The sequence below is a fragment of the Staphylococcus sp. GDY8P67P genome, assembly GCF_017892545.1.
GTDB lineage: Bacteria > Bacillota > Bacilli > Staphylococcales > Staphylococcaceae > Staphylococcus > Staphylococcus ureilyticus.
Genome location: NZ_JAESLH010000032.1, coordinates 1 through 115,343 on the forward strand (window position 1 = coordinate 1; position 115,343 = coordinate 115,343).

Consider the following 115,343-nt stretch of genomic DNA (forward strand, 5'->3'; position numbering starts at 1 on the left):
CAGGAGTCTGGACTTGACTAAATAGTGTGAATGAGTTTTTTTAATAAAGTAAATACAAATTTTTATTTATAACTATTCACCCCTCATGTTATGATTTTAAGGTCAATGAATGGTATGAGTAAAATATATAATTTTGAAACATAAACGTATGAGAAAGGTGATGTACATGGTAATTCAATGGTATCCAGGGCATATGGCGAAAGCAAAACGAGAAGTTGCAGAACAATTAAAGAAAGTAGATGTTGTTTTTGAACTAGTAGATGCTCGTATTCCTTATAGTTCAAGAAACCCAATGATTGATGATGTTATACAGCAAAAACCGAGAGTAGTGATTCTGAATAAAAAAGACATGGCGAATTTAAAAGAATTAGAAAAATGGGAGTCTTATTTTAAAGAAAAAGGCTATTATCCTGTGGCGATTGATGCTAAACATGGAAAAGGACTAAAATTAGTAGAACAAGCAGCTATTAAAGCAACACAAGAAAAATTTGATCGTGAAAAGAAAAAAGGATTAAAACCACGTGCGATTCGTGCGATGATCGTCGGCATTCCTAATGTTGGGAAATCTACACTTATTAATAAGTTAGCCCACAAATCTATTGCTAAAACTGGAAATACACCTGGTGTTACAAAGCAACAACAATGGATCAAAGTTGGCAATTCGCTCCAATTATTAGATACACCAGGTATACTTTGGCCCAAATTTGAAGACCAACTCGTAGGAAAAAAACTAAGTATTACAGGTGCGATTAAAGATAGTATCGTTCATTTAGATGAAGTTGCCATTTACGGTCTTGAATTTTTAAAAACGCATGATTATGAAGGATTGAAAAATCATTATAAAATAGATGTACCGATAGAAGCAGAAAATATAGAATGGTTTGATGCTATTGGACGTCGTAGAGGATTGTTGCGTAGTGGTAATGAAGTTGACTATGAAGCGGTCATTGAATTAATCATACATGAAATTAGAAATGCGAAAATAGGAACATATACGTTTGATGTTATTAAAGAAATGGAAGTGTAACGTGAATTTATGAAGCAAACGATAAAAGATATTAAAGACCACTTAGCCACCTTACACTCAGTTAATGAAATCCAGCTTCAACCATTTTATAAAGATGACCGTAAAGGTGTCCAAAAAGCCATAGCAACACGAATCAAGCAACTAGATAAGGAACAACAATTATTAAATCAATATCAAGCTATGACTTTTTATGAAAATCAAATATTAGCAAATGATGGAAATGCGATGATTTGTGGTATCGATGAAGTAGGCAGAGGCCCACTCGCAGGACCAGTTGTTGCATGTGCGGTGATATTAAATCATGATCATCACTTTACAGGCCTCAATGATTCGAAGCAACTGACTGCCAAAAAAAGAAAAGTATTAGAGTGCCAATTATTAGATGAATTACATGCTTATGCATTCGGCTATGCCACTGTAGAAGAAATTGATGAAATCAACATTTATGAAGCAACAAAATTAGCTATGAAACGTGCGATCAACGGATTGCCTGTTCAGCCAACCCATTTACTCATTGATGCGATGACACTAGAAACAGATATCGATCAAACATCACTTGTGAAAGGTGATGCTAAAAGTGTATCAATTGCTGCAGCAAGTGTCCTAGCTAAAGAAAATAGGGACAGATATATGACACAGCTTGCACAAAAGTTTCCGGAGTATGGGTTTGAAAAAAACGTTGGTTACGGAACGCAACAACATTTAGATGCAATTAAAAATCACGGCATTTTAAATGCCCACAGAAAAACATTTCAACCAATTAAATCGCTTTATAAATAATCTAAAAATTAAAAGAATTGAAATAAGTAGTTTAAATCAGTTTACAATAGCGCTTTCATTTCCTATAATTAAATATGAACTTAACCTAAGAAACAGGAGGATGGAGAATGAATATCCACGAGTATCAAGGTAAAGCAATATTTCGTTCAATGGGCGTTGCTGTCCCAGAAGGACGTGTAGCATTTACTGTTGAAGAAGCAGTTGAAAAGGCAAAAGAATTAGATTCAAATGTATATGTTGTAAAAGCGCAAATTCACGCCGGGGGTAGAGGTAATGCAGGCGGCGTTAAAATTGCAAAATCACTCTCTGAAGTGGAAACATATGCGAAAGAATTATTAGGTAAAACATTAGTAACACATCAAACAGGGCCAGAAGGTAAAGAAATTAAGCGCCTTTACATAGAAGAAGGCTGCGACATTCAAAAAGAATATTATGTTGGATTTGTAATCGATCGTGCAACTGACAGAGTAACTTTGATGGCATCAGAAGAAGGCGGTACTGAAATCGAAAAGGTTGCTGCTGAGACACCTGAAAAAATCTTCAAAGAAACAATCGATCCAGTTGTTGGATTAGCGCCTTATCAAGCAAGAAGAATTGCTTTCAATATTAATATTCCTAAAGAATCAATTAATAAAGCAGCTAAATTTTTAGTATCACTTTATAATGTATTTATTGAAAAAGATTGTTCAATTGTTGAAATCAACCCACTTGTAACTACAGGTGATGGACAAGTACTTGCATTAGATGCAAAACTTAATTTTGATGATAATGCGTTATTTAAACATAAAGATATCCAAGAATTACGCGATTTAGAAGAAGAAGATCCAAAAGAAATCGAAGCTTCTAAATATGATTTATCATACATTGCATTAGATGGCGACATTGGTTGTATGGTAAATGGTGCTGGTCTTGCAATGGCGACAATGGATACAATTAATCACTTTGGTGGTAATCCAGCGAACTTCCTTGACGTAGGGGGCGGCGCAACGAAAGAAAAAGTTACTGAAGCGTTTAAAATCATATTAGGTGATGAAAACGTAAAAGGTATCTTTGTTAATATCTTTGGTGGTATTATGAAATGCGATATCATTGCTGAAGGTATTGTTGCTGCAGTTAAAGAAGTTGAACTAACTTTACCGTTAGTTGTACGTTTAGAAGGTACAAATGTTGAAAGAGGTAAAGAAATTCTGAATGAATCAGGATTAGCTATTGAACCAGCTGCAACAATGGCAGAAGGCGCACAAAAAATCGTAAAACTTGTAAAAGAAGCGTAAGGAAAGGATGGGAACGCTAAGATGAGCGTAATGATAGATAAAAATACAAAAGTAATTGTACAAGGTATCACAGGGTCTACTGCACTTTTCCATACAAAACAAATGCTTGAATATGGTACGCAAATTGTTGCAGGGGTAACTCCAGGTAAAGGTGGACAAGTAGTAGAAGGCGTACCAGTTTTCAATACTGTTGAAGAAGCTAAAGAAGAAACTGGTGCAACTGTTTCAGTAATCTATGTACCTGCTCCATTTGCAGCAGATGCTATTTTAGAATGTATTGAAGCTGAGTTAGATTTAGCTATATGTATCACGGAGCATATTCCAGTTATCGATATGGTTAAAGTAAAACGTTATTCAGAAGGCAAGAAAACACGTGTGATTGGACCAAACTGTCCAGGTGTTATTACTGCAGATGAATGTAAGATTGGTATCATGCCTGGTTATATACACAAAAAAGGCCATGTGGGCGTCGTTTCACGTTCAGGTACATTAACTTATGAAGCTGTACATCAGTTGACTGAAGAAGGCATTGGTCAAACTACTGCAGTAGGTATCGGAGGAGATCCAGTTAACGGTACTAACTTTATTGATGTATTAAAACAATTTAATGAAGATGATGAAACGAAAGCAGTTGTTATGATTGGTGAAATCGGTGGTACTGCTGAAGAAGAAGCTGCCGAATGGATTAAAGCTAACATGAATAAACCTGTTGTAGGTTTCGTTGGTGGACAAACAGCTCCTCCAGGAAAACGTATGGGTCATGCTGGCGCAATTGTTTCTGGCGGTAAAGGTACAGCAGAAGAGAAAATTAAAACACTAAACAGTTGTGGTGTGAAAACTGCTGATACACCATCAGAAATTGGCACAACATTAATTGATGCTGCAAAAGAAGCTGGTATCTATGAACAGTTACTTACTATTAAATAAAGCAATTTAATAATAGAATAGCTTAAAAATGAGCACAAACTCCTAAAATATGTTGGAGTTTGTGCTATTTTCAGTGTTTGAATTTTGTATGGTGTTGAAGTAGTGTGGGGTACGTATTTAAATTTCTTCTTAAAACTAGATTACAAATACAGTCTAAATGAATTTAATTTGTAAACAAACTTTATATCGTTTTACTTTATAATTATTTTATAAAGGAGTACGATATATGAACATAGATTATTTATTTTTAAAATTGCGTTTCTCAGGATTGTCCACACATCAAATACATCGATTGCTGAAATATAAGAATGATTTTATGTTTTACAATAAACACGAGCAGCAAGCAATATTACAACTATATTTATCAACAATTAAATCTAAAAAGAAAGATCAAATATATCAAGATTTTGTAAACAATCCCATTGATGCCATTCTTATTCAATTACATAAATGGAACATTAATTTTATTGGTATTAACCATCCATCATATCCGAAATTGCTTCGCGAAATACATGATCCTCCACTTATACTTTTTTATAAAGGAGATATCACGTTAACAACGCGTGATCAAACCCTTGCAATCGTTGGATCTAGACATGCTACTCGATATACAGGGGATGCATTGAAATTCCTTTTCCCTTCATTTAAAAAGAAAGATCTAACCATAGTCTCTGGATTAGCAGAAGGTGCAGACCAAGCAGCACATCAACATGCATTAGACAATCAAATGTCAGCGATTGCGGTGTTAGGATTTGGCCATCTTAATCATTATCCCAAATCAACGCAAAATATTAGAAATCAACTTGAGCGCACTGGCTTAGTCATAAGTGAATATTTACCATATCAAAAGCCGCTTAAACATCATTTTCCAGAAAGAAATAGATTAATTAGTGGTTTATCAAAAGGGGTTTTGATCACAGAATCTACAATTAAAAGTGGTACTTCTATTACGACTAATTGTGCATTAGAACAAAATAGAGAAGTATATGTTTTGCCAGGTTCGATGTTCAATGATATGACAATGGGGAACTTAATAAGTGCGCAAGAAGGGGCGAAAATTGTTATATCTGCGAAAGACATCATAGATGATTTTAACTAAAATTTAGATCAATGTATTTATTTGAACAATTGTTTTATAGTTGAAAAAGATGTGTATAAACAGTGTCTTTTCCTTTATTTAATTCTAAATACGCCTTTGATTAAATAAATTTAAAATTAAAAACATTGACAAAAACAAAATAGACCGTTTATCATTTATCTTTGTAATTAGAAATGCAAGGGGGTAACTACTTTGGCAGAAAATTTAGTCATAGTTGAATCGCCTGCAAAAGCTAAAACCATTGAAAAATATTTAGGTAAAAAATATAAAGTTATCGCATCTATGGGGCATGTAAGAGATTTGCCAAGAAGCCAAATGGGCGTAGATGTAGAAAATGACTATGAACCCAAATATATTACTATACGCGGTAAGGGCCCTGTTGTTAAGGAATTAAAAAAACATGCTAAGAAAGCAAAAAATATATTCTTAGCAAGTGACCCCGACCGTGAAGGTGAGGCAATTGCTTGGCATTTAGCGAATATATTGAATTTAGAAGACGCTACTGAAAATAGAGTAGTATTTAATGAAATAACCAAAGATGCAGTGAAACAAAGTTTTAAACATCCTAGAGGCATAGAAATGGAACTTGTGGATGCACAACAAGCTAGAAGAATTTTAGACCGTTTAGTTGGTTATAATATTTCTCCTGTTTTATGGAAGAAAGTTAAAAAAGGACTTTCTGCTGGTCGCGTACAATCTGTCGCATTAAGATTAGTCATTGATCGTGAAAATGAAATTAGAAATTTTAAACCAGAAGAATATTGGAAAATAGAAGGAGAATTTAGATATAAAAAATCTAAATTTAGTGCTAAATTCTTACATTATAAAAACAAGCCATACAAATTAACTAATAAAAATGATGTTGAGACGATTACATCACAGCTTGATGGGGATCAATTTGAAGTTACAAAGGTAACAAAAAAAGAAAAGACGCGTTATCCTGCCAATCCATTTACGACTTCAACACTTCAACAAGAAGCTGCAAGAAAATTGAATTTCAAAGCGCGTAAAACAATGATGCTTGCCCAACAATTATATGAAGGTATTGACTTGAAAAGACAAGGTACAGTTGGTTTAATCACTTATATGCGTACAGATTCTACTAGAATTTCTGAACAAGCTAAAAGTGAAGCCAAGGATTATATTAAAGACACTTATGGTAATGAATATACTTCGAATCGTAAATCTAAAGGTCAAGGAGATCAAGATGCACACGAAGCTATAAGACCATCAAGTACTTTACGTACACCTAGCGAAATGAAAAATTATTTAACTAGAGATCAACATAGACTGTATAAATTAATTTGGGAGCGTTTTGTAGCAAGTCAAATGGCACCTGCTATTTTAGATACAGTAGCATTAGATTTAACACAAAATGATTTGAAATTCAGAGCAAATGGGCAAACAATTAAATTCAAAGGTTTTATGACTTTATACGTTGAAACAAAAGATGATGGAGATGAAGGTAAAGAAAATAAATTACCTAATATCAATGAAGGTGAAATGGTTACAGCAACCAATATTGAACCTTCACAACATTTCACTCAACCTCCACCACGTTATACAGAAGCAAGATTGGTAAAAACTTTAGAAGAAATGAAAATTGGTCGTCCTTCAACTTATGCACCGACAATTGATACTATACAAAAAAGGAACTATGTTAAAAATGAAAGTAAACGGTTTGTTCCTACCGAATTAGGCGAAATTGTTCATGAACAAGTAAAAGAATATTTCCCAGAAATTATAGATGTAGATTTTACAGTTAATATGGAGACATTACTCGATAAAGTTGCAGAAGGTGAAATTGCTTGGAAAAAAGTTATTTCAGATTTCTATAATAGTTTTAAGCAAGATGTTGAACGTGCAGAGGAAGAAATGGAAAAAATAGAAATTAAAGATGAACCTGCAGGAGAAGATTGTGAAGTTTGCGGTGCACCAATGGTTATAAAAATGGGTCGATATGGTAAATTTATGGCATGTTCAAACTTCCCTGATTGTAGAAACACTAAAGCAATCGTCAAAACAATTGGTGTGACTTGCCCTAAATGTAAAGAGGGCGATGTCGTTGAACGTAAGTCTAAGAAAAATCGTATCTTCTATGGTTGTTCTAAATATCCCGAATGTGATTTTGTAACTTGGGATAAACCTATTGGACGTGATTGTCCAAAATGTGAACATTATTTAGTTGAGAAAAAACAAGGACGTAAAAGTCAGGTTGTTTGCTCAAATTGTGATTACAAAGAAGAAGAACAAAAATAACAAATATATAAATTGATTATTAGAAAAGGAAACTGTATTTTTTAATAATATTTAGCAACTTACGATTCATATTTATAATGTAGAGATATGTTATTTAGCTTATAAAATAGTGTCGTAGTTGCTATTTTTTTTGTATAGGAGGATATATATATGACTCAAATTGTCAATGTTGTAGGGGCTGGCTTAGCTGGCTCAGAAGCCGCTTATCAATTAGCGCAAAGAGGCATTCATGTAAATTTAATTGAAATGAGGCCAGTTAAACAAACGCCGGCACATCATACAGATAAATTTGCTGAATTAGTTTGTTCCAATTCATTACGTGGCAATGCGCTTACGAATGCCGTGGGTGTATTGAAAGAAGAAATGCGTCGAATGGATTCATTGGTTATAACTGCAGCAGACAAAGCGCGTGTTCCTGCTGGTGGTGCGTTAGCTGTAGATAGACATGATTTTGCAGGGTATATTACTGAAACATTGAAAAACCATCCGAATGTAACTGTAATTAATGAAGAAATTAACACTATACCTGATGGATATACAATCATTGCTACTGGTCCATTAACAACAGATCAATTAGCTCAAGAAATTGTTGACGCAACAGGTAAAGATCAACTATATTTTTATGATGCTGCAGCACCGATTATTGAAAAAGATAGTATTGATATGAATAAAGTTTATTTAAAGTCACGTTATGATAAAGGTGAAGCTGCTTATTTAAATTGTCCGATGACGGAAAAAGAGTTTAACAGATTTTATGATGCTTTATTAGAAGCAGAGGTCGCACCAGTGAATGAATTTGAAAAAGAAAAATATTTCGAAGGTTGTATGCCATTTGAAGTAATGGCAGCACGTGGACGTAAAACGTTATTGTTTGGTCCGATGAAACCAGTTGGCTTAGAAGATCCCAAGACTGGCGAAATACCATATGCAGTTGTACAGTTACGTCAAGACGATGCTGCTGGTACTTTGTATAATTTAGTAGGGTTTCAAACACATCTAAAGTGGGGTGCACAAAAAGAAGTACTTAGATTGATACCAGGTTTAGAGAATGTTGAAATTGTTCGATATGGTGTCATGCATAGAAACACATTTATTAACTCCCCTGATGTACTCACTGAAACTTATGAATTAAAAGGAAGAGAATCTCTTCATTTTGCTGGTCAAATGACTGGTGTAGAAGGTTATGTAGAAAGTGCAGCAAGCGGCTTGATTGCTGGTATCAACGTAGCTCATAAAGTTGAAAATAAAGGAAGGGTTATTTTCCCTAGAGAAACGATGCTGGGTAGCATGGCTTATTATATTGCTCATGCGAAAAATGAAAAAAACTTCCAGCCGATGAATGCCAATTTTGGTTTGCTACCGGATTTAGATGAAAAAATTAAAGATAAAAAAATAAGATATGAACAACTTGCTCATAGAGCTTTGACATATTTGGACAACTTTAAAGAAACATTATGATGTTAATATAGTGAAATATTGATTCAGAAAATTAAAAAAAGTTTTTCTCAATTTAATAGTTATGTTTCGCAGTTCCCTCTATCGATATGCTACAATTTATATCGATGGAGGGGTTTTTATTGGAAGAAATCCAACAAGCTTATTTATACATGCTTAAAGTAGAACGACATTTTTCTGAACATACATTGAAATCATATCATGATGATTTAGAGCAATTTAATGATTTTTTAAATCAAGAGCATTTAAGCTTAGCTAATTTTGAATATAAAGATGCTAGAAATTACCTAAGTTTTTTATATTCAAAAAACTTGAAAAGAACATCGGTTTCTCGTAAAATTTCTACGCTGAGAAGTTTTTATGAGTATTGGATGGTACAAGACGAAAGTGTCATAAATCCATTTATACAATTAGTTCATCCGAAAAAAGAACAATATTTACCGCACTTTTTTTATGAAGAAGAAATGGAAGCATTATTTAAAACAGTAGATAAAGATTTAAAAAAAGGATTAAGAGATCGTGTTATTTTGGAGCTTTTATATGCTACTGGTATCAGGGTATCAGAGTTAGTAAATATCAAAGAGCAAGATTTGGATATGAATTTACCAGGTGTTAAAGTTTTAGGTAAGGGTGGTAAAGAAAGGTTTATCCCTTTCGGTGAATTTTGTAAACAAAGCATTGAACATTACTTAGAAGCATTTAGTCCTAAAAAAGGTACTGAACACGACTATTTGTTAGTTAACATGAACGGTGCGCCTATCACTGAGCGTGGCATTCGTTATGTGTTAAATGATGTAGTGAAACGAACTGCAGGTGTAACAGATATACATCCGCATAAATTAAGACATACATTTGCTACACATATGTTAAATCAGGGTGCTGACTTAAGAACAGTGCAATCATTACTAGGACATGTCAATTTATCGACGACAGGTCGTTATACACATGTTACGAATGATCAATTAAAAAAAGTATATTTAAATGCACATCCTCGTGCAAAAAAGGAGAATTAAAATATGAGTACATCTATTCATGCGACAACTATTTACGCAGTACAACATAATGGACATTCGGCAATGGCTGGTGACGGACAAGTAACACTTGGCGAACAAGTTATTATGAAAAAAACCGCTAGAAAAGTTCGACGCTTATATAATGATAAAGTGTTAGCTGGATTCGCAGGTAGTGTGGCAGATGCTTTTACACTATTTGAAAAGTTCGAGACAAAATTACAACAGTTTAGCGGTAATTTAGAAAGAGCCGCTGTTGAGTTAGCGCAAGAATGGAGAGGCGATAAACAGTTAAGACAGCTAGAAGCGATGCTTATTGTGATGGATAAAGATTCAATACTAGTCGTAAGTGGTACTGGAGAAGTGATTGCGCCAGATGATGATTTAATTGCAATTGGATCCGGTGGCAATTATGCCTTAAGTGCAGGTAGAGCATTAAAACGTCATGCTACTGATTTAAGTGCGCGTGAGATGGCATATGAAAGTTTAAAGGTTGCCTCTGATATTTGCGTGTTTACGAATGACCAAATCGTTGTGGAAGAACTTTAAAAAACTTATATTTTAAAATATGTTGTAATAACAAAAAGTAAAAATTTATGAAATAAATGTATAATAAATAATGGATTTTTGAAGAAAATAAAGTAACGGAGGTATTTCTCATATGGAGTCGAATGGTATTAAATTAACGCCAAAAGATATCGTTTCAAAACTTAACGAATATATAGTTGGTCAAGATGACGCTAAACGCAAGGTAGCAGTAGCATTAAGAAATAGATATAGACGAAGCCTACTTTCTGACGAAGAGAAACAAGAAATTGCACCGAAAAACATTTTAATGATTGGACCAACTGGCGTAGGGAAAACTGAAATTGCGCGACGCATGGCTAAAGTGGTTGGTGCGCCTTTTATTAAAGTAGAAGCTACGAAATTCACAGAAGTAGGTTACGTTGGGCGTGACGTTGAAAGTATGGTTAGAGACTTAGTTGATATTGCTGTTAGATTGGTAAAAGAGCAAAAGAAAGCGTTAGTTGAAGATGAAGCACGAAGTAAAGCAAACGAAAAATTAGTTAAACTTTTAGTTCCAAGCATGAAAAAGAAAGCAAATAGCACTAACAGCAACAACCCTTTAGAGTCTCTTTTTGGCGGAGCAATACCTAATTTTGGTCAAAATAATGAGGACGATGATGAAGAAACGCCAACTGAAGAAATCAAAACAAAGCGTTCTGAAATCAAACAACAATTATTAAATGGTTCACTTGAAGAAGAAAAAGTGAGATTAAAAGTCGAACAGGACCCAGGTGCTTTAGGTATGTTAGGTACAAATCAAAACCAACAAATGCAAGATATGATGAACCAACTAATGCCTAAGAAAAAAGTGGAAAGAGAAGTCCCTGTCAAAACTGCTCGAAATATTTTGACTGATGAATATGCGGATGAACTGATTGACCAAGAAACTGCCAATCAAGAGGCCATTGAGCTAGCCGAACAAATGGGAATTATTTTTATTGACGAAATAGATAAAGTGGCTACTAACAATCAAAATTCAGGTCAAGATGTTTCACGACAAGGTGTACAAAGAGATATTTTACCTATACTTGAAGGTAGCATGGTTCAAACTAAATATGGTACTGTTAATACTGAACATATGCTATTCATTGGTGCTGGTGCATTCCATGTTTCAAAACCAAGTGATTTAATACCTGAATTACAAGGTCGATTCCCAATTCGTGTTGAATTAGAAAGCCTTTCTGTGGAAGACTTTGTAAGCATTTTAACTGAACCCAAATTATCATTGATTAAACAGTATGAAGCGCTACTCCAAACGGAACAAGTAACGGTGAATTTCACTGAAGAAGCGATTAAACGTTTGGCAGAGATTGCCTTTCAAGTTAACCAAGATACAGATAATATTGGTGCGCGTAGATTGCATACAATACTTGAAAAAATGTTAGAAGATTTATCGTTCGAAGCACCGAGCATGCCACATGCCGTTGTAGATATCACACCTCAATATGTTGATGATAAGTTGAAATCAATTTCAACAAATAAAGATTTAAGTGCATTTATTTTATAATATAAACAAAAAGGAGAAGTAATATGAGCTTATTATCAAAAACAAGAGAATTAAATACACTTTTGCAAAAGCACAAAGGAATCGCTGTAGACTTTAAAGACGTCGCACAAACGATAAGTAGTGTAACAGTGACAAATGTTTTCATTGTGTCAAGAAAAGGTAAAATTTTAGGGTCAAGTTTAAATGAATTGTTAAAAAATGAACGTATTATTCAAATGCTAGAAAATAGACACATACCTGTGGAATATACAGATAAGTTAATGGATGTAAAAGAAACAGAATCCAATATTGGAATCGAAAGTGATCTTTCAGTTTTTCCACCTGAAAACGAAGATGTATTTAAAGATAGTAAGTCAACTATCTTTCCAATATTAGGTGGCGGAGAAAGACTAGGTACGTTAGTGCTAGGACGTGTACAAGACGACTTTTCTGAAAATGATCTTGTTTTAGGTGAGTATGCGGCTACAGTTATTGGTATGGAAATTCTGCGTGAAAAACATAATGAAGTTGAACAAGAAGCTAGAGATAAAGCTGCGATTAATATGGCAATCAATTCATTATCATACTCAGAAAGTGAAGCGATTGAACATATTTTTGAAGAATTAGGTGGTAAAGAAGGCTTGTTGATTGCTTCTAAAGTAGCTGACAGGGTTGGAATTACACGTTCTGTGATTGTTAATGCATTGCGTAAGTTAGAAAGCGCAGGAGTTATTGAATCACGTTCTTTAGGTATGAAAGGTACGTTTATTAAAGTTAAAAAAGAAAAATTCTTAGATGAATTAGATAGAATAAAATAAAATGTAGAATCACTATTAAATGTGATTGCTATATACGCTTTCATATCATTTAGTATATCCATGCGTTATGCGTTTATTTAGTGAATATGTAAAAAATAAATACAATAACATTTTATAATGGAAACTGCTTACTATATAAAGTGTTACAGTGATATTTGAATTGATAAAAATATGACTTGAATCTTCACTATTATAAATGAGAAATTATAAGCTGAACTATTGCTTTATATGTATGAATATGATATATTTATTCACGGCTATTAAGCCAATACGCACATAGAGAGCGGAAGTATAAAGGGTGCGATAAATTGTTATCGTGTTTATATGAGCTTTTTATGGAGGTAAAAAACCAATAGGAGGATTTTATTTATGGCAGTAATTTCAATGAAACAATTACTAGAAGCAGGTGTTCACTTCGGTCACCAAACACGCCGTTGGAACCCAAAAATGAAAAGATACATCTTCACTGAAAGAAACGGTATCTACATTATCGACTTACAAAAAACAGTGAAGAAAGTAGAAGAAGCTTACAACTTTATAAAACAAATTTCAGAAGATGGCGGAAAAGTTTTATTTGTTGGTACGAAAAAACAAGCACAAGAATCAGTGAAAGCTGAAGCTGAACGTGCTGGTCAATTCTACGTTAACCAAAGATGGTTAGGTGGTATTTTAACTAACTATAAAACAATTTCAAAACGTATCAAACGTATTTCTGAAATTGAAAAAATGGAAGAAGATGGCTTATTCGAAGTATTACCTAAAAAAGAAGTAGTAGAACTAAGAAAAGAATATGACCGTTTAATTAAATTCTTAGGCGGAATTCGTGATATGAAATCTATGCCTCAAGCATTATTTGTAGTTGACCCTCGTAAAGAGCGCAACGCAATTGCTGAAGCACGTAAATTACACATCCCAATCGTTGGTATTGTGGATACTAACTGTGATCCAGATGAGATCGATTATGTTATCCCTGCAAACGATGATGCTATCCGTGCCGTTAAGTTATTAACAGGTAAAATGGCAGATGCAATCTTAGAAGGTCAACAAGGTGTATCAAATGAAGAAGTAGCGGCTGAACAAAACATTGATTTAAATGAATCAAAAGAAGAAGCTACTGAAGCAGAAACAACTGAAGAAAACACTTCTGTTGAATCAAACTAAGAATAATGTAAAATGGGTGATAAGATATTTAAGCTTATCACCTTTTTTTAAAATAAATATATTAAAATTCATTAAATAATGGAGGAATATGAAATGGCAATTTCAGCTAAACTTGTAAAAGAATTACGTGAAAAAACTGGCGCTGGTATGATGGACTGTAAAAAAGCGTTGACAGAAACTGATGGTGATATTGATAAAGCTATTGATTACCTACGTGAAAAAGGTATTGCGAAAGCAGCTAAAAAAGCTGACCGTATCGCTGCAGAAGGACTAGTACATGTAGAAGAAAAAGGAAATGAAGCGGCAATCGTAGAAATTAATTCAGAAACTGACTTCGTAGCACGTAACGAAGGTTTCCAAGAATTAGTGAAAGAAATTGCTACACAAGTGTTAGAGAGTAAAGCTGATACTGTTGAAGCTTTATTAGAATCTGAATTAGCTGACGGTAAAACTGTAGACCAACGCATGAAAGAAGCAATCTCTACAATCGGAGAAAAATTAAGTATCCGTCGTTTTGCTGTTAGAACAAAATCAGATAATGATGCATTTGGTTCATATTTACACATGGGTGGACGTATCGGTGTATTAACAGTTGTTGAAGGTACTACTGATAGCGATGCTGCTAAAGATGTAGCTATGCATATTGCTGCGATTAACCCTAAATATGTTTCATCTGAACAAGTAAGTGAAGATGAAATTGCTCATGAAAAAGAAGTATTGAAACAACAAGCTTTAAACGAAGGCAAACCAGAAAAAATTGTTGAAAAAATGGTTGAAGGTCGTTTACGTAAATATTTACAAGAAATTTGTGCAGTTGACCAAAACTTTGTTAAAGATCCTGATCAAACAGTTGAAGCTTTCTTAAAATCAAAAGGTGGAAAACTAGTTGACTTCGTACGTTATGAAGTAGGCGAAGGTATGGAAAAACGTGAAGAAAACTTTGCTGACGAAGTAAAAGGACAAATGAAATAATATTTCATAGTTTGAACAAGAAAGAAGACACCTTTTTGTGCTCCGTATGAAAGACTTACTTTTATATTGGAAGTTCTACTGTGTCTTCTTTACTTGTATCAAATACATATTTTCACAATAGAGAGGATAAGACAATGGCTCAAACTTCTAAATATAAACGTGTCGTTTTAAAATTAAGTGGTGAAGCACTAGCAGGTGAAGATGGATTCGGGATAAATCCCATAATTATTAAAAGTGTTGCTCAACAAGTAGCTGAGGTAGCAAAAATGGATTGTGAAATTGCAGTGATTGTTGGCGGAGGTAATATCTGGAGAGGTAAAACTGGTAGTGATCTAGGTATGGATCGTGGTACAGCAGATTATATGGGCATGCTAGCTACTGTTATGAATGCTTTAGCACTACAAGACAGTTTGGAACAATTAGAGTGTGATACACGTGTATTAACTTCTATAGAGATGAAACAAGTTGCAGAACCTTATATTCGTCGTCGCGCAATTAGACACTTAGAGAAAAAGCGTGTTGTTATATTTGCTGCTGGCATAGGTAATCCATACTTCTCAACTGACACAACTGCAGCTTTACGTGCTGCTGAAGTTGAAGCAGATGTTATCTTAATGGGCAAAAATAATGTTGATGGTGTCTATTCTGCAGATCCTAAAAAAGATGAAAATGCGGTTAAATATGAACATTTAACACATATTCAAATGTTACAAGAAGGCTTACAAGTCATGGACTCAACAGCATCTTCTTTCTGTATGGATAACAATATCCCGTTGAATGTATTCTCTATCACAGAAGAAGGAAATATTAAACGCGCTGTTATGGGTGAAAAAATAGGAACATTAATTACAAAATAATTTAGAGGTGTATAAAATGAGTGACATAATTAATGACACGAAAACAAAGATGAAAAAATCAATTGATAGTCTTTCAAGAGAGTTAGCTAATATTAGTGCTGGTAGAGCAAATTCAAACCTTTTAAACGGTGTAACTGTTGATTATTATGGAGCACCAACACCTATTCAACAATTAGCGAGTATCAATGTACCAGAAGCTCGTCTTTTAGTCATTTCACCATACGACAAAACATCAGTGGCTAATATTGAAAAAGTAATTAATGCAGCAAACTTAGGCGTAAACCCATCTAGTGATGGTGAGGTCATTCGTATAAGTGTGCCTGCATTAACAGAAGAACGTCGTAAAGAGCTTGTAAAAGAAGTTAAAAAAATTGGTGAAGATTCTAAAGTTGCAGTTAGAAATGTACGCCGTGATTCGAATGACGAACTTAAAAAGCAAGAGAAAAACGGTGACATCACTGAAGATGACTTAAGAACTCAAACGAATGAAGTACAAAAAATAACTGACGATTCTATAAATGACATTGATAAATTATTAGAAGAAAAAGAACAAGATATTATGTCAGTATAAACATGGTAATTATGATATGTTTTTTGTGAGTAAATACTCAACATTAAGTTGTTTGGTATTGAAAATGAAGCATATTATAAATTTATCTGAACTGTATCAAATCAGACTTTGGTACAGTTTTTTTATTTGTTTATTCATTGCGCTTATCTAGTATGATAAAATGATAGATAATTGCATTTAGAAGCTAATTTAATAAGCAGAGATGATAACGCTCGGAGGAAATACCATGTTTAAAAAGCTAAACAAGAAAAAAAACCAGCCTAATGCATCCAACAATGAGTTGGATTTACATAATGTACCTAATCATATAGCAATTATTATGGATGGCAATGGACGCTGGGCTAAACAAAGAAAATTGCCTAGAATCAAAGGCCATTATCAAGGTATGCAAACGATTAAAAAAATAACTAAAGAAGCTAGTGATTTAGGTATTAAATATTTAACGTTGTATGCATTTTCAACTGAAAATTGGACAAGACCTAAAAATGAAGTCAATTATATCATGAACTTGCCGGTTACCTTTTTAAAAACCTTTTTACCTGAATTAATAGAAAATAATGTTAAAGTAGAAACGATTGGTTTTTTAAATGATTTACCAACTGCAACACTTGAAGCGATTAATAAGGCAAAAGAACAGACCAAAGCAAACACAGGATTAAAATTAATTTTTGCAATTAACTATGGTGGACGTGCTGAAATTGTCCATAGTGTAAAATCAATTTATGAAAAATTATCTTCAGAAGGCTTATCCAGTGATCATATTACAGAGCAATTGATTAACGAACATTTAATGACCCACGATTATCCTGATCCAGACCTTTTAATTAGAACCTCAGGTGAGCAACGAATTAGTAACTTTCTTATCTGGCAAGTATCTTACAGTGAATTTATATTCAATGAAAAATTTTGGCCAGATTTTGACAAAGAAGAATTAATAAACTGTATTAAAATTTATCAATCTCGTCAAAGACGTTTTGGGGGATTATAAATAGTTAGGAGAATAGTATGAAAGTTAGAACTTTAACAGCAATAATAGCACTTATTGTTTTTCTACCTGTATTGTTAAAGGGTGGCCTTGTACTAATGCTTTTTTCTTATTTATTAGCATTTATAGGTCTCAAAGAATTGTTGAATATGAATATGATAAAGTTCCTATCCATCCCAGGAATTATAAGTGCATTAGGAATATTAATTATTATGATACCGCAAGAAGCAGGTACATGGGTAAACGATTTACAATTAAAATCTTTAATAGCAATGAGTTTTATTTTACTCAGTTATACAGTACTTTCTAAAAATAGATTTAGTTTTATGGATGCTGCCTTTTGTTTAATGTCTATAGCTTATGTAGGGATAGGCTTCATGTATCTATATGAAACTAGATCAGAAGGATTACATTACATACTTTTAGCTTTCTTAATTGTGTGGTCTACAGATACTGGCGCGTATATTTTTGGTAGATTAATGGGTAAACATAAATTATGGCCTGTCATCAGTCCCAATAAAACAATTGAAGGGTTTATTGGCGGCATTATTTGTAGTTTGATAGTTCCGCTTGTAATGATGATGTTTATAGATTTTGATATTGCAATATGGTTACTACTGTTATGTACGGTTATTTTAAGTATGTTTGGTCAGTTAGGAGACTTAGTAGAGTCAGGCTTTAAACGTCATTTTGGTGTGAAGGATTCTGGACGCATTTTACCTGGTCACGGTGGTATATTAGATCGATTTGATAGTTTTATGTTTGTCTTACCATTATTAAACATATTCTTAATATAAGTGATTTTAAGGTAAACGAAGTGCCAATAAAATTGTATAATTGAACAATAAAAGGAGTTATGAATTTAAATGTCGATGAGAAATCATATGAAACATTTAAGTTTTTAACTCCTTTTCATAAGTTTTTAAAATATGTAAGAGATTTTAAGTGTTAAGTCATGATAATTTTTTCTACTGTATAAAGTTACGTGTATCAGCTAGTATTGTTATGTTATAATTTTATAATCAAAAGCATTAAATTAGCTTATATATTATAGCAATATAAAAATAATGGAACAATCTTACGGAAAATATGAGGTGTATCAATTTGAGTTTTCTAGTGACAATTATTTCTTTTATAATCGTATTTGGTGTTCTTGTAACAGTTCATGAATACGGTCATATGTTTTTTGCAAAAAGAGCTGGCATTATGTGTCCAGAATTTGCAATTGGAATGGGGCCAAAAATTTTTAGTTTCAGAAAAAATGAAACTTTATATACCATTCGTTTATTGCCTGTTGGAGGATATGTAAGAATGGCAGGTGACGGGTTGGAGGAACCACCCGTTCAACCAGGTATGCATGTAAAGATAAAATTAAATGATAAAGATGAAATCACACATATCATTTTAGATGATCAACATAAGTTCCAACAAATTGAAGCAATGGAAGTTAAACAATGTGATTTTAAAGAAGATTTATACATTGAAGGTGTAACTGCATATGATCAGCAAAGACATCATTATCAAATTGCTGACAAAGCCTATTTTGTTGAGAATGGTAGTTTAATTCAAATAGCTCCCAAAAACCGACAATTCACACACAAAAAGCCTTATCAAAAATTCTTAACACTGTTTGCTGGCCCATTATTTAACTTTTTACTTACATTAGTATTATTTATTGGCTTAGCTTATTATCAAGGTACACCAACAAATACAGTTGATAAAGTGGCGCAAGATAGCCCAGCAGCACACGCAGGCTTAAAAACAGGTGATACTATCGTGAAAATTGCTGACAAATCTATCAATAGTAAATCTGATATAGATCAAGCAATATCACAGGTTAAAGACAAAAAGACACAAATTAAAGTAGAACGAGATGGTAAAACAGAAACCTTGCAAGTAAAACCAAAAAAATATGAACAAAAAGTAACTAAAACACATTCAGAAACTAAATATTTGTTAGGTTATACTGCTTCTACTGAACATACGGTATTTAAACCGATTACTGAAGGCGTAAAGCAAACAATTGTAGCTGGAAAACTGATATTTACCGCGATTTTAAGCATGATTGCGAGCATTTTCACCGGTCAATTTTCATTTGATATGTTAAATGGTCCAGTCGGTATCTATCATACAGTTGACTCTGTTGTTAAAACAGGTATTATTAATTTGATTTCTTGGACAGCTTTACTAAGCGTCAATTTAGGTTTAATGAATTTATTACCAGTCCCAGCACTTGATGGCGGACGAATCTTATTTGTAATATATGAAGCGATTTTCAGAAAACCATTAAACAAAAAAGCAGAAACGACAATTATTGCAATTGGTGCAGTATTTGTATTAATTGTAATGGTCTTAGTGACGTGGAATGACATTCAACGTTATTTCTTATAAAAGGAGAGCATGTAAATGAAACAATCTAAAGTATTTATACCAACGATGAAAGAGGTACCTGCAGCAGCTGAAGCTTTGAGTCATAGACTTTTGTTAAAAGCAGGATTAATCAAACAAAGTACGAGTGGTATTTATAGCTATTTACCGTTAGCTGCTAAAGTTTTGAATCACATTGAAAGTATTGTAAGACAAGAAATGGAACGTATCGACGCTGTGGAAATTTTAATGCCAGCGTTACAAAAAGCAGAACTATGGGAAGAATCCGGTCGTTGGAGTGCATATGGTCCAGAATTGATGCGTTTGAAAGACAGACATGGTCGTGAGTTTGCACTTGGACCAACACATGAAGAACTTATAACATCTGTAATCAGAGATGAACTTAAATCATATAAACAATTACCACTTACTTTATTCCAAATACAATCTAAATTTAGAGATGAAAAACGCCCGCGCTTTGGATTGTTACGTGGTCGTGAATTTATTATGAAAGATGCATATTCATTTCATGCTGATGAGGCTTCATTAGATGAAACATACCAAGATATGTATCACGCATATGATCGCATATTTAAACGTGTCGGAATAAATGCGCGACCAGTAGTTGCAGATTCAGGTGCTATTGGTGGCAGTCATACACATGAATTTATGGCTTTAAGTGAAATTGGTGAAGACACAATAGTTTATAGTGAAAATAGTGATTATGCAGCTAATATTGAAAAAGCTGAGGTTGTATATCATCCCAATGAAAAGCATGATGAGATAGCGTCATTAACAAAAATAGAAACACCTCAAGTACACACAGCACAAGCATTAGCAACATTTTTAGAAAAACCACTGGATGAAATTACAAAATCCATGGTATTTAATGTTGATGGTGAATTTATTATGGTACTTGTACGTGGTCACCATGAAATTAATGATGTGAAATTAAAAGCATTCTTTGGTACGGATCACATCGAATTAGCTACAGAAGATGAAATTAAAAATTTATTAGGTGCATCTCCTGGTTCACTTGGTCCTATTTTCGATAAAAATATCAAAGTATATGCTGATAATTTTATAAAAGATTTAAATAATATTGTTGTAGGTGCTAATGAAGATGGTTACCATTTATTGAATGCAAACGTAGGGCGTGACTTTGAAATCGAAGCTTATGGAGACTTTAGATTTATTTTAGAAGGAGAGCCTTTAGCTGATGGATCAGGTGATGCTAAATTTGCCGAAGGAATTGAAGTTGGGCAAGTATTTAAACTTGGTACTAAATATTCTGAAGCAATGAATGCAACATTCCTGGATAATCAAGGTAAAGCTAAACCTTTATTAATGGGATGTTATGGTATAGGTATTTCTAGGACTTTAAGTGCGATTGTTGAGCAAAATAATGATGAAAATGGTATTATATGGCCTAAATCAGTAACGCCATTTGATTTACATTTAATTACAATCAATCCTAAAAAAGAAGAACAACGTGAATTGGCTGATCAATTATATAAACAATTAAAAGAAACATATGATGTACTTTATGATGACCGTAAAGAACGTGCAGGTGTTAAATTTAATGATGCCGATTTAATAGGATTACCAATTAGAGTAGTAGTTGGTAAAAATGCTGCTGAAGGTATCGTAGAAGTTAAACGACGTGATACAGGTGAAAGTGAAGATGTTCAAATTGATAACTTAAATAGTTTTATTAATGATTTATACCTAAGTATATAAGTCAACAGTCAACTTTAACAAAATGATTGCTATCATATACGTTGCTAAAATTAAGATGTAAGTTAAAGCATTAATACGCATATACTTTATATAAATGCATATCATTGCTAAAAGTATTAGATGAAACTTTTAGTTTAACCTGTACTTTAATGTTTGATCATCCTTAATTAGTGAGCGGGAAAGCGAAATCGAATGAATCATGTTTGATTTCATTCCCGCTCTTATTTATGATAAGAAACCATAATGTAAAAATAGTAAAGTTTAAGTATTAGAAATTAAAGGTTTTACGTTATAAGATAGATAATGTACAAAATACAAACGCGACAGTTAAAGAAATTATATGAAATAGTAACGTAGTGTAATTAATAGTAAGGTGGTTATCGTCATGTCAATGACAAATCAAGAAAAATTCAAGATTTTAGCTGATCAAATTAAAATTGCAGATCATTTGGATCCAGAAATTTTAGCACAAAGTGAATTAACACGTGTAGATGTTAAAACAACGGATCGTACCTGGGTATTTCAGATAACATTTCCATATTTTTTACCAATTGAAGATTATCTGTTATTTATGAATGCAATTACTGAAGAATTTAAAACAATCGCTAAAGTCGATTGTAATTTTACAATCACAAATAAAGCGAATCAAGATGAATATGCATTGAAATACTTTAGTTATTGCATTGACCAAACAAAATTATCACCTAAAGTAAAAGGTCAGCTTAAGCAAAAGCGCTTAATTATGTCAGGGGATGTGCTCAAAGTCATGTGTCAGAATGATATAGAGCGAGATCATTTTGACAAAGCGTGCAATGGAAGTTTGATTAAAGCATTTCAACAATGTGGTTTTGCAATCAGCAGTATCATTTTTGAAACAGACCATACATCTAATGGAGACGACTTGGCATCGTTAGAAGCACACATTCAACAAGAAGATGAGCAAAGTGCACGTGAAGCCACTGAAAAGTTAGAAAAGATGCGTGCTGAAAAAGCTAAACAACAAGATAATAATGAAAGTACTGTAGCTAAATGTCAAATTGGAAAACCAATTCAAATAGAAAATGTAAAACCAATTGAATCGATTATTGAAGAAGAATTTAAAGTTGCAGTTGAAGGTGTTATCTTTGATATTAATTTAAAAGAATTGAAGAGTGGACGCCATATTGTAGAACTAAAAGTTACAGATTATACAGACTCCTTAGTATTGAAAATGTTCACTAGAAAAAATAAAGATGATTTAGCTCATTTTAAAGCTCTCAGTGTCGGTAAGTGGGTTCGAGCACAAGGCAGAATAGAAGAAGATACATTCGTACGTGATTTAGTCATGATGATGTCTGATATAGAAGAAATAAAAAAAGCAGTTAAACAAGATAAAGCAGACGAAAAACGCGTAGAATTTCACTTGCATTCGTCCATGAGTCAGATGGACGGCATTCCGAATATAAGTGCATATGTAGAACAAGCAGCTAAATGGGGCCACAAAGCTATTGCAATTACTGATCATAATGTGGTTCAAGCATTTCCAGATGCGCATGCTGCAGCAGAAAAAAATGATATTAAAATGATTTATGGCATGGAAGGCATGTTGGTCGATGATGGTGTGCCGATAGCGTATAAGCCTCAAGACATTGATTTAAAAACTGCAACATATGTTGTTTTTGACGTTGAAACAACAGGTCTATCTAATCAGTATGATAAAATTATCGAACTCGCAGCTGTAAAAGTACAAGAAGGCGAAATTATTGATAAGTTTGAACGTTTTAGTAATCCACATGAACGTTTATCTGAAACAATCAAGAATTTAACGCATATCACAGACGATATGCTCGTCAATGCACCTGAAATTGAAACTGTTTTAACCGAGTTTAAAGCGTGGGTCGGTGACGCGATATTTGTAGCACATAATGCATCATTTGATATGGGGTTCATTGATACCGGTTATGAAAAAACTGGCCTAGGCGCATCAACTAACGGTGTGATAGATACACTTGAACTTTCTAGAACCATCAACACTGAATATGGAAAACATGGTCTGAACTTTTTAGCTAAAAAATATGGTGTAGATTTAACACAACATCACAGAGCGATTTATGATACTGAAGCAACAGCTTATATTTTTATAAAGATGTTAAAACAATTAGAAGAAGCAGAAGTTTATAATCATCAAGATATTAATAAGTCTTTATCAAATGAAGACGCTTATAAACGTGCTCGCCCAAATCACGTAACACTTATTGTGCAAAATCAACAGGGCTTAAAGAACTTATTTAAAATAGTAAGCGCATCTTTAGTTAAATATTATTATAGAACACCTAGAATTCCACGTTCACTTTTAGATGAATATCGAGAAGGTATTCTTGTTGGTTCCGCATGTGATGAAGGTGAAGTATTTACTGCAGTAATGCAAAAAGACCAATCCCAAGTGGAAAGAATAGCAAAATACTATGATTTTATTGAAGTACAACCACCTGCATTATACCAAGATTTAATAGATAGAGAATTGGTGAGAGATAATGAAACATTACATGAAATTTATCAACGTCTCATCCAAGCTGGAGATGTGAATGATATACCTGTTATTGCAACAGGAAACGCGCATTATCTAAATGAACATGATGGTATTGCACGTAAAATTTTAATAGCATCACAGCCAGGTAACCCGTTAAATCGTAGTACTTTACCTGAGGCGCACTTTAGAACTACGGATGAAATGTTAGATGAATTACATTTCTTAGGTGAAGCAAAAGCACATGAATTAGTTGTGAAAAATACAAATGACTTAGCAGACCGTATCGAACGCGTAGTTCCGATAAAGGATGAATTGTATACGCCCCGCATGGAAGGTGCTAATGATGAAATACGAGATATGAGTTATGCTAACGCCAGAGCATTGTATGGTGAAGATTTACCACAAATTGTAATTGACCGATTAGAGAAAGAGCTTGAAAGTATCATTGGGAATGGTTTTTCTGTGATATATTTAATTTCACAAAGACTGGTTAAAAAATCATTAGATGACGGTTATCTAGTTGGATCACGTGGCTCTGTAGGTTCGAGTTTTGTAGCGACAATGACTGAAATTACAGAAGTTAACCCATTACCTCCACATTATATTTGTCCAGAATGTAAAGAAAGTGAGTTCTTTAACGATGGATCCGTTGGTTCTGGTTTTGATTTACCAGATAAAAAATGTGCCACATGTGGATGTGATTTAATTAAAGAAGGCCAGGATATTCCTTTTGAAACTTTCTTAGGTTTTAAAGGTGATAAGGTTCCTGATATCGACTTGAACTTTAGTGGTGAATATCAACCACAAGCTCATAATTATACAAAAGAATTATTTGGTGAAGATAAAGTCTTTCGTGCAGGTACAATTGGTACGGTGGCTGAAAAAACAGCTTTCGGTTTTGTGAAAGGATTTTTAAATGATCAAGGTATTCACAAAAGAGGCGCTGAAGTTGATAGACTCGTAAAAGGTTGTACTGGTGTAAAACGTACAACAGGACAACACCCTGGAGGCATCATCGTTGTACCAGATTATATGGATATCTACGATTTTACACCTGTTCAATTTCCGGCAGATGATCAATCATCGGCTTGGATGACGACTCATTTTGATTTCCATTCAATACATGATAACGTTTTGAAACTGGATATATTAGGACATGATGATCCGACGATGATTCGTATGCTGCAGGATTTATCAGGTATTGATCCTAAAACGATACCTGTCGATGATAAGGAAACTATGGGTATTTTTAGTTCGCCAGAACCTTTAGGTGTAACTTCAGAACAAATTTTATGTAAAACTGGAACATTTGGTGTGCCAGAATTTGGTACAGGATTTGTGCGCCAAATGTTAGAAGATACCAAGCCAACTACATTTTCAGAGTTAGTTAGAATATCTGGATTATCACATGGTACGGATGTTTGGCTAGGTAACGCACAAGATTTAATACGCTCAGGAACTTGTGATTTATCAAGTGTTATTTGTTGTCGTGATGATATTATGGTTTATTTAATGTATAACGGTTTAGAGCCTTCACTCGCCTTCAAGACAATGGAATTTGTACGTAAAGGTAAAGGGTTAACTGACGATATGGTTGAAGCAATGGTAGACAATGAAGTGCCAGATTGGTATTTAGATTCATGTAGAAAAATTAAATACATGTTCCCTAAAGCCCATGCGGCAGCATATGTATTGATGGCAGTACGTATTGCGTATTTCAAAGTTCATTATCCACTTTATTATTATGCAAGTTACTTTACGGTACGTGCATCTGATTTTGATTTAATTTCAATGATTAAGGATAAAGAAAGTATTCGAAATACAGTAAACGATATGTATTCACGTTATATGGATTTAGCCAAAAAAGAAAAAGATACTTTAACAGTATTAGAAATCATGAACGAAATGGCGCAACGCGGTTATCGTATGCAACCAATTAGTTTAGAGAAAAGTAAAGCATTTGATTTTATCATTGAAGATGATAGTTTGATTCCGCCATTTATTGCTGTTCCTGGATTAGGCGAAAACGTTGCACAACGTATCGTTGAAGCACGTGAAGAAGGACCGTTTTTATCAAAAGAAGATTTAAATAAAAAAGCTGGATTGTCACAAAAAGTCATCGAGTATTTAGATGAACTTGGTTCATTACCTAACTTGCCAGATAAAGCACAATTATCAATATTTGATATGTAATCGAGCAATATATTAGTAGGTATGGAATAAAAAATGTTAAATGTATAAAATTTTGATATTAGTTATTGTCATACTATATGAAAATATATAGTTGTTTGTATAGGAAATGAACATATGGTATAATAATATTGCTTAAAAAATTAGACTCAGGCAGGAAGAGTGGGCGTTATACCCGCTCTTTTCTATTTGCCAAAAAAGGAGGTCAGTATGAGTAAAGTAACTGAGCAAGTTGAATCAATTATTCAACCCGTCCTTAACGACTTAAATTTTGAATTAGTTGAAGTCGAATACACAAAAGAAGGAAAAGATTACTTCTTAAGAGTATCCATTGATAAAGAAGGTGGCGTCGATTTAAACGATTGTGCCTTAGCTTCTGAAAAGATTAGTGAAATTATGGATGAAGAAGATCCTATTCAAGAAATGTATTATTTAGATGTAGCTTCTCCAGGTGCTGAAAGACCTATAAAAAAAGAAAAAGATTTCCAAAATGCTGTTACAAAACCAATATACGTTTCTTTATATGCGCCAATTGAAGGTGGAAAAGAATGGTTAGGTATCTTAAAAGAAGTAACAAGTGAAACGATTATTATGGAAGTAAAAGAAAAGTCAAAGAAGAAACAAGTTGAAATTCCAAGAAATAAAATCGCTAAAGCACGTCATGCTGTAATGCTTTAATGTGATGAGGAGGATGATAAGTCGTGTCAAGTAATGAATTATTATTAGCAACTGAATATTTAGAAAAAGAAAAAAAGATTCCAAGAGAAGTATTAATTGATGCAATTGAAGCAGCGCTAATTACTGCATATAAAAAGAACTATGACAGTGCAAGAAGTGTACGCGTTGAGTTAAACATGGATGAAGGTACATTTCATGTAATTGCTCGTAAACAAGTTGTAGAAGAAGTAATGGATAATAGAGAAGAAATCGACTTAAGTACAGCGCTAGTTAAAAACCCAGCATATGAAGTTGGTGATATATACGAAGAAGATGTAACACCAAGTGACTTTGGGCGTGTAGGTGCACAAGCTGCGAAACAAGCAGTAATGCAGCGTTTACGTGATGCTGAACGTGAAATATTATATGATGAATTTATCGATAAAGAAGATGATATTGTTAATGGTCTTATTGATAGAGTAGATCACCGCTATGTTTATGTTAATTTAGGACGTACAGAAGCTGTATTATCTGAGGCTGAAAGAAGCCCTAATGATAGTTATATTCCTAATGAAAGAATTAGAGTGTATGTCAATAAAGTAGAGCAAACGACAAAAGGACCGCAAATTTACGTTTCTCGTAGCCATCCAGGATTACTCAAACGTTTATTTGAACAAGAAGTACCAGAGATTTTTGACGGTACAGTCATTGTAAAATCTGTGGCACGTGAAGCAGGAGACCGCTCTAAAATCAGTGTTCATTCAGATAACCCAGATATCGATGCAGTAGGTGCATGTGTGGGTGCTAAAGGTTCTCGTGTTGAAGCGGTTGTAGAAGAATTAGGTGGCGAAAAAATTGACATTGTTCAATGGAATGAAGATCCGAAGGTCTTTGTTAAAAATGCTTTAAGTCCATCTCAAGTACTACAAGTGATTGTTGATGAAGCAAACCAATCAACTATTGTAGTTGTGCCTGATTATCAATTATCGTTAGCGATTGGTAAGCGTGGACAAAACGCACGTTTAGCTGCGAAATTAACTGGTTGGAAAATTGATATTAAATCAGAAAGTGATGCTAGAGCTGAAGGTGTTTATCCGACAGACGAAGCACTAGAAATAGAAGAAGATGAAAATATTGAACAGGATACAAACATTGATTTGGAAGATGTGAATATTGAAACGCATGACTTAAAAACGGATGATGAAACAGATAGCATAGATGAAGAAGACGCTGAAAAATAATTTGGAGTGAGCTTTTATGAAAAAGAAAAAAATTCCAATGCGTAAATGTATACTTTCAAATGAAATGCATCCAAAAAAAGATATGATTCGAGTTGTTATTAATAAAGAAGGCGAAATTTTTGCCGATGCTACAGGAAAACAACAAGGTCGTGGTGCATATGTATCAAAAGATGTTAAATTAGTAGAAGATGCACAAAAACAAGGTGTATTAGAAAAATACTTTAAAGTTGATGCAGAAACTCTAGATCCTGTATACAAGGAAATTATACGTCTTATTTATCGCGAAGAGATACCTAAATGACTATAGAGAAAATCGTAAATTTTTTAGGTTTAGCAATGCGTGCTGGAAAAGTAAAAACAGGTGAATCGGTCATTTTAAATGACATTAAGAAAAATAGGTTAAAGCTCGTAATTATTGCAACTGATGCTTCTGAAAATACAAAGACAAAGTTTCAGAGCAAGTGTGAAAGTTACCATATATCATTTCGCATATTTGGAACAAGAGCTGAATTAGGACAAGCTTTAGGTAAAGCAGAACGAGTTAACATTGGAATCACTGATCAAGGCTTTGCTAAAAAGTTAGTGTCAATGATAGATGAATATCGTAAGGAGTGACTATATGAGTAAAATAAGAATTTACGAATACGCCAAAGATTTAAAATTAAAAAGTAAAGATATTATAGATGAGTTAAAGAAATTGGACGTTGAGGTAACGAGCCATATGCAAACGTTAGAAGATGACCAAATCAAGGCATTAGATAAGGTTTATAAACCAGAGAAATCGAATGCATCAGAAAATAAACAACAAGGTCAAAATCAACAAAAACCATCAAATAACAAGTCTAATGCTAATAAAAAAGATAATAATCAAAACAACAAAAATAACCACAAAAATAACAACAAAAATAAGAAAAACAGCAAAAACAGCAAAAATAACAACAAAAATAAACAAACTAAACAAGAAGAACCAAAAGAAATACCTTCACACATCACTTATCAAGAAGGTATCACAGTTGGAGAACTTGCTGAAAAAATCAATGTTGATTCTTCAGAAATAATTAAAAAGTTATTCTTATTAGGCATCATGGCTAACATTAATCAAGCATTAGATGATGAAACTTTAGAATTAATTGCTGATGATTATGGTGTTGAAGTTGAAAAAGAAGTTGTTGTTGATGAAGAAGATTTATCAATTTACTTTGATGATGAATCTGAAGATGAAGATGCAGTAGAAAGACCAGCAGTTGTTACTATTATGGGACACGTTGATCATGGTAAAACAACGTTATTGGATTCTATCCGTCACACACAAGTAACAGCAGGTGAAGCTGGTGGTATTACACAACATATCGGTGCTTATCAAATTGAAAATGATGGCAAAAAAATCACTTTCCTTGATACACCAGGACATGCTGCATTCACAACAATGCGTGCACGTGGTGCGCAAGTAACTGATATTACAATTTTAGTTGTAGCAGCAGATGATGGTGTAATGCCTCAAACGATAGAAGCAATCAACCATGCCAAAGAAGCGAATGTACCAACGATTGTAGCAGTTAATAAAGTTGATAAACCGACTGCTAACCCTGATCGAGTAATGCAAGAATTGACAGAATACGGTTTAATTCCAGAAGACTGGGGTGGCGATACAATTTTCGTACCGCTTTCTGCTTTAAGTGGCGATGGTATAGAAGATTTAATAGAAATGATTGTGCTTACATCTGAAATTCAAGAACTAAAAGCAAATCCTGCTAAAAAAGCAGTAGGTACAGTGATAGAAGCAGAATTAGATAAGTCACGTGGTCCATCTGCATCACTTCTAGTGCAAAATGGTACACTGCATGTTGGAGATGCTTTGGTTGTTGGTAATACGTATGGTAGAATTCGTGCAATGGTTAATGACTTAGGACAAAGAATTAAATCTGCAGAACCGTCTACGCCTGTTGAAATCACAGGTATTCATGATGTACCACAAGCTGGGGATCGTTTTGTTGTGTTTAAAGATGAGAAACAAGCAAGACGTATTGGTGAAGCACGTCATGAAGCTAATGTTTTACAACAGCGTCAAGAAAGTAAGAGCGTTTCACTAGATAATTTATTTGAACAAATGAAACAAGGTGAAATGAAAGATTTAAATGTCATCATTAAAGGTGATGTTCAAGGTTCTGTCGAAGCACTTGCAGCTTCACTAATGAAAATTGAAGTAGAAGGCGTTAATGTTCGCATAATTCATACTGCAGTAGGTGCGATTAATGAATCTGATGTAACTTTAGCGAATGCGTCAAATGGTATCATCATTGGCTTTAACGTAAGACCGGATACTGGTGCCAAACGTGCAGCCGAAACAGAAGGTGTAGATATGAGATTACACCGTGTTATTTATAGTGTTATTGAAGAAATAGAAGCTGCAATGAAAGGCTTACTAGATCCAGAATATGAAGAACAAGTGATTGGCCAAGCAGAAGTGCGTCAAACATTTAAAGTTTCAAAAGTGGGTACAATAGCTGGTAGTTATGTTACAGATGGTAAGATTACGAGAAATGCGGGTGTCCGTGTTATCAGAGATGGTATCGTCCAATTTGAAGGTGAACTGGACACATTAAAACGTTATAAAGACGATGCAAAAGAAGTAGCTCAAGGCTATGAATGTGGTATCACGATTGAAAAATATAACGACCTAAAAGAAGGCGACATAATAGAAGCTTTCGAAATGGTTGAAATTAAAAGATAAAGACAGTTATCTTAAGAAAATACAAAAATTTTAAACCGTAGGCTAATTTATCATGTTAGCTTACGGTTTTTTTCTTTTAAATATGTTATCTTTTGGGTAAGAGAAGGTGTGGCTTTGAAGCATTTGAAAAAAATGTTTATTTTTATAATTTAATATAATGTTTTGTTTTAAGTGCATAGTTACTCATAAAATTAGCTATTTATTAAGCATTGTAAACCAGTTAAAAAATTTTTAGTAAAATTGCTTGTTATTTTAATATGGACACTAACTGTCTATGTACTTAATTAAACTTAGCATAAATAGGAGGTTATAAGTGATGAGTGAATATTTAAAAGAAATAAATGAATTTTGGCAAGAATATTTGGATCAATATAACTCTATTTATGACTTAGAAACTTTAAATGAAATAAGAGAAAGACATGACATGACTGCTTTTCTACACCCTCAAGATTTAGCATATTTAAAAAGAAATTTTGGTGAAGATTTTAGTAACATACCAAGATTTAAAAAGTTGATTGATTTTGCAAATGGAAAAGTAAAAATCAATAAGCATAGACAACGAATTGTCCAAAATGAAGCAGAATTAAGTCCAGCCATAGCAAGACCGTATTTTGGAAATCCTGAAAGAGCAGATATTGTAATATTGAAAAAAAAGGCGGAAAATGATTTTATAATTAATGATCCTACCTTACCAGATGATATGGTGGTACATTATCGTAATAGAATATTGCAAGACATACAAGGTAAATTGAATTTAAACGGTCATAAGGTATTTATTCCTTATATAGATCATCATTGTTGGTTTAAGAAATATATATATAGTAACGGATCCATTTTGAAGCAATTCAATATTAATCCCAATAGAGTGATGGTTATGAATTTCTTCCCATATCAAACTGGTCATACAGCAGGTATACCAAAAGATTTTTTAACATTTAACCATTATCTACCGTCACAAGTTATGAATTTTGAACTCTTACTAAAAATTATAAATGATGATAAGCGTCGAATTTATATTGTTAGTGAAGAAGAACTCTTTATTTCAATCTTTAAAAATTTTACTAATAGTGATTTACATCAATATCTTGTTGACAATTTGTTTGTGCTGTCATCTAAACAGAATAGACACATCACAGCATGTAATGTATTGAGTTATAAAGAGCATATTAGACGTTTAAAAAAGAAAGAGTCATTGAATAAAATAGATTATTATAAGTGGAATCAGCAACAAAAGAAAGAGCGAGAGCTAGGGAATTCAGATTTTATAAGAAAGCTTAAAGCTATTCAATATAAAGAAGCATTACCGCGTTAGTAAAATTGAACTGACTAAAAAGGTAACTTTCATTTCAAATGATATGAAAGTTACCTTTAATATGTAGTTAAATATGATAATGCTTGAATAATGTTTTGATTTGATTTTTAAAATCTTCTACATAATGATCTGGTTTTAATAAAATGATTTCTTGTGGATATTCATATGCTAAATTTAGGCATTCGTTTTTTGAGATTATGAGTTCTGCTTCAATAAATGCTTCATTATTTTGTGAATTTAGTACTATAAATTGCCGTTGAATTTGTTCCCATATGGAAGGGAGAAATTTCATAATGACTGTTGGAACTTGCAGAAAGATATTTTCATCAAATGCTTCATCATATTGCTCGATATCATGTATTGAGTTTAAATCTTGTGTAAAAATTTCGTGTTGATATATATAAGTAATCCAATATTTATTTTTGAAATATCTTGTGTATACCGGTACGACTTTATACGTTTGATTGTCAACATCATTTAGCAATATAATCTGTTTGTTTTGTATAGCAAGTTGAATTTTATAAATAAGTGTTGATTCTGTTAATTCGTGATTGATTGTAAATTGATTAAGTAATGTATTAGATAAAAATTTTTCAGCTAGATTCGAATTACTGTTTAGCCCTCTAATTAAATTGTAGGTATCGATATGAATGTGAGGTGTGAAATTTTTCATCCTAAATAGCAAGTTAAGTAACCGATTATTTTTAAATTTATAGCGATCTATACTAATGCGATGTCGGCCTATATTATTTTCATAAACAATCCTTGCATTTAGCCCTTCCCATTCATGGTCTTCATATAAAAAGTTATTTATATCACTAAAATCTCGTTGAATGGATCTTACATTAACGTTTAATTGTTGTGCAAGTTCTTCTTTGCTTAATTTTTTTCCGTTAAATAGACGAGTGAAAATATAAAGTAGTCTTTCTGATTTATCCAAGTATACACGCTCCTTATCATTTCAATAGAAAAATTCATTTTTTATTAGTTTGAATTATAGCATGATACTTTCTATAATGTGTAAAACATTATAAAATAAATTAAAAACTTAAATGATATTAAAGTAGTGATTTTTTATAAAATTAAACTTAGTTTTTCATAAATGATCATTGTATTTAAAAAACAAAAATGTAATAAAGTTTCATTTTATAACACTTTGGAAATATAATTGTGCCTAACTGTTATGAAATCATGTTTAATTGTTTCAGAGCTATTACCTTTTTGAGTTATAATGAATTTGTAATTAAATTTTTAAACGTAAAAAAGAAGGAAGTTTGTTTGACGTTGTGAAATGAACTGTCATATAATCTTTAAGTAAGAAAAATATACATGTATGAATGATATTTGTGAGGTGAAATATAATATGAATATGAGAGCTGAACGTGTTGGCGAACAAATGAAACAAGAAATTATGGATATTGTTAATAATAAAGTCAAGGACCCTAGAATTGGTTTCCTAACAATAACAGAAGTTCAATTGACGAATGATTTATCTATTGCAACAATTTATTTAACTGTACTTGGAAATGATAAACAAATTGATGATACGTTTAAAGGTTTAGAGAAAGCGAAAGGTTTTATAAAATCTGAAATTGGTTCAAGAATGCGCTTAAGAATTGTTCCAGATTTAAAATTTGAATACGATGAATCGATAGACTACGGTAATAAAATTGAAAAGATGATTCAAGATTTACACAAAAATGATTAATTTTAAAAGCTGAAACAAATACCCATTGAGATATTTGTTTCAGCTTTTTTATAACCATTTATTTATTGAGACGTGTTAATATAAATAAGGAATGATATTAAAAGGACGATTGAAGGTGACATTAAAATGTATAACGGTATTTTACCTGTTTATAAAGAACGTGGTTTAACAAGCCATGATGTTGTATTTAAATTAAGGAAGATTTTAAAAACAAAAAAGGTTGGACACACTGGTACATTAGATCCTGAAGTATCAGGTGTATTACCCATATGTATAGGTTCAGCAACAAAGGTAAGCGATTATATTATGGAAATGGGAAAGACTTATTTTGCAACTGTATATTTAGGGTTTAGTACAACTACAGAAGATCAGACAGGTGAAATTTTAGAAAAAAAGCACATTGAGGAAAATACACTTATAGAGGCGCAGATTGATAGCGCAATAGCACGTTTTGAAGGTGTCATTACGCAAATTCCTCCAATGTATTCATCAGTAAAGGTGAATGGTAAAAAGCTTTATGAATATGCAAGAAAAAATGAAACAGTCGAAAGGCCTTCAAGAGAAGTTGAGATTTACGATATTAAACGAGCGTCTGATTTAAGATTTGAAAATCGAGGTTGTCAATTTGATATCAGAGTAAAGTGTGGTAAGGGTACTTATATTAGAACGTTGGCAACAGATATAGGAAAGATGCTTGATATACCAGCACATATGTCAAAGTTAACAAGAATACAAAGTGGTGGGTTTGATATTGAAGATAGCCTTTCAATCGAACATGTACAATCACTACATGAGCACGAAACATTACAAGAAAATCTTTTTCCGATAGAATATGGTTTGAGAGGTTTGAAAAAAGTCAATATTTCAAACGAAAATCAGAAAAGTAAAATATTGAATGGTCAAAAATTTAGTAAGAATGAATTTGATCAGTCTATTAACACGTTGGTTGTGATGTTTGACACAAAAGAAAATAAGGCATTAGCAATTTACACACCACATCCTGATAAACCATATGAAATAAAACCAAAGAAGGTATTTAACTAAAGGAGAAATAACCATGAAAGTAATTGAAGTAACTCATCCGATTCAAGAAAATCAGTATATATCAGAAGATGTAGCAATGGCTTTTGGTTTTTTTGATGGCATGCATAAGGGACATGCAGAGGTATTTGATACTTTAGAAAAAAAGGCAGAGGCATCGAATTTAAAGAAAGCTGTAATGACATTTGATCCACATCCTTCTGTTGTTTTAAACCCTGAACTTAAACGTACAGATTACTTAACACCGATTCAAGATAAAATAGAAATATTAGAATCATATGGTATTGATTATTGTATCGTTATTAATTTTTCATCTAAATTCGCCAATGTAAGTGCCGAAGAATTTATACGAGAATATATCATTAATAATCATGTAAAAGAAGTGGTTGCAGGATTTGACTTCACTTTCGGCAAATTTGGAAAAGGAAACATGATGATTTTAGATGAAATGACGGAATTTAATACGACTATCGTGAGTAAACAAGAGCTCGAATCGGAAAAAATTTCTACAACAGATATTAGAAAATCACTCAAAACAGGAGACTTACAAAAAGCTAACGATGAACTTGGATATCGATATCGAATTAAAGGTATGGTTGTACAAGGCGAAAAACGTGGGAGAACAATTGGCTTTCCCACTGCGAATGTAGAGCCAAGTGGAGATTACGTTTTGCCTAAAAATGGCGTTTATGCTGTGAGTATGAAAATAGGTGCAGATGATAAAGTTTATCGTGGAGCTGCCAATGTTGGCGTCAAACCCACATTTCATGATCCGTCTAAAGCGCAAGTTGTAATAGAAGTTAACCTGTTTGACTTTCATGAAAACATATATGGTGAGCGTGTTATCGTTTATTGGCATCATTATTTAAGACCAGAAGTTAAATTTGATGGTATAGATCCTTTGGTTGAACAAATGAATAAAGATAAAGAAAAAGCGAAATATTTACTTTCTGTTGATTTTGGTGACGAAATATCATATAATATTTAAGTCTGATGTGTTAAACACACATACTAGGCACCTTTATCTTGGCAGTTCGAGACTCCGACGTTTTGCTCGGATAAAGGCGCATAAAAATAAAAAGGAGGAAATTGACTATGGCAATTTCACAAGAACGTAAAAATGAATTAATTAAAGAATATCGCACACACGAAGCGGACACTGGTTCTCCAGAAGTACAAATCGCTGTGTTAACTGCAGAAATCACTGCATTAAACACTCACTTACGTGAACACACGAAAGACCACCATTCACGTCGTGGATTATTAAAAATGGTAGGTCGTCGTAGACACCTATTAAACTACTTACGTAGCAAAGATATTCAACGTTACCGTGAATTAATTAAATCATTAGGTATCCGTCGTTAATCTTTAGACGTATATTTATCGGGAAAGAACCTTTGGGGTCTTTCCCTTTTTTATAATTTTTGCATTTATAATTATACATTAAACTATATACTAATATAAATCTTTATTAATAAATGATATGATAGGATTAACAGATAAATGAGAGGAGATTCGTAATGTCTCAAGAAAAAAAAGTTTTCAAAACCGAGTGGGCAAATAGATCTTTAACGATTGAAACGGGACAATTAGCCAAACAAGCAAACGGTGCAGTACTTGTTAGATATGGTGATACAGTCGTTTTATCTACTGCAGTAGCATCAAAAGAACCACGAGATGGTGACTTTTTCCCATTAATGGTTAACTATGAAGAAAAAATGTATGCTGCAGGTAAAATACCTGGTGGCTTTAAAAAACGTGAAGGACGTCCAAGTGATGAAGCCACGTTAACTGCACGTTTAATTGATAGACCCATTCGACCACTGTTCCCTAAAGGTTACAGATATGACGTTCAAATTATGAATACAGTATTGAGTGCTGATCCAGATTGCTCTCCTGAAATGGCAGCAATGATAGGTTCGTCAATGGCATTAAGTGTTTCTGACATACCTTTTCAAGGTCCAATAGCAGGTGTAAACGTTGGTTATATAGATGGTGAATATGTGATTAACCCTACCGTTGCACAAAAAGAAGTATCTAGACTCGATTTAGAAGTAGCTGGTCATAAAGATGCGGTGAATATGGTAGAAGCTGGTGCAAGTGAAATTACAGAAAATGAAATGCTTGAAGCGATTTTCTTTGGACATCAAGAAATTCAACGTCTAGTTAGCTTCCAAGAAGAAATTATCGACCATATTCAACCAGAGAAAAAAGCATTTATTCCTGTTGAAAAAGATGAATCACTGGTTGCCAATGTAAAATCATTAACTGAATCATATGGTTTGAAAGAGGCCGTATTAACATTTGACAAGCAACAAAGAGATATTAATTTAGATGAACTTAAAGAGAAGGTTGCATCAGAATTTGTTGATGAAAATGATGACGAAAATGAAGCATTAATCAAAGAGGTCTACAGTATATTAGATGACTTGGTTAAAGAAGAAGTTAGACGTCTCATTGCAGAAGAAAAAATTAGACCAGATGGTCGTAAAACAGATGAAATTCGTCCATTAGAATCTGAAGTAGGTATTTTACCAAGAGCACATGGTTCAGGTTTATTCACAAGAGGACAAACTCAAGCACTTTCAGTATTAACATTAGGGTCAATGAGTGAATACCAAATCTTAGATGGTCTTGGTGAAGAAGAACAAAAACGTTTTATGCATCACTATAATTTCCCAAATTATTCGGTTGGTGAAACTGGTCCAGTTCGTTCACCTGGTCGACGTGAAATTGGACATGGTGCGTTGGGAGAACGTGCGCTTAGCCACATCATTCCAGACGTTAAAGATTTCCCATATACTGTGAGAATAGTGAGTGAAGTATTAGAATCAAACGGTTCATCATCACAAGCTTCTATTTGCGGGTCCACACTAGCGTTGATGGACGCAGGTGTTCCAATCAAAGCCCCAGTTGCGGGTATTGCCATGGGATTAGTGACACGTGACGATAGTTATACGATTTTAACAGATATACAGGGCATGGAAGATGCGCTTGGAGACATGGACTTTAAAGTAGCAGGTACATCGGAAGGTATTACAGCTATACAAATGGATATCAAAATTGATGGTTTAACTAAAGAAATTATTAAAGAAGCGCTTGAACAGGCTCGAGAAGGTCGTTTAGCCATATTAGATCATATGTTAAAAACAATTGATACGCCACGTAGTGAACTTAGTGCTTTTGCACCTAAGGTTGTTACGATGTCTATTAAACCTGAAAAAATTAGAGATGTCATTGGTCCTGGTGGTAAAAAAATCAATGAAATCATTGATGAAACGGGTGTTAAATTAGATATCGAACAAGATGGAACGATATTTATTGGTGCAGTAGATAAAGATGCGATTGAAAAAGCACGTAGTATCATAGACGAAATCACACGAGAAGCGGTAGTTGGAGAGGTATACAATGGTACAGTTAAACGTATTGAAAAATATGGTGCCTTTGTTGAATTATTCCCAGGTAAAGACGCACTTGTACACATTTCGCAAATTGCTAATGAGCGCATTGATAAAGTAGAAGATGTGTTGAAAGTAGGAGACACATTTAAAATTAAAGTTACAGAAATTGATAAACAAGGTAGAGTAAATGCTTCGCATAAAGCATTACTATCTAATCATTCTAAATAATGTTTATTGCTAGAGACTGGTAAAATGATGAGAACTGCTTACAATAGAATTACTTTAATTCTATTGTAGAAAAGTTCAAGTCAGTTCACTGGTTTCTTTTTTTAATGTTTGAGCTAGTCTAATAAAAAATATTAAGTCAAAAGTTAAATACATATTTGAAAATGCACATTAAAAAGTGCGATTAATACGACATTACGCTCCTGAGAAAAATTTTTACATAAATACAAATCCTCCAATGATATATTTTAAAACAACTAAAGAACTACTTTAATAGTGTACATAAGGCCTATTTTCACTTATAATAAACTATGAGTTTATATATGGACGGGTAATTTAAATAGGAGGTAACATTTTGAGTTTAATTAAGAAAAAAAATAAAAATATTCGTATTATCCCTCTCGGAGGCGTTGGGGAAATTGCGAAAAATATGTATATCGTTGAAGTAGACGATGAAATGTTTATGTTAGATGCGGGACTGATGTTTCCAGAAGATGAAATGTTAGGTGTAGATATTGTTATTCCTGATATTCAATATGTGATAGAAAATAAAGAGAGATTAAAAGGTATATTCCTAACGCACGGGCATGAGCATGCGATAGGAGCTGTAACTTATGTGCTTGAACAAGTTGATGCACCTGTTTATGGATCGAAATTAACAATTGCATTAATCAAGGAAAATATGAAGGCGCGCAATGTTAATAAGAAAGTTAGATATTATACTGTTAATAATGAATCAATTATGCGCTTTAAGGGTGTTAATGTCACATTCTTTAATACTACTCATAGTATTCCAGATAGTTTAGGTGTTTGTATACACACTTCATATGGTGCGATTGTTTACACTGGAGAATTCAAATTCGATCAAAGTTTACAAGGTCATTATGCACCAGATTTGAAAAAGATGACTGAGATTGGACAAGATGGTGTGTTTGCGTTAATCAGTGATTCTACTGAAGCAGAAAAACCAGGTTATAATACACCTGAAAACGTGATAGAATCTCATATGTATGATGCGTTTACAAAGGTGAAAGGTAGATTAATCGTTTCATGTTATGCATCTAATTTTATTCGCATTCAACAAGTTTTAAACATTGCACAAAGGTTAAATAGAAAAGTATCTTTCCTAGGTCGTTCGTTAGAAAGTTCGTTTAATATCGCTAGAAAGCTTGGCTATTTTGATATTTCTAAGGATCTACTAATACCAATTAATGAAGTGGAAAATTATCCCAAAAACGAAGTGATTATCATTGCTACTGGTATGCAAGGAGAACCTGTTGAAGCTTTAAGTCAAATGGCTCAAAAGAAACATAAAATCATGAATATTGAAGAAGGAGATTCCGTCTTCTTAGCAATTACTGCATCTGCTAATATGGAAGTGATTGTTGGAAATACGTTAAATGAACTCGTTCGAGCAGGCGCAGAAATCATTCCAAACAGTAAAAAAATTCATACATCAAGTCATGGTTGTATGGAAGAGTTAAAAATGATGATTAATATCATGAAACCTGAGTATTTCATCCCAGTAAATGGTGAATTTAAAATGCAAATTGCCCATGCCAAGTTAGCTAATGAGGCAGGCGTCCAACCAGAAAAAATATTCTTAGTGGAAAAAGGCGATGTAGTAAACTACGATGGCGAAGAAATGATTTTAAATGAGAAAGTTAATTCTGGCAATGTGCTCATTGATGGTATAGGTGTAGGTGATGTTGGTAACATCGTATTACGTGACCGTCATTTACTTGCTGAAGATGGTATTTTTATCGCAGTCGTAACGCTAGATCCTAAGAATCGTAGAATTGCTGCTGGTCCAGAAATTCAATCACGTGGTTTTGTTTACGTAAGGGAAAGTGAGGCTTTATTAAATGAAGCTGAAGAAAAAGTACGTGAAATCGTTGAATTAGGTTTACAAGAAAAACGTATTGAATGGTCAGAAATCAAGCAAAATATGCGTGATCAAGTAAGCAAACTACTTTTTGAAAATACAAAACGCCGTCCGATGATTATTCCGGTAATTTCTGAAATTTAATAATTTCTATTCTAAAATAAAGAGGTTAAGACAGACGCTTTGGTAAAGTTATTTAAAAGTACATTGTATATATGTTATATCTAAACAAATTATATACAACCTTTAAATATACTGGAGCGAATAATGTCTTACCTCTTTTATGTTATTATAAGTATGTAATAAAATGATTTTATAGTATTTAAAAGCATATTTATTATGTGTATTTTCACTTGTAATTAAAATACACATTTATGGTTCATATACATATTGAAAAAACAGAGTTGAAAAGAAGGTGTGAATGTTGGCACAAACAAGAAAGCGCTCAACAACAAAGAAAAAAACATCGAATACGAAAAAGAAAACCGCAAATAATAAAAAAAAGAAAAGTGATAGTCCTTTAAGATATATTATTGCGATAGTGATTTTTATTGCTATCATCCTTGGTGTTTTTCAATTGGGTATTATAGGCACCATGATAGATAGTTTCTTCAATTACTTATTTGGTACAAGTAGGTATTTAACTTATATATTAATCTTGATTAGTACTGTATTCATTACTTATTATAAAGCGTTACCAAAGACAAGACGTACCACTGGCGCATTTGTTTTACAAATTGCATTGTTACTTGTGACTCAAATAGTATACTATTTCATGCATAGAGCACAATCGCTCAGAGAGCCTGTGCTATCATATGTTTATAAATCTTATGAACATACGACATTTCCAAATTTTGGTGGAGGCTTATTTGGACATTACTTATTGGCATTATTGATACCTCTTATTTCAATTGTCGGAGTTATTATTGTAACGATATTATTAATCGCTTCTAGTTTTATCTTATTGACAAAACAAAGACATAGAGATGTATCTAAAGTTGCTTTTGAAAAAATGAAAATAAAAAGTCAGGATGCTTCTGCAAATCTTAAAGAGCGTCGCAAAGAAAATAAAATTAAGAAAGATGCTAAAGCACGTATAAAAGCAGAAAGAAAAGCTGAAAAAGCAGCTGAGCAATCACAATCTCAAAATAACGTTAAAGATGTCACTGATTTACCTGAGATTAGCAGCAACACGACTGAGCAACAATCAATTCCGATTTATGGTCATAACGATTATAAAGATGAAGATATTCAACAAGCACAACCTCAAAATAAAAGGTCTAAACGCGTTTTTGATCAAAATAATCAAAGTGCGGCGCAGCAAATGAATCAAGAAGATAATGGAATTACAGAGCAACCTTTAAACGAATTAGAAGAAAGTGAAGCATATGATGAAGATGCAGCTTCAAATTCTATATCTGAGGCAGGAGAAGTAGAAAACGAAGCCTATAAAATACCGCCATTAACGTTATTGAAACAGCCAGCTAAACAGAAATCAACTTCTAAAGCTGAAGTGCAGAAAAAAGGGCAGTTGTTAGAAAACACTTTAAAAAACTTTGGTGTAGATGCTAAAGTCACTCAAATTAAAATAGGTCCAGCAGTGACACAATATGAAATACAACCCGCTCAAGGTGTTAAAGTAAGTAAGATTGTTAATCTTCATAATGATATTGCGTTAGCATTAGCAGCTAAGGACATACGTATCGAAGCACCAATACCTGGCCGATCTGCTGTTGGTATAGAAGTACCAAATGATAAGATTTCACTTGTTTCTTTAAAAGAAGTGTTAGATGAAAAATTTCCAGCTTCGAATAAATTAGAAGTAGGACTAGGTAGAGATATTTCAGGTGACCCAATCACAGTAGAACTTAACAAAATGCCTCATTTACTTGTAGCAGGTTCTACAGGAAGCGGGAAATCTGTTTGTATCAATGGTATTATTACAAGTATCCTATTAAATGCAAAGCCACATGAAGTTAAACTTATGTTAATTGATCCGAAAATGGTAGAATTAAACGTATACAATGGCATCCCTCATTTGCTCATACCTGTTGTAACCAATCCTCATAAAGCATCACAAGCTTTGGAAAAAGTAGTTGCAGAAATGGAAAGAAGGTATGACTTGTTTCAACATTCTTCTACTAGAAATATTGAAGGTTATAATGAAGCGATTAGAAAACAAAATGAAGCGTTAGATGAAAAGCAATCAGAATTACCATACATTGTCGTGATTGTAGATGAGTTAGCAGATTTAATGATGGTTGCTGGTAAAGAAGTAGAAAACGCAATTCAAAGAATTACACAAATGGCACGTGCTGCTGGTATTCACTTAATAATCGCAACACAACGTCCATCCGTTGATGTAATTACTGGTTTAATCAAAAATAATATTCCGTCTAGAATTGCCTTTGCTGTGAGTTCACAAACTGATTCTAGAACAATCATTGATAGTGGCGGAGCAGATAAATTACTTGGTAAAGGTGATATGCTTTATGTAGCTAATGGTGGATCAACTAGAACAAGAGTTCAAGGTGCGTTTTTAAGTGACCAAGAGGTTCAAGACATCGTAAATTATGTCGTAGAGCAACAAAAAGCGAATTATGTAAAAGAAATGGAACCTGATGCCCCAGTTGAAAAATCAGAAATGAAGAGTGAAGATGCCTTATATGATGAAGCGTATTTATTTGTAATTGAACAACAAAAGGCAAGTACATCGTTATTGCAAAGACAATTTAGAATTGGTTACAACCGTGCTTCTAGATTGATGGATGATTTAGAACGTAATCAAGTGATTGGACCACAAAAAGGTAGTAAACCTAGACAAATACTTGTGGATTTAGATAGTGATGAGGTGTAAATATGGAATTAACTTCTGTTTATAAAGTAAAAGAATGGCTGATTCAAGAGATAAGTACGAGAGGATTGAAACCGGGAGATGCTTTACCTAGTAATCTTGCGGTTGCTAGAAAATTAAATGTTAAAACAGATGATGTATACGATGCAGTTGATGAACTAATTACTGAGCAAGTGCTATCTAATAATTTAGAAGAAGGTGCAAGTGTTAAAAAGTTGCACCCATTCTTCTATCCATTAGATGAGTTGGTTAGTATTAGTAAAATGATAGAAGATCAAGGGTATCATGCGAGTACAGAATTTATAAATTTAGACGAAAAACCTGCGACCTCTTTAGATGCTAAAAGATTAAATCTTCCTGAAAAGGCGTTGGTGACAATTATTGAACGTGTGAGAATGGCTGACCGCATGCCAGTTGTTTATTGTTTGGATAAGCTACCAGCTGAAGATTTAACATGTGCAGAGTATCAAAATAGTGATGAATCTTTGTTAAATGCTTTGGAATATTATGCTTCGAAAAAAGTGGCATATGCAGAAACTGAGATTGAAGCTATTGGTTATGAACCACATATTTCGGATGTTTTAGATGCTTCGCCGCATGAAGGACTTATGTTATTGAAATTAATTCATTATGATAAAAATGATCAACCAATACTTTATTCTTTTAATTATTTCAAAAGTAGTTTAGTAAAATTTAAAACGGTTAGAAATAGTATATAATAACAAAATTATGAAAGTGAGGTTTGACAATTTGAAAATTAATGAACAACAAAATAATTTGCATATTAATGTGTTACCAACAACAAAGTTCAAAACGACCACAATTACTTTAAAATTTATGGCACCATTAGATAGTGAAACCATGACAGCTCGATCAATTCTCAGTAAGTTACTCGTGCGTGCTACAAAAAAATGGCCAACAGACAAGGCGTTTAACCGTCATCTTTCAGAATTGTATGGCGCGTATGTTAATAGCTTTGTCTCAAAATTTAAAGACAAACATGTCATCACAATATCATTGGAATTAGTGAATGAACGCTATCTTACTGATCAAACCCCATTATTTGAAAAAGGTTTAGATTTGTTGAGAGAAATGATTTGGAATCCTTTAGTTGTTAATGATCGTTTTGACGAAAACTTCGTTTCACAGGAAAAAGCTTTATTAACTAAAAAATTAGAAGCAATGGTTGATAATAAATCTCAAATATCTTTTTTAAATTTATTGAAATATATGTTTGGTGAACAACCATATCGTCACCTAGCTTCAGGACAAGTAGATTACATAGCAGATATTTCACCTGAAAATTTATATCATACATATCAATCTATGCTACACAACGACTATTGTGCTGTTTATGTCGTGGGTAATGTAAATGAACAAGAAGTAAAATCTCAAATCAAAACTTATTTTGATATAAAACCATTCCAATTCAAACAATCTCATGCGACGCCAGTGCCACAAGCAGATAAAGTGCCACAAGAAATTATTGAAACAGATGAAGTGGATCAAGCTAAATTAAATATTGGATTTAAATTGCCTGTACAATTTGAAGATAAACAATATTTTGCCAGTGTTGTTTTTAATACTATGTTTGGCGGAGATCCATCTTCCGTTTTGTTTAACGAAGTACGAGAAAAACAAAGTTTAGCATATTCAATTCATTCCCAAATAGATGCAAAAAATGGTTTTATGTTTGTTCTTAGTGGTGTTTCATCTGACAAATATGAAGTAGCGAAAGATACAATTATTGCGGAATTTGAAAAGTTCCAGCAAGGTCAATTTAGCGAAGAAAAATTAGAACTTGCTAAAAAGATTATTATTTCACAGCGTCAAGAGTCATATGACCGTCCTAAACGTATCATAGAGATATTAAATAATAATATTCTATTAGAACATGATATATCAGAGGAAGCGTACATTAAACACATTCAAGATGTGGATCATGCTGAAATCATAGATTTAGCAAAAAATATAGAACTCAATACAATCTATGTTTTAACGAAAGGGGGTAATTATTAATGCATAGCACATACTATAAGCAAATAGATGAAAATGTATTTGAAGCTGAGTTAAACAATGGATTGAAATTATTTGTTATACCTAAAACTGGCTTTCAGAAAACATTTGTTACATATACAACTCAATTTGGTTCCTTAGACCGTAAATTTAAACCACATGGCAGTGAAGATTTTGTTACTGTACCAGATGGTGTAGCGCACTTTTTAGAACATAAACTATTTGAAAATGAGGAAGAAGACTTGTTTACTGCATTTGCAGAAGATAATGCACAAGTAAATGCCTTTACTAGTTTTGACCGAACAAGTTATTTGTTTAGTGCAACAGATAATATTGAAAGCAATATAAAACGCTTGTTAACCATGGTTGAAACACCATACTTTACCGAAGCATCTGTAGATAAAGAAAAAGGTATTATTGCTGAAGAAATAAAAATGTATCAAGAGCAACCTGGATATAAATTAATGTTTAATACATTAAGAGCTATGTATGAATCACATCCAATTCGTGTAGATATAGCTGGTAGTGTAGAAAGTATTTATGAAATAACTAAAGAAGATTTATACCTATGCTATGAAACATTCTATCATCCTTCTAATATGGTTTTATTTGTTGTTGGAGATGTAGATGTAGACCATATTTACAATGTTGTTGCTGACCATGAAAATCAAAGAGATAAAACGAATCAACCTCGAATAGTTAGGGATTCTTTAAAAGAACAGGATAGTGTAAAAGAAAAAGTAGTCACTGAAAAGATGAAATTGCAATCACCTCGAATTATGCTTGGCTTTAAAAATATGCCATTAACTGATGTACCAGATAGATTATTGGTAAAAAAAGATTTAGAAATGACTTTGTTTTTTGAATTACTATTTGGTGAAGAAACTGACTTTTATCAAATGTTACTTAATGAAGAGTTGATAGATGAAACATTTGGGTATCAATTTGTATTAGAGCCTACATATAGTTTTTCCATGATTACCAGTGCGACTCAACAACCAGATAAGTTAAAAAAATTATTGTTGGATGAACTCGAAGCAAAACAGGGCAATTTAACTGATACAGAAGCATTTAATTTATTGAAAAAGCAATTTATTGGTGAGTTTATATCTGGTTTGAATTCGCCTGAATATATTGCGAACCAATATACAAAACTTTATTTTGAAGGTGTAAGTTTATTTGATCTATTAGATATTGTTGAAAGTATTACATTGGAAAGCGTAAATGAAACGGCACAATCGAGTTTGAATTTATCCCAAATTGTAGATAGTCGTTTGGAGATGAAATAAACAATGAAAGCTTTAGTTATAGGTGGCTCAGGGTCAATTGGTTCTGCAATCGTTAATCGCTTATTATCTGATGGGTATGAAGTCATCGTTCATTATAATAATACAGATATCAATAAATTAAAGTTTCAGTTCAACCATAGTTCAGTGCAATTGGTACAATGTGATTTGCGCAATGTAGATGATTTTAACCAATATTTTCATTTTATAAAAAATTTAGATTGTCTTATTTATGCGAGTGGCACTGCATTGTATGGTCAGTTGCAAGATATGACGGATGCAATGATTGATGAGCATTATCAAATTCACGTGCGCCAATTCATTAGAATGTGTAGATATTTTGTAGATCAGTTACGACAAAGTCAAAATGGGCGGATTATAGTTATTTCATCAATATGGGGAGAAACAGGTGCGAGTATGGAAACAGTCTACTCGGCAATGAAGTCAGCTCAAATTGGCTTCGTAAAAGCACTGAGTCAAGAATTATCATTGACTTCAGTCACTGTGAACGCGATCGCACCTGGTTTTGTAAGTGGTAATATGTTAAAAGCTTGGGGAGAAAATGATCTTGAAACTTTATCTCAAGATTTACCACAACAAAGATTTATTGAACCAGAAGAAGTTGCCCATACTTGTAGTTATCTTTGTAATCCATTAGCCAAAAGTGTCACTGGTACAATACAAAAAGTGAATGGTGCTTGGTATTTATAATTTTTGATATAATAGAAAAAATAAACCACCTGTGAATCATTCAATGATATAATATCAATATCATTCATTACATTACTTTTTAAATTATTTATGTGGTACTATGCTTTTTTCATTAAATAAATAACTGAAAATGTGATAGATTTTAGTCAAAGCGCATTGTTGCGATTTATAAACTAAGGGGTGTATATGCCATGACAGTTGCTACAAAAAAAGAATGGTATTTAGAATATGAAATTACAATGAACAGAGCTGGATTATTAGGTGACGTTTCCAGTTTATTAGGTATGATGGGTATTAGTATTGTTACAATAAATGGCATTGACGAAGGCAGAAGAGGTCTATTAATTAAATCGGATAACCTTGAAAAAGTTAGTAGATTTGAAAATATCGTTAGTGAAATTGATGACATCTCTATTACTAAATTGCGTAAACCAGAATTACGAGATCGATTGGCTGTACGACATGGTAGATACATAGAACAAGATGCTGCTGATAAAAAAACATTTCGTTTTGAAAGAGAAGATTTAGGTTTATTAGTAGATTTTATGGCCGAATTATTTAAAGAAAAAGGGCATAAATTAATCGGTATTAGAGGTATGCCTAGAGTAGGTAAAACTGAATCGATTGTTGCTGGTAGTGTCTGTGCCCATAAGCGTTGGCTATTTATTAGTTCTACGCTAATTAAACAAACTGTTCGTAGTTCGCTCATCAAAGGTGAGTATGATTCTGATCATGTCTATATTATTGATGGTGCGGTTACAGCCAGAGAATCTAACCAAAAACATCAAGAATTAGTGAAAGAAGTTATGAGCTTACCAGCGATTAAAGTTGTAGAACATCCAGATTTATTTGTGGAAACTAGTGATTATGAGATGAGTGATTTTGATTATATCATTGAGCTAAGAGAAAATAAAAATCAAGAAATCCATTATGAAGAAATGAAAAAACATACCGTAAAAAGTAAAAATAATCTTGATTTCGGTGACGATGTTTTCGGTGGTGGTTTTGGATTTTTTGAATAGTAAAAGATAATGGATGAGGAGGACTAACATCGTGAGTTTAGTTGGTCAAACTTTAAAAGGACGTCGCGAAAGATTAGGTATGACATTAACAGAATTAGAAAACCGAACAGAAATCAAACGCCAAGCTTTAACACTCATTGAAAATAATGATTTTGAGTCCCTTAAAAATGCAGATTATGTAGAAGGTTTTATTCGCAAATATGCAAAGGCTGTAAATATTGATGCTGAACAGCTTATTCATGCACATAGAGATGAAATTCCTAATCATGATAACAATTTGAAAGAAACGATTGATGCTTTTTCTTCAGATCATCAACCTACTTATCGTAGTAAAAACAAAGAACCTCTGCAGTTAGCAGTAGTAATAAGTCTAGTGATTATTATCACTGCCATACTGTGGATATTAGCGGTATTATTTTTATAAAAAATGTTATTGTAGTTTTGTTGTAAGTTATATATATAGAAATGAGGATTTGAAATGAATATTCCGAATTGGATAACTGTCTTTAGAGTTATATTAATTCCAGTATTTCTATTATTCGCTTTAGTAGATTTTGGTTTTGGTAATGTAACTTTTATTGGTGGATATGAAATTAGAATTGAATTATTGATTAGTGGTATTATCTTTATTGTTGCTTCGTTAAGTGACTTTGCAGATGGTTACTTAGCAAGAAAATGGCAGCTTGTTACAAATATGGGTAAATTTTTAGACCCATTAGCAGATAAATTACTCGTTTCAAGTGCTTTGATTGCTCTTGTTGAAATTGGGTTAACAAACTCATGGGTTGCGATCATTATTATTGCACGTGAATTTGCGGTTACAGGGTTACGTTTATTACAAATCGAACAAGGTTTTGTAAGCGCAGCAGGCCAATTAGGTAAAATTAAAACGGCGGTTACGATGATTGCGTTAGTATGGATTTTACTAGGCGACCCATTAGCTACATGGATTGGTTTTCCAATAGGTCAGGTGCTATTATACATAGGGGTATTCTTTACGATTCTATCTGGTATTGAATACTTTTATAAAGGTAGAGATGTATTTAAGGCTAAATAATATGAGTTTGGTTCTGACAAACATGAATTCAACTGGAAAGTGTTTTTAAGCACCTTTCCAGTTTTTTTGTTAAAACAGTATATCTTGATACAGAATCGTTATTCATTAAGACAGAATAATCTTCAAACGAAATTTTAGTTTTTAAATAGAATTGGATTTATAATATAAATAATAAGTTTAACCAATTAAATAGCGAAATTTTTCTTTCGGACAAGGAGGGGAAAGTGTGAATATATCAATTATAGCAGTTGGATCTGAATTATTGCTGGGTCAAATTGCAAATACCAATGGTCAATATCTATCAAAATTATTTAATGATATAGGACATAGTGTTGTAGAACACACTGTAGTAGGAGATAATCCTAATAGACTTGAAAGAGCAATACATTCATCATTGGAACAATATGATGCTGTTATTCTTACTGGTGGATTAGGACCTACTAAAGATGATTTAACAAAGCATACGGTAGCTCAAATATTAGATCGCAATTTAGTAACGGATGAAAAGTCATTGATGTATATTGAGCATTATTTTAAAGATCAAAATGTTGAAATGACTCCGAACAATAAACAACAAGCACTAGTCATTGAAGGCGCAACAGTTTTAGAAAATAAAGTAGGTATGGCACCAGGTATGCTGATTGAATATAACGATAAACACATCGCTCTATTGCCTGGTCCACCTAAAGAAATGCAACCGATGGCAAAAGATGGCTTATTACCATATTTTTTAACTGGAGAAGGTATTATTTTTTCAGAATTATTGCGTTTTGCAGGGATAGGTGAATCTAAAGTTGAAACTATTTTAATTGATTTGATAGATAATCAAACAAATCCTACTATTGCACCATTAGCTGGTACGCATGAAGTTAATATAAGACTGACGGCGAATGGTAACTCTAAACAAGAGTGTGAAGCACTAATAGCACCAGTAAAAAAAGAAATCCTGTCACGTATAGGTAAATATTATTACGGGTCAGATGATAATTCCATCGAATCATCCTTTTTAGCACATATGAAACAATCATTTGCAATCTATGATGGTGTAACAGATGGCGAATTATATTCTAGAATGAAAGATCATGATTATTCAAATAAGCTATTTGGTATGTTACCCCATCACCAACAGTTTATAAATTCTAAAGAGGATATGGAGCATCAATTACTAATTTCATGCCGTATCGTCAAAGATTTGTATAATGCTGAAATTGGTATTTCATTATTACATGAAAATGGTACAGTATACTTAGGTATTTTAGAAAACGAATACCTAACCATTAAATCATTTAAAATGACGAAGAATAGAAATTTAATAAAAAAAAGATCACAAAACTATTCATTGATTAGATTATTAAACTACTTTAGAGAAAAAAATTAATAATTCAAAACAAACAATGATTAGTACGTACGTTCCCTTTTTGTGAAGAATTGTTCTATTAGTAGCGAACAAATATTCGCAAAATGCTTGCAGAATACTTTAAATCAATGTATAGTATGGTTAAGATATTTTTCAGAGATAAATCTCATTTAGGAGGTCCAGTGTTTTGGATAATGATCGTCAAAAAGCTTTAGATACAGTAATTAAAAATATGGAAAAATCATTTGGTAAAGGTGCAGTAATGAAACTTGGTGATAATGAAGCACGTAAAGTTTCTAGTGTATCAAGTGGTTCGGTAACACTAGATAACGCATTAGGAGTTGGTGGTTACCCTAAAGGTAGAATCATAGAAATATATGGGCCAGAAAGTTCTGGTAAAACAACAGTTGCATTACATGCCATAGCCGAGGTACAAAAAAATGGTGGTATCGCTGCATTTATTGATGCTGAACATGCTTTAGACCCTGTTTATGCAGAAGCATTAGGTGTTGATATTCAAAACTTATACTTATCTCAACCAGATCATGGTGAGCAAGGTTTAGAAATCGCTGAAGCATTTGTTAGAAGTGGTGCGGTTGATATCGTCGTTGTCGACTCAGTAGCTGCGTTAACACCGAAGGCTGAAATTGAAGGCGAAATGGGCGATACACATGTCGGTTTACAAGCACGTTTAATGTCACAAGCATTACGTAAATTGTCTGGTGCTATTTCTAAATCAAATACAACTGCTGTATTTATAAACCAAATTCGTGAAAAAGTTGGCGTTATGTTTGGTAATCCTGAAACGACACCAGGTGGACGTGCATTAAAATTCTATAGTTCTGTACGTTTAGAAGTTCGTCGTGCTGAACAGTTGAAACAAGGTCAAGAAATTGTTGGTAACAGAACAAAAATCAAAGTGGTAAAAAACAAAGTAGCACCTCCATTTAGAGTGGCTGAAGTTGATATGATGTACGGAAAAGGTATCTCTAAAGAAGGAGAGCTCATAGACCTTGGTGTAGAAAATGAAATCGTTAATAAATCGGGTGCTTGGTATTCATATAATGGTGAGCGTATGGGTCAAGGTAAAGAAAACGTTAAATTATATTTAAAAGAAAATCCAAAAGTTAAACAAGAAATCGATCAGAAATTGCGAGAAAAACTTGGTATTTTTGATGGTGACGTAGATGAAAAAGAGGAAGAAGATGCACCAGCTACACTTTTTGATGAAAAAGATGAGTAACTTATAATTTAAATTAAAATATAATAGTTTTCCTTATAAAATAAGTATGTATTTATAAATACATACTTATTTTTTTGTGATTGCATATAGGTTCAAAATTATTAAATAAAAATTTTTTATGATGAAAAAACAACAAGAAATAAGCAATAGCAGTAACTGTAACTATTTTAATGTAAAAGAAGCTATTCAAATATTTAATTAATGTAGTTGCACACCTTGACACTTCTTAGTTTGAAACCGTACAATTACATTGTATGATTCTTATATAACTTCATATAATCATATTGAATTTGATATACAGAGCAAAATCCTAGAAAAAGGGGGTGTTTGTGTGAATTTATTAAACCTCCTACTCATTTTGCTAGGTATTATTCTCGGAGTTGTTGTAGGGTATATTATTGCCCGAAATATATTGCATCAAAAGCAATTACAAGCAAGACAAACTGCAGAAGATATTATCGAACATGGTAATAAAGAAGCAGAGAATATTAAGAAGGAAAAGCTCCTTGAAGCTAAAGAAGAGAATCAAATCTTAAAAGAGCAAAGTGAAAATGAACTTCGTGAAAGACGCGGTGATCTTCAAAGGCAAGAAGCACGACTTCTTCAAAAAGAAGAAAACTTAGAGCGAAAATCTGATCTTTTAGATAAAAAGGATGAGATTTTAGAGCAAAAAGAGTCTAAACTTGAAGAACGACAACAACAAGTAGATGCAAAAGAGAGTAGTGTTCAGTCATTAATAAATAAGCATGAACAAGAATTAGAACGCATCTCTGGTCTCACTCAAGAAGAAGCTGCTAACGAACAACTTCAAAGAGTCGAGGAAGAATTGTCACATGATATTGCAATACTTGTTAAGGAAAAAGAGAAAGAAGCAAAAGAAGCAGTCGATAAAAATGCAAAAGAATTATTAGCAACTACTGTACAACGGTTAGCTGCAGAGCATACTTCAGAATCTACAGTATCAGTTGTTAATTTACCAAATGACGAAATGAAAGGTCGAATTATTGGTAGAGAAGGTAGAAATATAAGAACGTTAGAAACGTTAACTGGTATTGATTTAATTATAGATGATACACCAGAAGCAGTTATTCTATCAGGTTTTGACCCAATTAGACGCGAAATTGCAAGAACTGCATTAGTAAATCTTGTTTCAGATGGACGTATCCATCCTGGAAGAATTGAAGATATGGTTGAAAAAGCTCGAAAAGAAGTTGACGATATTATAAGAGATGCTGGTGAACAAGCAACATTTGAAATTAATGTGCATAATATGCATCCAGATTTAGTTAAAATTCTAGGTCGTTTACAATATCGTACTAGCTATGGTCAAAATGTGTTAAAACATTCTATAGAGGTTGCCCATTTAAGCGGCATGTTAGCGGCTGAATTAGGAGAAGATGTTACATTAGCCAAACGTGCTGGACTACTTCATGATGTTGGTAAAGCTATCGACCATGAAGTTGAAGGCAGTCACGTTGAAATTGGTGTAGAATTAGCTAAAAAATACGCTGAAAGTGAAACAGTATTAAATGCTATACATTCACATCACGGTGATGTAGAACCAACTTCTATTATTTCTATATTAGTTGCAGCAGCAGATGCACTATCAGCTGCAAGACCAGGTGCTCGTAAAGAGACCCTAGAAAATTATATTAGAAGGTTAGAAAGACTAGAAACACTCTCAGAAAGTTATGATGGTGTTGAAAAAGCATTTGCAATCCAAGCTGGTAGAGAAATTCGAGTTATCGTATCACCAGAAACTATCGACGACTTAAAGTCACACCGCTTAGCAAGAGATATTAAGAGTCAGATTGAAGATGAACTTCAATATCCTGGCCATATAAAAGTGACAGTTGTTCGTGAGACTAGAGCAATTGAATACGCAAAATAATAAATAAGAACTTAATTAAGTTACGGAATAACTGCTAGTAGAGATGTAAAATTTTACTAGCAGTTATTTTTAGTTTGTAAAACCGATATTATTAAGAAGTATAGTTAAAGTAAAAATACATTGTGGTTAACTTCATCCTTTTTCGATTTAACATATTTTACTTGTAACAGCTGACACTTGGATTGGATAGAATGATTTGTGAGAGCCATTGCAGGCTCGGATTATGTAAACTATATCTCTAGAATCTCTTGACATGTACAACACAATCACACTCGTACATGCTTTAATTCAAAAGACTAGGTTAGAAATCTGGAAAAAATAAAGGAGTCTAGGATGAACAATAATGTTCCCCAGACTCCTTTGTTTTGAAACTAAACACTATACTTCAGTCTCTTTTATTACTGTGAATTACGTTAAGTTATTTTAATTCTAAATCTACTTTACTTAATTCTTTAATTACTTCGGCAGTGTCATAACAATTCGTGGAGATATTGGCATATCTTTCAGCAAGTCTATAAGCATTGATATATAACTCCAAGCTATCTTTAGCAATCTCCTCCGGATTGTCACTATTTGAAGGGTTTGCAGAAACAACTAAATCAGCAAAATGTTGTGGATCAATATTAATTGACATATCTTACATACAACTCCTATTTTTTTGAAATGATACATAACTATAATATAAATATTACCACCAATCATAAATTTAAAACAAAGTAATGTTTATGAATATTTATTAAAGAGCCTTTTCATCATCGCTAATTTCAATTAAACTAACAGTAAGAGAGGATGACACGTAAATGAGAATTTTATTTATTGGGGATATTGTTGGTAAAATAGGTAGAGAAGCTATTTCAAACTATTTGCCCAAGTTGAAACAAACTTATAAACCTACGGTTACAATCGTAAATGCAGAAAATGCAGCACATGGTAAAGGTTTGACTGAAAAAATATACAAATCTTTATTAAGAGAAGGCGTTGATTTTATGACAATGGGTAATCATACATATGGTCAACGACAAATTTATGATTTTATAGAAAATGCCAATCGCATGGTTCGCCCTGCCAATTTTCCAGATGAAGCACCTGGTGTTGGTATGCGCTACATTCAAATTAACGAAATCAAATTGGCTATCATTAATTTACAGGGACGAGCATTTATGCAAGATATTGATGATCCATTTAAAAAAGCTGATGCGTTAGTAACTGAAGCAAAAAAAGAAACAGATTATATCTTTGTTGACTTTCATGCTGAGACGACTTCAGAAAAAAATGCAATGGGATGGTATTTAGATAATAGAGTTAGTGCTGTTGTCGGCACGCATACACATATCCAAACTTCAGATGAAAGAATATTACCTGGAGGCACAGGATATATTACAGATGTAGGTATGACAGGATACTATGATGGTATTCTTGGTATTAATCGTGAAGAGGTGATTACGCGTTTTATCACAAGCTTACCACAAAGACATGTTGTTCCTGACGAAGGTCGTAGTGTATTATCAGGTGTGATTATAGATTTAAATAAAGATGGTAAAACAAAACGTATCGAACGTATTCTTATCAATGATGACCATCCTTTTAAATAATCGTCCATTAGTATGAATTTTAAAATAAACCGCTCTTTTCATAGTAAAAGCGTGGTTTGTTTTGGTATGATGAAATATGAATTATTATAACCACTAGGAGGCTAGATGATATGAAATCTCAAGTATCATGGAAAGTGGGCGGACAACAAGGGGAAGGTATCGAATCAACAGGTGAAATCTTTGCCACTGCTATGAACCGTAAAGGATACTACTTATATGGGTATCGTCATTTTTCAAGTAGAATCAAAGGCGGTCATACAAATAATAAAATTAGAGTATCAACATCACCAGTACATGCAATTAGTGATGATTTAGATATATTAATCGCATTTGATCAAGAAACAATTGAAGTGAACCATCATGAGATGCGTAAAGACAGTGTGATTATTGCTGATAGTAAAGCTAAACCAGAAAAACCTGAACATTGTGACGCACAATTGGTTGCGCTACCTTTTACTGCCACTGCGAAAGAATTAGGCACTACTTTAATGAAAAATATGGTCGCTGTTGGAGCGACATGTGCAGTAATGAACTTAGACATTTCAGATTTTGAGACACTTATCACCAATATGTTTACTAAAAAAGGTGATAAAGTTGTAGAAATGAATATTGAAGCATTGAATGAAGGTTACCGTTTAATGAACGAACAATTAAGTCATATTGATGGTGATTTTGTTTTAGAAAAAACAGAAGGTACACCACATCTATATATGATTGGCAATGATGCGATAGGTCTAGGTGCGTTGTCAGCTGGTTCTCGATTTATGGCAGCTTATCCTATTACACCAGCATCTGAAATCATGGAATATATGATTGAAAATTTACCCAAAGTTGGGGGTACTGTTGTACAAACTGAAGATGAAATCGCTGCGGCAAATATGGCAATAGGCTCTAACTATGCTGGTGTACGTGCATTTACAGCGAGCGCTGGACCTGGTCTTTCACTCATGATGGAAGCAATTGGCCTTTCTGGTATGACGGAAACGCCATTTGTTGTAATTAATACACAACGCGGCGGTCCATCCACTGGATTGCCTACCAAGCAAGAACAATCAGACCTTATGCAAATGATCTACGGTACGCATGGCGATATACCTAAAATAGTTGTAGCACCAACAGATGCTGAAGATGCATTTTACCTTACGATAGAAGCTTTCAATCTTGCTGAAATGTATCAATGCCCGGTCATTATTTTAAGTGATTTACAATTGTCATTAGGTAAACAAACTGTAGAATCATTAGATTATAATAAAATTGAAATAAACCGAGGAGAAACGATTCAATCGGATATAGAAAGAGATGAAGATGATAAAACATACTTCAAACGATATGCGTTGACTGAAAGTGGGGTCTCTCCAAGACCAATCCCTGGAGTTAAAGGGGGCATCCATCATGTCACAGGTGTGGAACATAATGAAGAAGGTAAGACAAGTGAAGCAGCTGATAACAGACAACAGCAAATGGATAAACGGATGCGAAAAACAGAACATCTATTGATCAATCAACCTGTAGAAAATAATGCAGTCCATGATGAAGCAGACATACTTTATTTAGGTTTCATCTCTACTAAAGGTGCGATTCAAGAAGGTAAAGAAAGGTTAGAGCAACAAGGATTGAAGGTTAATCATTTACAAATCAGACAACTACATCCTTTCCCAAGCAAAACGATACAAGAAGCGGTTGATAAAGCTTCAAAAGTTGTCGTTGTGGAACATAACTATCAAGGACAACTTTCCAATATATTAAAAATGAATGTGAACGTTGGAGATAAATTAATTAATCAAACGAAATATGATGGTACGCCATTCTTACCAAATGAAATAGAAGCCAAAGGATTAGAAATTGCCAAAAAATTAAAGGAGTTGGTATAAGTGGCAACATTTAAAGATTTTAGAAATAATGTGAAGCCCAATTGGTGCCCAGGTTGTGGAGATTTCTCTGTTCAAGCAGCTATTCAAAAAGCAGCTGCAAATGTTGGGCTAGAACCTGAAGAAGTTGCAATTATAACAGGTATCGGGTGTTCAGGCCGCTTATCAGGTTATGTTAATTCATACGGTGTACATGGGATCCATGGTCGTTCATTACCATTAGCACAAGGCGTGAAAATGGCTAATAAAGACTTGACCGTAATTGCCTCTGGTGGTGATGGTGATGGGTATGCGATTGGTATGGGACATACGATCCATGCGTTGCGTAGAAATATGAACATGACATATATAGTGATGGATAATCAAATCTATGGTTTAACTAAAGGACAAACATCACCTTCATCAGCACAAGGGTTTGTGACTAAATCTACGCCTAAAGGTAATATTGAGAAAAATGTTGCGCCATTAGAACTTGCGTTGTCTTCAGGTGCTACATTTGTTGCACAAGGTTTTTCTAGTGATATTAAAGTATTAACTAAAATGTTGGAAGATGCAATTAACCATGACGGTTTTTCATTCGTTAACGTATTCTCTCCATGTGTAACATATAATAAAGTCAACACTTATGATTGGTTTAAAGAAAATCTTACAAGTATTGATGAAATTGAAGATTTTGATGCGACCGACAAACAAAAAGCTACTCAAAAGGTTTTAGAGTATAATTCATTACTTAAAGGTATTGTATATCAAGACACGGAAACACCTTCTTATGAATCTCAAATTGAAGAAATAGAAGGTACAGCATTAGCCAAAAAAGATATTCACCTTGATGAACAACAATTTAAAGACTTAACAAAGCAGTTTGTATAAGCGTTTATCTACTTAAATAAGAATCAATAGCGTAAAATAACTAGCTGATCACAAAAGATGATTTTCATAGAAAAAATCATTGTTGTATATTTGTGAATCAGCTAGTTTTATATTTATATACGAAAAATGGAAGGTTAGAGAGATATGGTTGATTACTTTGAAACAATGACGGAATTATTAACTTACACAAATGAAGATAAAGATTGGGAAATTCAAACGTGTGAAAGAGATTCACCAGTACTTATTACTGCTGTCCATGGCGGTGCTATAGAAAGAGGAACTACTGAAGTTGCACAACATTTAAGTGAAACAGGTAATTATAGTTTTTATAGTTTTAAAGGTGTAAGAAAAAATAAAAACAATGAACTTCATGTAACTTCAATTCATTTTGATGAGCCAAAATTACAAAAGATTGTGACTGAACATGCTCAAGTTATATCTATACATGGTTGCATGGGTAAGAAAAATGAAGTGTATATCGGTGGTAGAGATAAAGCACTAATTACGCAGATAAAACAAACGTTAAATGAAACAGGAATCGTTACAAAGGATGCACCTTCTCATATTTCTGGTAAACAACAGGATAACTTTGTGAATTGTGGTCAAAAAGGTATGGGGGTACAGTTAGAATTGACTGTTAACTTTAGGAAGCATTGTTTTGTTAATAAAAAATTTAATTTAAATGACCGAGAAAATCGTTCGAACTGGTCAACGTATTTAGAAGCGTTTTCAAAAGCAATGATTAAAGCAATCAATAATCAGTAATAGTTAACTGTAAATATTGAGTTAATAAATTATCAAAAACTTAACAGTGATTTAAAATAATGGACGCTAAAATGTGGTATACAAAAAGTGTACATATAAAATAGAGGGGGATAATCAATGGCTGATCGATTTAAATCTATGACGGAATTAATGCAGCTAACGGAGGAAAATACGGATTGGATTATTAATTCAATTGACCGAAATAGCAATGTTATCATAACTGCAATTCATGGCGGAGCTATAGAACCTGCTACTACCGAATTGGCGGAAGTAACAGCTGAAAAAGGTGGTTTTGACTACTTTACGTTTAAAGCAATTAGAACAAAAGGTAATGCAGAATTACATGTGACGTCCAGACATTATGATGAACCTAAATTAATGAAAATGATTGCAAATAATCAATATGCCATCGCGATACATGGTTGTAAAGGTGAAGATGAAATTGTTTATATGGGTGGTAAGGATGAGCAATTAATGGATGAGATGACGGCAGAATTTGAAAAATTAGGGATAATTGTCAGACAAGCCCCGTCACATATGTCTGGTGCGCATGATGACAATATTGTAAATTGCTGTAAAACTGAGAAAGGTGTCCAACTCGAGTTAACCTCAGGAATAAGAAAGAAATTGTTTGAAAATGAACGTTATAATAAAAAAAGTAGAGAGAACAGTAGTAACTGGGCTCAGTTTATGTATGATTTTGCAGATGCAATTATTAATGCTACTAAAAATTTAGTGTAATATTGAAAAAGAAAAGCAAATAAGTTATTATAGATTTATTATATCTATAATAGGAAGATGATAAATTTATGAAATTTTCAAAAGCGACTGATTATGCTTTACATGCACTGTTATTTATGATTAATAATCAAGGTGATCAAAAAAAGATTCCTGTACAAGACTTAGCATCAGTTTTAGGTGTTTCTACAACTTATTTATCAAAAGTAATGACACGTTTAGTTAAGCGTAATATCATTTCTGCTAGTAGTGGTGCTAAAGGCGGATATCAATTAAAGAATGGATGGGATTCAGTATCTATCTATGAAGTCATTGTTACGATAGATGGGGAGCAAAGTTTATTAGAAGACACTTTTAATCATGATGAAGGCTGTCCTATCAAAGCTATAATGGAAGATGCTGAAACAACTTTGGTAACAACTTTGAAGCAAAAGAAACTATCGAGTCTGCTAAAACCTGTAGTTAAATAATTTTATAGTATAGAAATAGCAAAGCATAAACTATTTCTATACACTTTTTTAAAACTATTATAGATATTAAAAGTCTTTAATAGACGTGTAATTAAAAGGAGTGGAATGATGGAATATGAAGTAATTGTCATAGGCGGTGGCCCAGCAGGTATGAGCGCTGCATTGAATTTTGGTAGAGGAATGATGCATACATTAGTCATTGATGAAGATAAACCACGAAATAAAGTTACTCAATTATCACATGGTTATTTAACGCAAGATGGTATTTCGCCACAAAAATTTAAACAACAAGCTATAGAAGATGTCTCCAAATACAAAGATGTATCCATAGTGAATGCAAGGGTCGTAGATATTATACAAATTGAATCCGGATTTAAAGTATCAACAGCATCAAAATCCTATACAGCCAAGCAAATACTTGTTGCTACAGGTGTTAGAGAACATTTACCTAAAATAAATAATATTGAATCCTTTTACGGTAAAACGGTATTTTATTGTCCTTGGTGTGATGGCTTTGAAATGAAACATACTCAATTAGGCGTATTTTACTCTGATAAAGATGTAATACACATTGTTAAATTATTGAGAAATTTTTCGAAAAAAATCACTGTATTTACTAATGGTATTGAAACGTTAGAGCCAGAGGCAATTAAATTTTTAGAACAACATCATATTGAGGTCTGTTCAACAACGATCAAAAAACTATTAGGAGAGCAGGGACAATTAAAAGGAGTCGAATTAGAAGATGGTAATGTCATAAAAATAGAAGGTGCATTTACACAAATGGGGTGGGATACCGAATTCAATTTTCTAAATAATATATTGTTAGAACGTGATGAACAGGGCAAAATCAAATCATCACCATATGGAGAAACAAATATTAATGGATTATATGTAACTGGAGAGACTAAGGACAATTTTCCTAGCCAATTAATCGATGCGGCTTCAAATGGTGGTAACGTTGCTAAAAATATGATGATGTCACTTATAAACGAAACCTATCAATAAATAAACAAAGCTTTCGATTTCTATACCTTAAGTTAATGTTTTGGTAAACTGAAGGTAAGTAAAATTTAAGGGGTTGAACAAGTATGAATGATACTTTAATGAGTGTACAAATTATTCCTAAAACTGCTAATGGTGAAGATGTTATACCTTACGTAGATGAAGCAATTCAAGTGATCGATGATTCTGGTTTGGAATATCGCGTTGGACCTTTAGAAACAACTGTACAAGGTGAGATGAATGAATGTTTAATATTAATCCAAAAGTTAAATGAGCGAATGGTAGAACTAGAAATACCAAGTACTATCAGTCAAGTGAAATTTTATCATGTTCCAGAAGGTATAACGATTGAAACATTAACTGGAAAATATGATGAAATCTAAGTAGTTTTCTTGTAAGGTATTGCATTATGATAGTGTAAAATTGAAATTAAAGTCATAACTATAAGGTACATCGTTTATTTAATAAATGTTATTAAATGATACGTAAGTGCCTTATTTTTGTATCATTATTTTATTAAAAAAGTTTGTTATTGGACAAAGTATATTTAATCAAGATGGTTTTTATTGTAAAATGTACTTTTGAAATCAACATTCATTATTGTAGATGACTTTTGCACTTTATTGCTAAATTTAATATAATGAAATAATGATTATAGATAAAGTTATAGAACTTTGAACGACTCGATTGTAAAACAGCGAGATAAGATCTATTTTAATGCGTTTGTTCATAGTTTTTATGATATAGAAAGGGTTTTGTTAGCGTGAATGAAGAACAAAGAAAGAAAACTTCTATAGATGTTTTGGCCGAGCGCGATAAGAAGACAAAAGATTATAGTAAGTATTTTGAGCATGTATACCAACCACCAAGTTTAAAAGAAGCACGTAAACGTGGTAAAGAAGAAGTACATTATAACCGTGATTTTCAAATCGATGAAAAATATCGTGGTATGGGTAAAGGTAAAACATTTTTAATAAAAACATATGGTTGCCAAATGAATGCACATGATACAGAAGTAATGGCAGGTATTTTAAGTGCTTTAGGTTATCAGCCAACAGAAGAAATCGATGAAGCGGATGTTATTTTAATTAACACTTGTGCAATTCGTGAAAATGCAGAGAATAAAGTGTTTAGCGAGATTGGCAATTTAAAACACTTGAAAAAAGAAAAACCTGAAACAGTTATTGGTGTTTGCGGTTGTATGTCTCAAGAAGAATCAGTCGTGAATAAAATATTAAAATCATATCAAAATGTGGATATGATTTTTGGTACGCATAATATACACAGACTGCCTGAAATACTCGAAGAAGCTTATCTCTCAAAAGCAATGGTGGTAGAAGTTTGGTCTAAAGAAGGCGATGTAATTGAAAATTTACCTAAAGTCAGAAAAGGTAATATAAAAGCATGGGTTAATATCATGTATGGCTGTGACAAATTCTGTACATACTGTATTGTGCCATTTACACGAGGTAAAGAGCGTAGTAGAAGACCACAAGATATTATAGACGAAGTTAGAGATTTAGCTCGTCAAGGATATCAAGAAGTTACACTATTAGGTCAAAATGTTAATTCATACGGTAAGGATATTGATGGATTAGAATATGGACTTGGCGACTTGCTAGAAGATATTTCGAAAATAGATATTCCTAGAGTACGTTTCACTACGAGTCACCCATGGGATTTCACCGATCGTATGATAGAAGTGATTGCTAACGGTGGAAACATCGTTCCACATGTGCATTTGCCCGTACAATCAGGAAATAATGCTGTTCTTAAAATTATGGGACGTAAATATACGAGAGAAAGCTATCTAGATTTAGTCAATCGTATTAAGTCAAAAATACCTGATGTTGCTTTAACAACAGATATTATCGTAGGCTATCCAAATGAAACTGCAGAACAATTTGAAGAAACATTGACTTTATATGATGAAGTAGCATTTGAACATGCATATACGTATATTTATTCTCAAAGAGATGGCACGCCAGCAGCTAAAATGAAAGATAATGTACCATTAGAGGAAAAAAAGGCAAGATTACAACAGTTAAATAAAAAAGTAGCCTATTATTCTGAACAAGCTATGGCACAATATGAAGGCCAAACAGTACAAGTTATTTGTGAAGGTGCTAGTAAGAAAGATGATACTGTACTTGCAGGTTATACGAATAAAAATAAACTAGTTAATTTTAAAGCACCTAAAGAAATGATTGGAAAGATTGTTGATGTAAAAGTTGATGAAGCTAAACAGTTTTCATTGAATGGTACGTTTTTAGGCGTTAGTGAAAAAGCAGTGGTGACACAATAATGTATGAAAAAGATGAAATATTGGCAGAGGCAGATAAACTCAGTCAACGTATTCAATCATTAGACACTGTTAAAGAATATCAAGCGATTGAACAGCAAATTCATCAAAATAAAAATATTGAAACACGTATGAAAGACTTGAAAAAAACGCAGAAACAGTCTGTTAATTTACAAAATTATGGTAAACAGCAGGCACTGCGTCAGTCTGAAGATAAAATTCAAGATATCGAGCAAAACCTCAATATTATACCTATTGTTGAAGAATTTAGAGAATCACAAGCACAGGCAAATGACTTATTGCAAATGATGATTAGTACGATGTCAAACCGTTTAAATGAAATTCAACAAGATAAAGATTAATGCATAATCCATATGTAGAAAGGAAATGAGCAATATGAAAACAAGAAAATTAACACTGACTGCGATATTGATTGCAATAAATGTAGTGTTAAGTAGCATTGTTGTTATACCACTTGGGCCTATCAAAGCGGCGCCTATACAACATTTAATCAATGTGATATGTGCGGTATTTGTGGGGCCTTGGTTTGGTCTGGCACAAGCGTTTATTTCTTCGCTGTTAAGAATGGTGTTTGGTACCGGTAGTTTCTTTGCATTTCCTGGAAGTATGGTAGGTGTATTATTAGCAAGTGGTTTTTACTTTTATCGCAAGCATATTTTTATGGCAGCAATCGGTGAAGTTATAGGTACAGGCATCATTGGTAGTATTATGTGTATACCATTAGCCTGGGTATTAGGTTTTGCTAACTTTGCTGTCAAGCCTTTAATGATAGCTTTTATTGCTTCAAGTGTGATTGGTGCAATGATTAGTTATGTTATTTTAATGGTTATGAAAAGAAAAGGCATCTTAAAACGATTCTTATAAATATGAAAAGGTTAAGTTTCATTGCTTTTAACATATCAATGATTTAATTATAATGTGGATTTGTAATTAATTAATTGTATGTGCAAATGAAGCTTAATCTTTTTTATTTTATAAATATCATTCATCAAGTAGTTAAACGACAACATTTTACATCAATCCTAATTTGTAAGCATAAGCGTAAAAACTAAAGTTATGTTAAAATTTAAGAGTTAAATGGACAATAAAAATATCGAAATATGGTTTAAAAGTACGAAATAATATAAGAATAGAAACTAGTTATAAAGTAAAAATAGCAATCAGTTAAACAAGTGAGCAACCATCTGATTTAATGTATTGTAAATAACAGTAAGAAACTAATAGAAGGATTGTGAAAGATTAAATGACTAACCAAACGCCAATGATGCAACAGTATTTAAAAATAAAATCACAATATCAAGATTGTTTATTATTTTTTAGATTAGGCGACTTTTATGAAATGTTTTTTGAAGATGCGAAAGAAGCTTCTAGAGTTCTAGAGATTACATTAACAAAGCGTGATGCTAAAAAAGAAAATCCTATTCCTATGTGTGGGGTACCTTACCACTCAGCAGATGGCTATATTGAAACATTAATTAATAATGGATATAAAGTAGCTATTTGTGAGCAAATGGAAGATCCTAGACAGACAAAAGGAATGGTGAAACGTGAAGTTGTTAGAATCGTTACGCCAGGTACGGTTATGGATCAAGGTGGCGTAGATGAAAAACAAAATAATTATATTTTGAGCTTTGTACAAATAAATGACTGTTATGCATTAAGTTATTGTGATGTATCTACGGGAGAACTAAAAGTAACTTCCTTTAACGATCAAGCTACATTAATAAATGAAATAACAACCATTAATCCAAATGAAATCGTGGTAAATGAGCATATTGATGAAGAACTAAAACGTCAAATAAGTTTAACAACTGAAACGATTACAGTATTGAATGAAATATCAGATGCACATTATGCAGTAAATACTAGTAATGAACAATCTTTATACAATGCGACTCAGTTATTACTTGATTATATTTTTCATACGCAAAAACGAGATCTATCTCATATAGAAACTGTTGTTAAATATGAAGCAGTAGATTTTATGAAAATGGACTTTTATGCAAAAAGAAATTTAGAATTGACAGAAAGTATTCGTCTGAAAAGTAAAAAAGGGACATTGCTATGGTTGATGGATGAAACTAAGACCCCTATGGGTGCAAGAAGATTAAAACAATGGATTGATAGACCGTTAATCCACAAAAATCAAATTGAATCACGTCTAGATACTGTTGAGCAATTTATAGACTTTTTTATAGAGAGAGATACATTGAGAGAACATCTTAATCAAGTATATGATATCGAGCGCTTAGTTGGTCGAGTGAGTTATGGTAATGTAAATGCTAGAGATCTAATTCAACTCAAACATTCAATTTCTGAAATACCCAATATTAAGCAATTATTAGATCGTTTAGATACAGAAACTACTGAGCAATTTAAAGCTCTTGAACCTTTAGATGAACTGTTAGCATTATTAGAAAATAGTTTGAAAGAAGAACCGCCAATATCTGTTAAAGAAGGTGGATTATTCAAAAAAGGGTTTAATCAGGAGCTAGATGAATATTTAGAAGCATCGAAGAATGGTAAATCTTGGTTGGCTGAACTTCAGACTAAGGAGCGTCAACGCACTGGTATTAAATCACTGAAGATTAGCTTTAACAAAGTGTTTGGATACTTTATTGAAATTACAAGAGCCAACTTGCAAGGTTTTGACCCTTCTGCATATGGTTATCATCGTAAACAAACCTTATCAAATGCAGAACGGTTTATTACGGATGAATTAAAAGAAAAAGAAGACATTATATTAGGCGCTGAAGATAAAGCGATTGAATTAGAATATCAATTATTCGTTGAATTACGTGAACAAATAAAGACATATACAGAACGCTTACAAAAACAAGCAAAAGTTATTTCTGAATTAGATTGTTTGCAAAGTTTTGCCGAGATAGCACAAAAATATAATTATGCAAGACCTGCATTTAGAGAAGACAAAACACTTAAATTAACAAATTCGAGACATCCTGTTGTAGAACGCGTTATGGATCACAACGACTATGTGCCAAATGATTGTAATTTAGATCAAGATACGTTTATCTATTTAATCACTGGACCTAATATGTCTGGGAAATCTACTTATATGAGACAAGTTGCAATCATAAGCATTATGGCACAAATGGGTGCTTATGTGCCGTGTGAAACAGCTGTATTACCAGTTTTTGATCAAATATTTACAAGAATTGGAGCTGCAGATGATTTAGTTTCTGGTAAAAGTACATTTATGGTTGAGATGTTGGAAGCACAAAAAGCACTCGCTAACGCTACAGAAAATAGTTTAATTATTTTTGATGAAATAGGTAGGGGAACCTCTACTTATGATGGATTAGCATTGGCACAAGCAATGATTGAATTCGTGGCACATACTTCTCATGCTAAGACATTATTCTCTACACATTATCACGAGTTAACAACATTAGATCAGTCGTTGCCTTCGTTGAAAAATGTTCATGTTGCAGCAAATGAATACAAAGGTGAGCTTATCTTCTTACACAAAGTTAAAGACGGGGCTGTCGATGATAGTTATGGTATCCAAGTTGCGAAGTTAGCACATTTACCAGAAGCAGTTATATCACGTGCACAAGTGATTCTAGATGCATTTGAACAAAATAATAATCATGGACAAGCGACAAATGAACAAATGAACGTTATTAAATCGGGCGTGGAAGCACCGCCGATAGAAAAATCATTTGTATCTGAAAACGAGCACAGCTATAACGATGACAAGCAAGCACAAAGTAGCCACCAATTTGAACAAGCAGCTTTTGATTTGTTTGATTATCCTGCGGAACAAAGTGAAGTAGAGACTGAAATTAAGCAATTAAATTTATCGAATATGACACCGATAGAAGCTCTAGTAAAACTTAGTGAATTACAAAAACAGTTAAAATAGAGGTGAGGTCATTCAATGGGTAAAATAAAAGAATTACAGACATCTTTAGCAAATAAAATAGCAGCCGGTGAAGTAGTAGAAAGACCTGGATCGGTTGTGAAAGAATTATTAGAAAATGCAATTGATGCTCAAGCGACAGAAATAAACATAGAGGTTGAACAATCAGGAGTCGCTTCTATACGTGTGGTTGACAATGGTACTGGTATAGAAATCGATGATTTAGACTTAGTATTCCATCGCCATGCAACAAGTAAATTAGATGCAGATGATGATTTGTTCCATATTCGCACATTAGGATTTCGCGGTGAGGCTTTAGCTAGTATTTCTTCAGTTTCTAAGGTGACATTGAAAACATGTACAGATAATCAAGAAGGCCAAGAAATTTATGTGGAAAATGGGGAAGTTTTAAATCGAAAACCAGCTAAAGCAAAAAGAGGCACAGATATTTTGGTAGAGTCATTGTTTTATAATACGCCAGCACGTTTAAAATATATTAAAAGTCTCTATACAGAACTTGGAAAGATTACAGATATCGTGAACCGTATGGCTATGAGTCATCCTGATATCCGTATTTCACTAGTTTCTGATGGTAAAACAATATTAAAAACAAATGGATCAGGTAGAACAAATGAAGTCATGGCAGAAATTTATGGTATGAAAATTGCAAAAGATCTAGTTCATGTAACGGGTGATACAAGTGATTATCATTTAGATGCTTATTTTGCAAAGCCAGAACATTCTAGAAGTAATAAGCATTATATTTCTATCTTTATTAATGGCAGATATATTAAAAACTTCTTATTAAATAAAGCAATTTTAGAGGGCTATCATACTTTATTAATGGTCGGTCGTTATCCAATATGCTATATCAACATTGAAATGGATCCGATATTGGTAGATGTTAATGTGCACCCAACTAAACTAGAGGTAAGGTTATCAAAAGAAGACCAGCTTTTTGAATTAATTGTGACAAAAATTCGTGAAGCATTTAAAGATCGTATTTTAATTCCTCAAAATGATATGGATAAAATGACGAAGAAAAACAAGGTATTAGACCAATTTGAGCAACAGAAAATGGACTTCGAAAAACGGCAACAACAAAATAACCTTGAGCAAAATGTTGAGCAGTCAAGTGAACCAAACGTGAATAATGCAAATAACGCAAGTGCAGACAATTCAACATCCTATATAAATCAACCGGATAATGAACGAAGCGGCATTCAAGAGTCACAAAATGATTATGATGATTATAAGAAAATACAAAATGATTTGCTTTATGATTTAGAAACGACAAGTAGTGATTCTACTGATAACGAAGTATCAACCGCGGATAACATTTTACAAGACAATGGTGAAGAAGATATTAAAGGGCGCGTGAGTGCTTCGCCAACACGTAGAATACCTTATATGGAAATTGTTGGACAAGTGCATGGCACTTACATCATCGCTCAAAATGAAAATGGTATGTTTATGATTGATCAACACGCAGCTCAAGAAAGAATAAAGTATGAATATTTCAGAGAAAAAATTGGTGATGTTGTAAATGAAAATCAAAATTTATTGATTCCATTAACTTTCCATTTTTCAAAAGATGAATTAATGATAATTAATCAATATAAAGATGAATTAGATAAAGTAGGCGTGCATTTAGAACCATTTGGTGGACATGATTACATTGTAGATAGCTATCCAGTATGGTTTCCTAAAGAAGAAGCTGAAGAAATCATCAAGGATATGATCGAATATGTATTAGAACATAAAAAAGTTGACGTGAGAAAAATTCGTGAAGAAGCTGCGATTATGATGAGCTGTAAAAAATCAATCAAGGCTAACCACTATCTAAAAAATAACGAGATGGCAGATTTAGTTAATCAATTGAGAGACACTGAAGACCCATTTACCTGTCCACACGGTAGACCCATTATTATTAATTTCTCAAATTATGAATTAGAACGCCTATTTAAACGTATTGTCTAAGGAGGAATTCATGTTGAAACCGCATATTTTGCCTGCAGTTCGCTCAATGAAAGATTTAGAAAAATTAACGATGACCGATTACAAGGCATGTGTCATGTTAGATGCGCATATCGGACATGTTAAAAGTATTATGGGTCTATTAAACAAGAATAAGATTGAAACATACATGCATATCGATTTAATCAAAGGTATGAGCCATGATGAATTTGCTTGTGAATATATCATTCAAAATTATCATCCTAAAGGCATCGTTTCAACTAAGACAAAAGTAATTAATAAAGCAAAATCATTAAATACTACAACCGTGTTCAGAGTGTTTGTATTAGATAGTCATGCACTATCTAGAAGTATCGAATTGATTAAGCGTGTAGAACCAGATTTTGTGGAAGTTTTACCTGGTATTGCTACTAAAGCAATACGTATCATTAACGAAGAAACGAATACTGCAGTAATTGCAGGTGGGCTCATAAATAGCAAAGAAGAAGTAGATGTTGCAGTTTCAAATGGTGCAAAATATATTACAACTAGTGACCGATCACTATGGTAATCGAATCATGTATTGTCACTAAAATGATAAAAATTTAACTATTTCCATATTATTGATTCATTTATTTGTAATCAATCATTGTGAACGAGTATAAGGGGATGACGACAATGATAAAACCAAAGCAATTGAAAGTAGGAGACACAGTAGCAATTGTGTCTCTTTCTTCTGGTTTAGCAGGTGAAAGTAATATGTTATGGCGAACTCGACAAGGCATTCAACGTTTGGAAAATGAATTTGGCTTAAAAGTCAAAGTAATGCCAAATGCCTTAAAAGGTGTAGCGTTTATTCACAATCATCCAGAATGTAGAGCTAAAGATTTAAATGAAGCAGTAAAAGATCAAGAAGTTAAAGCTATTATTAGTTGTATTGGCGGAGAAGATGCGATACGTATTTTACCTTATGTAGATTTCCAAGCAATTGCAAACAACCCTAAAATATTCAGTGGTTATTCAGATACAACAACAGTACATTTGATGTTTTATAAAATGGGAATAGTTAGTTTTTATGGTCAGGCATTACTTACTGACTTTGCAGAAAATATAGCAATGGATACATATACAGTAGAGAATATTAACAAGTGTTGGTTTAATACAAATAAAATAGGAAAAATAGAACCAGCATTTTATATGAGACCATATGGATTAAAATGGAATAAACAAAACAAATATACATGTAGAGCTAAAATAGAACAAAAAGGATACGAAATATTAAATGGAAATAAAAAAGTGAGCGGACACCTTTTAGGTGGAAATCTAGAAACTTTTGTTGATTTAATGCATACATCAATATTTCCTGAAATTGAAGCATTTAATGGTGCAATATTATTTTTAGAAACCTCAGAAGACACACCTACACCTGATATGTTTGCTAAATATTTAGAGGAATTGCTGAAGCAAGGGATTTTAAATCACCTGAATGGTATGATTTTTGGTAAGCCATTTAATAATGTATATTATGAAAATTATAAAAGAGAGATATTAAAAATAATTAAAAAAAGTAATAATCCTAAAATGGTAGTTTTTTATAATTTATCATTTGGTCATAACGAGCCCAAACATGCGATTCCTTATGGGTTAACGGCACAAATTGACCCATTGACTAGTCAATTTAGTATTGATGAAAATAGTGTGATATCAACTTGAGTTGTGACAACTTTTTTACAAAGTATTTGACAACGCTTACAACAACGGTGTAAGATGTACACAAGTTAATATTTAGAACAGAGATGGGAGATTTCTACAGTAATTAAACCGGTGGTTCACAACTGGATATAATTGTAGGGGTCTCCCTGTCTTATTTTAGGAGGAGTCTTTATGAGTGAATATTTTGCTGAATTTTTGGGAACAGCAATACTTATACTATTTGGGGGAGGCGTTGTTGCAAACGTCAACTTAAAAAGAAGTAATGGGAATGGCGCAGATTGGATTGTTATTGCTACAGGTTGGGGATTAGCAGTTACTATGGGAGTGTACGCGGTAGGTAATATTTCAGGTGCACATTTAAATCCTGCAGTTACTTTAGCATTTGCCATGGATGGTGCCATTAGTTGGGCTATGGTGCCAGGCTATATTATCTGTCAAATTCTAGGTGGTATCGTTGGTGGTGCATTAGTTTGGTTAATGTATTTAGCACAATGGAAAGCCACAGAAGACCAAGGCACAAAATTAGCTGTATTTTCTACAGCACCTGCCATTAAAAACTATTTTGCAAACTTCATGAGTGAAATTATTGGTACAGGTATTTTAACAATGGGGCTTTTATTCATTGGTATGAACAAAATTGCTGATGGTTTAAATCCATTAATTGTCGGTAGTTTAATCGTTGCAATTGGATTAAGTCTAGGTGGGCCAACAGGTTATGCAATTAACCCAGCTCGTGATTTAGGTCCACGTATTGCACATGCGATTTTACCAATCGCAGGTAAAGGTGATTCTAATTGGTCATATGCAATTGTACCTGTGTTAGGGCCTGTAACTGGTGGTATGATTGGTGCAGTGATTTACAGATTATTTTACAAAGGTGCATTTGATACAATGTCGGTAGTTGCTATCGTATTATTAATTATCACACTTATTTTAGGCGTAACGTTAAATAAAGCGAAAAATGCTAAAGGTATAGAAACTATATATTAATTACGTTTAATTTAAGTGTATTTACGTTAAAATATAACTAGATATTATTGTCATTGTATTAATATAAAATTATTAGTTGAGTGAACTAATAAAAATTGGGTACAGAGAAATATATATATCAATGTGAATTACATATGTAATTCGTATTACGAACATTTGAAGAGGGAGCTAATCATTATGGAAAAATATATTTTGTCAATCGACCAAGGCACTACGAGTTCGAGAGCAATTCTATTTGATCAAGATGGAAAAATTAAAGGAGTTGCACAGCGTGAATTCAAACAATATTTTCCAAAATCAGGCTGGGTAGAACATGATGCCAATGAAATTTGGACGTCCGTTTTAGCTGTTATGGCGGAAGTTTTAAATGAAGAAAACATCGGTGCAGATCAAATAGCTGGTATTGGTATTACAAACCAACGTGAAACTACGGTAGTATGGGATAAGAAAACATCAAGACCAGTGTATCATGCGATTGTTTGGCAATCTCGTCAAACTCAAGGCATCTGTCAAGAATTAAAAGAACAAGGTTTAGAAGATAAATTTAGAGAAAAAACAGGTCTTTTACTAGATCCATATTTTGCTGGAACAAAAGTTAAATGGATTCTAGATAATGTGGAAGGTGCTAGAGAGAAAGCTGATAATGGAGATTTATTATTCGGTACTATTGATTCTTGGCTAGTGTGGAAATTATCTGGTGGTAAAGCTCATATTACAGATTATACGAATGCAAGCCGTACGTTGATTTATAATATCCATGATTTAGAATGGGACCAAGAATTATTGGATATATTAGAAATTCCAAATACTATGTTACCTGAGGTTAAAGAATCTAGTGAAGTTTATGCAAATACCATTGATTATCATTTCTTCGGACAAGAAATTCCAATTGCTGGTATTGCAGGTGACCAACAGGCAGCATTATTTGGTCAAGCATGCTTTGAACGTGGAGATGTAAAAAACACTTACGGTACAGGTGGCTTTATGCTGATGAACACTGGTGAAGAAGCTGTAGCATCTGAAAGTGGATTATTAACAACAATTGCCTATGGACTAGACGGAAAAGTTAATTATGCACTTGAAGGTTCTATCTTTGTTTCAGGATCAGCTATTCAATGGTTGAGAGATGGATTGAGAATGATTAATTCTGCACCACAATCAGAAAATTACGCGGAACGTGTAGAATCTACGGAAGGTGTTTATGTTGTGCCAGCATTCGTAGGTTTAGGAACACCATATTGGGATGCTGATGCACGTGGAGCAATCTTTGGTTTAACGCGTGGTACTGAAAAAGAACACTTTATTCGTGCTACATTAGAATCATTGTGTTATCAAACACGTGATGTGCTTGAAGCAATGGAAAAAGATTCTGATATTACAGTAAATAACCTACGTGTCGACGGTGGTGCTGTTAAAAATAACTTTATTATGCAATTCCAATCAGACTTATTAAACGTGAGTGTGGAACGTCCAGAAATTAACGAAACAACAGCTTTAGGTGCAGCTTATTTAGCTGGTTTAGCTGTAGGTTTCTGGGATAGTAAAGATGAAATTGCTAACCGTTGGAAACTTGAAAAAGAATTTAATCCAGATATGGAAGAAAAAGAAAGAAATAAATTATACAAAGGCTGGAAAAAAGCTGTAGAGGCCACTCAAGTCTTTAAGCTAGACGAAGAATAAAAGAATTAGACTTATCTAAGTTTCTTATGCTATAATAAGGGTAAGTTAATATTATCGAGATGAGAATTGAGAGACACTGTTCGTACAATTATATATGTATGGGATAGGTCTCTCTTTTTTTATTACTACTAGGAGGCGCTAGATTTTATGAGTTTATCAACTTTGAAAAGAGAACAGATTAAGCAAGATTTAAAAAATGATACTTTTGATGTTGTCATTATCGGTGGAGGTATTACTGGTGCAGGTATTGCATTAGATGCAACACAAAGAGGTATGAAAGTCGCGTTAGTAGAAATGCAAGACTTTGCACAAGGTACAAGTTCACGTTCAACAAAATTAGTGCATGGTGGTTTGCGTTACTTGAAACAATTGCAAGTTGGCGTTGTAGCAGAAACTGGACGTGAACGTGCAATTGTATATGAAAATGGGCCTCATGTAACGACACCTGAACGTATGCTATTGCCAATGCATAAAGGTGGTTCTATGGGTAAATTTACTACATCTATTGGCTTAGCAATGTATGATAGACTAGCAGGCGTTAAAAAATCAGAACGTAAAACAATGTTAAATGCTAAAGAAACGTTAGCGAAAGAGCCACTTGTTAAAAAATCAGGATTAAAAGGTGGCGGATCTTATGTTGAATATCGTACAGATGATGCGCGTTTAACAATTGAAGTCATGAAACGTGCAGCTGAAAAAGGTGCCACAGTAATCAATCATACGAAATCAGTACATTTCACATATGATTCAAATGAAAAGGTCAACGGTATTCATGCAGAAGACCAAATTTCTGGTGAGACTTATCCAATTAAGGCTAAAAAAGTAATCAATGCAAGTGGCCCATGGGTAGATGAAGTACGTAGTGGTGATTATGCACGTAATAACAAACAATTACGTTTAACAAAAGGTGTTCATATTGTTATTGATCAATCAAAATTCCCATTAGGACAAGCAGTATACTTTGATACTGAAAAAGATGGACGTATGATTTTTGCGATTCCTCGTGAAGGTAAAGCATACGTAGGTACAACAGATACATTTTACGATAACGATAAAACATCACCATTAGCTACACAAGAAGACAGAGATTACTTAATTGATGCGATCAACTATATGTTCCCAGATGTAAATGTAGCTGATGAAGATATTGAGTCATCATGGGCTGGCGTAAGACCATTAATTTTAGAAGAAGGTAAAGACCCATCAGAAATTTCTCGTAAAGATGAAGTTTGGGAAGGTAAATCAGGCCTACTTACAATTGCTGGTGGTAAATTAACTGGTTATCGTCATATGGCATTAGAAATTGTAGACCTATTATCTAAACGCTTAAAATCAGAATACGGTTTGAAATTTGATAAATGTGCTACAAAACACTTACCAATTTCTGGTGGAGATGTTGGTGGTAGTGCAAACTTTGATCAATTTATTGATAAAAAAGTTGAAGATGCTAAAGCTTATCAAATAGATGATGCGACAGCACGTCATTTCGCAACGAAATACGGTTCAAATGTAGAAGAATTATTCAAAATTGCTCAAACAGCACAATATCAAGAATCTGGTTTACCTTTAGATATTTACACAGAATTGATTTATTCTATTCAAAACGAAATGGTTCATCGTCCAACAGATTTCTTTATTCGTCGTACTGGTAAACTTTATTTCAAAATAGATGACGTTCTCAATTATAAAGATCAAGTTATTGATGTAATGGCTGAATTACTAGGTTACACAGATATTCAAAAAGACTTGTTTACAAAAGAACTTCAAACTGCAATTGATGAAGCACAAACAGGTAATAATCAACCTGCAGTTAAAGAATAAATTAAATATTGTCCGAATCTAACATTTGTTCCTTATCCAATAATGAGTTAGTAGATTCAAATTTTGAACAATAGTTCTTTCCCTTCAAAGTAGACATTAAAAAATGTAGACTTTGGAGGGGTTTTTATATTTTTAATGAGGTTTTGCATTTAATTTTATCAATAATAGCGCTGTAACCAGTGATAAGCCGAATAGCATTGTATTTGAAAACAGTGTATTTTGAAGGTATATTGTATAATGTATGATGAATGAAATGAAACGTGATTTGGGGGTAAAACATGAGTGGAAATGAGTTTAAAATCACTGTTGCAGATGGAACGACTTTAGAAGTGAAATTGAATAAGGCGAAAAAAGACACGATTGGTGTTATACACTTACTTCATGGCATGGCAGAACATATGGATCGATATGATGCTCTTATTGATTCATTAAACCAACAAGGATATGATGTACTACGACACAACCATAGAGGGCATGGTAAAGATATAGCATCATATGAACGTGGTCACATTGATAGTATGGAGCAAGTGGCAGATGATACTTTTGAAATTGCACAGACGTTGTATTCAGATACTGTGCATACGCCATATATTATATTGGGGCATTCAATGGGTTCTATTATTGCTAGAATTTTCACCCAAAAATATCCAGATGTTGCACAAGGCATGATTCTATCAGGAACAATGCAATACCCTAAGTTTTTAGGGAAATGCGTACAAATAATTTTAAAACTTATCACTTTAATAACTGGTAAAAGACGTCGTTTGAAATGGTTAAACCAAATAATGTATAAAACTTTCAATAAAAATATAGAAAACAACAAATCGAAAAATGATTGGTTATCCAGCGATGACCAAGAAGTTGAAAAATTTGAAAAAGACCCTTTTACTGGATTTTTAGTCTCAAATCAACTGATTTTTGAAACAGTAAAGTATATGTTACAGACAAGCAAATTAAAAAACATAAAAAAAATGAAGTCAGATCTTCCTATTTTACTAATTTCTGGAAAAGATGATGCGATAGGCAATTATGGAAAAGGGATTAGACATTTAGGAAAACTATATAAAAAGGGTAAAATTCATCATATTACAGTACATTTATACAAAAATAAAAGACATGAAGTATTATTTGAAAAAGATGCTACGACTACGTGGCAACATATGTATGATTGGATAGAAAGACAAATTTTAAAAAAATATAACAGAGTAGATAAAGCATAAAGAGAGTTGATATAAGTGCAGAGCGATAAACCTTTTATAATTGCATTAGTTGGTCCAACAGCTGTTGGTAAAACAGAATTAAGCATCGAATTGGCTAAAAGATTTAATGGTGAAATTATTAGCGGAGATTCTATGCAAGTCTATAAACATATGGATATTGGAACAGCAAAAATAAATAGAGAAGAGATGGCGGATATTCCACATCATATGATAGATATTCTTGAACCTGATGAAACATTTTCTGCGTATGATTTTAAAAATAGAGCGCAAAATTTAATAGATGAAATTACGGCTAGAGGTCATATGCCTATCATCGTAGGCGGTACAGGTTTGTATATCCAATCATTAATTTATAATTATGCTTTCGAAGATGAAACGATATCTGAAGCACAACAAATTAAAGTAGACCATACGCTAAATGAATTAGATTCATTATCAAATGAAGTATTGCATGATTATTTAGTTTCGATAGATAAAGATTCAGCTGATACTATTCACCCAAATAATCGTAAAAGGGTACGTAGAGCGATTGAATATTATTTAAAAACAAAAAAACTTTTAAGTTCACGCAAGAAAAATCAACAATATACAGAAAATTATGATACATTATTAATAGGGATAGAAATGTCACGCGAAACTTTATATCAAAGAATTAATAAACGTGTAGATATAATGTTGGAACGCGGATTACTAAATGAAGTGAAACAACTCGTTGAAGATGGTTTTGAGACTTGTCAAAGTATGCAAGCTATCGGATATAAAGAGATGTTACCTGTAATTAAAAATGAGGCTAGTCTAGCCGAAGCAACAAATAAATTGAAAAAGCATTCTAGAAATTATGCTAAAAGACAAATGACTTGGTTCAAAAACAAGCTCGACGTAGTATGGTTAGATAGAGAGATAATGTCACTTTCATTGATGTTAGATGAAGTTTCAGTCCAAATAAAGAAAAGGAGAACATAACATGAATACAACAGAAAACATCCAAGATAAATTCCTAGGACAATTTAAGGCTGATCAAACGAAAGTTATCGTATTTTTAGTGAATGGTTTTCAAATGAAAGGTATTATCGAAGATTATGATGACAATTTGGTTTGTTTATTAACACAAGGAAAGCAACATCTTATTTATAAACATGCTATCAGTACATTCACACTTGATGATGCAGTAGAAGAAGTATAACATTAAAAAAACAATTTATTTTTGCATACTTTAAAAGAAGAAAGCTACACTTTGATAGAAATTATCAAGTGTAGCTTTCTTCTTTAAATCAGTAATTTATTTATAATAACGCTTCAATATCAGCTTCAATTTGGCTCGGTTTTTTCTGTGGCGCATATCGATTAGTTACATTACCTTCTCTATCGATTAAAAATTTGGTAAAGTTCCATTTGATTTTTTCATTGAAAAATCCATTTTGTTGTTCTGTCAGAAATTGATATAAAGGGTGTTGATTTTCGCCTTTGACATCAATTTTTTCGTGCATTGGGAAAGAAACGCCATAGTTGATTTTACAGTTTTGAGTAGCTTCTTCACCCGTACCTGGTTCTTGACCCCCAAATTGGTTACATGGAAAACCTAGCACAACAAATCCTCGATCTTTATAGTTGTCGTATAAGTGTTGTAGTCCTTCAAATTGTGGTGTGAAGCCACACTCACTTGCAGTATTGACAATTAGTAATACTTTATTTTTATATTCTTCTAACTTGTAAGTTTCGCCATTTGGTTTTTGAACTTCTATATCGTATATAGTCATATCGTGTCACCTCTTATTATTAATTTAACATAATTTGAGAAGATAGTCTTTATATAAACACTATGATAAAATAGCAAAGAAAACTTTGAAAGAGGTGCATGTTATGAGCCAACAAACACATACGACTAAAAAAGAATTAGAGACAGCAATTTTAGTTGGCGTACAAGCTCAAACCGATGAAGTGTTTGATTTTGAATCAACAATGGAAGAATTAGCTTCATTGTCTGAAACATGCCAATTAAATGTACAAGCTGAATTCACCCAGAACAGACAACATTTTGATAATAAATATTACGTTGGAAAAGGTAAATTAGAGGACATAAAAGCTTATATAGAAATGAATGATATAGATGTAGTTGTTGCTAATGATGAATTGACTACAGCCCAGTCAAAAACATTAAATGGTAATCTGAACGTTAAAATTATCGACAGAACACAACTGATTTTAGAGATATTTGCACTTCGAGCAAGAAGTAAAGAAGGTAAGCTTCAGGTAGAATTAGCGCAATTAGATTATTTATTACCTAGACTTCAAGGTCATGGGCGCAGTTTATCAAGATTAGGTGGTGGCATCGGAACGAGAGGTCCAGGTGAAACTAAGTTAGAAATGGATCGTCGTCATATTAGAACACGTATGAATGAAATCAAACATCAATTAGAAACGGTGGTTGAACATCGAGAGCGATATCGCAACAAACGTGAACAAAATAATGTGTTTCAAGTAGCACTTATTGGATATACAAACGCTGGTAAATCATCTTGGTTTAATGCATTGGCGAATGAAGCTACTTATGAGAAAAACTTGCTTTTTGCTACGCTAGATCCTAAAACAAGACAAATTCAAATCAATGATGGATTTAACCTAATCATATCTGATACGGTTGGTTTTATTCAAAAACTACCAACTACACTCATTGCTGCGTTTAAATCCACTTTAGAAGAGGCGAAAGGCGCAGATTTGCTATTACATGTTGTGGATGCTAGTCATCCTGAATATCGAGTTCAGTATGATACAGTAAACCAAATCATAGGTGACTTAGATATGGGGCATATTCCACAAGCTATTATTTTTAATAAAAAAGATTTACACGAAGGAACTATGCCAACAACTCATTTACCATCAGTTTTTGTTTCAAGTAAAAATGAAGAAGATGAAGACAAAGTGAAACAATTACTTATAGAGCAAGTTAAATCAGCTTTAACTTTTTATGAAGAAAATGTCTCAAGTGCTGATGCGGATAGATTATATTTCTTGAAACAACATACACTCGTCACAGAAATCATATTTAATGAGAAAGATGCAACATATACTGTAAAAGGGTTTAAAAAAGAATAGGAAGAAGAATTACGATGAAAAATATGAAACAATTAATAGCAGATACAGAAGCAAAACTAGAACCTTATTTTAAAAATATAGAAGAGATTGCTTATATCAATCAAGAAAAAGTGTTGGACGCGTTCCACGCTGTTAAAGTATCCGAAAGTGACTTACTTGGCACAACGGGTTATGGATATGATGATATAGGTCGAGATCATTTAGAAGCTGTATATGCACATGCATTTAAGGCGGAAGACGCATTAGTGCGCCCTCAGATTATTTCTGGTACGCATGCGATTACAATTGCTTTACAAAGTACTTTGAAATATGGGGATGAATTAATGTATATTACAGGTAATCCTTACGATACATTATTAGAAGTGATAGGTATTAATGGTAATGGTATAGAAAGTTTAAAAGAACACGGAGTAATATATAATAAAGTAGACTTAAAGCACGGTGAAATCGATATTGATAAGGTATTAACTAAAATATCACCACAAACTAAGGTCATCGCTATTCAGCGTTCGAAAGGTTATGATCAACGACCATCCATAGATTTAACAAAAATAGAAAGTGCAATTCAACAAATAAAAGCGCAATATCCTGAAATCATAATATTTGTAGATAATTGCTATGGTGAATTTGTAGAAGAACGAGAACCTATAGAGTGCGGCGCTGATTTAATGGCTGGTTCCTTAATTAAAAACCCTGGTGGAGGGCTAGCTAAAATCGGTGGTTATATCGTTGGAAATGAAACATTGGTGGAAAGATGTGGATACCGTTTAACTGCGCCAGGAATTGGTAAAGAAGCTGGTGCCTCACTATATTCGTTACAAGAAATGTATCAAGGATTTTTCTTAGCGCCACATGTTGTGAGCCAAAGTTTGAAGGGTGCATTATTTACGAGTTTGTTACTAGAACAAATGAATATGCACACCTCACCAAGATTTGATGTGCCTAGAACGGATTTAATTCAAACGGTCACTTTTGATACGAAGGAACAGATGATTCAATTTTGCCAAAGTATTCAAGCAGCTTCACCGATTAACGCACATTTTAGTCCTGAACCATCTTATATGCCGGGTTATGAAGATGATGTCATTATGGCTGCGGGTACGTTTGTTCAAGGTTCTTCAATTGAATTATCAGCAGATGGTCCTATAAGACCACCGTATGAGGCTTATGTTCAAGGTGGCTTAACGTATGAACACGTTAAATTAGCTGTAACAAGAGCTGTTGAAAAAATATTTTAATAAATTTAAAGAGAGGCCACATTGTATTTATAGCTATGTCAAATAGCAAATTAAAATGCATATGTGGCTATTTCTAATTATAGAAAAAATTTCGGAAAATTCTGCGATTAAATGTAGGAAGTGCATTATAAAGTTAATTAAATCAATGGTTTGAAGTATATGTTAGAAAACCTGACATATTTTTGAATTGCTTTAAGAATTATGCTAAATTAAATACAAGTTCAAAAATAGAGGTGATTGGATTGGAGTCAAAAGATACGATACGACGAAGCATGCCGGTCTTCTCTATGAGTGTTGTTACGAAATTAAGTGAACTAACTGCTAGACAAGTTCGCTATTATGAGACACATGAACTGATTAAACCACATAGGTCAGAAGGAAATAAACGACTTTTTTCGTTAAACGATTTGGAACGCCTTTTAGAGATAAAAAGATTGATAGAAAAAGGCTTTAATTTAAAAGGTATTAAACAGATTTTAAATGACGAACAAGATCACCTTTCTGATGATGAACAAGAAACGAGAAAACAAATGATTGTTGATGCTACACAGAAACCACAACGAGAAGCGATTCCGATAAATCGTGGTGACTTATCTCGATTTATCAAATAAAATTAATGGGGGACATTTATAATGGCAAAACGTACATTTACCAAGGAAGACATACACAAGTTCGCTAAGGAAGAAAATGTCAGATACCTACGTTTGCAATTCACTGATATTTTAGGTGTTATTAAAAACGTGGAAGTACCAGTAAGCCAATTAGAAAAAGTTTTAGACAATGAAATGATGTTTGATGGATCTTCAATCGAAGGCTTCGTCCGTATTGAAGAATCAGATATGTATTTATGTCCAGATTTAGATACATGGGTTATTTTCCCATGGACAGCAGGTCAAGGCAAAGTGGCTCGTCTTATCTGCGATGTTTATAAAACAGACGGCACACCGTTTGAAGGTGACCCACGTGCAAACTTGAAACGTGTATTAAAAAACATGCAAGATTTAGGGTTTAGTGAACTTAATTTAGGACCAGAACCTGAATTCTTCTTGTTTAAATTAGATGAAAAAGGTGAACCAACATTAGAATTAAATGATAATGGTGGTTACTTCGACCTTGCGCCTACAGATTTAGGTGAAAATTGTCGTCGTGATATTGTTTTAGAATTAGAGGACATGGGCTTTGATATTGAAGCAAGTCACCATGAAGTGGCACCAGGACAACATGAAATTGATTTTAAATATGCAGATGCTATCACTGCGTGTGATAATATCCAAACATTTAAATTAGTTGTTAAAACAATTGCACGTCAACACAATCTTCATGCAACATTTATGCCTAAACCATTATTTGGTGTGAACGGAAGCGGCATGCACTTCAATATGTCACTCTTCAAGGGTAAAGAAAATGCCTTTTACGATCCTGAAGGCGATATGGAAATGACTAAAGATGCATATCATTTTATCGCAGGTATTCTAAAAAATGCACGAGGTTTAACTGGTGTATGTAATCCATTGGTTAATTCTTATAAACGTTTAGTTCCAGGTTATGAAGCACCATGCTATATTGCTTGGAGTGGTAAAAACCGTTCGCCATTAATTCGTGTACCAACTTCACGTGGTTTATCAACACGTGTAGAAGTTCGTTCAGTAGATCCAGCAGCCAATCCATACTTAGCATTAGCGGCTATTTTACAAGCGGGCTTAGATGGTATTGAAAATAAATTAGAAGTACCTGAGCCAGTAAATCAAAATATATATGAAATGAATCGTGAAGAACGTGAAGCCGTTGGTATTCAAGATTTACCATCAACATTATATACTGCTATTAAAGCAATGAAAGATAATGATTCTATTAAAGAGGCTTTGGGTAATCACATTTATAATCAATTTATAAATTCTAAATCTATTGAATGGGATTATTATAGAACTCAAGTTTCTGAATGGGAAAGAGAGCAATATTTAAAACAATACTAGGTGCTAAGCAAAAGGGGCAAACACTAGGTATACAAGCAATCCGAGTCACTTACTCATAAGTGATTTGGATTGCTTTTTTAAGCACCTATTTGTATTAATTAAAGCTTTTTGGGTGGAAATTGAGGACGATAAGCATTGTTTGAACTATTAAAGAATAAAAAAACTATGTAAAATATGTATGAAGTGATATAATTTTTGAAAATAAGATTAGGGGTTTTGAAAAAACATATCATATTTATAGTTTTTTAAGTAAAAATAACTTTTAATCTTATTAAAATGATTAAAAATAATTAAAAGGGGTTGTAGTTACATGCAAGAAGTAAAACTAAGTACATTAAAAGCGAGTTCCTTAAAAGAATTAGAAAGTAGCATAAATGCATATTTAAAAGATGAAGAAGTAGCGGATTATCAATTACTCAATTCAACCGTTCGTGAAGTGGAAGAGCGTGCTTTCTCAGCAAATGAAGAAGAGTTTCATGCTATATTAACATTTATAAAAGAAGTAGAGTAAATACAAGCGTTATAAGTTATAATGCAAGTAAGGTTCAGTGAATTGAAAACTATACTAATTGAGGTTGAGACGAACATCATGTCTCAACCTTTTTCTGATGATAAATGGCTTGTGAGTGAGGGGATTAAGGTATGAAATATTTAAAAGTACAGATGATAAGAGAAAATTTAGAAAGTATTCCACAGTATGAATTGCCTGTTGGATATAAAATTCGAAATTTTAAAATAGGAGAAGAAGTAAAATGGGCAAATTTAGAAATGAAAGTAAATGAATTTGATACTACAGATCAAGCATTGACACATTTTAACACTGAATTCGGACAAAATATGCATGAAATGGAACAAAGATGTTTGTTTCTTGAAAATCCTAAAGGTGAAGTCATAGGTACTACAACAGCATGGTATGGAAATTTAATAAGAGATAGTAAAATTTGCGGACGCATTCATTGGGTGGCGATACTCCCAGAGTATCAAGGTAAGCAATTGTCTAAACCTTTATTATCTGAAGCAATGAATCGCCTATCTCAATATCATAACCAAGCGTTTTTAACTTCTCAAACCACTAGTTATCAAGCGGTTAATATGTATCTAAATTATGGGTTTAGAGCAATCCTTTCAAATGAAAAAGATTACGAAGCATGGACGTTATTAGAAAAAACATTAAACCGAGCGATTTTATAAATATAACTTCTAAAGCAAAACTTATTTTTTACTATATATAAAAATAACAATAACAATATTATGTTAACTTAAATAAAAAACTGCCGATTTAAACACTCGGCAGAAGGTACTATTTTTTCTTGTTTTTAGTTACAATCACTTGAATGAGAAAGACAATAAATCCAATAAAAAGGCCTAAAAATATTGCTACAACTGCAGATACAAGAGGTGGGAATTGATATTGGTACTGTAATATTAATCCCACTATGATTGCTATAACAATCGCAATAACTGTAATCATGTTCTCCTTAAATATACTCAAGTTGTTCACTCCTATCATCTTAGTATTATAGCACGATTTGTTAAGTGAGTTAAAATAAAGAACTATTATAGTTTCATTTGTTGTAAAAGCGTAATTTTTCTTTGGAATGAGCATCTTGACGTAAACTTTAATTTTCTATATGATAATTTGGTATATTCAAAAAAAGTGGGTGCAACAATGAAATCAACAAAGAAAATTACGACATTAATTATAAGTATAGTTGTACTAGGTGTACTAGCATTTCAGTTTATTAATGGTACTGGTCCTTTTTCATCCAATGATTCCAATAACAATCATGCTGGACCAAAACAAACTGAGAAAGTACATGTAGCGCGTGTGGTTGATGGAGACACACTAGTAGCAAACAATAGTCAGCATGAACAAATTAAAGTAAGGTTGATAGGTGTAGACACGCCAGAGACTGTTAAACCAAATACACCTGTACAACCATATGGTAAGGAAGCATCTGATTTTTCAAAAGAATATTTAACCGATAAAGATGTCTTTTTAGAATATGATAAAGAAAAAGAAGATCGCTATGGGCGCACATTAGCATATGTATGGTTAGATAAAGAAACCATGTTCAATGAACTGTTAGTGAAAAAAGGATTGGCAAGAGAAAAATATTTTTCACCAAATGGAAAATATAGAGACTTATTCGAAAAAGCAGAACAGATGGCTAAAAGCAATAAAGTAAATATTTGGAGTTAAAAATTTCAAATGGCTTAAACGCAAATGAGGCTGGTACATAAATAAACATACTCAAAAAAGAGAGCTACCCTAATGGATTAGCTCTCTTTTATATTTAAATCTTTATGATTTTAACCGTGCTTGTTTGTCTGTGTTCAACATTACTTAATTTAAGTTTGTATTCTTTCATTTAAATCACTTTCAGATATGTCGTCACGTAACAAAATTTCTATTGCAGCTTTTTAAATACCTTTTAATTAGTGAAAATGTGCAAGCAATTCATTGTATTGTGCCTCAGTTAATGATTCTTGAGCATTTACAATCGTCTCACCAATGACTTCTTTTAGTGAAGATTTGGATGAAACTGTTTCTACAAAATCTTGTCTTTCTGTAGGTCCATCAATTAAATTGACGCTGCCATCTGTAAAATAAACTAAACCAATATTTTGAATTCTGTGGTTTAATTGGTCTGCAATTCTATCTTCCAATGCTTTGGCATTTTTTGAAGACTGTTCATATGGATCATAGTTATAAAAGTCATAAATAATAGAATTATTTCTAATTCTTTCTACAAATGTGTATGTTGTTGGTCGTGTTGATTGAAATTGACTGTGGAATTGGTTTGCAATATAACGTCCAACCGTTTGATTTACTGTATCGCTTCCATTATTTTGTGTGTCATTTGTTGGGTCAACCGTGAAATGATAAAATGTTTTTTGCTTCCAGTTTTTCACATTGATATTAAATAATCCTTTTTCAGTAATGACGATGTAATCGAAAGCTCTAGCATATTCAAACAAAGGATGTTTCACTGCTAAATTTCCAGTTGTGATAATATCAAAAAATGAAATTGAACCTTCACTTCGATATTGATTTAATATGTCGTTTAAATCCTGTTTTGCTTTTCTTAATCCATGATGATGTGTATCATTATTTACATCTTTTTCAAGCATTTGATTTTTTAAATATGTGTTTTCACGCGTGATGATACTAATTTTATTTATTAACTGATCTTTTGCGTATGATTCAGTCTCAAGCTTATGATTCATCACTCTTCTTTCAATAATAATAACTAATAATAGTATTACAATAATTATTGCTAAAATAATCGGGAAAAACATTGGTATCATCCTAATCTAAATATTTTTAATAAACTATATTTTACTCTTTTATTTATATTAGTACAAATACAACTAACTAATAAGTTCAATATTAGTATAATCATATTTTTTAATTATAAGCAATTCCTACTTAATATATAATAGAGCGATTTGATTTATTATAGAAATTAATGAATTAAAAAACATATATGCCTATTAAATAAGTGCTAAATCGGGTAATACATATATTATCAATGAAACTAAGTATTGAAAAGTCTGTTTGGAGGACATTGAATTGACGACTATGAAAAAATATATCAACTACATAATAGAAAATATAAATAATGAAGATGTTATTGCATTCGATAATCATCCAGTTAATTATCAAATTCTTGACGAATTATATGATGCTAATCTTAAAATTTCAGTCATTACTTTTTCAACAGATATCATTAAATATGTCGCAAGATACACTGATTTTAATATCATAATGCCGAATGGAAAAGTAGACAATGCACTACATATTATTACTGGTTCGGAAGTGATCCAAACATTTGCGAGATACCGCATTCGTTACTATTTTGCAACTGCACCTTACATGGTAGATAAGGCGCTGTATCAAACATTGCCAGAAATTGCTAAAATTCAGTTGGCTTTATACCATAGTTCAGAAGCATTATTTATTGTTAACAGACCGAGCATTTTGAACCAACAAAATCGACAAGACTATAGCTATATTGGCAAGTTTTAAATAAAAATGTGTTTAAGTTCACATTTTTGTGCTTTTCACATTGAAAAATACGACAACAAATAATATAATAATTATTAATGGAAACGCTTACTTTTGATAGGAGGTACAGATTTGGCAGTTAGTAATAATAAAAATATTAAAGAAGTTGTAAAAAATTTAACTGAAAATGTACCTGAACTGTTTAAATATAATGGTGAAGTCGCAAAACAACTCTTTCTTCATGATGAGTTTAATTTAGACGATAAGGTTGATATTAGTGTCGAAAGAAAATATCTAGGTGAAGTTTTAAAGTTTATACCTAAAGATAATACGATTGTGTTACATGACGGTACAAATACTACTACTGATTTTTCAAAGTTAAAATTTGCAGATGTTACTCACGCAAATATTTATATAAATGATGAGTTAATCATGACAATCATCGTTTATGACGTAGAAAATGATGAATGGATGTTTAGATGGAATCACAATATTCGATTACCTGAAAAGCATATTTATTTTCATTCTATCAAATGGGATGTAGATTATATTAAACCTGAAATTGTGTTAATGTATGAATTATTAGATCCGATTGATTATCATCAATTACCGAATTATAGAAGCGTAATTGATTCATTAAGTTATTATCAATTTGTTATTTTACGCTTAGTAGTCGGAGATGAACGTATTAACCAAGCACTTATATCTGAAAAAAAAGCAATTTAAAAACCCTTCAAATCATTCAATAGTATTCATTAACTTTCAAATGAGTCTATACGATTTGAAGGATTTTTTTATAGACATAAAGTTTTGAATTATTATTTAAGTATTCAAACAATTTTTAGTGTAACAATATTCATAAGTTGCATTGACCGCTTTCTCTGCATCTGTCACATCGATACCAAACATCATAGAAATTTCTGAGGCGCCTTGGTTCATCATTTTTAAGTTGATGTTTGATTCTGCAAGTGCATGCGTAATTGTGCTAGCTGTGCCAACGATTCTATGCATGCCTTCACCAACTACCATTAAAATTGCCAAATCATGTTCAATGCTTAACTCATCTACATCACAATTTTTACGTATATCATTAAGTACTTGTTCCTCTTTGTTTTGTATCTCTTTAGAGCGCATGATGATACTAATGTTATCTATACCTGATGGCATATGATCAAATGAAATATTATAGTCTTCTAGTACAGCTAATATTTTACGTGTAAAACCAACTTGTCTATTCATAAGGTATTTTTTAATATTTAATACTGTGAAATCTTTGTCACAGCTAATACCACTTACAACACTATTTGAATCAATTTCTCTATCATGTCTAATATAGGTGCCTATATCATTAGGTCTATTTGTATTTTTTATAACGACAGGAATTCTATCTTTGTGTAATGGTTGCAACGCTTCATCATGGAATACACCAAAACCAGCATAAGACAACTCACGCATTTCACGATAGGTAATTTCATTTATGACTTCAGGGTTTTTAACAATAGAAGGATTGGCTCTAAAAATGCCTGAAACATCTGTAAAGTTTTCATATAAATCTGCTCTGACACCTCTTGCTACTATGGCTCCGGTTATATCTGAACCACCACGAGGAAATGTGACCACGTAATTTTGTCTTGAAATACCAAAAAATCCTGGAATGATTAACTTTTCTTCAAATGACCGTAATTTATACAGTGCTTCATATGATTGATTTAAGATTTGCGCATTTTGAGGTAAATCTGTAACGGTAATACCAGCTTCTCCAGGTGAAATGTAGCGCGTTGGAATGCCTTGGCTGTTATTATATTCTGCAATAATTTGAGCATTAAAATCCTCGCCACATGAAAGTAGAGCATCAAGTAGTCTTGATGGTTTTTTCCTCAATGTTGCTATGTAATTTTCTAAAGTCTCATCAATTGTTTTTAAAAGTGTGTCGCTCATGTTGAGTTCATTAATAATATCCTTGTAGCGTTGAATAATTTCCTCTTTTTTAGAAGTGTAGTCCAATCGTTCTATTACTTTTTCGTAAAGTCGAATTAATAAATCAGTGGTTTTTACATCATCTTTATCGCGCTTTCCTGGAGCTGAAACAACTACAATTTTACGAGCTTCATCTGAATTAACAATATCTAATACTTTTTTAATTTGCTCTGCATTGGAAACAGAGCTTCCTCCGAATTTAGTTACTTTCATAATGTTATACAACCTTTCTAAAAAATCAGAAAATTTAGTTTAGTTTTTATCACAGGAGTGATAATATATATATACGTTTTAAATATACGTAGACTTTACAAAAATAATGAATGAATTTATACTATACCATATTCAAGTATTTTTCAACTGTACAATTGTATTTTTTAGATAAACAAACGGAGGAATGAAAACATGAAAGAATTAAATGTAGCACTACTTGGTTTAGGAACAGTAGGTTCTGGTGTAGTAAAAATAATAGAAGAAAATAGAGAACAAATTAGAGAAACGATGAATAAAGATATTAATATTAGACATATATTAGTACGTGACAAGTCTAGAAAAAGGCCTATTAACACATCAAAATATAACTTAACAGAAGATATAGAAGATATATTTAATGATGACTCAATAGATATCATCGTCGAAGTGCTCGGAGGCGTTGAACCTACAGTAGAATGGTTAAAACGCGCATTGAGTGAGCAAAAACATGTGATTACAGCAAATAAAGATTTGTTGGCTGAAAACTTACGAGAGTTAGAACATTTAGCGCAAGAAAATGACGTTGCTTTAAAATATGAAGCTAGTGTTGCAGGCGGTATTCCTATTGTAAATGCGATAAACAATGGTTTAAATGCTAATAATATAAGTAAATTTATGGGGATTTTAAATGGTACATCTAACTTTATTTTAAGTAAGATGACTCAAGAAGAGACATCATTTGAAGAAGCTTTGGCAGAAGCACAACGTTTAGGGTTTGCAGAAGCGGATCCAACTGATGATGTTGAAGGTGTTGATGCAGCACGAAAAGTCGTCATTACCTCGTATTTATCGTTTAACCAAGTAATTAATTTAGATGAAGTTGATAGATATGGCATTAGCGATGTTACGCTACCAGATATTAAAGTAGCTGATAAATTTGGCTATAAGATAAAATTGATAGGTAAAGGTACATATGAAAATGCTCAGGTCAATGCATCTGTTGCACCAACTTTGATTGATAAAAGCCATCAGTTAGCGTCTGTTGAAGATGAATTTAACGCGATTTATGTTATTGGTGATGCTGTTGGAGAAACAATGTTTTATGGTAAAGGTGCGGGTAGTTTAGCAACAGGAAGTGCTGTTGTCAGTGATTTATTAAATGTAACATTTAATTTTGATACTAATTTACATACGTTACCCCCGCATTTTGAATTAAAAACTGAAGAAACCAAAGAAATGATGAATGAAGAAGAAGATACGATTGTTATTAAAGGTAAGGAAAGTTATTATGTTGTAGTCCAAACAGATGGGGAAGATGTAAAACAAGTTGAAACCTTGTTAAAAGGCGAATTACCTGTTCATAAATCATTAGTAGTGGCTGAACGTGATGCACATACTGCAGGTGTGGTTATTATAGGTATTGATGAATCACCGATAGCAACGATTCAAGAATCAGGCTATGTAGTACAGAAAATATATCCAGTTGAAGGAGTTTAATGTTTATGAAAAATTGGCAAGGACTTGTAGAAGAATTTAAAGCATATTTACCAGTGACAGCTAATACACCAAAAGTAAGTTTAAATGAAGGTCATACGCCTTTGATATATTGCGAGAATATGTCTGAAATGCTTGGTATTGAATTACATGTTAAGTATGAAGGTGCAAATCCAACAGGTTCATTCAAAGATAGAGGCATGGTAATGGCAATGGCAAAAGCTAAAGAAGAAGGCAAGAAAATTGTGATTTGTGCTTCAACTGGCAATACGTCAGCCTCTGCAGCAGCGTATGCTGCGAGAGCAGGCTTAAAAGCGATTGTCGTTATTCCAGAAGGGAAAATAGCTTTAGGTAAATTGTCACAAGCAGTTATGTACGGTGCAGAAATTGTTTCTATAGAAGGCAATTTTGATGAAGCGCTTGAAATTGTACAAGAAGTGGCTAAAAATGGTGAAATCGCGCTTGTGAACTCTGTTAATCCTTATCGTATTGAAGGTCAAAAAACAAGCGCTTTTGAAGTAATTCAACAGCTGAATGGTCAAGCACCAGATATATTATCGATTCCGGTTGGAAATGCTGGTAATATTTCAGCATATTGGAAAGGATTTAAAGAGTATCATGACGTAAATGATACACAACTTCCTCATTTATACGGGTTCCAAGCCGAAGGTGCATCACCAATCGTTCAAAATAAAGTAGTGAAGAATCCAGATACGGTAGCTACTGCAATTAGAATTGGTAACCCAGCAAGTTGGGATAAAGCTAATCATGCCCTAAAAGAATCACAAGGCCTCATTGATAGTGTATCAGACGAAGAAATTTTAGAAGCATACCAATTGATGGCTCAAAAAGAAGGTATATTTAGTGAACCTGCAAGTAATGCCTCTATTGCTGGTTTGATTAAGTTGCATCGTGCTGGTAAGTTACCTAAGGGTAAACGCGTAGTGTCAGTATTGACTGGTAATGGCTTAAAAGATCCAGATACAGCTATTTCATTATTAGATAACCCAATTAAGCCACTACCAAATGATAGAGAAAGCATTTTAGAATATATTAAAGGAGCACTTTAGTATGAGTGTACAATTACATTTAAAAATACCGGCATCTACTGCTAATTTAGGTGTCGGGTTTGATTCTATTGGAATGGCATTAAATAAATTTTTGTATCTTGATGTGCGTATCAATAATAGCAATAGATGGTCATTTAAACATATAGGCCCTAATGTTGAATCATTACCAACAGATGAAACACACTATATTTATCAAATTGCACAGCAAGTAGCCAATAAATATGATGTGACTTTACCGCCCCTATCTATTGAAATGAGAAGTGAAATCCCGTTAGCAAGAGGCTTAGGTTCCTCTGCTTCTGCACTCGTAGGTGGATTATACATAGCGAATTATTTTGGTGATATAGAGCTTTCTAAATATGAATTATTGCAGTTGGCAACTGAATTTGAAGGACATCCTGATAATGTGGCACCCACGATTTATGGTGGGCTTGTCTTAGGATATTATGATCCTGAAACAAAAGTGACGGATGTATCATATATTGACCCGCCAAAAGCTGATATTATCATTACAATACCATCAAATGAATTGAGTACAACGCTTTCAAGGAATGTCTTGCCGGAAACATTCTCGCATAAAAACGCTGTTAGAAATAGTGCAATCAGTAATACGATGATTAGTGCTTTAATACAACAGAATTATGAATTGGCAGGCAAAATGATGGAACAAGACGGTTTTCATGAACCATATCGCCAACATTTAATCCCAGAATTCCAAACGATTAAACAGATTGCAAAACAATATAAGTCTTATGCTACTGTTATTAGTGGTGCAGGACCAACTGTATTAACCCTGATTGCACCTGAACGAAGCGGCGAACTAGTAAGAGAATTGAAACGTGAATTTACGAATTGTCGATCAGAACTCGTTACAGTCAATATCACAGGTGTTGAATCTGAAGTAGTATATTAGTTTGATTGATTTGTTATAATATAGTTTTGTAGATGTTGAAAGGAGATTATAAGATGGGATATAAATTAATAGTGATGGATATGGATGATACATTAATGACTTCGTATAACGAAGTTAGCGCTGAAACAGCCAAGTATTTAATGAATATCCAAGCGCAAGGTTATAAAGTTGTACTTGCTTCAGGTCGACCAACAGATGGTATGATGCCTACAGCAAAACATTTGAAATTAGACCAATATAAAAGTTATGTCATAAGTTATAATGGTGGAAAAACGGTTAACGTTTCTGATGAAAAAGTGGAAGTGAGTCGCACTGTATCAAAATCTGATTTTGATAGTATTGTTGATTTTTGTAGAGCACATAGTTTGTTTGTTTTAACTTATCAAGATGGTTATATCGTCTATGAGGGTGAGCATGAATATATGAACATTGAATCAGAACTCACAGGCCTGCCAATGAAACAGGTAGATGATTTAAAAGCATATATTCAACAAGATGTACCTAAAGTTATGGGCATTGATTATGTTCCAAATATTACAAGTATTAGAAATAATTTAGATGGTCATTTTAATGAAAACATCGATGTTACTACAAGTAAACCTTTTTTCTTAGAATTTATGGCTCAAGGTGTATCAAAAGGCAATGCGATTACTGAGTTGTGTCAAAAATTAGATATAAACTTATCTCAAGTTATTGGTTTTGGTGATAGTTCGAATGATATATCGATGTTAAAAGTAGTTGGTAAAGCTGTTGCTATGGGTAATGCAAATGATGATGTCAAAGTTGTTGCTGATGAAGTTACTTTAACAAATGATAATGATGGTATCCCACATACTCTGAAATCTTTACTCAATTAAAATGTTGTATTATGTCTTTGATTGATAGTCTTATTCAAAAACCTCATTCTGAATATAGATGAGAGTGGGGCACAAATCTAAAAATAGCACTCAGATGAATTAAATTATATCATCTGAGTGCTTCATTTATTTAATACTTCCTATTATTGACTCGCCTTTTGAATGATAGCTTTAACCTGTAGTCTTCAGCTTGTCCTGTTTCCTCAAGCGTTTCGCTAAAATACGTCACATTTGTCCAAGAATTTTATATCTCAGACTCATCTTAAGTAAGTACTTATTTTGCAGTATGTGTCCATTCATTTTTACCTCGATGTCTTTTAACATGCGCATAGACATTATCTGCTGCATAATTTAAATTGGTATAAACCGTAATTGAAAACGCTGATTGATTGTCTTCAAATGCTTCTTCTGAAAATAGTTCTTTAAGATGGCTAAAAAGACTTTCCATTTGTGAGTGATCTAAACTTGGGTACTCTCTTAATGTGCGTTTGATTAGTTGATCATGTCTTTCTTCAAGTGATTGTACAACAATAACGAAACGTTCATCAGTTTCTAAAATATCGTCAAATAGGTTTGTTTGTCCAATCATAATTTCCACCTCTAAGTCATTAAATTATTAACTTCATTATACCCTAATTTTGACTATCTGAAAATATGATATGTTTTTAATTATTATAAAATCTCATGATAAAGGTTTATTTTAGAATAGGTAGGTAATAAATAACTGTAAGGTTTTTAATATTAAAAAAGCACTGCAAAAAGTATCTTAAAATACTGTTGCAGTGCAGTTCATTAATTATAATCATGTTCTTTTAAATCAATATCTTCGAGTTTAACAATTTTAGTTTGTCGCAATAATTTATGGACAAAATATATGATGGCTAAAATGATCATTGGCGATAGGTTTCTAATTAAGACACTTATGTCGCCTGCTAAAATTGCACCAATTGAATTACCTATGAATAAGAATAATAACGCAATGATAACTATGATTGGCCCTAAAGGATAAAAGGGAGCTTTATAAGGTAGTACTTCATCAGGGTTCTTGTTTTGTTTTTTTATCGCAGACCGCAGTCGGATTTGTGCTACGATACTAGAAGCCCAAACAACGATGACTAAAGAACCAATAATATTTAATAATGAAAAGACGATATCTGATTTAAACTGAGCGATTATAATTATTATTAAAACGATCATAAAAGTTACGAACAATGATACCAAAGGTAACTTAGTAGTTTTATTTAATTTACTCAAAAATCTAGGTGCTTGTTTATCTTCAGCCATTGAGAACAACATTCTACTTGTAGTATAAATACCTGAATTTGCAGCAGATAATAATGAAGTTAAAATAACAGCATTAATAACAGATGCAGCAAATGCAATACCTACACGATCAAAAACGATTGTAAAAGGACTCTGTGAGACAGATTCACTTTTGTTTAATAACAATGGATCTGTGTAAGGAATGATTGCTGAAATAACGGCGATTGATAAAACATAGAACAATAATATTCTCCAAAATACTTGTTTAATTGCTTTTGGCATGGATTGACTTGGATTTGAAGATTCTCCAGCTGTTACGGCTACGACTTCAGTACCGCCGACAGAGAATCCAGCGACAAGTAAAACACCAAGGAAGCCAGAGATACCTCCTACAAAAGGAGCTTCTCCTGTTACGTAGTTACCTAAACCATATGTCTTTCCACCTAAGATACCAATAATCGTTAATACACCAATAACGATGAAAATAATTATTGTTGCAACTTTGATAAGGGATAACCAAAACTCTGTTTCACCAAAAGCTTTTACAGAGAAAATATTAAGTAAGAAAAGTATAGCAAGGAAGATAATACTCCAAGTAACTGGGCTGAAAAATTGGAAGAAATCCCAATAATAAATTACACTTGAAGAAATAATAATATCAACACTTGTAACTAATAGCCAAATTGCCCAATATAGCCACCCCATGGTGAAGCCTAGGGAACTATCAACAAAACGGGTTGAATAAGAACTAAAAGAACCAGATACAGGGTAAAAGGTAGCAAGTTCACCAATTGAAGACATTAAGAAATATAACATTACACCAATAATCAAGTAAGCTAATATTGCACCACCTGGTCCAGCTTGTGATATTACACTTCCAGTAGCTACAAACAAGCCTGTGCCAATTGCACCGCCAATTGCTATCATAGAAATGTGTCTTGAATTTAGACCACGATTCATATTGTTTTGTGCCATAATACAGTCTCCTATAGTCTATTGAATTTTAAATATATTCTTCATTTTAATGGTTTTATGATTTAAGAGCAATGCTTTTTATGACTTTAAAGCCATAAAATGTTCAAATATTTTGAAAATTGTTATTTTATACATGTATTGTGAGTTGCTTTTACAAATATTATAGATTAAAATAAGTACTAGGTAATAATTATTATTAATAAGAAAAAAGCGGGGGAAATATTATGAGTAACAAGAAAAAATTGACGAGCTTATTTGGCGCACCAGTTTCAGATAGAGAAAATAGTATGACAGCAGGCCCTAGAGGTCCATTATTAATGCAAGATTGGTACTTTTTAGAGCAAATGGCTCATTTTGATAGAGAAGTTATACCTGAAAGACGTATGCATGCAAAAGGTTCAGGTGCATTTGGTACATTTACAGTTACAAATGATATTACACAATATACATCAGCAAGCATTTTTTCTGAAGTTGGTAAACAGACGGAAATGTTTGCACGTTTTTCAACTGTAGCAGGTGAAAGAGGTGCGGCTGATGCTGAACGTGATATCCGTGGATTTGCGTTGAAATTTTATACAGATGAAGGAAACTGGGATTTAGTAGGAAACAACACACCAGTATTCTTCTTTAGAGATCCAAAATTATTTGCAAGTCTAAACCACGCTGTAAAACGTGACCCAAGAACAAATATGAGAAGCGCACAAAACAACTGGGATTTCTGGACATCATTGCCTGAAGCATTGCACCAAGTCACAATCTTAATGTCAGACCGTGGTATTCCTAAAGGCTTTAGACATATGCACGGCTTTGGTTCACACACGTACTCAATGTATAACGACAAAGGTGAACGTGTATGGGTAAAATTCCATCACAGAACACAACAAGGTATTGAAAACTTACAACCTGATGAAGCTGCTAATATCATTGCTCATGATAGAGAATCATCACAACGTGATTTATTTGAAGCAATTGAGAATAAAGATTATCCAAAATGGAAATTATATATACAAGTAATGACAGAAGAACAAGCTAGAAATCATAAAGATAATCCATTTGATTTAACTAAAGTTTGGTATAAAGGCGATTACCCACTTATTGAAGTTGGGGAATGGGAACTTAACCGTAATCCAGATAACTATTTCCAAGATGTTGAACAGGCTGCTTTTGCACCAACAAATATTGTACCTGGTATAGATTTCTCTCCAGACAGAATGTTACAAGGTAGATTATTCTCATACGGTGATGCGCAACGTTATAGATTAGGTGTGAACCATTGGCAAATCCCAGTTAACCAACCTAAAGGTGTAGGCATTGAAAATATTTGCCCATTCAGTCGTGATGGTCAAATGAGAATTCTTGATAATAATCAAGGTGGCGGTACACACTACTATCCAAATAGTGATGGCTCATTTGAAGATCAACCTGAATTTAAAAAACCTGGGCTTAAAGTTGAAGGAGAAGCTTATGAATATGATTTCAGAGAAGACGATGATAACTACTTCGAACAACCAGGTCGTTTATTCAGATTACAATCAAAAGAACAACAAGAACGTATTTTTGAAAATACAGCCAATGAAATGCAAGGTACTACTTTAGAGGTACAACATCGTCATATTCGTCACTGCTATAAAGCGGATAGCGAGTATGGTAAAGGTGTTGCGAAAGCACTAGGCATTGACATTAATGATGTAGACCTAGAAATTGCAGATTAATAAGTGTATTTTGTTATACATGCATAACCATGTTTCATTTGTGTATAGAATGATATGAAAACAGTTCATTTATTCTAAATATTTGAGTTATCTGTAATGCGTATATGATATTAAACGGATGATTTTTTACAATATAAAGTAAAAAATCATCCGTTTTTATATTTCGTGCTGAAGTATTAAGTATGATTTAATTTTTAAGTTGATCCATTTATAAAAAAGCTTACAAAGTTGGAGAATTGTAAGCTATTAAAGAATTGTTTAATTAACGCTAACAACATAATGTTCGACTGAAGGATAAGTAATTTTATGGCACAGTCATTAAAAATCTTTATCGTGTTTTTATACCTAAGAAGTTTTGTGAATAGAAATGCATTTTCCCACAATTATTACACAATAAAGTTATCATAGGTGTTGGATCATTTCCTAAAGAAGCAGTTAACAATGGTAGAAAATAATGTCCATCTAGTATTTCAATATTTGGATGTTCACAGTTACATACGCTTTTATCTTTTGTTTTCTCCGTTATTGAATTGATTATGTGCTTTTTTTGATTTTCAGTAATATGACGATTTTCCATATAAAATGCCTCCATATATTTTAATATACGATCTCATTATAAGGCTTGGGGACCATGATTAATAGACGCTTAACTTATTTAAAAGTGTTAATTAAACACTTTATTGTTAAATAACTATTAAATTTGGTAAATAAATTATAATTTGTAATAAGCGATAGTAAATTTGTGTATCTAAAGTTTTTAAATCACCATTTTTTCAATGAATATTGAAACTTAAAAAATGAGTATATAATAAAAAACGTCAATTCTATTGTAATGAAATAGAATTGACGTTTACGCTAAGTCCGAGATGTCTTACCCCAGACAATTAGCTTGAAGTGTCGTATTAAAAAGATAATGAAAGCACAGAATTATTTTGTTTCACGATGTAAAGTGTATTTATTTAATCGTGGACAGAATTTTTTAAGTTCAATTCGTTCTGGATTATTACGCTTGTTTTTAGTGCTAATATAATTACGATCACCACATTCAGTACAAGCTAATGTTATATTTACGCGCAAAGTTAACACCTCTTTCTTAACAGGAATCATTACGTTTTAAAATATTACCATATTCTATTATTAATTTCAATAAGATTTAATTTTGAAAAGTGTATAGTTAATTATATTTTAAATTGATAATCATTATTTGGATTTTAATCATTTAATTATTTTAGTTTGATAAATGAGTAGAATGTGTTATTATACAAAACGTAATTATTACGATTTAAAAGGAGAGAATATTATGGCTAAAAAATCCAAAATTGCTAAGGAACAAAAGAGAGAACGCTTAGTAGCACAATATTACGAATTGAGAAAAGCATTGAAAGAGCAAGGAGATTATGAAGCATTACGCAAATTACCTAGAGATGCTTCACCGACAAGACTGACACGCAGATGCAAAGTAACTGGCCGTCCAAGAGGGGTGCTCAGAAAGTTTGAAATGTCACGTATTGCATTTAGAGAACATGCGTATAAAGGTCAAATACCAGGCGTAAAAAAATCAAGTTGGTAATTTCAGACTTTAGTTCATTTACATTTAAGGTAAAAGCATGTATATTAACTATTGGTAAAGATAAATTAAATGTCATTGTTCGGAAATAACTATCGTATGTATAAGTATTTTCAGTTATAGTTATGAATTTCATTTGAAAATCTTACCTTTAAATACTATTTTATTAATAAATGTTAGGGGTTTATTTAATTATGAAGATATTTGATTACGAAGATATACAGCTTATTCCAAATAAATGTATTGTAAATAGTCGTTCAGAATGTGATACTACTGTGAAATTTGGACCAAAATCATTTAAATTGCCAGTGGTACCTGCAAACATGCAAACAGTAATGAATGAGACGTTAGCAGAATGGTTCGCTGAAAATGATTACTTCTATATTATGCATAGATTTGATGAAGAAGCGCGTATACCATTTGTTAAGAAAATGCATGATAAAGGATTATTTGCTTCAATCTCAGTTGGTATCAAAGAGCGTGAATTTGATTTTGTTGAAAAATTAGCACATGATAATGTGATTCCTGAATATATAACAATTGATATCGCCCATGGTCATTCAGATGCTGTCATTAATATGATTAAACATATTAAAAAGCACATACCTGAAGCATTTGTTATCGCTGGTAACGTTGGTACTCCGGAAGGCGTACGTGAACTGGAAAATGCTGGTGCAGACGCAACTAAGGTTGGTATTGGACCAGGTCGTGTTTGTATTACAAAAATTAAAACAGGTTTTGGCACAGGTGGTTGGCAATTAGCCGCGTTGAACCATTGTAGTAAAGCTGCACGAAAACCAATAATAGCTGACGGAGGAATCAGAACTCACGGTGATATTGCTAAATCAATTCGTTTTGGTGCATCAATGGTTATGGTAGGATCACTGTTTGCTGCACATGAAGAATCACCTGGTGAAACCGTTGAATTAGATGGAAAAATGTATAAAGAATATTTTGGTAGTGCGTCAGAATTCCAAAAAGGTGAACACAAAAATGTTGAAGGTAAAAAAATGTTTGTTGAGCATAAAGGTTTATTGAAAGACACATTAATTGAAATGCAACAAGATTTACAAAGTTCTATTTCATATGCAGGTGGCAATGATTTAAATTCATTAACTAAAGTGGATTATGTTATAGTAAGAAACTCAATCTTTAATGGAGATAGAGACTAATAAACTAGTGGGTGTAAAAAATTAAACGATTTTTATTATATGTAATTGTATTTCTTTGTATTGTTTTAATTACTCCAATCAAAGCATTTACACCTTTAGAAAATTTACAGCAACAATTTAAAGCAAAAGTAGATAGTTGGTCTTCTTCTGAACAGTCACAAACTGAAAATGCTTTAAAAGTACCTGATGAGCAAGAATTTGCTTTGAATAACATTCAAATGAATATGTCAAAGGATGAAGTTGAAACAAAATTGGGTAAGGCAAAACGTGTTACTTCAAATGAATATGGTACGCAATGGTATACTTACTATTCGGAGAATTATAAGCGTTTTATTATGGTAAGTTATATTAAAGGTAAAGTGAACGGACTATACAGTAATCAAAATGTTATTTCTTCAAAATCTAAAATCAAATACAATACTCCTAAAAATATAGTTAGAGAACGATTAGGTGATCCGATAACTGCAAAACGCAAAGGTCATTTAAGTATAGACGTTCGCGATAATGAATTTGACAATTTTAAAAAAGACAACATTTACACAACTGCTTTTTATGACAAACATAATGACAATAATCTTACTGCGCTACTATTAGTAAGTGAAAAAATGGAGAATAGACTTCAAAATCAATATGCAACACCATCGCGTAATTTAGCAAAAGGTTTTGAACTGCAAAACCTTGATTTGGTCAATGCTGAAAGAGTACAACATGGGTTAAATACGTTAGATTATTCGACGGCTATCTCTGATACAGCACGTAAACACAGCACTGATATGGCTGAGAATAATTATTTTGACCATAATAATCAATCTGGTGATTCACCATTTGATAGATTAGAACAAGATGGCCATGATTTTAATGCAGCTGGCGAGAATTTAGCTTATGGTCAACCAAGTAGTATATATGCTCATCAAGGATTGATGAACTCTTTAGGTCATAGAAAAAATATCCTTAAAGATGAATTTAGTACGTTAGGTGTCGGTGTTGATTTTAATGAACACAAACAACCTTATTGGACTGAAAATTATACGGGATAGTGTTTATACATTGTTGAAAAGGGTATCTGTATTCTGTGAGGATGAGGTATTATGACAACAAATAAAAAAGATCAAACAGAAGATATACTAGAAAAAGTAAAAGATGTTTTAGAAAAAAATGACAATAAATAAGAGGCTACGCTCTAAGCGTAGCCTCTTATTTATGGAGAGTGTCTTTATCTATAAAATTAAATTTCTCTAAATAGGCCGACAACTTTACCCAACACAGCAACTTGATCTAAATAGATTGGCGACATTGTACTGTTTTCCGGCTGTAAACGGTAACGTGTTTTTTCTTTGTAAAAACGTTTGACTGTAGCTTCATTCTCTTCTGTCATGGCTACAATAATATCACCATTTTCAGCAATCGTTTGGCTTCTTACGATAACTTTATCTCCATCCAATATGCCAGCTTCAATCATGCTATCACCAACAACATTTAAGATGAAAATATCACTGTTATGTGTAGATGTAAAATGCTCAGGTAACGGAAAATACTCTTCAACATTTTCGACAGCAGTGATAGGTATACCTGCTGTTACTTTACCGATGACTGGCACGTGGATTGTGGATTCCATATTTACAGTTTCACCTAATTGTTCGGTAACGATTTCGATTGCACGTGGTTTAGTTGGATCTCTTTTTATATAACCCTTTTCTTCTAATCTAGAAAGATGTCCGTGCACAGTTGAACTTGATGCTAAACCAACAGCTTCACCAATCTCTCGAACACTTGGCGGATAACCCTTTGAATGAACAGTCTGCTTAATATATTCAAAAATTTCATTTTGTCGCTTAGTTAATTCTCTCATAATAGGCACTCCCTACATTAATTTATTTTTATTATAGCATGTATTATTAACGTTTACAAACGTTTGTTCGTTTTTATATTGACAGAGAACAGATGTTCTGATAAAGTATAGCTACAAACAAACGTTCCTAGGAGTGACTTATATGCTTAAACTATATATATATCAAATCAAACCTTATATTGCAGTATTGTTAGCTACAATGGTTTTATGTACTGTATTCATATTGACTGCTTATTATAATACGGAATCAGAACAGACGTACGAAATGACAGATCATCAAATGACAAATGTTTCTACAAAAGACGAACAGTATCAAATGAACTCAGATGAAAAAAGCGAACGGACACTTAATCAATTTTTAGCTAAAGCCAAATAAAATATTAAGCCACTTTTATTGTGAAAGTGAATTTGCTTAGGAAAATGATAAAATAAGCGTAACTATTTAGTTTCGCTTATTTTTTTGTTATATTTTCTATATTATGAATTACGGAGGTTTATTATGGCGAAAAATGATGCCGTAGATATTAAGCGTATAAATGAGTTAGCAGAAAAGAAAAAGGAACAAGGGTTAACTGAATCTGAATCAAAAGAGCAATCGAAATTAAGGAAGGCATATTTAGATTCTTTCCGAAAAAGCTTTAAAAAACAAATTGAAAGTACAAGAGTCATTGATCCCGAGGGCAATGATGTAACACCTGAAAAGGTGAAAAAAATATTAGATTCTAAAGATAAAAAAGATAATAACTAAATCAATTTTTTGTTAAATAAATACTAAATAAGGTATAATAGTACTGAAACTTGCTATAAGAAAGGAAGTCATTTAGATGAATAAAGAAAAAGATCAATTAGCAATAGATACGATAAGAGCTTTAAGTATCGATGCTGTTGAGCAAGCAAACTCAGGTCACCCTGGATTACCAATGGGAGCTGCTCCAATGGCATATACATTATGGACACGCCACTTAAATTTCAACCCCCAATCAAAAGATTTCTTTGATAGAGATCGTTTTGTATTATCTGCAGGGCATGGTTCTGCGTTGCTTTATAGTTTATTACATGTTTCAGGTAGTTTAGAATTGGATGAATTAAAACAATTTAGACAATGGGGTTCAAAAACTCCAGGTCATCCAGAGTTTAGACATACAGATGGTGTTGAAGTAACAACTGGACCATTAGGACAAGGTTTTGCTATGTCTGTAGGTATGGCAATGGCTGAAAAACATCTTGCTGGTAAGTTTAATAAAGAAGACGCTAACGTAGTAGACCACCATACTTATGTGATAGCTTCTGATGGGGATTTAATGGAAGGTATTTCGCATGAAGCTGCATCATTAGCTGGTCATAACCAATTAGATAAGCTTATCGTGTTATATGATTCAAATGACATTTCTTTAGACGGTGATTTAAACAAAGCATTTTCTGAAGATGTTAAAACACGCTTTGAATCATATGGTTGGGAACATATTTTAGTTAAAGATGGTAATGATATAGATGCTATCGATAATGCTATTAAAGAAGCTAAAGCTTCTGATGTACCAACAATTATCGAAGTAAAAACAATCATAGGTTACGGCGCACCAAACAAACAAGCTTCTCATGGTGTACACGGAGCTCCATTAGGTGAAGAAGAAAGAAAATTAGCATTAGAAAACTATGGTTTGGATCCTGAAAAACGCTTTAACGTACCTGATGAAGTATATGAAATTTTCCAACAAACAATGTTGAAACGTGCTAATGAAAAAGAAGAAAGCTGGAATAAACTTGTTGAAACATACAATGAAAAATATCCAGAATTAGCAGAATCATTTAAGTTAGCAATCAGTGGTGAATTACCAACGAACTACTCTGATGAATTGCCAGAATTTGAAGCAGGACATAGTGGTGCTTCACGTGCAGATTCTGGTGAAGTCATTCAAGCACTTAGTAAAACAGTGCCTTCATTCTTTGGTGGCTCAGCTGACTTAGCAGGTTCAAATAAATCAAACGTTAAAGATGCGGTTGATTTTGATAAAGATACACCTGAAGGTAAAAATATCTGGTTTGGTGTACGTGAATTTGCAATGGGTGCTGCAGTGAATGGTATGGCAGCTCATGGTGGTTTACACCCATATGGAGCAACTTTCTTCGTCTTTAGTGACTATTTAAAACCAGCACTTCGTTTATCAGCAATCATGGGATTAAATTCAACGTTTATTTTTACACATGATTCAATTGCTGTTGGTGAAGATGGTCCTACACATGAACCTATCGAACAATTAGCTGGTTTACGTGCAATTCCAAACATGAATGTTATTCGTCCAGCAGACGGTAATGAAACACGTGTAGCTTGGGAAGTAGCGATGGAATCAGAAAGTACGCCTACATCTTTAGTACTAACGCGTCAAAACCTAACAACAATGGATTTACCTAAAGAAACTGTTGAAGAAGGTGTACGTAAAGGTGCTTATGTGGTGTTTGAATCAGATAAAGATCCAGAGTTCTTATTATTAGCTACAGGTTCAGAAGTTAATTTAGCTATTGAAGCTGCTAAAGATTTAGAAGGACAAGGTAAAGGTGTACGTGTTGTATCAATGCCTAACTGGCATGCATTTGATCAACAATCAGATGAATATAAAGCATCAATATTACCATCTTCAATTACAAAACGTATAGCTATAGAAATGGCATCATCATTAGGTTGGCATAAATATGTAGGTACTGAAGGTAAAGTTATTGGTATTGATGGATTTGGTGCAAGTGCGCCTGGTGATTTAGTAGTTGAAAAATATGGTTTCACTAAAGAAAACGTCCTAAATCAAATTCAATCGTTCTAATCATTTGTATAAAAGATAGCTAATATTTTGGTATGAGAGCATTTGTTCTCATACCAATTTTTATTTATAAATAAAAATTGGATTATATTTACAAACTGAAATTATAATTGATATAATACATAAGGTTGGAAATATAAATGAATTGAGTCACTCTTGAAAAGGAGTGCTTATTTTAGTAAAATGCATTAGGATAGGAAAGTGGGTGAAACAATGGCAACTTGGTTAGCAATTTTATTAATCGTGTTAGCACTTATTCTAGGACTAGTCGGTGGATTTTTCCTTGCGAGAAAATATATGATGGATTATTTGAAAAAGAACCCGCCAATTAATGAAGAAATGCTACGAATGATGATGATGCAGATGGGTCAAAAACCATCTCAAAAGAAAATAAATCAAATGATGACAATGATGAATAAAAATCAAGACGACGCATTCAAGAAGAAGAAATAACGTCTTGTGAAGGCTGATGATTACTACCTACTAGTAAATCGTCAGCTTTTTTGGTTTGAACAAATACCTATTATATTTAAAAAATGAGAATATAATCTAGGTTCGGTCATATAAATGTGATGGTGCTTAATTTTGCTATTTGCAAACCATACTATAATGATTCGAAATTTTATAGATGGATTAAGTTTTTTAAATGGGCATTAAAATAATTAAAGTGAAAGTGAATGTAATTTATTTTTTAAATATTCAGTAAATATTTGATTGTAAAATCATATTTGTTATAATTTGTATATATAAGGGAGGTATTAATAAGTGAAGAGTGCTTATGACATGGAAGACAAAGAAGTTTTAGATCGACTAGCAAATATGCATATTAACTTTTCTACTGATGAAGCTTTCAAAGAATATCACAATGCGATGCAAATGCATGATATGAATTATCTTAGATATACTTTAGAAAATGCATTGTCAGCTTGTGATACAACACGCGCTATTTAAATAGCAATGAATAAGATAAGTCTGAAACAAGGCTTATTTTATTTTGAGTAATTTTCTATCAATACCTCCCGACGTTGGCATTAATCATTTGATATATACATAATTGAATTTTGAAATCTACAAATAAGGCTAAATAACATGTTATACAGATTAAATGAAACATATTAAAATTACTGAATGTTAAATAGTAAAATGATATACTATTTTAGGTGGAGATTTAGCCAGTAACATAAAGAAGGTGTAAGCATGTTATATTTAGTTTTTTCTATAGTTGTAGCTTTTTTAATGGGTATTGGGGTAATCGTTGTAAGAATGAAGGCGCAACAATATCCAGTAAATGAAAAGAAAATTATTTTACCGCCGTTTTTTATGGCAACAGGTGCATTAATGTATGTTGTTCCTTATTTCAGATTAACAGGTATGGAAATAATAGAATGCATTATATTAGGCGTGCTTTTCTCAACGATATTGATTTGGACGTCTCGTTTTGAGACATACGGTAGTGAAATATATATGAAGCGTTCTAAAGCTTTTCCTATTATCTTAATTTCGCTATTGTTGATTAGAACGATTATAAAAATATTTATTAGTAATAAAATAGATCCAGGTGAAATTGCTGGCATGTTTTTCTTACTAGCATTTTGTATGATTGTACCTTGGAGGTTGGCTATGTTATATCAATATAAAAAAGTTAAGAAAACATTAATTAAATAAGCGAAATATGTAATAATACTAGTGTAATTGAATATGCTTGATACAAAAGGCTACTAAATTTCCTTAAAAATCATGGAATTTAAGTAGCCTGTTTTATATTTTGAGAAATTACTTGAGTATTAAGTTGGAGTATTATATCATAAAATCGAACGGATGTTCTATTAGGAGTGATAGAATGAAAATTATACATACAGCTGATTGGCATTTAGGTAGGATTTTGAATGGAAAATCTTTACTGGAAGACCAATCACATATATTAAACCAATTTATAGATAAAATGAACGACGAAAAACCAGACGTAATCGTAATAGCAGGTGATTTATACGATACAAGTTATCCGAACAAAGCAGCAATTCAGTTATTAGAAAATACAATTAATACGTTAAATTTAGAAATGAACATTCCTTTAGTGATTATAAGTGGAAATCACGACAGTAAAGAACGGTTAAATTATGGCTCGAAGTGGTTTGAAAAATCTCAACTTTATATTAGAACCTCATTAGAAGATATGTGTTATCCTATTTCGATTGGAAATATTGATTTTTATACATTACCATTTTCTACTGTGAATGAAACAAGTTATTTTTTTAATGATAAAACGATTGAAACGCATCAACAAGCCGTGAATAAATCAATAGAATTTATAACGCAGAATATAAATGAAAATAAAGTGAATATGTTGGTAGGTCATCTCACAGTCCAAGGAGGTATTCGCAGCGAATCTGAAAGAGCATTGACAATTGGCACTGTTGAATCAGTTGCAGAAAATTCATTCCAGCAATTTGATGCAGTATTGTTAGGCCATTTACATCATCCATTTAGTATAAATTCGAATGTTATTCATTATAGTGGTTCTTTATTACAATATTCTTTTTCAGAAGCTACACAACCTAAAGGTTATAGGGTAATTGAAGTGATAGATCATAAATTAAAAAATAAATTTAAACCATTAACACCTTTAAGGCAATTAGAAGTCATTGAAGGAGACTATGAAGATGCTATCCAAGAAAAATTAGACATAAAAGATAAAAACAATTATTTACATTTTAAGCTAAAACACATGTCACATGTTAGTGATCCTATGATGCATTTGAAACAAATTTATCCAAACACGTTGTCACTTACCAATAGTTCGTTTGAATTTAATACCCCGTTACATCATGAAAATATAGAAATACAAAAATTAGATGATAAAACAATCATTAATAAATTTTTTGAAAATATGACGGATGAAACATTAACGAGCGTTCAAAATAATAAAATTGGTAAAGTATTAAATCATTTACTTGAAGGAGATCAGACTAAATGAGACCTTTAACTTTAAAATTAACTAATTTCGGCCCTTTTTTAGATGAAACAATTGATTTTCAACAAGTAAACAATGATCAATTGTTTTTAATTAGCGGAAAAACGGGATCAGGGAAAACGATGATATTTGATGCTATTGTGTTCGCTTTATTTGGTGAAGCATCGACAAAAGATAGAAACGAAGGGGATTTACGTAGTCACTTTGCAGATGCTAAATTACCAATGGTCGTTGAGTTCGAGTTTAAATTGAGAGATAGTATTTATAAAATTAATCGACAAGGTGCATTTGTAAAAGAAGGCAATAAAAATAAAACACTTGGACAACTTTCAATTTATCAACTTGAAGATACATATGAATTACGTGAAAGTAAAGTGAATGCTGGAAATCAATTTATTAGATCGTTACTTGGAGTTAATTCGGAACAGTTTAGACAATTATTTATCCTTCCTCAGGGTGAATTTAAACGTTTCTTATTATCTAAAAGTATAGAAAAACAAGAAATACTAAGAACATTGTTTAATAGTCAAAGATTTGAAGAAATACAAAAATTGTTAAATGATGATGTTAAAGAGGTAAGGGCGAATATTGAAAAGCGATATCATACACTTGAAACGGATTGGATGGATTTGGATACTTTTGATGATACCGTGTTAAAAGAATATAAAGAAGTTAGTTCAAGACAAACTGATAAAATTAAAGCATTAATACCACAATTCAAAAGCATAGGTGAATCTATTCAAAATGATTTATTAGCAGCTGAAAAAAGAAGTATTGAAAAATTTGAGCAAGCTGAAAATTTATTAAATCGTAATTTAAAACTTCAAGATGCTATGACAAGCCTTGAACAAAATAAACAAAAGCAAGAAGCTTTGTTATCCAATGAAAATCATATAAAAAATCAAATAAAACTATTAAATGAGATCACTGAGGTAAGACCACTTTCTAATTTACTTGATTCAAAAGAGAAACTTTTAAAAAAGCACGAAGAGATAAAAAAAGATAAAACAGAAACAAAAGCAGTCATTTCAAATTTACAAAGACAATTAGAAGACTACGAGAAACAATTTGAAAAACATCAGAAACTATCTGAAACAATAGAGAAATCGAAATCATTTATAGAAAATTCTAAAATATTTTACAATAAATTTGATAAGTATAAAGATATATATCAACAAAGAGAAAATTTAAATTACACATATGTCGAGTTAAAATCAACGTATGAGCAACAAAAACAACTACTTAATCAATATATTGAAAAATTAAATGACAGAGAACCAGATTATAAAAGAAATGAACAACTTAATGAAAAAATACATCAGTTGGATTATGAAATTAAGGTTAACAAACAAAATGAGTTGAATAAAAACGAATATCAAGACTTGCAAAAGCGACAAACTAACATAACAAACCAAACTGAACTTATTAATTCTGAAATGCGTGCATTAGACGCTAAATATGAAGCAATCGATAAAACTAATATAGATTTAAATAATAAACAAGATATGATATCTAAGTTACAATCAGTGCTAGCTATAGGTGATACTTGCCCACTTTGTGGCAATGAAATTCATGAAATTGAACATCATATAGATTTTGATGAACTTACCAAAAGACATAGTCAGCTTGATCATATAGAACAACAACGTCTAAAATTAAAAGAGCAAAAAATTAAATATGAAAGTGAGTGGCATCACATTTCAGAACAGTTACATAGATTTAACTTAGATGATTTAGAAAAAACAAATTATACTGAGCTAGAATTAACTAAAGATAACTTATTAAAAGAAAAAAGATTGCTAGAAGAGGAAAATGAAGTAATTAGAAACCTTCAAGAGAAAATTTTTAATCTAAGGCAGAAAGCACATGAGTTAGAATTGGATTTAAAAACGCAACAATTCAAATTAGATGAAAATACATTGATGATAAATGATTTTGAAAATACAACACAATATACAGACGTGGATAAATTTATTACTGCTTATGACAATTCATTAGTGAAAGTGAATGATTATCAAAAGCAATATGAATGGTTAGTACAGCAACTTCAAGAATCTAAAAACGCATTGTCACTTGAAATGAATAACAAAACACATCTTGACAATACTGAAAAGAGTTTGCAAAAGGATATTAAAGAAGCGGACCATAAAATCAACAATGAAATGAATAGAATTGGCTTTACATCATTAAAAGATGTAGAACACACGATTAATGAAATTCCTAATAAAACGAAAATAGAAGCAGAAATCAACAAATTTAATCAAGAGAAACAACAATTTGAGATTATCATCAAACAGCTGGAAACAGAAATTAACGACCAAGAATTACGTGATATTAATCAATTAAAAAAAGATTATGAACAGAAAAAAATACAACTAGATCATGCCAAAGCGGTGTTAAGTGAACATAATTATAAACTTGAGTTTAACAACAAGAAAATTGATAATATTTATGCTATTATAAATCATTTAGAAAAAGAACTACAAGAACAACAAGAAGTTTTTCAATTAGCAGAAGTTTTATCTGGGAAAAATGAACAAAAATTAACTTTAGAAAATTTTGTTTTAATTTATTATTTAGAACGCATACTTGCGCATGCGAACCAACGCTTATCATTGATGACAGGTGAAAGGTATCAATTAGTTAGAAGGGAACAAACTTCAAAAGGGTATAGTGGCTTAGAAATAGATGTATTTGATTCGCACTCTAATAAGAAAAGACATATTACTTCGTTATCAGGAGGAGAAACCTTCCAGGCATCCTTAGCGCTGGCTTTAGGTCTGAGTGAAGTAGTACAACAGGAATCTGGTGGCATTGCATTAGATTCGATGTTTATAGACGAAGGATTTGGTACTTTAGATCAGGAGACCTTAGAAACTGCTTTGGATACACTACTTAGTTTAAAATCTTCTGGAAGAATGGTTGGAATTATTTCTCATGTTAGTGAATTAAAGCAACGTATTCCACTTATTTTAGAAGTGCAGACAGAACAATACCAAAGTAAAACAAAGTTTATAAAACAATAAAAGCATAAAAACAGTGAATTGCTTTATGAACAGTAATTCACTGTTTTTAATCTTAAAGAAATAGGTATATAAGGGCATTGAAGATGGTTATTTGATGATACTTATTTAAATAATTTCATTTTAAAATAAACTTAATGGAAGTTTATACATGGATGATATGTTGATTTAGGTTATAAGTTTAGTTTAATCATCTATTAATAATATGCAAAAGCCTTGTTTTTTATTGAGAATAGCTTAGACAAATAGCGCTAAATTTAAAACTAGGGGTGAAGTATTTGTAACAAAGAGTCTTATTATAAAAAGGAAATAGCAACAAGTTAGCTCGTCTTATGAATTAAAGGTAGAATGTCCAAATCACAAAATAATCCCGTAAATGAATGTTGAAAATTCATTTGCGGGATTATAGTTTAAGGAATTTCATCCTAATTTCTTACAAAAATACGAGCGTACTAAATAATAGATCGTGTTAACGTTTATTGTTTGTCACGTAATAAATCACGAATTTCTGTTAATAGTACTGTGTTTTCTTCAATTTCTTCTTCTTCTTGTTTAATCAATGTATTTGCAATTTTAACAAATATAAATAGTGCGAATGCAATAATAATAAAGTCAATAATCGATTGTACAAACATACCATATTTGATACCCATGAAGGACCAACTTTTGGCAAAATCAACGGTACCGAAGATTAAACCGATTAATGGCATGATAATATATGATACCAAAGCTGTTACAATTTTGTTGAAAGCTGCACCCATAACTACAGCTACTGCTAAATCTAAGACATTCCCTTTCAATGCAAAATCTTTAAATTCTTGTAGCATATTATTAACCTCTCTTAATTAAATATATTTAATATAAATGTTATTATACAATATTTATTAAATTATGAAAATACTTTTTAAAAGTGAATTTGATATTAACATAGATGTTTGTTATTCTTATGAATGGTTAAACTAAAAAATAGAAATAAATTTATTTTTGCAAATTTCTATTTAGATTTAAAATTTAATATGAATATGAAAGGGAGTAATTAATTGTGAATTCTTCTGAAAATCAACCAAACGGTAAGAAGATATCCCCAGTATTTATTTATAGTGCGATTATTGTTGGTATCGTTGTTTTAATCGGGGCAATTGTTCCAGAACAATTTGACAATGTTACTAACACAATTAAGCTATGGATTACAGATAAATTGGGTTGGTATTACTTAATTCTTACGACGTTTATTGTTTTCTTCTGTATTTTCCTAATTTTTAGTCCTATTGGAAAATTAAAGCTCGGTAAACCAAATGATAAACCAGAGTTTAATACGATATCTTGGTTTGCGATGCTATTCAGTGCTGGTATGGGGATAGGACTTGTGTTCTACGGTGCTGCTGAACCTATGGCAGATTTTGCTGCACCGCCAAATGCGGAACCTAAAACTACTGCAGCATATACTGAAGCATTACGTTCTACGTTTTTCCATTGGGGATTCCATGCGTGGTCTATTTATGGTGTGGTTGCATTAGCACTTGCTTACGCTCAGTTTAGAAAAGGAGAACCAGGACTTATCTCAAGAACGTTACGCCCTATCTTAGGCAATAAAGTAGAAGGTCCAATTGGAACGATCATTGACGTGTTAGCAGTATTTGCAACAGTTGTCGGTGTAGCTGTTTCGTTAGGTATGGGTGCACTACAAATCAATGGTGGTTTGAATTACCTATTTGGTGTACCAAATACTATTTGGGTACAAGCAATCATTATTGTGATCGTTACGATTCTATTTATTATGAGTGCATGGTCAGGTTTAAGTAGAGGTATCCAATACTTAAGTAATTTAAATATTAGCTTGGGTGCGGTCTTAATGATTGCAGTTTTAATTATTGGACCAACTGTGTTGATATTAAATATGATGACAAGTTCAACAGGTAGTTTATTAAATTCATTCCTATTTAATACTTTTGATACAGCAGCTCAAAACCCACAAAAACGTGAATGGATGTCTAGCTGGACACTTTACTATTGGGGCTGGTGGTTAAGTTGGAGTCCATTCGTAGGTATCTTTATAGCACGTGTTTCTAAAGGTCGTTCAGTACGTGAATTTATTGCTGGTGTACTTTTAGTACCTGCTTTAGTAAGTTTTGTATGGTTCAGCGTATTTGGTGTATTAGGTATTGAAACTGGTAAGAAAAATCCAGAACTATTTAATATGACTGCAGAAACACAACTATTTGGTGTGTTTAATGAAATACCATTTGGAATTATATTGTCGTTGATAGCACTAGTACTCATTGCATCATTCTTTATTACATCTGCCGACTCTGCAACATTTGTATTAGGTATGCAAACGACATTTGGTTCATTAGAACCTTCAAATGTTGTTAAAGTGACTTGGGGTATTGCTCAGTCATTAATTGCTTTCGTATTACTATTTGCAGGTGGAGGAAATGGTGCAGATGCGTTGAATGCAATTCAAAGTGCTGCGATAATTAGTGCGTTACCATTCTCCTTTGTAGTTATAATGATGATGATTTCTTTCTACAAGGATGCAAATAAGGAACGTAAATTCTTAGGCTTAACTTTAACGCCTAACAAACACAGATTACAAGATTATGTACAATATCAACAAGAAGATTTTGAAGATGATATAATTAATAGAAGAGCGCCGTTAAGAGACGCTGAAAAATCTGAAAAATAGTCTTAAAAACTGAGGGCCAACATAGGCTCTCAGTTTTTTGTATATATACTAATTGCTCTAAATTAATGATAATGATTCTCAATTAATAATAATAACTTATTACACGATACACTCACGATAAGTTTTGCTTATACATACTGATTGTAAATTCAAATCTAAATTATAGAGGTTTATAATGGTAGGTAGTTGTTTTAAGTTACATATAATTATACAATTTAATTAACGGCATATAATTACTAAAATTTTCAAGGGGGATTTATATGGCTTCTAATTTAAAAGAGCAAGCGAAAAAGTCATTCGAGCTAAATGGGAAATCATACACATACTATGATTTAAAAACTTTAGAAGAACAAGGTTTAACAAAGATATCCAAATTACCATATTCGATTAGAGTTTTACTAGAATCTGAATTGAGACAAGAAGATGGATTTGTTATTTCTGAAGAGCACATCAAAGCATTGTCAGAATTCAATAAAGGTACAGAAGGTGAAGTACCTTTCAAACCATCTCGTGTTATTTTACAAGATTTCACTGGTGTACCTGCAGTTGTTGACCTAGCGTCATTACGTAAAGCTATGAATGATGTTGGGGGAGACTTAAACAAAATCAACCCTGAAGTGCCAGTAGATTTAGTTATCGATCACTCAGTTCAAGTAGATAGCTATGCGAATCCAGACGCACTAGAAAGAAATATGAAATTAGAATTTGAAAGAAACTATGAACGTTATCAATTCTTAAATTGGGCTACTAAAGCATTTGATAACTATAGTGCAGTTCCACCAGCAACTGGTATTGTACACCAAGTTAACTTAGAGTACTTAGCAAACGTTGTTCACGCACGTGAAGTAGACGGAGAAACAGTTGCTTTTCCAGATACTTTAGTAGGTACTGACTCACATACAACTATGATTAATGGTCTAGGTGTATTAGGTTGGGGTGTAGGTGGTATTGAAGCCGAAGCTGGTATGCTTGGTCAACCTTCATACTTCCCAATTCCTGAAGTGATTGGTGTTAGATTATCCAATGCGTTACCTCAAGGTGCTACTGCAACAGATTTAGCATTACGTGTAACACAAGAATTACGTAAAAAAGGCGTTGTTGGTAAATTTGTTGAGTTCTTTGGTCCAGGTGTAGAACATCTACCATTAGCAGATAGAGCTACAATTGCAAATATGGCGCCTGAATATGGTGCAACTTGTGGCTTCTTCCCTGTAGATGAAGAATCTTTAAAATATTTACGTTTAACTGGGCGTTCAGACGAACAAATTGAATTAGTTAAAACATATTTAGAAGAAAACAATATGTTCTTTACTGCTGATAAAGATGAACCAGATTATACAGACGTTGTTGAATTAGACTTAGCTACAGTTGAAGCTTCACTTTCAGGTCCGAAACGTCCACAAGATTTAATCTTCTTAAGTGATATGAAAGAAGAATTTGAAAAATCTGTTACTGCACCAGCTGGAAACCAAGGTCATGGTTTTGATGAGAGTGAATTTGATAAAACAGCAACAATTGAATTTAAAGATGGTTCTAAAACACAAATGACTACAGGTGACCTTGCTATTGCAGCAATTACATCTTGTACAAATACGTCAAATCCATATGTTATGTTAGGTGCCGGTTTGGTAGCTAAGAATGCAGTAGAAAAAGGCTTGAAAGTACCTGAATATGTTAAAACATCGTTAGCGCCAGGTTCTAAAGTTGTTACTGGTTATTTAAGAGATTCTGGTCTGCAAGAATATTTAGATGACTTAGGATTTAATTTAGTAGGTTATGGTTGTACGACATGTATCGGTAACTCAGGCCCATTATTAGAAGAAATCGAAAAAGCGATTGCTGAAGAAGATTTACTTGTGACTTCTGTTTTATCAGGTAACCGTAACTTTGAAGGACGTATTCATCCATTA

Annotated in this window: 103 protein-coding genes (1 of these 103 running past the window's edge); 91 read left to right on the forward strand and 12 right to left on the reverse strand. The window is 32.7% G+C overall.

Going from position 1 to position 115,343, the window contains the following annotated elements:
- Window positions 1–166 precede the first annotated feature (166 nt).
- From ylqF to KA833_RS12685, 26 genes are all read left to right on the forward strand, one after another.
- Window positions 167–1,027 (forward strand): ribosome biogenesis GTPase YlqF, encoded by an 861-nt coding sequence (gene ylqF / locus KA833_RS12560; RefSeq protein WP_046208649.1) that lies wholly within the window; start codon window positions 167–169, stop codon window positions 1,025–1,027.
- Window positions 1,028–1,036: 9 nt separating this feature from the next.
- Window positions 1,037–1,807, forward strand: a complete 771-nt coding sequence (locus KA833_RS12565; RefSeq protein WP_064209036.1) for a ribonuclease HII — start codon at window positions 1,037–1,039, stop codon at window positions 1,805–1,807.
- 107 nt (window positions 1,808–1,914) lie between these two features.
- Entirely contained in the window at window positions 1,915–3,081 is a 1,167-nt protein-coding gene (sucC, locus tag KA833_RS12570; RefSeq protein WP_046208647.1) for an ADP-forming succinate--CoA ligase subunit beta, read from the forward strand.
- 21 nt (window positions 3,082–3,102) lie between these two features.
- Complete coding sequence (gene sucD / locus KA833_RS12575; RefSeq protein WP_046208646.1) at window positions 3,103–4,008, forward strand: succinate--CoA ligase subunit alpha; 906 nt, start codon at window positions 3,103–3,105, stop codon at window positions 4,006–4,008.
- A 226-nt stretch (window positions 4,009–4,234) separates the two neighbouring features.
- Entirely contained in the window at window positions 4,235–5,107 is an 873-nt protein-coding gene (gene dprA, locus KA833_RS12580; protein ID WP_046208645.1) for a DNA-processing protein DprA, read from the forward strand.
- A gap of 192 nt (window positions 5,108–5,299) precedes the next feature.
- Window positions 5,300–7,366, forward strand: a complete 2,067-nt coding sequence (gene topA / locus KA833_RS12585) for a type I DNA topoisomerase (RefSeq protein WP_046208644.1) — start codon at window positions 5,300–5,302, stop codon at window positions 7,364–7,366.
- A gap of 150 nt (window positions 7,367–7,516) precedes the next feature.
- A complete protein-coding gene (gene trmFO / locus KA833_RS12590; protein WP_046208643.1) occupies window positions 7,517–8,824 on the forward strand; it encodes an FADH(2)-oxidizing methylenetetrahydrofolate--tRNA-(uracil(54)-C(5))-methyltransferase TrmFO in 1,308 nt (435 codons plus the stop codon).
- A 119-nt stretch (window positions 8,825–8,943) separates the two neighbouring features.
- The gene (gene xerC / locus KA833_RS12595; protein WP_046208642.1) at window positions 8,944–9,834 is read left to right on the forward strand and encodes a tyrosine recombinase XerC; all 891 of its coding nucleotides are present in this window, start codon (window positions 8,944–8,946) and stop codon (window positions 9,832–9,834) included.
- Between the two features lie 3 nt (window positions 9,835–9,837).
- On the forward strand, window positions 9,838–10,380 hold the full coding sequence (hslV, locus tag KA833_RS12600; protein ID WP_046208641.1) for an ATP-dependent protease subunit HslV: 543 nt from the start codon (window positions 9,838–9,840) through the stop codon (window positions 10,378–10,380).
- A 112-nt stretch (window positions 10,381–10,492) separates the two neighbouring features.
- The gene (gene hslU, locus KA833_RS12605) at window positions 10,493–11,905 is read left to right on the forward strand and encodes an ATP-dependent protease ATPase subunit HslU (RefSeq protein WP_046208640.1); all 1,413 of its coding nucleotides are present in this window, start codon (window positions 10,493–10,495) and stop codon (window positions 11,903–11,905) included.
- Window positions 11,906–11,928: 23 nt separating this feature from the next.
- Window positions 11,929–12,702 (forward strand): GTP-sensing pleiotropic transcriptional regulator CodY, encoded by a 774-nt coding sequence (codY, locus tag KA833_RS12610; RefSeq protein WP_046208639.1) that lies wholly within the window; start codon window positions 11,929–11,931, stop codon window positions 12,700–12,702.
- A 369-nt stretch (window positions 12,703–13,071) separates the two neighbouring features.
- Window positions 13,072–13,863 (forward strand): 30S ribosomal protein S2, encoded by a 792-nt coding sequence (rpsB, locus tag KA833_RS12615; protein ID WP_040030607.1) that lies wholly within the window; start codon window positions 13,072–13,074, stop codon window positions 13,861–13,863.
- Between the two features lie 93 nt (window positions 13,864–13,956).
- Window positions 13,957–14,835 carry a translation elongation factor Ts gene (gene tsf / locus KA833_RS12620; RefSeq protein ID WP_046208638.1) on the forward strand — a complete coding sequence of 293 codons (879 nt, stop codon included), beginning with the start codon at window positions 13,957–13,959 and terminating at the stop codon, window positions 14,833–14,835.
- 134 nt (window positions 14,836–14,969) lie between these two features.
- Window positions 14,970–15,692: a UMP kinase gene (gene pyrH / locus KA833_RS12625; protein ID WP_019468449.1), complete on the forward strand. Its 723-nt coding sequence runs from the start codon at window positions 14,970–14,972 to the stop codon at window positions 15,690–15,692.
- A 16-nt stretch (window positions 15,693–15,708) separates the two neighbouring features.
- The gene (gene frr, locus KA833_RS12630) at window positions 15,709–16,263 is read left to right on the forward strand and encodes a ribosome recycling factor (protein ID WP_210128552.1); all 555 of its coding nucleotides are present in this window, start codon (window positions 15,709–15,711) and stop codon (window positions 16,261–16,263) included.
- Window positions 16,264–16,489: 226 nt separating this feature from the next.
- On the forward strand, window positions 16,490–17,251 hold the full coding sequence (locus tag KA833_RS12635; protein WP_145381283.1) for an isoprenyl transferase: 762 nt from the start codon (window positions 16,490–16,492) through the stop codon (window positions 17,249–17,251).
- Between the two features lie 17 nt (window positions 17,252–17,268).
- On the forward strand, window positions 17,269–18,045 hold the full coding sequence (locus tag KA833_RS12640) for a phosphatidate cytidylyltransferase (RefSeq protein ID WP_064209034.1): 777 nt from the start codon (window positions 17,269–17,271) through the stop codon (window positions 18,043–18,045).
- 307 nt (window positions 18,046–18,352) lie between these two features.
- A complete protein-coding gene (gene rseP, locus KA833_RS12645) occupies window positions 18,353–19,639 on the forward strand; it encodes an RIP metalloprotease RseP (protein ID WP_046208633.1) in 1,287 nt (428 codons plus the stop codon).
- Window positions 19,640–19,654: 15 nt separating this feature from the next.
- The gene (locus tag KA833_RS12650; RefSeq protein WP_210128551.1) at window positions 19,655–21,355 is read left to right on the forward strand and encodes a proline--tRNA ligase; all 1,701 of its coding nucleotides are present in this window, start codon (window positions 19,655–19,657) and stop codon (window positions 21,353–21,355) included.
- A 385-nt stretch (window positions 21,356–21,740) separates the two neighbouring features.
- Window positions 21,741–26,057: a PolC-type DNA polymerase III gene (locus tag KA833_RS12655; protein ID WP_210128550.1), complete on the forward strand. Its 4,317-nt coding sequence runs from the start codon at window positions 21,741–21,743 to the stop codon at window positions 26,055–26,057.
- 207 nt (window positions 26,058–26,264) lie between these two features.
- Window positions 26,265–26,732, forward strand: a complete 468-nt coding sequence (gene rimP, locus KA833_RS12660; protein WP_046208630.1) for a ribosome maturation factor RimP — start codon at window positions 26,265–26,267, stop codon at window positions 26,730–26,732.
- Between the two features lie 23 nt (window positions 26,733–26,755).
- Window positions 26,756–27,952, forward strand: coding sequence for a transcription termination factor NusA (gene nusA / locus KA833_RS12665; protein ID WP_210128549.1), 1,197 nt, complete (start codon window positions 26,756–26,758; stop codon window positions 27,950–27,952).
- A gap of 16 nt (window positions 27,953–27,968) precedes the next feature.
- Window positions 27,969–28,253: an RNase P modulator RnpM gene (rnpM, locus tag KA833_RS12670; RefSeq protein ID WP_046208628.1), complete on the forward strand. Its 285-nt coding sequence runs from the start codon at window positions 27,969–27,971 to the stop codon at window positions 28,251–28,253.
- Window positions 28,250–28,567: a L7Ae/L30e/S12e/Gadd45 family ribosomal protein gene (locus tag KA833_RS12675; RefSeq protein WP_046208627.1), complete on the forward strand. Its 318-nt coding sequence runs from the start codon at window positions 28,250–28,252 to the stop codon at window positions 28,565–28,567. The genes rnpM and KA833_RS12675 overlap by 4 nt, the downstream gene beginning before the upstream one ends.
- Before the next feature lie 4 nt (window positions 28,568–28,571).
- Window positions 28,572–30,683 carry a translation initiation factor IF-2 gene (gene infB / locus KA833_RS12680; RefSeq protein ID WP_210128548.1) on the forward strand — a complete coding sequence of 704 codons (2,112 nt, stop codon included), beginning with the start codon at window positions 28,572–28,574 and terminating at the stop codon, window positions 30,681–30,683.
- 316 nt (window positions 30,684–30,999) lie between these two features.
- Window positions 31,000–31,995: a hypothetical protein gene (locus tag KA833_RS12685; RefSeq protein ID WP_225309919.1), complete on the forward strand. Its 996-nt coding sequence runs from the start codon at window positions 31,000–31,002 to the stop codon at window positions 31,993–31,995.
- Between the two features lie 67 nt (window positions 31,996–32,062).
- Here KA833_RS12685 and KA833_RS12690 read toward each other — a convergent pair whose 3' ends face one another.
- The gene (locus tag KA833_RS12690) at window positions 32,063–32,935 is read right to left on the reverse strand and encodes an HTH domain-containing protein (RefSeq protein WP_210128547.1); all 873 of its coding nucleotides are present in this window, start codon (window positions 32,933–32,935) and stop codon (window positions 32,063–32,065) included.
- Between the two features lie 423 nt (window positions 32,936–33,358).
- On the opposite strand from KA833_RS12690, the gene rbfA reads away from it, so the two are divergent.
- The 17 genes from rbfA (at window position 33,359) to rny (ending at window position 53,692) form a co-directional block, all read left to right on the forward strand.
- Window positions 33,359–33,703 (forward strand): 30S ribosome-binding factor RbfA, encoded by a 345-nt coding sequence (gene rbfA, locus KA833_RS12695; protein WP_019468695.1) that lies wholly within the window; start codon window positions 33,359–33,361, stop codon window positions 33,701–33,703.
- Between the two features lie 126 nt (window positions 33,704–33,829).
- Window positions 33,830–34,747: a tRNA pseudouridine(55) synthase TruB gene (truB, locus tag KA833_RS12700; RefSeq protein ID WP_210128546.1), complete on the forward strand. Its 918-nt coding sequence runs from the start codon at window positions 33,830–33,832 to the stop codon at window positions 34,745–34,747.
- A gap of 13 nt (window positions 34,748–34,760) precedes the next feature.
- Window positions 34,761–35,732, forward strand: coding sequence for a bifunctional riboflavin kinase/FAD synthetase (locus KA833_RS12705; protein WP_046208622.1), 972 nt, complete (start codon window positions 34,761–34,763; stop codon window positions 35,730–35,732).
- Window positions 35,733–35,839: 107 nt separating this feature from the next.
- The gene (gene rpsO, locus KA833_RS12710) at window positions 35,840–36,109 is read left to right on the forward strand and encodes a 30S ribosomal protein S15 (protein WP_019468698.1); all 270 of its coding nucleotides are present in this window, start codon (window positions 35,840–35,842) and stop codon (window positions 36,107–36,109) included.
- 155 nt (window positions 36,110–36,264) lie between these two features.
- A complete protein-coding gene (pnp, locus tag KA833_RS12715; protein ID WP_046208621.1) occupies window positions 36,265–38,373 on the forward strand; it encodes a polyribonucleotide nucleotidyltransferase in 2,109 nt (702 codons plus the stop codon).
- Between the two features lie 352 nt (window positions 38,374–38,725).
- Window positions 38,726–40,399, forward strand: a complete 1,674-nt coding sequence (gene rnjB, locus KA833_RS12720; protein WP_046208620.1) for a ribonuclease J2 — start codon at window positions 38,726–38,728, stop codon at window positions 40,397–40,399.
- Window positions 40,400–40,679: 280 nt separating this feature from the next.
- Window positions 40,680–43,112: an FtsK/SpoIIIE family DNA translocase gene (locus KA833_RS12725; protein ID WP_107360239.1), complete on the forward strand. Its 2,433-nt coding sequence runs from the start codon at window positions 40,680–40,682 to the stop codon at window positions 43,110–43,112.
- Window positions 43,113–43,114: 2 nt separating this feature from the next.
- Window positions 43,115–43,828: a GntR family transcriptional regulator gene (locus KA833_RS12730; protein WP_046208619.1), complete on the forward strand. Its 714-nt coding sequence runs from the start codon at window positions 43,115–43,117 to the stop codon at window positions 43,826–43,828.
- Window positions 43,829–43,838: 10 nt separating this feature from the next.
- Window positions 43,839–45,128, forward strand: a complete 1,290-nt coding sequence (gene yfmF, locus KA833_RS12735; protein WP_210139574.1) for an EF-P 5-aminopentanol modification-associated protein YfmF — start codon at window positions 43,839–43,841, stop codon at window positions 45,126–45,128.
- Window positions 45,128–46,414, forward strand: coding sequence for an EF-P 5-aminopentanol modification-associated protein YfmH (gene yfmH, locus KA833_RS12740; protein ID WP_145381290.1), 1,287 nt, complete (start codon window positions 45,128–45,130; stop codon window positions 46,412–46,414). The genes yfmF and yfmH overlap by 1 nt, the downstream gene beginning before the upstream one ends.
- Before the next feature lie 3 nt (window positions 46,415–46,417).
- Window positions 46,418–47,122: an elongation factor P 5-aminopentanone reductase gene (ymfI, locus tag KA833_RS12745; protein WP_046208616.1), complete on the forward strand. Its 705-nt coding sequence runs from the start codon at window positions 46,418–46,420 to the stop codon at window positions 47,120–47,122.
- A 191-nt stretch (window positions 47,123–47,313) separates the two neighbouring features.
- A complete protein-coding gene (locus tag KA833_RS12750) occupies window positions 47,314–48,144 on the forward strand; it encodes a DUF3388 domain-containing protein (protein WP_046208615.1) in 831 nt (276 codons plus the stop codon).
- A gap of 31 nt (window positions 48,145–48,175) precedes the next feature.
- The gene (locus KA833_RS12755; RefSeq protein ID WP_080937823.1) at window positions 48,176–48,568 is read left to right on the forward strand and encodes a helix-turn-helix domain-containing protein; all 393 of its coding nucleotides are present in this window, start codon (window positions 48,176–48,178) and stop codon (window positions 48,566–48,568) included.
- A gap of 54 nt (window positions 48,569–48,622) precedes the next feature.
- Window positions 48,623–49,201 (forward strand): CDP-diacylglycerol--glycerol-3-phosphate 3-phosphatidyltransferase, encoded by a 579-nt coding sequence (gene pgsA, locus KA833_RS12760; protein ID WP_046208613.1) that lies wholly within the window; start codon window positions 48,623–48,625, stop codon window positions 49,199–49,201.
- 226 nt (window positions 49,202–49,427) lie between these two features.
- A complete protein-coding gene (locus tag KA833_RS12765) occupies window positions 49,428–50,579 on the forward strand; it encodes a CinA family nicotinamide mononucleotide deamidase-related protein (protein ID WP_064209026.1) in 1,152 nt (383 codons plus the stop codon).
- 166 nt (window positions 50,580–50,745) lie between these two features.
- Window positions 50,746–51,801, forward strand: a complete 1,056-nt coding sequence (gene recA / locus KA833_RS12770) for a recombinase RecA (RefSeq protein ID WP_046208611.1) — start codon at window positions 50,746–50,748, stop codon at window positions 51,799–51,801.
- Window positions 51,802–52,132: 331 nt separating this feature from the next.
- Window positions 52,133–53,692: a ribonuclease Y gene (gene rny, locus KA833_RS12775; RefSeq protein WP_019468711.1), complete on the forward strand. Its 1,560-nt coding sequence runs from the start codon at window positions 52,133–52,135 to the stop codon at window positions 53,690–53,692.
- A gap of 418 nt (window positions 53,693–54,110) precedes the next feature.
- Here rny and KA833_RS12780 read toward each other — a convergent pair whose 3' ends face one another.
- Window positions 54,111–54,326, reverse strand: coding sequence for a hypothetical protein (locus KA833_RS12780; protein ID WP_046208610.1), 216 nt, complete (start codon window positions 54,324–54,326; stop codon window positions 54,111–54,113).
- Between the two features lie 166 nt (window positions 54,327–54,492).
- On the opposite strand from KA833_RS12780, the gene KA833_RS12785 reads away from it, so the two are divergent.
- From KA833_RS12785 to hfq, 21 genes are all read left to right on the forward strand, one after another.
- Complete coding sequence (locus tag KA833_RS12785; RefSeq protein ID WP_046208609.1) at window positions 54,493–55,284, forward strand: TIGR00282 family metallophosphoesterase; 792 nt, start codon at window positions 54,493–54,495, stop codon at window positions 55,282–55,284.
- A gap of 110 nt (window positions 55,285–55,394) precedes the next feature.
- Window positions 55,395–57,155 (forward strand): 2-oxoacid:acceptor oxidoreductase subunit alpha, encoded by a 1,761-nt coding sequence (locus tag KA833_RS12790; protein ID WP_210128544.1) that lies wholly within the window; start codon window positions 55,395–55,397, stop codon window positions 57,153–57,155.
- Window positions 57,156–58,022 carry a 2-oxoacid:ferredoxin oxidoreductase subunit beta gene (locus KA833_RS12795; RefSeq protein WP_210128543.1) on the forward strand — a complete coding sequence of 289 codons (867 nt, stop codon included), beginning with the start codon at window positions 57,156–57,158 and terminating at the stop codon, window positions 58,020–58,022.
- A gap of 144 nt (window positions 58,023–58,166) precedes the next feature.
- Window positions 58,167–58,787 (forward strand): poly-gamma-glutamate hydrolase family protein, encoded by a 621-nt coding sequence (locus KA833_RS12800; RefSeq protein WP_070037832.1) that lies wholly within the window; start codon window positions 58,167–58,169, stop codon window positions 58,785–58,787.
- 117 nt (window positions 58,788–58,904) lie between these two features.
- Window positions 58,905–59,528, forward strand: coding sequence for a poly-gamma-glutamate hydrolase family protein (locus KA833_RS12805; RefSeq protein ID WP_070037830.1), 624 nt, complete (start codon window positions 58,905–58,907; stop codon window positions 59,526–59,528).
- 68 nt (window positions 59,529–59,596) lie between these two features.
- Window positions 59,597–59,995, forward strand: a complete 399-nt coding sequence (locus tag KA833_RS12810) for an RrF2 family transcriptional regulator (protein ID WP_064209022.1) — start codon at window positions 59,597–59,599, stop codon at window positions 59,993–59,995.
- A gap of 108 nt (window positions 59,996–60,103) precedes the next feature.
- Window positions 60,104–61,003 carry an NAD(P)/FAD-dependent oxidoreductase gene (locus KA833_RS12815; protein ID WP_046208603.1) on the forward strand — a complete coding sequence of 300 codons (900 nt, stop codon included), beginning with the start codon at window positions 60,104–60,106 and terminating at the stop codon, window positions 61,001–61,003.
- Window positions 61,004–61,086: 83 nt separating this feature from the next.
- Window positions 61,087–61,383: a thiamine-binding protein gene (locus KA833_RS12820; protein WP_046208602.1), complete on the forward strand. Its 297-nt coding sequence runs from the start codon at window positions 61,087–61,089 to the stop codon at window positions 61,381–61,383.
- 380 nt (window positions 61,384–61,763) lie between these two features.
- Window positions 61,764–63,305 (forward strand): tRNA (N6-isopentenyl adenosine(37)-C2)-methylthiotransferase MiaB, encoded by a 1,542-nt coding sequence (gene miaB / locus KA833_RS12825; RefSeq protein WP_210128542.1) that lies wholly within the window; start codon window positions 61,764–61,766, stop codon window positions 63,303–63,305.
- A complete protein-coding gene (locus KA833_RS12830) occupies window positions 63,305–63,664 on the forward strand; it encodes a YlbF/YmcA family competence regulator (RefSeq protein WP_070812723.1) in 360 nt (119 codons plus the stop codon). The genes miaB and KA833_RS12830 overlap by 1 nt, the downstream gene beginning before the upstream one ends.
- A 34-nt stretch (window positions 63,665–63,698) precedes the next feature.
- Window positions 63,699–64,187, forward strand: a complete 489-nt coding sequence (gene thiW, locus KA833_RS12835) for an energy coupling factor transporter S component ThiW (protein ID WP_046208599.1) — start codon at window positions 63,699–63,701, stop codon at window positions 64,185–64,187.
- A 400-nt stretch (window positions 64,188–64,587) separates the two neighbouring features.
- Window positions 64,588–67,209 (forward strand): DNA mismatch repair protein MutS, encoded by a 2,622-nt coding sequence (gene mutS / locus KA833_RS12840; RefSeq protein WP_481906381.1) that lies wholly within the window; start codon window positions 64,588–64,590, stop codon window positions 67,207–67,209.
- Between the two features lie 15 nt (window positions 67,210–67,224).
- A complete protein-coding gene (gene mutL, locus KA833_RS12845) occupies window positions 67,225–69,186 on the forward strand; it encodes a DNA mismatch repair endonuclease MutL (protein WP_210128540.1) in 1,962 nt (653 codons plus the stop codon).
- Window positions 69,187–69,199: 13 nt separating this feature from the next.
- On the forward strand, window positions 69,200–69,733 hold the full coding sequence (locus KA833_RS12850) for a glycerol-3-phosphate responsive antiterminator (RefSeq protein ID WP_046208731.1): 534 nt from the start codon (window positions 69,200–69,202) through the stop codon (window positions 69,731–69,733).
- Between the two features lie 107 nt (window positions 69,734–69,840).
- A complete protein-coding gene (locus KA833_RS12855; protein WP_145381296.1) occupies window positions 69,841–70,875 on the forward strand; it encodes a S66 family peptidase in 1,035 nt (344 codons plus the stop codon).
- 171 nt (window positions 70,876–71,046) lie between these two features.
- Entirely contained in the window at window positions 71,047–71,865 is an 819-nt protein-coding gene (locus KA833_RS12860; RefSeq protein ID WP_064209016.1) for an MIP/aquaporin family protein, read from the forward strand.
- A gap of 177 nt (window positions 71,866–72,042) precedes the next feature.
- Window positions 72,043–73,545, forward strand: a complete 1,503-nt coding sequence (gene glpK, locus KA833_RS12865) for a glycerol kinase GlpK (RefSeq protein ID WP_046208594.1) — start codon at window positions 72,043–72,045, stop codon at window positions 73,543–73,545.
- 147 nt (window positions 73,546–73,692) lie between these two features.
- A complete protein-coding gene (locus tag KA833_RS12870; RefSeq protein ID WP_064209015.1) occupies window positions 73,693–75,366 on the forward strand; it encodes a glycerol-3-phosphate dehydrogenase/oxidase in 1,674 nt (557 codons plus the stop codon).
- 278 nt (window positions 75,367–75,644) lie between these two features.
- The gene (locus KA833_RS12875) at window positions 75,645–76,586 is read left to right on the forward strand and encodes an alpha/beta hydrolase (RefSeq protein ID WP_046208592.1); all 942 of its coding nucleotides are present in this window, start codon (window positions 75,645–75,647) and stop codon (window positions 76,584–76,586) included.
- Between the two features lie 15 nt (window positions 76,587–76,601).
- Complete coding sequence (gene miaA / locus KA833_RS12880) at window positions 76,602–77,549, forward strand: tRNA (adenosine(37)-N6)-dimethylallyltransferase MiaA (RefSeq protein WP_210128539.1); 948 nt, start codon at window positions 76,602–76,604, stop codon at window positions 77,547–77,549.
- Between the two features lies 1 nt (window position 77,550).
- Complete coding sequence (gene hfq / locus KA833_RS12885) at window positions 77,551–77,769, forward strand: RNA chaperone Hfq (protein ID WP_046208590.1); 219 nt, start codon at window positions 77,551–77,553, stop codon at window positions 77,767–77,769.
- 100 nt (window positions 77,770–77,869) lie between these two features.
- Here the strand turns inward: hfq and KA833_RS12890 are convergent, their stop codons facing one another.
- Entirely contained in the window at window positions 77,870–78,343 is a 474-nt protein-coding gene (locus KA833_RS12890; RefSeq protein ID WP_070658465.1) for a glutathione peroxidase, read from the reverse strand.
- 103 nt (window positions 78,344–78,446) lie between these two features.
- Between KA833_RS12890 and hflX the strand changes: the two genes are divergently transcribed.
- The 6 genes from hflX (at window position 78,447) to KA833_RS12920 (ending at window position 84,081) form a co-directional block, all read left to right on the forward strand.
- Complete coding sequence (gene hflX, locus KA833_RS12895; RefSeq protein WP_070658467.1) at window positions 78,447–79,679, forward strand: GTPase HflX; 1,233 nt, start codon at window positions 78,447–78,449, stop codon at window positions 79,677–79,679.
- A gap of 14 nt (window positions 79,680–79,693) precedes the next feature.
- Window positions 79,694–80,917, forward strand: coding sequence for a methionine gamma-lyase family protein (locus tag KA833_RS12900; protein WP_210128538.1), 1,224 nt, complete (start codon window positions 79,694–79,696; stop codon window positions 80,915–80,917).
- Window positions 80,918–81,159: 242 nt separating this feature from the next.
- The gene (locus KA833_RS12905; RefSeq protein ID WP_073342234.1) at window positions 81,160–81,528 is read left to right on the forward strand and encodes a MerR family transcriptional regulator; all 369 of its coding nucleotides are present in this window, start codon (window positions 81,160–81,162) and stop codon (window positions 81,526–81,528) included.
- Between the two features lie 21 nt (window positions 81,529–81,549).
- On the forward strand, window positions 81,550–82,890 hold the full coding sequence (gene glnA, locus KA833_RS12910) for a type I glutamate--ammonia ligase (protein ID WP_046208586.1): 1,341 nt from the start codon (window positions 81,550–81,552) through the stop codon (window positions 82,888–82,890).
- Between the two features lie 310 nt (window positions 82,891–83,200).
- Window positions 83,201–83,401: a hypothetical protein gene (locus tag KA833_RS12915; RefSeq protein WP_046208585.1), complete on the forward strand. Its 201-nt coding sequence runs from the start codon at window positions 83,201–83,203 to the stop codon at window positions 83,399–83,401.
- 131 nt (window positions 83,402–83,532) lie between these two features.
- Window positions 83,533–84,081: a GNAT family N-acetyltransferase gene (locus tag KA833_RS12920; protein ID WP_210128537.1), complete on the forward strand. Its 549-nt coding sequence runs from the start codon at window positions 83,533–83,535 to the stop codon at window positions 84,079–84,081.
- A gap of 109 nt (window positions 84,082–84,190) precedes the next feature.
- Here the strand turns inward: KA833_RS12920 and KA833_RS12925 are convergent, their stop codons facing one another.
- Window positions 84,191–84,382, reverse strand: a complete 192-nt coding sequence (locus tag KA833_RS12925; protein WP_046208583.1) for a hypothetical protein — start codon at window positions 84,380–84,382, stop codon at window positions 84,191–84,193.
- Window positions 84,383–84,559: 177 nt separating this feature from the next.
- Here KA833_RS12925 and nucI point away from each other — a divergent pair, with 177 nt between their 5' ends.
- Window positions 84,560–85,093, forward strand: coding sequence for a thermonuclease NucI (gene nucI / locus KA833_RS12930; RefSeq protein WP_210128536.1), 534 nt, complete (start codon window positions 84,560–84,562; stop codon window positions 85,091–85,093).
- Window positions 85,094–85,329: 236 nt separating this feature from the next.
- Here the strand turns inward: nucI and KA833_RS12935 are convergent, their stop codons facing one another.
- A complete protein-coding gene (locus KA833_RS12935) occupies window positions 85,330–86,193 on the reverse strand; it encodes an NERD domain-containing protein (protein ID WP_046208581.1) in 864 nt (287 codons plus the stop codon).
- 283 nt (window positions 86,194–86,476) lie between these two features.
- On the opposite strand from KA833_RS12935, the gene KA833_RS12940 reads away from it, so the two are divergent.
- Both KA833_RS12940 and KA833_RS12945 read left to right on the forward strand, forming a co-directional pair.
- Window positions 86,477–86,923: a DeoR/GlpR family DNA-binding transcription regulator gene (locus KA833_RS12940; RefSeq protein WP_245336303.1), complete on the forward strand. Its 447-nt coding sequence runs from the start codon at window positions 86,477–86,479 to the stop codon at window positions 86,921–86,923.
- Between the two features lie 111 nt (window positions 86,924–87,034).
- Entirely contained in the window at window positions 87,035–87,628 is a 594-nt protein-coding gene (locus KA833_RS12945; protein ID WP_046208579.1) for a hypothetical protein, read from the forward strand.
- A 96-nt stretch (window positions 87,629–87,724) separates the two neighbouring features.
- Here KA833_RS12945 and KA833_RS12950 read toward each other — a convergent pair whose 3' ends face one another.
- Window positions 87,725–89,092, reverse strand: coding sequence for an aspartate kinase (locus KA833_RS12950; RefSeq protein WP_046208578.1), 1,368 nt, complete (start codon window positions 89,090–89,092; stop codon window positions 87,725–87,727).
- A gap of 192 nt (window positions 89,093–89,284) precedes the next feature.
- On the opposite strand from KA833_RS12950, the gene KA833_RS12955 reads away from it, so the two are divergent.
- Genes KA833_RS12955 through KA833_RS12970 form a run of 4 tightly spaced genes read left to right on the forward strand, consistent with a single transcriptional unit; the run spans window position 89,285 to window position 93,405 of the window.
- Complete coding sequence (locus KA833_RS12955) at window positions 89,285–90,568, forward strand: homoserine dehydrogenase (RefSeq protein ID WP_210128534.1); 1,284 nt, start codon at window positions 89,285–89,287, stop codon at window positions 90,566–90,568.
- Between the two features lie 5 nt (window positions 90,569–90,573).
- Window positions 90,574–91,635: a threonine synthase gene (thrC, locus tag KA833_RS12960; RefSeq protein WP_046208576.1), complete on the forward strand. Its 1,062-nt coding sequence runs from the start codon at window positions 90,574–90,576 to the stop codon at window positions 91,633–91,635.
- Between the two features lies 1 nt (window position 91,636).
- The gene (gene thrB, locus KA833_RS12965) at window positions 91,637–92,548 is read left to right on the forward strand and encodes a homoserine kinase (protein ID WP_210128533.1); all 912 of its coding nucleotides are present in this window, start codon (window positions 91,637–91,639) and stop codon (window positions 92,546–92,548) included.
- 53 nt (window positions 92,549–92,601) lie between these two features.
- Entirely contained in the window at window positions 92,602–93,405 is an 804-nt protein-coding gene (locus KA833_RS12970; protein ID WP_210128532.1) for a Cof-type HAD-IIB family hydrolase, read from the forward strand.
- Between the two features lie 274 nt (window positions 93,406–93,679).
- On the opposite strand, the gene KA833_RS12975 is transcribed toward KA833_RS12970, so the two are convergent.
- Together KA833_RS12975 and KA833_RS12980 are read right to left on the reverse strand one after the other, a co-directional pair.
- Window positions 93,680–93,994, reverse strand: coding sequence for a hypothetical protein (locus KA833_RS12975; RefSeq protein ID WP_046208573.1), 315 nt, complete (start codon window positions 93,992–93,994; stop codon window positions 93,680–93,682).
- A gap of 203 nt (window positions 93,995–94,197) precedes the next feature.
- Window positions 94,198–95,643 carry an amino acid permease gene (locus KA833_RS12980; protein ID WP_073342217.1) on the reverse strand — a complete coding sequence of 482 codons (1,446 nt, stop codon included), beginning with the start codon at window positions 95,641–95,643 and terminating at the stop codon, window positions 94,198–94,200.
- 224 nt (window positions 95,644–95,867) lie between these two features.
- On the opposite strand from KA833_RS12980, the gene KA833_RS12985 reads away from it, so the two are divergent.
- On the forward strand, window positions 95,868–97,355 hold the full coding sequence (locus KA833_RS12985; RefSeq protein WP_046208571.1) for a catalase: 1,488 nt from the start codon (window positions 95,868–95,870) through the stop codon (window positions 97,353–97,355).
- Between the two features lie 328 nt (window positions 97,356–97,683).
- On the opposite strand, the gene KA833_RS12990 is transcribed toward KA833_RS12985, so the two are convergent.
- Complete coding sequence (locus KA833_RS12990) at window positions 97,684–97,932, reverse strand: hypothetical protein (protein ID WP_064209005.1); 249 nt, start codon at window positions 97,930–97,932, stop codon at window positions 97,684–97,686.
- A 350-nt stretch (window positions 97,933–98,282) separates the two neighbouring features.
- Window positions 98,283–98,432, reverse strand: a complete 150-nt coding sequence (rpmG, locus tag KA833_RS12995; protein WP_017724369.1) for a 50S ribosomal protein L33 — start codon at window positions 98,430–98,432, stop codon at window positions 98,283–98,285.
- A 223-nt stretch (window positions 98,433–98,655) separates the two neighbouring features.
- Here rpmG and rpsN point away from each other — a divergent pair, with 223 nt between their 5' ends.
- From rpsN to KA833_RS13010, 3 genes are all read left to right on the forward strand, one after another.
- On the forward strand, window positions 98,656–98,925 hold the full coding sequence (gene rpsN, locus KA833_RS13000) for a 30S ribosomal protein S14 (RefSeq protein ID WP_210128531.1): 270 nt from the start codon (window positions 98,656–98,658) through the stop codon (window positions 98,923–98,925).
- Window positions 98,926–99,116: 191 nt separating this feature from the next.
- The gene (gene guaC, locus KA833_RS13005) at window positions 99,117–100,094 is read left to right on the forward strand and encodes a GMP reductase (protein ID WP_046208568.1); all 978 of its coding nucleotides are present in this window, start codon (window positions 99,117–99,119) and stop codon (window positions 100,092–100,094) included.
- A 20-nt stretch (window positions 100,095–100,114) separates the two neighbouring features.
- The gene (locus KA833_RS13010; RefSeq protein ID WP_046208567.1) at window positions 100,115–101,131 is read left to right on the forward strand and encodes a CAP domain-containing protein; all 1,017 of its coding nucleotides are present in this window, start codon (window positions 100,115–100,117) and stop codon (window positions 101,129–101,131) included.
- A gap of 188 nt (window positions 101,132–101,319) precedes the next feature.
- Here the strand turns inward: KA833_RS13010 and lexA are convergent, their stop codons facing one another.
- Window positions 101,320–101,943, reverse strand: a complete 624-nt coding sequence (gene lexA, locus KA833_RS13015) for a transcriptional repressor LexA (protein ID WP_046208566.1) — start codon at window positions 101,941–101,943, stop codon at window positions 101,320–101,322.
- 142 nt (window positions 101,944–102,085) lie between these two features.
- Here lexA and sosA point away from each other — a divergent pair, with 142 nt between their 5' ends.
- From sosA to sbcC, 8 genes are all read left to right on the forward strand, one after another.
- On the forward strand, window positions 102,086–102,319 hold the full coding sequence (gene sosA, locus KA833_RS13020) for a DNA damage-induced cell division inhibitor SosA (protein WP_107525846.1): 234 nt from the start codon (window positions 102,086–102,088) through the stop codon (window positions 102,317–102,319).
- Between the two features lie 123 nt (window positions 102,320–102,442).
- Window positions 102,443–102,691 (forward strand): DUF896 domain-containing protein, encoded by a 249-nt coding sequence (locus KA833_RS13025; protein ID WP_210128530.1) that lies wholly within the window; start codon window positions 102,443–102,445, stop codon window positions 102,689–102,691.
- Window positions 102,692–102,767: 76 nt separating this feature from the next.
- Complete coding sequence (gene tkt / locus KA833_RS13030; protein WP_070658478.1) at window positions 102,768–104,756, forward strand: transketolase; 1,989 nt, start codon at window positions 102,768–102,770, stop codon at window positions 104,754–104,756.
- A gap of 210 nt (window positions 104,757–104,966) precedes the next feature.
- On the forward strand, window positions 104,967–105,206 hold the full coding sequence (locus KA833_RS13035; RefSeq protein ID WP_019467986.1) for a YneF family protein: 240 nt from the start codon (window positions 104,967–104,969) through the stop codon (window positions 105,204–105,206).
- Window positions 105,207–105,518: 312 nt separating this feature from the next.
- Complete coding sequence (locus tag KA833_RS13040) at window positions 105,519–105,704, forward strand: hypothetical protein (protein ID WP_046208562.1); 186 nt, start codon at window positions 105,519–105,521, stop codon at window positions 105,702–105,704.
- A 246-nt stretch (window positions 105,705–105,950) separates the two neighbouring features.
- Window positions 105,951–106,418 (forward strand): CcdC family protein, encoded by a 468-nt coding sequence (locus KA833_RS13045; RefSeq protein WP_046208561.1) that lies wholly within the window; start codon window positions 105,951–105,953, stop codon window positions 106,416–106,418.
- 175 nt (window positions 106,419–106,593) lie between these two features.
- The gene (gene sbcD, locus KA833_RS13050; protein WP_046208560.1) at window positions 106,594–107,727 is read left to right on the forward strand and encodes an exonuclease subunit SbcD; all 1,134 of its coding nucleotides are present in this window, start codon (window positions 106,594–106,596) and stop codon (window positions 107,725–107,727) included.
- The gene (gene sbcC, locus KA833_RS13055) at window positions 107,724–110,750 is read left to right on the forward strand and encodes an exonuclease subunit SbcC (RefSeq protein WP_210128529.1); all 3,027 of its coding nucleotides are present in this window, start codon (window positions 107,724–107,726) and stop codon (window positions 110,748–110,750) included. The genes sbcD and sbcC overlap by 4 nt, the downstream gene beginning before the upstream one ends.
- Window positions 110,751–111,223: 473 nt before the next feature.
- On the opposite strand, the gene mscL is transcribed toward sbcC, so the two are convergent.
- Complete coding sequence (gene mscL / locus KA833_RS13060; protein ID WP_046208558.1) at window positions 111,224–111,574, reverse strand: large conductance mechanosensitive channel protein MscL; 351 nt, start codon at window positions 111,572–111,574, stop codon at window positions 111,224–111,226.
- Window positions 111,575–111,789: 215 nt separating this feature from the next.
- On the opposite strand from mscL, the gene KA833_RS13065 reads away from it, so the two are divergent.
- Window positions 111,790–113,433 carry a BCCT family transporter gene (locus KA833_RS13065; protein ID WP_371090931.1) on the forward strand — a complete coding sequence of 548 codons (1,644 nt, stop codon included), beginning with the start codon at window positions 111,790–111,792 and terminating at the stop codon, window positions 113,431–113,433.
- A gap of 260 nt (window positions 113,434–113,693) precedes the next feature.
- Window positions 113,694–115,343: the 5' portion of an aconitate hydratase AcnA gene (gene acnA / locus KA833_RS13070; RefSeq protein WP_046208556.1), read on the forward strand. 1,053 nt of this gene lie beyond the right edge of the window; only the first 1,650 of its 2,703 coding nucleotides appear in the window; its start codon is at window positions 113,694–113,696; its stop codon lies off the right edge, out of view.

Bases quoted from the DNA above. Each gene is read 5' to 3' on its own strand.
- ylqF (WP_046208649.1), top strand. From the start codon at position 167: ATGGTAATTCAATGGTATCCAGGGCATATGGCGAAAGCAAAACGAGAA.
- KA833_RS12565 (WP_064209036.1), top strand. From the start codon at position 1,037: ATGAAGCAAACGATAAAAGATATTAAAGACCACTTAGCCACCTTACAC.
- sucC (WP_046208647.1), top strand. From the start codon at position 1,915: ATGAATATCCACGAGTATCAAGGTAAAGCAATATTTCGTTCAATGGGC.
- sucD (WP_046208646.1), top strand. From the start codon at position 3,103: ATGAGCGTAATGATAGATAAAAATACAAAAGTAATTGTACAAGGTATC.
- dprA (WP_046208645.1), top strand. From the start codon at position 4,235: ATGAACATAGATTATTTATTTTTAAAATTGCGTTTCTCAGGATTGTCC.
- trmFO (WP_046208643.1), top strand. From the start codon at position 7,517: ATGACTCAAATTGTCAATGTTGTAGGGGCTGGCTTAGCTGGCTCAGAA.
- hslV (WP_046208641.1), top strand. From the start codon at position 9,838: ATGAGTACATCTATTCATGCGACAACTATTTACGCAGTACAACATAAT.
- hslU (WP_046208640.1), top strand. From the start codon at position 10,493: ATGGAGTCGAATGGTATTAAATTAACGCCAAAAGATATCGTTTCAAAA.
- codY (WP_046208639.1), top strand. From the start codon at position 11,929: ATGAGCTTATTATCAAAAACAAGAGAATTAAATACACTTTTGCAAAAG.
- rpsB (WP_040030607.1), top strand. From the start codon at position 13,072: ATGGCAGTAATTTCAATGAAACAATTACTAGAAGCAGGTGTTCACTTC.
- tsf (WP_046208638.1), top strand. From the start codon at position 13,957: ATGGCAATTTCAGCTAAACTTGTAAAAGAATTACGTGAAAAAACTGGC.
- pyrH (WP_019468449.1), top strand. From the start codon at position 14,970: ATGGCTCAAACTTCTAAATATAAACGTGTCGTTTTAAAATTAAGTGGT.
- frr (WP_210128552.1), top strand. From the start codon at position 15,709: ATGAGTGACATAATTAATGACACGAAAACAAAGATGAAAAAATCAATT.
- KA833_RS12635 (WP_145381283.1), top strand. From the start codon at position 16,490: ATGTTTAAAAAGCTAAACAAGAAAAAAAACCAGCCTAATGCATCCAAC.
- KA833_RS12640 (WP_064209034.1), top strand. From the start codon at position 17,269: ATGAAAGTTAGAACTTTAACAGCAATAATAGCACTTATTGTTTTTCTA.
- KA833_RS12650 (WP_210128551.1), top strand. From the start codon at position 19,655: ATGAAACAATCTAAAGTATTTATACCAACGATGAAAGAGGTACCTGCA.
- KA833_RS12655 (WP_210128550.1), top strand. From the start codon at position 21,741: ATGTCAATGACAAATCAAGAAAAATTCAAGATTTTAGCTGATCAAATT.
- rimP (WP_046208630.1), top strand. From the start codon at position 26,265: ATGAGTAAAGTAACTGAGCAAGTTGAATCAATTATTCAACCCGTCCTT.
- rnpM (WP_046208628.1), top strand. From the start codon at position 27,969: ATGAAAAAGAAAAAAATTCCAATGCGTAAATGTATACTTTCAAATGAA.
- KA833_RS12675 (WP_046208627.1), top strand. From the start codon at position 28,250: ATGACTATAGAGAAAATCGTAAATTTTTTAGGTTTAGCAATGCGTGCT.
- infB (WP_210128548.1), top strand. From the start codon at position 28,572: ATGAGTAAAATAAGAATTTACGAATACGCCAAAGATTTAAAATTAAAA.
- KA833_RS12685 (WP_225309919.1), top strand. From the start codon at position 31,000: ATGAGTGAATATTTAAAAGAAATAAATGAATTTTGGCAAGAATATTTG.
- rbfA (WP_019468695.1), top strand. From the start codon at position 33,359: ATGAATATGAGAGCTGAACGTGTTGGCGAACAAATGAAACAAGAAATT.
- truB (WP_210128546.1), top strand. From the start codon at position 33,830: ATGTATAACGGTATTTTACCTGTTTATAAAGAACGTGGTTTAACAAGC.
- KA833_RS12705 (WP_046208622.1), top strand. From the start codon at position 34,761: ATGAAAGTAATTGAAGTAACTCATCCGATTCAAGAAAATCAGTATATA.
- rpsO (WP_019468698.1), top strand. From the start codon at position 35,840: ATGGCAATTTCACAAGAACGTAAAAATGAATTAATTAAAGAATATCGC.
- pnp (WP_046208621.1), top strand. From the start codon at position 36,265: ATGTCTCAAGAAAAAAAAGTTTTCAAAACCGAGTGGGCAAATAGATCT.
- KA833_RS12730 (WP_046208619.1), top strand. From the start codon at position 43,115: ATGGAATTAACTTCTGTTTATAAAGTAAAAGAATGGCTGATTCAAGAG.
- yfmF (WP_210139574.1), top strand. From the start codon at position 43,839: ATGAAAGTGAGGTTTGACAATTTGAAAATTAATGAACAACAAAATAAT.
- yfmH (WP_145381290.1), top strand. From the start codon at position 45,128: ATGCATAGCACATACTATAAGCAAATAGATGAAAATGTATTTGAAGCT.
- ymfI (WP_046208616.1), top strand. From the start codon at position 46,418: ATGAAAGCTTTAGTTATAGGTGGCTCAGGGTCAATTGGTTCTGCAATC.
- KA833_RS12750 (WP_046208615.1), top strand. From the start codon at position 47,314: ATGACAGTTGCTACAAAAAAAGAATGGTATTTAGAATATGAAATTACA.
- pgsA (WP_046208613.1), top strand. From the start codon at position 48,623: ATGAATATTCCGAATTGGATAACTGTCTTTAGAGTTATATTAATTCCA.
- KA833_RS12780 (WP_046208610.1), bottom strand. From the start codon at position 54,326: ATGTCAATTAATATTGATCCACAACATTTTGCTGATTTAGTTGTTTCT.
- KA833_RS12785 (WP_046208609.1), top strand. From the start codon at position 54,493: ATGAGAATTTTATTTATTGGGGATATTGTTGGTAAAATAGGTAGAGAA.
- KA833_RS12790 (WP_210128544.1), top strand. From the start codon at position 55,395: ATGAAATCTCAAGTATCATGGAAAGTGGGCGGACAACAAGGGGAAGGT.
- KA833_RS12800 (WP_070037832.1), top strand. From the start codon at position 58,167: ATGGTTGATTACTTTGAAACAATGACGGAATTATTAACTTACACAAAT.
- KA833_RS12805 (WP_070037830.1), top strand. From the start codon at position 58,905: ATGGCTGATCGATTTAAATCTATGACGGAATTAATGCAGCTAACGGAG.
- KA833_RS12810 (WP_064209022.1), top strand. From the start codon at position 59,597: ATGAAATTTTCAAAAGCGACTGATTATGCTTTACATGCACTGTTATTT.
- KA833_RS12815 (WP_046208603.1), top strand. From the start codon at position 60,104: ATGGAATATGAAGTAATTGTCATAGGCGGTGGCCCAGCAGGTATGAGC.
- KA833_RS12820 (WP_046208602.1), top strand. From the start codon at position 61,087: ATGAATGATACTTTAATGAGTGTACAAATTATTCCTAAAACTGCTAAT.
- KA833_RS12830 (WP_070812723.1), top strand. From the start codon at position 63,305: ATGTATGAAAAAGATGAAATATTGGCAGAGGCAGATAAACTCAGTCAA.
- thiW (WP_046208599.1), top strand. From the start codon at position 63,699: ATGAAAACAAGAAAATTAACACTGACTGCGATATTGATTGCAATAAAT.
- mutS (WP_481906381.1), top strand. From the start codon at position 64,588: ATGCAACAGTATTTAAAAATAAAATCACAATATCAAGATTGTTTATTA.
- mutL (WP_210128540.1), top strand. From the start codon at position 67,225: ATGGGTAAAATAAAAGAATTACAGACATCTTTAGCAAATAAAATAGCA.
- KA833_RS12855 (WP_145381296.1), top strand. From the start codon at position 69,841: ATGATAAAACCAAAGCAATTGAAAGTAGGAGACACAGTAGCAATTGTG.
- KA833_RS12860 (WP_064209016.1), top strand. From the start codon at position 71,047: ATGAGTGAATATTTTGCTGAATTTTTGGGAACAGCAATACTTATACTA.
- glpK (WP_046208594.1), top strand. From the start codon at position 72,043: ATGGAAAAATATATTTTGTCAATCGACCAAGGCACTACGAGTTCGAGA.
- KA833_RS12870 (WP_064209015.1), top strand. From the start codon at position 73,693: ATGAGTTTATCAACTTTGAAAAGAGAACAGATTAAGCAAGATTTAAAA.
- KA833_RS12875 (WP_046208592.1), top strand. From the start codon at position 75,645: ATGAGTGGAAATGAGTTTAAAATCACTGTTGCAGATGGAACGACTTTA.
- hfq (WP_046208590.1), top strand. From the start codon at position 77,551: ATGAATACAACAGAAAACATCCAAGATAAATTCCTAGGACAATTTAAG.
- KA833_RS12890 (WP_070658465.1), bottom strand. From the start codon at position 78,343: ATGACTATATACGATATAGAAGTTCAAAAACCAAATGGCGAAACTTAC.
- hflX (WP_070658467.1), top strand. From the start codon at position 78,447: ATGAGCCAACAAACACATACGACTAAAAAAGAATTAGAGACAGCAATT.
- KA833_RS12900 (WP_210128538.1), top strand. From the start codon at position 79,694: ATGAAAAATATGAAACAATTAATAGCAGATACAGAAGCAAAACTAGAA.
- glnA (WP_046208586.1), top strand. From the start codon at position 81,550: ATGGCAAAACGTACATTTACCAAGGAAGACATACACAAGTTCGCTAAG.
- KA833_RS12915 (WP_046208585.1), top strand. From the start codon at position 83,201: ATGCAAGAAGTAAAACTAAGTACATTAAAAGCGAGTTCCTTAAAAGAA.
- KA833_RS12920 (WP_210128537.1), top strand. From the start codon at position 83,533: ATGAAATATTTAAAAGTACAGATGATAAGAGAAAATTTAGAAAGTATT.
- nucI (WP_210128536.1), top strand. From the start codon at position 84,560: ATGAAATCAACAAAGAAAATTACGACATTAATTATAAGTATAGTTGTA.
- KA833_RS12935 (WP_046208581.1), bottom strand. From the start codon at position 86,193: ATGTTTTTCCCGATTATTTTAGCAATAATTATTGTAATACTATTATTA.
- KA833_RS12940 (WP_245336303.1), top strand. From the start codon at position 86,477: ATGAAAAAATATATCAACTACATAATAGAAAATATAAATAATGAAGAT.
- KA833_RS12950 (WP_046208578.1), bottom strand. From the start codon at position 89,092: ATGAAAGTAACTAAATTCGGAGGAAGCTCTGTTTCCAATGCAGAGCAA.
- KA833_RS12955 (WP_210128534.1), top strand. From the start codon at position 89,285: ATGAAAGAATTAAATGTAGCACTACTTGGTTTAGGAACAGTAGGTTCT.
- thrC (WP_046208576.1), top strand. From the start codon at position 90,574: ATGAAAAATTGGCAAGGACTTGTAGAAGAATTTAAAGCATATTTACCA.
- thrB (WP_210128533.1), top strand. From the start codon at position 91,637: ATGAGTGTACAATTACATTTAAAAATACCGGCATCTACTGCTAATTTA.
- KA833_RS12970 (WP_210128532.1), top strand. From the start codon at position 92,602: ATGGGATATAAATTAATAGTGATGGATATGGATGATACATTAATGACT.
- KA833_RS12975 (WP_046208573.1), bottom strand. From the start codon at position 93,994: ATGATTGGACAAACAAACCTATTTGACGATATTTTAGAAACTGATGAA.
- KA833_RS12980 (WP_073342217.1), bottom strand. From the start codon at position 95,643: ATGGCACAAAACAATATGAATCGTGGTCTAAATTCAAGACACATTTCT.
- KA833_RS12985 (WP_046208571.1), top strand. From the start codon at position 95,868: ATGAGTAACAAGAAAAAATTGACGAGCTTATTTGGCGCACCAGTTTCA.
- KA833_RS12990 (WP_064209005.1), bottom strand. From the start codon at position 97,932: ATGGAAAATCGTCATATTACTGAAAATCAAAAAAAGCACATAATCAAT.
- rpsN (WP_210128531.1), top strand. From the start codon at position 98,656: ATGGCTAAAAAATCCAAAATTGCTAAGGAACAAAAGAGAGAACGCTTA.
- guaC (WP_046208568.1), top strand. From the start codon at position 99,117: ATGAAGATATTTGATTACGAAGATATACAGCTTATTCCAAATAAATGT.
- lexA (WP_046208566.1), bottom strand. From the start codon at position 101,943: ATGAGAGAATTAACTAAGCGACAAAATGAAATTTTTGAATATATTAAG.
- sosA (WP_107525846.1), top strand. From the start codon at position 102,086: ATGCTTAAACTATATATATATCAAATCAAACCTTATATTGCAGTATTG.
- KA833_RS13025 (WP_210128530.1), top strand. From the start codon at position 102,443: ATGGCGAAAAATGATGCCGTAGATATTAAGCGTATAAATGAGTTAGCA.
- tkt (WP_070658478.1), top strand. From the start codon at position 102,768: ATGAATAAAGAAAAAGATCAATTAGCAATAGATACGATAAGAGCTTTA.
- KA833_RS13035 (WP_019467986.1), top strand. From the start codon at position 104,967: ATGGCAACTTGGTTAGCAATTTTATTAATCGTGTTAGCACTTATTCTA.
- KA833_RS13045 (WP_046208561.1), top strand. From the start codon at position 105,951: ATGTTATATTTAGTTTTTTCTATAGTTGTAGCTTTTTTAATGGGTATT.
- sbcD (WP_046208560.1), top strand. From the start codon at position 106,594: ATGAAAATTATACATACAGCTGATTGGCATTTAGGTAGGATTTTGAAT.
- sbcC (WP_210128529.1), top strand. From the start codon at position 107,724: ATGAGACCTTTAACTTTAAAATTAACTAATTTCGGCCCTTTTTTAGAT.
- mscL (WP_046208558.1), bottom strand. From the start codon at position 111,574: ATGCTACAAGAATTTAAAGATTTTGCATTGAAAGGGAATGTCTTAGAT.